The sequence below is a fragment of the Dactylosporangium sp. NPDC051485 genome (assembly GCF_040682015.1).
GTDB lineage: Bacteria > Actinomycetota > Actinomycetes > Mycobacteriales > Micromonosporaceae > Dactylosporangium.
Map to the genome: position 1 here is coordinate 1 of NZ_JBFAZW010000017.1, position 114,675 is coordinate 114,675.

Consider the following 114,675-nt stretch of genomic DNA (forward strand, 5'->3'; position numbering starts at 1 on the left):
GGCGAACCGGTCGGGCCGGTTGCCCAGCGTCAGCGCGGCGCCGCTGTCGCGCAGGATGTGCTCCCGCTCGGCCGGCCCGGCGTCGGCCGGCACCGGCACGACCGCCGCCCCGGCCAGCAGCGCGCCGGTCACCGCGACCACCGTCTCCAGCGACGCCGTGGCGTCCACGGCCACGGTGCCCGCCCCGCGCACGCCGGCGGCCACCGCCCCGGCGGCGCCGCGCAACGCCTCGGCCGACAGCGCGCGACCGGCGACGGACACGGACGGTGCGTGGGTGAGCAGGCCTTCGATCACTCGCATGGGCCCAATCGTCACACGGGCGGTCGCCGTCCTGACACCCCGGAAAATCCCTTCGCGGGCGACCCCTGCTGGGAATCGGCCACCCGAGCCCGTCAGCGCGCGGCCTCGGCGGGGCGGCGCAGGCGGTCGGCATCCTGACTCGGCGCGGCGCCGAACTGACGGCCGTACTCCCGGCTGAACTGCGAGAGGCTGCCGTAACCGACGCGGCGGCTGGCCGCGGTGACGTCGGTGGCGTTCGCGGCCAGCTGCAGCCGCGCCTGCTGGAGCCGGATCTGTTTCTGGAACTGGATCGGGCTCATCGAGGTGACGGCGTGGAAGTTGCGGTGGAAGGCCGCGCTTGATCTCTCCTTCGCACGTTGGTCAGTTTGAAGGGTCAAGCGGTGACCGTCCCCATCTCCTTAACCACCTCGATGGTGACAATTCGTACACCACCCCCGTGGACGTGACCGAACACAACCGCAATGCCCGGTTGGCCCGGTTGTAGGCGTGGCTGCTACAGGGGTCGATGCGCAGTGTTCACCCGGCGTTCGGGGATCGGGTCTGCGTGGTGCGAAGACCAGCTATATGGTCGAGAGCCGATCAACCTTAGTCGGGGGACTTGCGGGTCGCTGACGTTGCCGGCGCCATGGAAAAACTTCGGAGAAGCCGCACCAGACGGCACCATCGCGGCCGGCCCGCCGCAGGGGACCATCCTGAACAACGCACCGGGACCGGCTTCTGACCCGATCACCACCGGGGTGTTCGGGCTCTTCATGCTCGGCCATGCCGGCCGAGACTGCGCGACAGGCCCAGGAATGGTGGGCCTACCAGCACCTGGCGCCGCAGCCGGGCCCGGACGGGGCCGTGGACTGGGTGGCATGGCGCCGCCGGATCGCCGACTGGAAGGACCGCGGTGAGCAGTGACCCGGTCCGCACGCTCATGGGTGCCTACCTGCGCGGCTTTGTGAGCCGAAGCCCACAGCGCAAAGAGCTGAAGGCGGAGATTTACGATCGTGAGGAGCCCGAGTACGCAGGCATGGTCGATGCCGTGTTCACCGTGCTGGTCCGCCGCCGGTTCGACCCGGCCGGCCACGTCCGCGAGGTCCGGCAGTTCGTGGCCCGCTGCCGCGCGCGGTACGGCCGGGCGGCGGTGCTGGGTCTGGAGATGGAGGCGCTGATCCGCTTCCGTCTCGGCGAGACCGGTGTCGCCGTCGATGACATCGGCGAAGACGACACGCTCCGGCAGAGCATCCTTGCGATCGACCAGATCGTGCCCGAGTTCGGCCTGCGCGGCGGCGGCCCGGAACTGGACGCGCTCATCGTCGCGGCGGAGCAACTGGCCGACGAACGTGGCCTGCACCCACTACCGCGGCTCAGCTCCTGACCGCCGCTGATGGCCAACCCACGGCCGATTCGTGACCATCCAGCTGTCGCATGAAGGCGGCGGACTCGCCGGCGCGGCGCGCCTCCTCCAAGGTGCTGCCCAGGGTTGATTCGAGGAGCGTGGCCAAGGGGGTCAACGGACGATCTTTCGCGGCGGGCGGTTGCCGGCGGCCTCCGCGGCCAACGGGTCGAGCTCGATGGCGATCCTCGCGCCGCGCAAGGGGGAGCGCTCGATCACCAGGCGGCCGCCGGTCGACTCGGCGACGCGGCGCACGATGTCCAGGCCCAGGCCGGTGGAGCCGGCGCCGCTGGCGCCCCGGCGCAAGGCCTTGGCGGGGTCGGCGATGCCGGGGCCGGCGTCGTCGACGATCAGGCCGCGGGCGGAGACGTGCACCTCGAAGGCGGTGCCCTCCTGGGTGTGCTGGAAGACGTTGCCGAGCAGGCAGTCGACGGCGGACACCAGGTCGGACTCGGCGACCGGGACGTACACGGGCTCGTGGCCGCCGGTGACCCGCCACGGGCGGTTCTGGTCCTCGGCCAGCACCGACCAGAAGGCCAGGCGGTCGGCGACGACCTCGACGAGGTCGGTCGTCTCGGGGGTACGGTCGGCCGCGGACCGGCGCGCGGCGGTGATGATCTGCTCGATCTCGTCGTCGAGGGCGTCGAACGCCTGGCGCATGCGCTCGCCGATCGGGCCGGGCGGCATCGCGTCGGCGTCGAGGCGCAGGGCGGTCAGCGGGGTGCGCAGGCGGTGCGAGAGGTCGGCGGCGAGCTCGCGCTCGGCATCGGCGAAGGCGATCATCTGCTCGGCCATGCGGTTGAAGCTGCGGGCGGCGTCGCGCAGCTCCGGCGGGCCCTCCGGCTCGACGCGGGCCTTGAGGTCGCCGTCGCCGAACGCGCGGGCGCCGTCGGCGAGCTTGCGGGTGGCCCGCACGATCTGGGCGCCGAGCCGGTCGGCGACCAGGGTCGAGCCGGCGACCAGGACCACGGCCAGGCCGGCGAGGGCCAGCCAGGCGGCGCCGACGCCGCGGCTCAGGTCGTCGTCGGAGACGTACACCTCCACGACCGCGGTCCGGTCGCCGTCGAGGACGACGGTCTGCAGGTAGGCGAGGCCGCCGGGCGCGGTGGTGGTGAGCGACCGGCGCTGGTGGGCGGCCCGGTCGACGTCGGTCGCCAGGGCGTGGCTGGTGCCGACCGTCGGCTCGCCCACCAGGTGTACCGCGAGCCGCCCCGACTGCCCCGCCGGCACCGTGGCCACGGCGCGGTCCAGGGCGCCCGAGCCGTTGCCGGGGACGGAGGCGAGCGCGGCGACCATGGCGTCGGCCTGGTAGCGCGCCTCGGCCAGGGCGCGGTCGTGGGCGATCTGCTTGGTGACGTACGCCAGGGGCACGAGGAACGCCAGCGCGATCATCGACGTGATCGCCAACGACAGGCGCATCAGCGCGGACCTCATGCGGGTGCCTGATCCGGGTCCACCAGCATCACGCCGACGCCGCGGAAGGTGCGCAGATACCGGGGCTGGGTGGCGCTCTCGCCCAGCTTGCGCCGCAGCCACGACACGTGCACGTCGATCGTCTGGTCCTCGCCCGAGCTGTCCGGGCGCTGCCACACCTCGGTGAGCAGCTCCCGGCGGCTCACCACCCGGCCGGCGCGCTGGGCGAGGTACGCCAGGAGGTCGAACTCCTTCTTCGTCAGCTGCAACGGCCGGCCGCTGATCGAGGCCGCGCGCTGCTGCGGGTTCACGTGCAGCGCGCCGACGGTCACGCCGGCCGGGGGCGCGGCCGGGCCCGGCGTGCCCTGCCCGCGGCGCAGCACCGCGTTGATCCGGGCCGACATCTGGGCGCTGGAGAACGGCTTCGTGACGTAGTCGTCGGCGCCGGCGTCGAGCAGCCGGATGATGTCACGCTCGGAGCGGCGGGCGGTGGCCACGATGACCGGCGCGTTGGAGATGCCACGCAGCATGCGCAGCACGTCGAGGCCGTCCATGTCGGGCAGGCCGAGATCGAGGATGACCAGATCCGGCGGGTCGGTGGCGATGACCCGCAGCGCCGACCCGGCGTTGCCGACGGGGCGCACCACGTGCCCGGCGTCGGTCAATGCCCGGGACAGGGCACCGGACACGGCGACGTCGTCCTCGACGAGCAGGATGAGCGGCATGGCAACACGCTATCGGTCCCAGCTCGGGCCCTCCGTTCGGACCCGCATGAGAGACTGCGCTGATGCGGGTTCGACGAGGGGCGGTGCCGGTACTGCTGTGGTGCCTGGCCACCACCGCGAGCATCGGGGTGGCGTCGCTGGCGTTGCGCCCCGTGCTGCGTACCGCCATCCCGCAGGACTCCGTGCCCGTCGCCGCCGACGGGCAGGGCGGCCGCGAGGCGGTGCCCCAGACCCTGCCCCCGCCGAGCGTCGACTCGCCCGCCCCGGCGCCGACCGTGATCGCCGACCCCGGCTCGGCGTCCAGCCCGCCCTCCAGCGTGGCGCCGCACCCGCACACCAGCGGCGCCGCCCCGACCACGGCGGGCGCCCGGCCCGCCACCGCGACCACGACCGCCACCACCGCCGCCGCCCCGGCCCGCTCCGTCGACGGCTGGACGGTGACCACCGGCTCCGACGGCATCGACGTGTACCTCAGGTCGTTCCGCACCGACGGCGGCGACGCGGTGATCCGCATCCGCGACGGGGTCGTCTCGGTCGTCACCGCCACCCCGCGCGACGGCTACTCGGTGGCCCAGTCGCAGACCGCGCCGACCCGGCTCCTGGTCCAGTTCATCTCCGCCAGCGGCAACTCGGCCTGGCTGGTCGACTGCATGTGGTGGCAGAACGGCCCGCACGGCGAGGTCACCCGCATCGGAACCTGAGCCGCAGCCGCTCGTCGAGCAGGCACATGATCCATCGCCCGCAACGGTATCCGCCTTTCGGCCGTGATCCGAACCGGGTAGGCCGGCAAGATCACCCGGTGGGGAGATATCTGCTCCCTCGGGTTGCCACCCGTCCATGAAAGGGTGACGCTGAGTGTGAGGTGATGGGCATGTGGCAAATGTTTCGCCGCCGCGACCCGGCGGCGCGCCTGCGCACGAAACTGGGGACGTGGTACCCCGCCGAACGCGCGCGGAGCATCTCCCGGGCATACGCGGCGGCCGGCCCGCTGACCGACGCCCAGATCGTCTCGCTGGCCCGGCTCGGCGACGGCGACCGCGACCGTGAGCTGCGCGTGCGCTACCCCGGCGAGGAGGCCCAGATCGGCGCGGCGGCCGACTACGGCATGCGCGCGGCCGCCCCGGACGACCTCGGCGGCCCCGGCTGCTGCCGCCAGCACCTCGGCGACGTCTAGTACCTGAAATCGCCCTTAAATGCGTTATCGGCGGGCCTCGAAAATCATCGGGACAACTTAATGCGCAGCTAATAGCATCGGTCCCGGGACCGGATTTACGGTCATCACGTGAGCGTTTCGGTTGTTGACGATGTTGACGACGCGGAAGCAGGCGTCGCCGAGGTGGAGCCCGGCCGCCGGGACGTCTGGCGGCGGGTGATCGCCGTCGCCGCGGTGCTCGTTGCCGCCTTCGCCGTCGTCGTGCTGTGGGCCCGGCCCGCGCACGAGCCGGGCGCGCCGGTCCTGGCCCCGCCCAGCGGCGACCCCGACGTGGTCGGCGTGCTCAACCCGACCGACCTCGCCTTCCTGCAGCTGATGATCGCGCTCGACAACAGCGCGCTGCCGCTGTTCGAGCTCATGAAAGACCAGCCCACCCTGCAGGCGAGCGCCGCGAGCGGGTCCGACGGGCACAACGCCGAGCTCCTCGCGCTGCGGGCCGCGCTGGTGGCCGGCGGCGGGATCGAGAACCCGACCGAGCACGCCGGACACGACCTGCCCGGCATGGTGCTCGACGCCGACCTGGCCGCGGTCCGCGACGCCCCCGCCGACCAGCGCGCCGCCAAGGCCGTCGCCGTCCTGCGCGAGCACCTCACCGGCACCGTCGCGCTGGCCACCTCCGAGGGCAGGGCCGGGTCCGACCCGGCCACCAAGACCGCCGCCGCGCAGGTCCTGGACGCGCACAACAAGCTGCTGGCCGCCCTGCCGCCGGCGTAAGCTGCGCGAACTCCGATGCGCTCGAGGCGCGGCTGTAGGCGCGAGGCCCGCGGGCGGCACCGCGCGGTGCCACGGGTCTTACGGGCGGCACCAGCCGGGACGGCCGCGGGCGGCTCAGCCCCGGTACAGCTCGAACGACGACAACTGCCCCGCCGGCTGCACGCTGTTCGCCGTGAACACCAGCCGGAAGTACCGCCACTGCCCGCCCGGCAACGACACGCTGACCCGCTGCCCCGACCCGCCCGAGAACGTGTACGTCGCCACCCCCACCAGCGACGTGAAGTCCTTGTCGTTCGTGCTGCCCAGCACCTCGATCCGCTGCGTGCGGTCCGGCCAGGCGCTCGACGGTGGCAGCCGCAGCACCGCCCGCCGCGCATCGGCCGGCGCCCCGAGGTCCACCTCCACCCACTGCGGGAACGCCCCGTTGCGGCTCTCCCAGTAGCTCATCGCGTCGCCGTCGGTGATGTTCCCGGACCCGTACACGTCGGCGTGGCCGCTGTCCCGCGTGGTGCGCCCCGCCGCGAGGTTGACCCCGTCGGCGAGGCCGCCTGGGGACTGGCCGGGCACCGCCGTCGCGCTCGGGCCGTCGGCCGTCCCGGGCGACGCGCTGGTGCTCGCCGCTGGCGTGCGGGAGCGGCTCGCCGCCGGTGAGGCCGAGCCGGACGAGCGGGCCTGGGTGGTTGCCGCGCCCGCGGAGGGGCCCGAGGGGTCCGACGCCAGGCCGTGCTGCTCGCCGCTCGCCCGGCTGTCGTCCACCGGGGCGCCGCCGCCGGGCCAGGCGGCGGCGATGCCCACGCCCAGCAGCACGAGGACGGCGACTGCGGCCGCGACGAGCGGTGTGCGCCGGCGGCGGGCCGGGGGCGCGAGGGCGGGGGTGGGGGACGGGAGGTCGGTCAGGGGGAGCGGTTCGGCGGCGAGGAACGGCTTCGGGCGCGCCGCGGTGTCGCCGGGGTGGCGGTCGGCGAGTTCGCGGGCGGCGGCCAGGCCCCACGGGCTCGCGTCGCCGATGACCGCGATGTCCACGGGGGTCGGCAGGTCGGTCAGCGCCGCCGTGAACAGGGCCGACAGCGGTGGCCACAGCAGGTCGTTGATCTCGAGGCCGGGGGTGCCGACTTCGACTCGATAGCGGCCATTGGGTTCGCGGCGCCGACTGGGAAGAACGGACGCCGCAGGGAGGACGGACGCTGCGGGGAGGACAGACGCCGTGGCAGGAGTGGACGTCGTAAGAGGAACGGACGTCGGGGAGGGCGCGGACGTCGCGGGGAGAACGGAAGACTTCGGCGGCGGAACCGGGCCTTCTTCCTTCACCGTAGCTGATGCATCCAAATCCGTGGAACGATCATGGCTGACGGGAGTCGTCGCGCTACGCAGCGTGGCTCGGCCTCGGGCCGGGGGGAGCGGGCCCGTCGGGTAGGCGTGCAGGCCGTCGCTCCACACGCGGACCAGCCAGGCCATTTCCATGCCGTAGGTGGCGGCGTCGAGGGGGCGCAGGGACGCCTGCGGCGGCGTGGAGGACAGCACCTCTTCGCGGCCGTCGGGCAGCACGTGCAGCAGCCAGGCGGGCTCGGCCCACACCGGGCGGCCGGCCGCGTCGAGGGCGTAGACCACGATGTCGCCCGCGGGCGTGTGCAGCGGGACGCCGTTGACCAGGCGCACCGGCCTGCCCAGGGCGGCCGCGGCGGCCAGGGCCGAGGGGCGGCCGGCGCCCTGGCCGGGGAGGAGCGGCACCAGCTCCACGTCTTCCGGGAGGGTTCGCAGGGTGTCGGCCAGCGCATCGGCAGTGTTGAAGAGCAGGCGCGGGCGCGCGGGATCGGCCGCCACCGACAAGGCCAGCTCCGAGGGGGTGCCCAGCAGCCAGCCGGCGGGCACCGGGGTGAGTGGCACGTCCGGTGCATGCCAGGCCGGTGGGGGCCAGTGCGGGCCGAGCGGGGTCCGGCGGCCGTCGGGCGTGTGCCGCCACCAGCCGGCCTCGGCGAAGAGGGGGCCGCCCGGCGTCACCACCACCGGGCCGTCCGGCGTCACCACGGGCAGCGGCAGCGAGACCGCCGTGGAGTCCGCGCCGAGCAGGAGGAGGCCCTCCGCGTCGTCCGGGATCTCCGGGGGCGGGGCGACGGCGGCCAGCCAGCCGGGCGGGATCGGCACCGTCGCGGTCGTGTCGCCGATCAGCAGGCGGCGATCCACCCAACGGGCGGTCGGCGCGTGGTGCTCCTCGGTCACCCCGGCACAGTACCGCCTACCGCCGGCATCGCCTCCGGTCCGCCGCTGTCACTTGTACGCGCCGTGAGGAATGGGGACGCAACGTAGCGCGCCGCAATCCCGGGACCGCTGGTGGGCGGTCCCGGGATCGGTGAGCCTTACTGCAGGCGGAAGGACTGGGCGGCGGTGCCGTTGCAGGTGTACTGCACCAGCTGCACGCTGTCCGCGGTGGACGCGCTGGGGGTGTCGAGGCACTTGCCGGTGGCCCGGCTGACGAAGTGGTAGTACCCGCCGCCCTCGGCGACCGGCTGCCACTGCTGGTTGGTGCCGCTGCTGTACGACCACAGCTGGATCAGTGCGTTGTCCGCGGTGGACTTGCCGCTCACGTCCAGCGACTGGGCCGGGTTGGCCTGGTTGTCGATGTGCGTGTAGCCGCTGTCGGTGTTCTGGAAGCGGTAGTGCTGCGCGTTGGAGCCGTTGCACGTGTACTGCTGGATCGCCGTCCCGTTCGCGGTGCCGGCCGACCGGGCGTCAATGCACTTGCCGCTGTTCTTGTTGATGATCGAGTAGTACTGGCCCGGCGTGATGGTGCCGGTGGGCGGCTGCGACGTCGGCGGGGTGGACGACGGGGGCGTGGTCGTGGACTGCCCCGCCAGCCACTGGATGCCCTGGATGATCCAGCGGTTCTGGTTCGCGCTCTCGAACGTCGACGAGGTGCGCGTGTTCGTGGTGTAGTTCATGCCGTTGTGGCCGAAGTTGGCGTACAGCATCTTGTAGTTGCGGTTCGTCCACAGGATCGGGTAGTAGCCGCTGTACCACGACTGGTTCGGGTCGGTGCCGACCGGGAAGCTGCTCGGGTCGACCGACGCCAGGATGTCGATGTTCGGGTTCTGCCGCAGGTCGTTGCTCCACGAGTACCACTCGGAGACCGCCGAGGTGAACGTCGCCGGGAGCCCGGCCGTCGACGGGTGGTTGCGGTCCTCGACCTTGTAGGTGATCCGGGTCGGCCCCCACGTGTTGGTCTGGAACGCGCCCGAGCCGAGGAACGTGTTGTAGTACCAGCTCCACGAGTTGGGATCGGTGGTGAAGGCGCTCACGTGGAAGCCGAAGAACGCGCCACCGTTCTGCATGTACTGCTGGAAGGCGCTGCGCTGGGCGGCCGGCGGCGCGTCGTCCAGGAACATGATCACCTTGTACTGCGCAAGGTTGCCGGCGTTGAGCCGGCTCCAGTCGGTGGTCGCTTCCCACGTGAAGCCGTTCTGGGCACCCTGGGCGGGGAACCAGTCCTTGGCCTCTTTGTCGAAGTCGATGTGGGCGGCGTCCCAGGTGCCGTTGTAGAACGCGAGCACCTTGAACGGGGTGGCGGCGAGGGCAGGCCGGATGGCGATACCCACCCCGGCCACCGTCAACAGGGCAAGCGCGAGCAGCGCCAGCTTTCTGCGCACGGTAGGGGGTCCTTCGGGTGTAGGCGGGAGGGGATGGCGGATCCGCTCGGTTGCATCATCGGCCATCGATGACCACCCGCACAAGGTAAAGAACCCTAATAGTTAAGCTAAGTCGCGAATTAACGCTCCGTGACGACGTCGGCGCAGTTCGCCCCTGAGCTGCTGCGGCTTCGAGCTGTCCTGCAGCCCCGCAGGGCCGCCCATGCCACCGCCGGGCGGCGATCTTCTCGGCCGTCTCGTCGTCGGGCTTGATCGCCGCGATGCGGGTACAGGTGTGGGCGGGGTTTAGGTTGGGTGCCGTGCTGGACTGGGAGGAGCGCGACACCGGCAATGTCGACCGCGAGGGCCTGCGCAGCGCTGCCGGGCTGGCCCGGCAGCGGGCCGGCGCCGCCCAGCTGGTCGTCGTGCGGGACGGCGCCGTGGTCCTGGACCGGGCCTACGGCTGCGCCCCGGACGCCCTCTTCTGGATCTTCTCCACCAGCAAGCCCTTCGTCGCCCTGCTCGTGCACCGCCTCGCCGAGCGTGGCGCGCTCTCGCTGGACGACCCCCTGGCGAAGCACTGGCCCGAGTTCGGCGCCAACGGCAAGGACGCCATCACGATCCGGCACGTCCTGCGGCACCGCTCGGGCCTGCCCGTGGCCCGCTCGCCGCTGCGCGACGCCCTGGCCATGACCGACTGGACCGCCTCGGTTCGCGCCATCGAGCGCGCCCGCCCGCGCTTCGCCCCCGGCGGCGGCCCGGCCTACCAGTACGTCAGCTACGGCTTCCTGCTCGGCGAACTGCTCCAGCGGGTCACCGGCACGCCGATCCGGGAACTGCTCGCCGCCGAGATCCTCGGCCCGCTCGGGCTGCGCGACACCCACCTCGGCCTGCCCGACGCCGCGTGGCCCCGGCACGTGCCGATCCGCGGCCGGGGCGCCGGTCCGGCCGCCACCGCCGCGTACCTCAACCGTCGCCCGCTGCGGCAGGCCGTCATCCCGGCCGCCGGCGTGTCCACCACGGCCCGCGACCTGGCGGTGCTCTACGCCGCGCTGGCCGCCGGGGGCGCGCTGGACGGGGTGCGGGTGCTACGCCCCGAGTCGCTGCGCGCCGCCACGACGCCGACCAGCGACGGCACGGTCGACGCGCTGATCCGGCTGCCCATCCGATGGTCGCAGGGGTTCCAGCTGGGCGGGCCGGGCCTGTTCCCGCAGCGGCCGAAGCCGATGGGGCGCACCAGCAGCCCGCAGGCGTTCGGGCACAACGGCAGCAACGTGTGCGTGGCGTGGGCCGACCCCACCCGCCGCCTGGCCGTGGCGTACCTGACCAACGATCTGCCGACCCGGTCGGAGGGCGCGCGGGCGCAGGACGCCGTGGCCGAGGCCCTGCTGGCCGCCTGCCCGCCGCTGCCGGCCTGACCGGGCTTTCCTCTCGACGAAACGCAAGTCCGGTGCGTCCCCGGCGAAGGCGGCGATGAGGCAGTCGCGCAGGACGCTGAGCCGGTTGGTGCGAGGGGGAGCTGCATGTCGTGGCCGGTCACGGACCACGTGTACCCGGACGTGCGATCCGCGGGACATCGTTTGCCACTACCCTCCCTGGCGAGGAAAACGGGATGCGACGGGCTGGGGGTCCAACGTTGGTTGCCGACGCGCAGTTCGGCGCACTCCCGCGGCGGGTGTACCGGTGAGCCGCCCGCCACGGGACGGGCTGGTCATGAGCTTCCGCGGCGACGGCAGCTACGCGGCCGAGGCCCCGCGCCGGGAGCTGCCGCCCAGCGCCGTCCTGCGGGCCGAGTACGGCCTCGTGCCCTTCGCCGGCCGGGACGCCGAACTCGAGCGGCTCCTCGCCTGGCTGCGCGCCCCGGACCGGGCCGCCGTCCGGCTCGTGCACGGTCCCGGCGGCCACGGCAAGTCCCGCCTCGCGATGCGCCTCGCCGCGCTCGCCCGCGACGAGGGCTGGCACGCGGGCGCGCTGCGGCCCGGCACCCCGGTGCGGGACGTGGTCCGGCTGGCCGCGGCCGGGGTGGCGGTGCTCGTGGTCGTCGACGACGCCGAGGCGGACCCGGACCGCGTTCTCGCCCTGCTGCGCGCGGTTGCCGAGGCGACGGGCGGTGCCGCGGTACGGGTGCTGCTCCTGGCCCGCACCGACGGCGCCTGGCTGCGGGTGCTGGCCGAGGACGCCGACGACCGGGTGGCGGCGCTGCTGCGGGCGCCGTCGCTGCGGCTGACCGGCCTGCCCGATCCGCGACGCGAGTACGACCGGGCCGCCGTGGCGTTCGCGGCGCACCTCGGGCGGCCGCGCCCGGCCTCGCCGGCGGCCGGGTCGTGGGAGAGCCCGCTGGAGGCGCACGCCGCCGCGCTGGCCGACGTGCTGGGCGACGTGCCGGGTGCCGGGCCCGGCGATCCGCTCCTGCGGGTGCTGCAGCACGAGCGGCGGTACTGGCGCCGCGCCGCCCCGCCGGGCCTGGGGCCGGCGCACCTGGAGGCGGTGGTCGCGGCGCTGACGCTCTACGGCGGCGACGCGTCCGCGGTGCTGGCCGCGCTGCCCGCGTTCGCCGGCGAGCCCGCCGCGCTCGTACACCGCGCGCTGGCCTGGGCGGCCGAGCTGTTCCCGCCCGCTGCTGAGGGTGGCGGCGGCGCACCGCACGCGCCGCGCCCGGATCGGCTCGGCGAGGACCACGTCGCCGCGACGCTCGACGCGGTGCTCGACGACGGCGTGGCTGCGATCCTCACCGAGGGGCAGGTCCGGCGGGCCCTGCTCGTGATCGGGCGGCTGCTGCCCCGCCACCCGGCGGCGACCCGGGCCGTCGCGGTGCTGGCCCGGGCCCACCCCCGCACGGTTCTGCTGGAGGGCGCGCGGCTCCTGCGGGGCCTCGCCCGGCCGGAGCCGATGGCGGGCCTGCTCGCGGCGGCGCTCGAGGCCCACGCCGACGGCGCCACGGCGCTCGAGGTGGCCCGGTCGCTGTGGCCGAACGACGCGCGGACCGCGCCGCTGCACGCCGCCGCGGTGGCGGTGGCCGTGGGCCCGCTGCGCGGTGGGACCGGGCCCGAGCAGCTCACGCTCGCCGGGCTGCACCTGGAGGCCGCGGTCGGCCTGGCCAGCCTGGGCCGGGCGCGCGAGGCGGTGGCGGTGGCGGAGTCGATCGTGGCGTACCTGCGGGGCCTGCCGCAGGAGTACCTCGTCGTGCGGCGGCTGCTGGCTCGGGCGCTCACCGTCGCCTGCGACTGCCTGGCCCTCGCCGGCCTCGACCGGCCCGCAGCCGAGGCCGGCGAGGAGGCCGTCGGCCTGCGGCGGCAGGTGCTCGCGGAGCTGGCCGGGGCCACCTGGCCGGGGCACGTCTGGGTGCGGGGGATGGCGGAGCAGGAGCTGGCGCACAGCCTCGCCCGGGCGTCGTACCCGCTGCGGCGCGCGGCGGGCGAAACGCGCGTCCTGGGCGAAACGCGCGCTGCGGACGAAACGCGCGCTGCGGACGAAACGCGCGCTGCGGACGAAACGCGCGCTGCGGACGAAACGCGCGCTGCGGACGAAACGCGCGCGGCGGCGTTGCTGGACGAGGCGATCGCGCTCGACGGGGCACACCGATTCGCCGAGGCGGCCGCGCAGTTGCCGCCCTCCGGAGCGCAGGCACGCGAGCAGCGGGCGGTGAACCCGTTGCTGGACGAGGCGTTACGCTTCGACGCCGGTCGCTGGTCGATCGCCGTGCCCGCCGACGCAAGGCGCTGAGGGGGCAATTCGGGCCGGGTCGTCGCCGCGGCGGAATTGGCGGGCCGGGATGACGTGTGGGAAAGGTCGCGCGGCACCCCGATCTCGCCGCCGTGGTGGATCGTTTCCCGGTTCGCGTGGGAGATCGGGCCGGCCCTCGGATCGGCGTGGAAATTGGCGCCCTTCGGTCCCGGTGGGGCCGCGCAACCCCGCGTCGTCCAAGGCCGCGACATTGCCGGTGCGACTCGGGCAGGAACGCCGGCCCGCCGGCGGCGGTGTGCGGCAGAACCGCCGGGACGTGCGCCGGGTCGCGGATGCCGGCGTCGCCAGGGCAGAAGAAGGCGCGCGTGCGGCCGGCGAAACAGCCCCACCGTGATGCACATCATCCGCCACGCGATCATGCCCGCCGGCGCGGGCGCTCATCCGTCCAGCGTAAGCCACCGCCCGGCTCGATGCCCGTAATTGAACCGACACGATCGGTGAAGAACAGTTTTGGCGGGTCGATCTGGCGCTGAATCAATCTCTTGGCGATACTGTTTGCGCGGGCCGGCGCATTCTTGCGGCCCTTCCACGTCGCTCACGGGAGGTCGGCCGGCATGGCCAAGCGTGTCATTCAGGAACTGATCGACGATCTGGACGGTAAGCCCGCCGACGAGAGTGTCACCTTCGGGTTGGACGGCGTGCAGTATTCGATCGATCTGTCCAAGAAGAACGCGGAGAAACTGCGGGGGGCGCTGAAGCCCTACATTTCCGCGGGGACCAAGGTGGGGCGCAGCGCGACCGTTGGGGCCCGGACTGCGCCGGGGCGGGGTCGGGGCACCACGCGCGGCGACCGCGACCAGAACCGGGCCATCCGGGAATGGGCGCAGGAGGCCGGGTTCCAGGTTTCCGACCGCGGGCGCATCAAGCAGGAGATCGTCGAGCAGTTCCACGCCGCGACGGGCCGGTAGGCACAGCGCGCGGGGCCGTCCGGCGAAAAGGCCTCAAGGGCGGCCCCGGCGGGCCGATCGGGCTGGGGTGAACCTCGTCGCGGTGCTCATCGTCCGGGACGAGGCGGCCCACCTGCCGGGCTGCCTCGGCTCCCTCGGCGGCGTCGTGGACGGCGTCCACGTCCACGACACCGGCTCCACCGACGGCTCCCCGCGGCTGGCCCGCTCGCTCGGGGCCACCGTCAGCGCGGGGGAGTGGCACGACGACTTCGCCGCCGCCCGCAACGCGGCGGTCGCGGCGGCCGGCGCCCCCGACTGGGTGCTCAGCATCGACGCCGACGAGCGGGCGGTGGCCGTCCCGCGGCGGCTGCGGGCCCGGCTGGCGGCCGCGCCCGCCGACGCGTTCGCCGTCGAGCTGGACAACCGGCACGACGAACTGCCGTACACCCACCGCGCCACCCGCCTGTTCCGCCCGGCCGCCCTGCGCTGGGCGGGCCGCGTCCACGAGCGCCTCGCCCCTGACGGGAACTGGCCGGCCATGCCCCGCGCGGCGCTCCACCTGATCCACCACGGCTACGAGGACGCCGGGACCAGGCACCGCAAGTCCGTGCGCAACGTCGCCCTGGCCGAACGGCGGCGGCGCGAAACCTCCGATCCGTCGGACCTGCCGGGCATCCTGCTCGACCTGGCCCGCAGCTACGTGGGCGCCGGGCGGCTCCAGGACGCCGTCGACACCTTCGAGCAGCTCCGGGCGACGGCGCCGGGCACGCGGCAGTGGATCCTCGGCACGGACGCACTGGCCCGGCTCCTGCTCGGCGCCGGCCACGACGACGCGGTGGTCCTGCTGGCCCGGCAGCTGCGGGACGAGGGCGTGGACCCGAGCTACTGCGACTGGCTGGAGGCCCAGGCGCTCGCCCAGCTGGGCCACGCGAACGAGGCCTGGCGCCTGCTGCGGACCGTGGACCGGGTGGTGGACCCGGCCGGGCGCGTCTACCCGTCGGCGCACCTCGCCGAGCTCAAGCGCCTCCTGTCGCAGCTCGTGGGCGGCACAGACCCGGTCCCACCCGATCGCTCATCAGCCGCCGGATCTCGACGCTGACCCGGACCGCTACACGGCCCGTGGCTCCCCCCGGTACGTGCCGAACGACCAGAGGTTGCCCTCCGGGTCGCGCACCGCGAACTCGCGCGAGCCGTAGCCGGCGTCGTTGAGCTCCTGGACGACGACCGCCCCGGCCGCCACCGCCCGCGCGTACAGGGCGTCCGGGTCCGCGCAGACCACGTAGCAGCCGCACGTGCCCGGGGTGAGCCTCCACGGGCCCCCGTCGTCGCGATCGCTGCCGAGCATGATGCCGCCCGACCAGGCACCGTCGGCACCTGGCCACGTGAGCTGCGCGTGCTCGACGACGGAGCCCTCGCCGTACACCGCCGTCTCCTCGAACCCGAACGCCTCCACCAGGAACCCGATCAGCGCCCGGGCGTCGCGCGCCCGCAGCGTGGGCCACACCTGCGGGGCCGGAACCTTGTCGTCACTCATGCCGACGACTCTGCCGCGGCCAGGTCCACCGGCGCTTGCACGTTTCGGAACTCCTCCGCCCACCAGCGCGCCGGCGGCAGCCCGGCCAGGGCCGTGAACTCGCGGCTGAGGTGGGCCTGGTCGTAGTAGCCGCACTCGACGGCCAGCGCGGCCAGCGGGTGCGCCCCGCCGGACTCCTGCAGCCGCCGCCGCGCCCGGTCGAAGCGGGCCACCCGCGCCGCCACCTTCGGCGACAGGCCGATCTCGACGCCGAAGCGGCGGCTGAGGTACCGCCCGCTCCAGCCCGTCGCCCCGGCCAGCCGCGCCGGCGAGACCGTGCCGCCGGACGCGCAGAGCCGCCGCCACGCGAACGCCACCTCCGGCGCGGGCCCGCGATCCGGGTCGGCCCGCCGGGTCAGCACCTCGTCGACGACGCGGAACCGCGCCGGCCAGTCCGGCGCGAGCGCCACCCGCTCGTGCGCCTCGGCGGCGAGTGGCCCCAGCACGCAGGCGGCGTCGAGGTCCGCGCCGGCGAGTTCCCCGGCCGGCAGCCCGAACAGCGACCGGGCGCCCAGCGGCGACAGCGCCACCTGGATGCCGGCCTGCCGCCCGTCGTGCACGATGATCGCCGGGGTGGTGTGCAGCCCGCCGACGAGCGTGTCGTAGCGCCCCGGCGGCGTGGCCGGGTCCGGATGGGCCGCGATCCGCAGCGGCTCGCCGAGCGCGATGATGAGGGTGAGGTACGGCGAGGGCAGCCCCCGGTGCCGCGACGGCGGCAGCCCGTCCTGCGCGTAGCCGGTGTACCAGGCCGCGAAGGGCCGCACGGCCGGGGCCGGCCGCCAGCGGACGTACTGCGAGGCCACGACCCGATCTTCTCAGGCGCTGCGGCGATCCGCCCGGTTCAGCGGCCACGGCGTGGTGGGCGCCGAAGCCTCCGCCTCGCCGATCAGCGCCGACGCGTCGTCGTCCAGGGCGGCCTGGACGCTGCGGTACGTCGGAATGCTCGACAGCGTCCCGCCCTCACGCAGCGTGTGCACGACCGCGGCGCCCGGCGCCGCCAGCACCAGCGTGCCGCCCTGCTCGGCGGCGATCCCGGCGGTGACCCGCAGCATCGTCATGCCGGTGCAGTCCATCGACGCCACCGCCGTCAGGTCGACGACGATCCTGACCTGCGGTCGCAGCAGCACCTGGGACAGGGCGGTCTCCAGCTGCATCGCGCTGGCCGCCACCAGCGCCCCGTGACAGGACAGGACCGTGGCGGCAGCGAGTCGTTGCACCGCGAGGGTCAGGGCTGCCATGCAGCGACGATACGGTCCGCGACGACCTGCGGTGTACCGCTGTCCAGCCGCCTTCCCCATCCGTCCGGAGGGTGCCCGGCCCGCCGGACGTCGCGGTCCGTGAGCGTTCGGACGGGGCCGCCCCTGGCCCGGCCGGGTGTTTCCCGGGGGACTTTGTCCGCCGGCGCAACCGGATGACCGGTTTACGCGTCCGGCGGACGGGCGAACGCGATCCAGCCGTCACGCTGTGTACCCGGGCCGATCGGGCGACCCCGGACGTTGCGGCGCGCCCGGCGACCGCCGCGCGGAATCACGGCGCGGCGGCATCGGGCAACCTCGGCAATCCCTTGCGAAGACCCTTCTCCTTCGATGCGACAGCTGTCCATGAGCGACACGGCGATAGTGTGCCTTGTCAATACGAACCGAACCCGGCGCACGGGCCCAGGCGGTGCATCCCGCCGGGTGCCGCGCGCCGTTGCGAGGAGGCTCCATGGTGAGAAAAGGCCTGGCCACAGCCGCGGCCGCCGCCTTGGCCGTCCCGGTGCTCGTCGCGCTGCCGGCCATGCCGGCCGCCGCCGCGCCCGCGAAGGCCCCGACGAAGGCCGTGACGTCCCCGGACGACACGCGGGAGATGACCCGCACGAAGTTCACGTTGGACGGCAAGGCTCTCGACACGTCGAAGCTGGCGAGCAGCAAGGCGCAGCAGCGCTCCACGCTCGCCGCGGCGGACACCCCGCCGGTCGGCACCGTCCGCCAGTGGCTGGGTTCCGACGATTACCAGGGGATGCTGTACCGCAAGAACTACGTCCTGCGCGGCGTGGGGCAGCACATCGAGATCTGGGTGGCGACCGACACGACGTTCCCGGCGGGCGACTGCCGCAACGCCGGTGCCGGCTCCACCGCGGTGACCGATGCGCAGGTGGCGAGCTTCATCAGCGAGTTCGACACCAACATGTACCCCAAGGAGACCGCGGCCTTCCGCACGCCGGAGAGCCGCGACGGCAGCCACGCCCTGCTCGGCCCCGACAAAAACGGCAACGGCGGGGTCTACACGGGCGCCGGTGACAAGACGGTGACGCTGGTCGACAACGTCCGGGACGGCAACTACTACGACCTGGCGAACAACCCGACCTACATCGCCGGCTTCTTCTCCTCGCAGTTCGACGAGCTGTTCGACCGCAACGTCATGACGATCGACGCGTTCGACTGGGTGCACCGCACCGGTGCGCACCCGGCCCACGAGCCGACGACCGACGCCTGCACGAACCGCCCGGCGAAGCCGCGCAGCTACGAGGGCACGTTCGCGCACGAGTGGCAGCACCTGCTGCAGAGCTACTCGGACCCGAACGAGGTGACCTGGATGAACGAGGGTCTCTCCGACTTCGCCATGGCGCTCACCGGCTACAGCAACCCGAACCTCACGGTCGCCGACTACGGCGGCGACAACCACGTGTACTGCTACCAGGGCTACGGGGCGGTGGTCACCACCTACAACCCCATCCCGCGTGACTGCAACGGCGCCCAGGGATCGCTGAATCTCTGGGGTGAGGGCAATACGGGAAGCGGTGTGCTGGCCGACTACGGCCACGCGTACCAGTTCATCCTGTACCTCTACGACCGTTTCGGCCTCGACCTCATCTCGCGGCTGCACCGTGACGCCGACCTGCAGGGTCTGGCCAGCGTCGACGCCGCGGTGAAGGCCAAGGGCGCCAAGGACGTGTACAGCGTCCTGCACGACTTCCAGACCATGATGTTGGTCGACAAGACCGTCGACACCCGGTTTGGCGTCGTGCTCGGTGCCGAGAAGTCCAAGGTGACGTCGAAGAGCATCCTGGCGCAGGTCAACCTGGACAACCCGGCCTCGTACGCCAAGCCGGGGGCCGCGCCCAACGGCGCGGACTACGTCCCGCTGCAGAAGGACGGCAAGCTGCTCAAGGGCAAGGACCTGCGGTCGCTGCAGTTCAGCGGCGCCGCGGAACTGCCGCCCCTGCCGCTGGCCTACACGCTGGTGAACAACGACCCGGACCGGCCCGGCAACTCGGTGCTGTTCTCGGGCAACGCCAACAACACCGACGCGAGCGCCGTGATCCCGGTGACCGTGCCGGCGAGCAACGCGACGCTGACCTTCCTCGGCAAGTACGGCGCCGAGCTCACGTACGACTACGCCTACGTCCAGGTCTCGACCGACGGCGGCGCGACGTACACCTCCATCCCGGGTGACAAGACCGTCGCCGGACCGCTGGGCCCCGGCCTCAACGGCACCACCGACGGCTTCGAGCTGCACACGTTCGACCTCTCGGCCTACGCCGGCAAGTCGATCCTGCTCAGCTTCCGCTACGTCAGCGACGGTGGCGTCAACGAGGGCGGCTTCCTCGTCGACGACATCACGGTGGGCGGCACCCTGCTCAGCGACGGCTCCAGCCTGGCGCCGTTCAAGTCCCCGACCCAGATCAAGCCGGTCTCGGTGAAGAACTGGGACGTGAAGCTCATCGGCCTGGACGAGAACAACCACTTCGCGTGGCAGTTCGAGTACAACGGGGTGCACAGCCTGCAGCTCAACTGGATCCAGCTGGCGCTGCTCTCGCTGTTCCCGAAGGTCGTGGCGGTCGTCTCCTACGACGAGCCGACCGAGCAGGTCCAGCAGTACGCGCCGTACACCCTCACGGTGAACGGCGTCCTGCAGCCGGGCGGCGCCGCGTCCTGACCGGCGCGGCACCAGGCGGCCCCACCGTCCCCCGCGGCGGTGGGGCCGTCCCGTGTCCGGGCGCGCCGCGATGCCCGAAGACCGGAGGCGGCCGCGGCTACCGCTGGCGGACGTGGCGGCCGCGGGAGGCCGAGGCGGCGGCGGCGAGCAGGGTCATCACTGTCGCCGCGCCGAAGACGACCACCAGGCCGTCGTGGAAGGGCTGGGCGATGAGGTTCGGGAAGAACTCGTGGCCGGTCAGCGTGGCCACGTTGCCGGGCGGCAGCGCCGCCAGCACGTCGTGGCCCAGCAGGTGCTCGACCGGGTTGCTGCCCAGGAACGCCGCGAACAGCGTGCTCACCGGCGGCAGCGCGGCGACCCCGGCGGCGACGTCGTGCGGTACACCCTGCGCCGAGAGGCCCGACGTGAGCGTGCCGGGCAGGGCGCGGGCCAGGCCGGCCACCATGAAGACGCCGATCGACAGCGAGGTGCCGGCGTTCTGGAAGGTGGCCCGCATGCCCGAGGCGACGCCGCGCTGGCCGGGCGGGACGCTGCTCATGATGGCCGACGTGTTCGGGGCGGAGAACATGCCCTGGCCCAGGCCCGAGACGACCAGCAGCACGGCGAACAGCGGGTACGGGAAGTCGATCGGGATCAGCAGCAGCCCGAGGAAGGCGGCCGCGACGAGCAGGAGCCCGAGCGTGGAGAAGAGCCGGGCGCCGAAGCGGTCCGAGAGGTACCCCGAGATCGGGCCGGCGACGAGGAAGCCGAACGTCAGCGGGAGCATGAAGATGCCGGCCCACAGCGGGGTGTCCTCGAACCGGTAGCCGTGCAGCGGCAGCCAGATGCCCTGCAGCCAGATGATGAGCATGAACTGCATGCCGCCGCGGGCGATGGCGACGAGCAGCGCGGCCAGGTTGCCGGCGGCGAAGGCGCGCACCTTGAACAGGGCCAGGCGGAACATCGGGTGGGCCACCCGCGACTCGATGAGGACGAACGCGATCAGCAGGGTCACGCCCAGGCCGATGCCGCCCAGCACCTTGGGGCTGCTCCAGCCGGTGGGGTGGCCGCCGTACGGTTGAATCCCGTAGGTCATCGAGGCCAGGATGAGCGCGGTGCCGGCCGCGAAGGTGAGGTTGCCGGCCCAGTCCACGGCGGCGCGGTGGCGCTCGCCGGTCTCGCGGAGGCTGCGGTAGGACCAGATGGTGCCGGCGATGCCGACGGGCACGCTGACCCAGAAGACCGCGCGCCAGTCCCACACCGCGAGCACCCCGCCGAGCAGCAGGCCGAGGAACTGCCCGGCGAGGGCGGTGATCTGGTTGATGCCCAGGGCCATGCCGCGCTGGCGGGCCGGGAACGCGTCGGTGAGGATGGCCGCGGAGTTGGCGGTGAGCATCGCGCCGCCGAAGGCCTGCACGATCCGCCAGCCGATCAGCCACAGCGCCCCGGCGCCGGCCCGGAACGGGTCGACGGACAGCGCCACCGAGGCGATGGCGAAGATCAGGAAGCCGACGTTGTACATCCTGACGCGCCCGAACATGTCGCCCAGCCGCCCGAGGGCGACGACCAGCACCGCGGACACCAGGAGGTACCCCATGATCATCCACAGCAGGTAGCCGATGTTGCCGGGGGCGAGCGGGTCCAGGCCGATGCCGCGGAAGATGGCCGGCAGCGAGATGATGACGATCGAGCCGTCGATGGTGGCCATGAGCATGCCGAGCGTCGTGTTCGACAGTGCCACCCACTTGTAGCGGTCCGTCCGGGCCCCTTCGGCGGCGGCCGTCGCGGTCGTGGTCACAGCTCGTCCGTCAGCCGGTCGAGCAGGTGCGTGGCCTGGGCGAGGGCAGCGCGCTCGTCGTCGGTGAGCCGCCCGATCGCCACGGCCAGGGCGTGGGTCTTGAGCGAGCGGCGGTCGGTCAGCAGCCGCCGGCCCTCGCCGGTGATCGCCATGAGGACCCGCCGGCCGTCGCCCGGGTCGGGGGCGCGCGAGACGAGGCCGCGCTGCTCCAGCGCCTGCAGGGTGACGCCCATCGCCTGCGGCTTGACCCGGTCCAGGTTCGCCAGCTCCCCGGGGGTCGTGGCGCCCTCCTGGTCGAGGCGGGACAGCACGGATGCCTCGGTGAGGGTGAGCTCCCCGGGCACGTGCGTCTGCCGGAGCCGCCGGACGAGGCGGCCGACCGCGATCTGCAGCGCGGCGGCGGTGCGCTCGATCTCCATATAGTAAACGTAGACTGATAAACCTGGACTGAAGAAAGGGGGTGGCGCGTGATCCGCGCCACCCCCCTGCGACTAGGGAGACCGGCTAGAAGCCGACCGCCACCAGCAGGTACTGCGGGTTGCCGTGCGAGACGAACGAGGACTGCCCGGCGTAGTCGTCGTACGGGAAGCCGTACGCCAGCTTGCCGATGCCGTGGTCGTGCCAGAACTTGGCGTAGTAGTTCGCCGGCGCGGCCTGGTAGTACAGGCTCGGCGTCGACCAGTCCGACTGCGGCAGCTGGCGCACGTGCCGGTTGAGCGCGGCGCAGTTGCCCGGGTCGTTGGCGAGCACCCCGGCGCAGCCGAAGATGTCCGACGTCGGGGCGTTGATGCCGTACTGCTGCGCGTACGACGTGAAGTAGTTCTGGTTCACGCCGCCGGTGCGGAACGTCGGGTCGGAGCCCGGCGCGATGATCCGGTACGGGGCCTGGGACTGGGCCAGGACCTTGAACTCCTGCGGTACCTCCGCGATGAACTTGGCGAAGGTGGCGTCGCGCGACTCGGTGAAGGTCTGGTAGTCCTCGCCGACCTGCACGTCGTAGCCGTCCTTGGCGTGCAGCCGCATCGCGATCTTCAGGCCGAAGGCGTCGACCCGCGTGGTGTTGCCGTTGAACACGGCCGGGCCCACGGTGAACTCGATGAAGTCGTAGTACTGCCCGTTGGGCTGGCCGACGTAGAAGTACATCCGGCCCGCGGTGTTTGCCGGCATGTCGAAGTAGGGCTGCTCGGCGATCGAGTGCACCTGGCCGTTGTAGCTCCAGTACACCTGGCTGTCCGGGTACTTGCCGTTGGTGCGGTTGAGCACCTTCACCATGACCACGTTCTGCGCGGCCGGGATGGAGGAGGTGTCACCCCAGAACTGGTCCGGCGGCGGGCTGCTGGTGGGCGGGGTGCTGACCGGCGTGGTCGGGATCGTGCCGGTCACGTGGACCGCCATCTCCCACAGCGAGTAGCCGTAGGCGGTGGCCCGGGCGGTGCCGTTCATCCGCACGTAGCGGCCGCTGCCCGACGCGGTGATCTGCTGCACGCCACCGGTGCCAGTGGTCGTGCTGTAGATGTTCGTCCAGGCGGTGCCGTTGGCGGACACCTGGATCTGGAAGGACGTCGCGTACGCGGCCTCCCAGTTGAGGTCGACGCCGCAGATGGTCGCGGTGCCGCCCAGGTCGACCTGGAGCCACTGCGGGTCGCTGAACGCGCTCGACCAGCGGGTGCCGGTGTTGCCGTCGAAGGCGGCGGAGGCCGCCGTGTTGGCGTTCTCGGCCGACGACGCGGTGGCCGGCTTGCCCTGGGCCGCGTTGGCGGTGCTGCAGCCGGTGGCGGCGCCGATCGAGCCGAAGACCTGGAACTCGAACAGCGAGTAGCCGTAGGCGGTGGCCCGGGCGGTGCCGTTCATCCGCACGTAGCGGCCCGAGCCGGAGACGGCCAGGGTCTGCACGCCGCCGGTGCCGGTGGTCGTGCTGTAGATGTTCGTCCAGGTCGTGCCGTCGGCCGAGGTCTGGATCTGGAAGGACTTGGCGTAGGCGGCCTCCCAGTTGAGCACCACCTGGTCGATCGTGGCGCTCTGGCCCAGGTCGACCTGGAGCCACTGCGGGTCGCTGAACGCGCTCGACCAGCGGGTCCCGGTGTTGCCGTCGGTCGCGTTGCCGGCCGCGAGCGTGGCGTTCTCGCTCGAGGAGGCGGTGGTGGGCTTGCCCTGCGACAGCAGCGAGCTGGCGGCGTTCGCGCTGCCGATCGTGAAGGCCGCGTAGCCGAGCAGGACGGCCACCACAGAGAGCGCGCTCACGAGCAGGCCGCGGCGCCGGCGGGGCCGGCGAGGCGCGCGTTCGTCGATGGATTCGGGGACGGGTGGTCTGGCGTTGTCGGGTATCAAGGCTGCTCCCTGACGTGGGTTGGGGCGTCGGCGATCGACGCCGCACCGCGGGGCGCGCCGGTTCAGGCGGTGGACCGGCGCTGGCGGGCGTTGGTCGCTGGCGGGGATGAGAGAGCGCTCTCTCGCAATAGCAGCCTCAACGATCCGGGCGGTTCCGTCAAGTGGCGGGTTTTGATGTCTGGTGCATCGGGCACGTGCCATCACAGCCGGACACATCGCCGTGTCCCGGCGCCTGGGAGGTGTCCGTTGGCTGAGACGCAATCAGCGCCGGCCCCGGCCGGTGGGATCATCCGCAGCCTGATTCCGGCGCGGATCGACCGCCTGACCTGGGCCCCGTTCCACACCCGGATGGTCATCGCCCTGGGCGCCGCGTGGGTGCTCGACGGGTTGGAGATCACCATCGCCAGTGCGGTCGGGGCCGTGCTCAACAAGCAGGAGACCCTCGGGCTGTCCAGCACGCAGGTCGGCGCGATCGCCACCGTCTACCTCATCGGCGAGGTCTTCGGCGCCCTGTTCTTCGGCCGGCTCTCCGACGCCCTCGGGCGCAAGAACCTCTTCGTCGTCACCCTCGGCGTCTACCTCGCCGGTAACGCGCTCACCGCGCTGACGTGGGGCAACGACGTGCCGGGGCTCGTGTTCCTCTACCTGACGAGGTTCATCGCCGGGGCCGGCATCGGCGGCGAGTACGCCGCGATCAACTCGGCCATCGACGAGATGATGCCGGCGAGGTACCGCGGCCGCGTCGACATCGGCGTGAACGGCACCTACTGGGGCGGCGCCATCATCGGCACCCTTGGCACCTACGTGCTGCTCAACCACCTCGCGCTGAACGTCGCCTGGCGGCTGGGCTTCCTCATCGGCCCGATCATCGGCCTGGCGATCTGGAGCCTGCGCCGGCACCTGCCGGAGAGCCCCCGCTGGCTCGTCATGCACGGCCGGGAGGGGGAGGCCGAGGAGGCCATCGCCCGGATCGAGCGCGACGTCGAGGCCTCCGGCCGCACGCTCGCCCCGGTCGAAGGGTCCCGCGCCCTGCAGATCCGCCCGGCCGCGGGCCACGGCTACCTGGCGCTGCTCAAGGTGCTCTTCACCCGGATGCCGGCCCGCTCGACGCTGTCGGCCAGCCTGATGATCACGCAGTCGTTCCTGTACAACGCGATCTTCTTCACCTACACGCTGGTGCTGTCGAAGTTCTACCACGTCGATGCCGCGAAGACGCCGATCTACCTGATCGCGTTCGCGCTGGGCAACCTGGCCGGCCCGCTGCTGCTGGGCCACCTCTTCGACACCATCGGGCGGCGCACGATGATCGCCGGGACGTACATCCTCTCCGGCGTCCTGCTGGCCGTCACCGCCTGGCTCTTCGACGCCGGCGCGCTCAACGCGTTCACCCAGACGGTGGCCTGGTGCGTCATCTTCTTCTTCGCCTCGGCCGGCGCGAGCTCGGCGTACCTCACCGTCTCGGAGATCTTCCCGCTGGAGATCCGGGCGCAGGCGATCGCGGTGTTCTTCGCCATCGCCCAGTGCTTCGGCGCGCTCGGCCCGATCTTCTACGGCTGGCTGATCGGCGAGGGCAACGACCCGGGCAAGCTGTTCATCGGCTACCTCGTCGGCGCCGCCGTGATGGTCATCGGCGGCGTGGTCGAAGTGGTGCTCGGGGTCAACGCCGAGGGCAAGGCCCTCGAGGACGTGGCGACGCCGCTGACCGCGGTCGGCGCCGAGCGTGAATAACCGTCGATCGAACCCTTCTGCGGAGGCGCCGGCTTTGGCATCATGCTCGCCATGACCGCCACCGAGGCCGGCGCCCCCGCCGTTGCCGCCTCCACCCGCGCGGAGCGGGTCGCCTGGTACTCCTACGACTGGGCCATCTCCGCCTTCCGGGCCACGGTCATCACCGTCTTCCTGGGGCCGTACCTCACCACCATCGCCGAGCGCGCGGCCGGCCCCGACGGGCTCGTGCACCCGCTCGGCATCCCGGTGGCCACCGGCTCGCTGTTCACGTACACCGTCTCGGCCTCGGTGCTGCTGACCGTCCCCGTGCTGCCGCTCGTCGGGGCCCTCGCGGACCGCAGCTCGCACAAGAAGCGGCTGCTGGCCCTCTTCGCCTACATCGGCGCCGGGGCGGTCATCGCGATGGTGCTGCTGACCGGCACCCGCTGGCTGCTCGGCGCCGTGCTGCTGCTGGTCGCCAACGTCGCCTACGGCGCGGCCAAGGTCGTCTTCAACTCCTACCTGCCGCAGCTGGCCGGCCCCGACGACCGGGACCGCATCTCCAGCTTCAGCTGGGCCATCGGCTACGTCGGCGGCGGCCTGCTGCTCGCCGCGAACCTCGCCGCGCTCGTCGTGCTCGGAGAGGAGCACAAGGCGACCGTGGCCCGCTGGTCGATCGTCTCGGCCGGCGTGTGGTGGGCGGCGTTCGCCACCGTGGCGATCGTGCGGCTGCCCGACCGGCCGGCCGTCGCCGGCGAGCACACCGGAGGCTCGGCGCTCACCGACGGCTTCCGGCAGCTGTGGCACACGCTCAAGAGCGCCCGCGCGTACCCGCTCACGCTGTTCTTCCTGGCCGCGTACCTGGTGTACAACGACGGCATCCAGACCGTCATCACGGTGGCCACGATCTACGCCGACCAGGAGCTGCACCTGTCCCAGTCGGTGCAGATCATCACCATCCTGCTAGTGCAGTTCGTCGCGTTCGGCGGTGCCTGGCTGCTGGGCCGCGTCGCGGTCCGCTTCGGCGCCTGGCGCACGATCGCGGCCAGCCTCGTCGTGTGGATCGTCGCGGTCGCGCTGGCCTACCCGCTGCCGGCCAACTCGCCGGTCGCCTTCATGCTGCTCGGCTGCCTCATCGGCATCGTGCTCGGGGGCAGCCAGGCGCTGAGCCGGTCGCTGTTCAGCCAGATGATCCCGCGGGGCATGGAGGCCGAGTACTACGGGCTGTACGAGATCTCCTCCGACGGCACCAGCTGGCTCGGGCCGCTGCTGTTCGGCCTGGCGTACCAGTTCGCGCACAGCAACCGGCTGGCCATCGCGTCGCTGGTCGTCTTCTTCGTGGCCGGCCTGGCCATGTTGCTGGCGGTGCCCGTGCGCCGGGCGATCCTGGCCGCCGGCAACACGCCGCCCAGGGTTCTGTGAAACGACACTGTTCGCTGGGACGACACCTGTGAGCGCGCTCAGCAACGGCGACCGTCGGGTGGCACCATTGCCTGATGGCGACTACTGAGGCGGTACCGACCCCGGCCGAGCGGCCGCGTTCCCTCCTGCGGCCCCTGGCCTTCACCGCGACCCTCGTCGTGGTCCTGGGCCTGCTGTTCGGGGTGCCGTGGTGGTCGCTGGTCATGGCCGGCAACGACTGGCCCGCCGCCGTCCAGGTCGCCGGCACGCTCGTCTTCGCCGCCGCGCTCGTGACCTTCCCGGTCACCATGTTCCTCGGCCACGCCCGCCGGGCCGACTGGGCCGCCCGCATCGGCGACACGCTGCTCGGCGCGGTGTGGATCCTCTTCGTGTGGGCCATCGCCGGCGACCTGCTGCGCCTGGCCCTGCTGGCCGGCGGGGTCGACGACCCGGTCCGCTCGCGGGTCGCGGCCGGCTTCACCGCCGTGGTCGCCCTCGGCCTGGGCCTGTGGGGCCACCGCGAGGCCATGCGGGTGCCGCGGGTGCGCCGGGTCGAGGTGCGCATCCCGCGGCTCGGCGCCGGCCTCGACGGGCTGCGCATCGTGCAGCTCACCGACACCCACTACGGGCCGATCGACCGGGTCGCCTGGTCCAAGGGGGTCACCGAGGTCGTCAACTCCCTCGACGCGGACATCGTCACGCACACCGGGGACATCGCCGACGGCACCGTGGGCCAGCGCCTCGAGCAGGCCGCCCCGCTCGGCGACATCCGGGCGAAGCTCGCGCGGGTGTACGTCACCGGCAACCACGAGTACTTCGGCGAGGCCCAGGGCTGGCTCGACCACATGCGGGCGCTCGGCTGGGAGCCCCTGCACAACCGGCACATCGTCGTCGAGCGCGGCGGCGACCGGCTCGTGGTGGCCGGCGTCGACGACCGCACCGCGGCCGGCTCGGGCCTGGAGGGCCACCGGGCCGACCACGCCGTGGCCCTGGACGGCGCCGATCCCGCCCTGCCGGTCCTGCTGCTCGCCCACCAGCCGAAGCAGATCGACGCGGCGGTGCGCCACGGCATCGACCTGCAGCTCTCGGGCCACACCCACGGCGGGCAGATCTGGCCCTTCCACTACCTCGTCCGCGTGGACCAGCCCGTGGTCCAGGGCCTGACCCGGCACTCGGCGCGCACCCAGCTCTTCACCAGCCGGGGCACCGGCTTCTGGGGCCCGCCCTTCCGCGTCTTCGCCCCCAGCGAGATCACGGAGATCGTGCTGCGCTCCGGAGAGTGATCGGCATCACTTGACGGGCGGTCTAACGTCAACACTGCGGGTCCTGGCGCCCTGACACCGGGACCAACGGGGATGGCACATGAGCGCCGTGACGCTCGCCTTTCTGGGCCTCGGTGGCCTGAGCCTGCTGTTGCTGTTGCTGTCCCTCCGGTTCCGCCGGATCGGGCACATCGGGCATTTTCGATTCCCGCATCGCAGGCTCAGGACCCGGGGCTCCGCCTACTCGCTGCCCATCACCAGCGGGTTCATCGGTGGGTTCGGGTTCGGCGGCGCCGCCGCCATCGAGCTGGCCCACCGCACCGGGCCGCCCGCCGTCCTCGTCGGCTGTCTCGCCGGGCTGGTGGCCGGGGTGCCGCTCGCCTGGGGAGCCGGCCGGCTGGTCGCCGCCGTCGCCGACATGCCCACCGACGCCACCCCCGAGAGTGCCGGCCTGATCGGCGCGATCGGGGTGGTGGTCAGCGAGATCCCGCCCGGCGGCGACCTCGGTCAGGTCCGGCTGTCCTACGCGGGACAGCCGATGAAGTTCAACGCGCGCGCGGACGACCCGCTCGCGCTCGGCGTCCGGGTGCTGGTCATCGGGGTGCCGACCCCGACCAGCGTGCTCGTGACGCCGCTCCAGCCACCCTTGCCGCCGCTCGGGTCGGCGGCCGTTCTCGACCATGAGGAAGGGTCATGACACCGCTCCTAGCCGCCGTCGGCGGCCTCGTCGTGCTCGTCGTGCTCATCGTCGCCTCCGTGCTGTCCCGGGTCCGGGTCGCCGGCCCCAACGAGGCGTTCATCGTCACCGGGCGCAAGGGCCGTGCGGTCAAGGCCGCCGACGGCAGCGTCACCACGGACCTGTCCGGGCAGAAGGTCGTGATGGGCGCGGCCGTGTTCGTGCTGCCGATCGTCCAGCGGCTGCACCGCCTCGACCTGTCCAGCCGCGAGATCCCGGTGCAGGTCACCGCCGCGGTCAGCAAGCAGGGCATCCGCTGCGACGCCGAGGCCGTCGCGATCGTCAAGGTCGGCGGGACCGCCGAGATGATCCGCCCGGCCGCGCAGCGTTTCCTGCACCAGCAGGACCGGATCGAGACGTTCACCGCGCAGGTGCTCTCCGGTGCCCTGCGCTCGGTCATCGGCCGGCTCACCATCGAGGAGATCATCCGCGACCGGGCCGGGTTCGCCGCCCACGTCGCCGAGGAGGCCGAGCTCACGCTGACCCACCAGGGTCTCGTGCTCGACGTGTTCCAGCTCGAGGACATCCGCACCGCCGGCACCTACCTGGAGGACCTCGGCCGCCCCGAGGCGGCGCGGGTCTACCGGGCCGCCGCCATCGCCGAGGCCCAGGCCCGCCAGGGCGCCGAGCAGGAGCGGATGCGCGCCGAGGAGGCCATCGCCGACTCGGAGCGCAACCTGGCCCTGAAGCGGGCCGGCGTCCAGGCCGAGATCGACGCCGCCGCGGCCCGCTCGGCCTCGGCCGGCCCGATCGCCCAGGCCGAGACGCAGCAGAGCATCCTGGGCGAGCAGCAGAAGGTCGCCGAGCGCAACGCGGAGCTCAAGGAGCGCCAGCTCGACACCGAGGTCCGCAAGCCGGCCGACGCCGCGCGCTACCGCGTGGAGCAGGAGGCCGAGGCGGCCAAGAACGCGGCCATCGCCAAGGCCGAGGCGTCCCGCCTGGCCACCATCGCCGCCGCCCAGGCCCAGGCCGAGCAGGCCCGGCTCGTCGGCGAGGGCGAGCGGGCCCGCCGCGCGGCCGCCGCCGAGGCCCTCCGCCTGGAGGGCAAGGCGCAGGCCGACGCCCGCGCGGCGGCGGCCGAGGCGGTCCGGCTGGAGGGCGCCGCCGAGGCCGATGCGACGCTGGCCCGCGGCCAGGCCGAGGCCGCCGCCATGCGGGCCAAGGCCGAGGCGTTCGAGGAGTACGGCCAGGCCGCCATCCTCGACCTCCTGGTCCGGGTCCTGCCGGAGGTGGTGGGCGCGGCCAGCCGGCCGATCGGCGAGATCGACCGGATGACCGTCATCTCCACCGAGGGCGCCTCGTCCCTGACCAAGACCGTGGCCAGCAACGTCGCCCAGGGCCTGCAACTGGGCGCCGACCTGACGGGCATCGACCTGCGCAACCTCCTGGCGGGCCTGGCCGGCGCCACCCCGAGCGGCCAACCCGAGGCCCTCGACGCCAAGCGGTAACCGGAGCCGCACGCCCCGCGGGGCGGGCTCAGGCGGCGGCGCGCAGGGCCGCGATCAGCTCGGGGCGGGCGCCCGAGCGCTCGGCGAGCATGAGCGGGGTGAGGCCGTCACGGTCCAGCGCGTTCGGGTTGAGGCCGGCGGCCAGCAGGCGGGGCAGCAGGCGCAGGGCCGCCTCGTCCGGGATCAGGCACGGCAGCAGGTGCAGGACGGTGCGGCCGTCGCGGTCGCGGCAGTTCGGGTCCAGGCCGGCGTCCAGCATCGCCTCCAGGGTGTCGGCCTCGCCCGCCGCCACCCGCGCCATCAGCTCGCCGCGCAGCTCGCGCAGGGCGCGGGGCAGGCGTATCTTGGCGCCGCGCCAGGCCAGCTGGGCGGCCGGGCAGCCGATCGGGGGCGGGCCGCCGAACGCCAGCAGGGCGGCCTCCCGGGCGGCCGCCTCGGGCGGGTGCGGGGCGGTGAGGGTGCCGCCGCGGTGCTCCAGCACGTGCCACACCCCCTCGCAGCGCACCCGGACCGGGGCGGGTGCGGGCATGTCCGGCGGGCCGGCGTCCGCGGTGCGATCCATGGCCGGGAACAGCGCGGCGGCGACCATCGGGTGCAGGTCGCCCGGTTCGAGCCGGCCGGACAGCAGGTCGCGGAAGTCCGGGAGCCAGTTGACGTCGCCGTGCGTCAGCTCCGCCGCCGGCTCGCCCCGCAGGTGGGCGCCGCCGAGGAGGCGGATGCGGGGCCGCTCGTGCGGGCCCAGGCGGTCCAGCCGCAGGACGCGGCCGTACGCGCGAATCCAGGCGGCCGGCACGCCCGCCCCGGCGGCGGCCCGCCGGGCGTTGGCGATCGCGACAGGGCCGGCCGGCGCGAGGGTCGGCAGGACCCGCAGGTACCACTCCGGGATGCCCTCGTCGAGCTCGACGTCGGCGCCGGCCGCCTCCCAGGCCTGCGCGAAGCGCTGTTCGGCGAAGAGGCGCACGACGCGCTCGGTCACGCCCTCCGGGCCAGCGCCCTCGAGCTCGGCGGGGGCCAGGCGGCGGCCGTCGGCGGCGAAGAACGGCAGCCTGGTGTGCCCGCCGCACAGGGCCAGCAGTCCGCCCGCGTGCCGGGCGTCCCAGGTCTCGCGCGGCATGGGCAGGCTCCGGTCCGGCACGGGCCCGAAGCGCAGCGCGAAGCGGGCGGCGCCGTCGCGCAGCGGGCCCTCGTCGGGGCGGACGGCCAGGTGCAGCGCGTCGTCGCCGTAGCCGGCCAGGGACAGGGCCGGCCACCGGACGTAGGAGTCCGTGCGGGCCGGGTAGGGCCGCTGGCCCAGCGCATGCCAGCGCAGCAGGTCGGGGACGAGGTTCGCCAGGTCGTCCTCGACCGCGGCGGCGACCTTGCGCCCGGCCCGCCTGCGCACGTCGTGCAGGTCGACGGCGGGCTCGATGCCGCAGGCCAGGCAGGCGCCGGGCCGGTCGCCGCGGCGCCACCGCCGCTGGGCCGCCGCGATCTGGGCGCGGGTCATGCCGTACCGCGGGCGCTTCCGGTTCGTGGACATCGGCGCGAGTGTAGTGATCCACCGCTCGGCTCGCGGGCGGACCGGGGCGCACCCCCTTGGTACCGTGAAGTACCAAGGGGGTGCGCCATGCTGCCTGGTACCGCGGTCCGCTGGGCCACGAAGCACGGGTTCATGCGGGCCGGCATCAACGCCGCCGCGCGCAAGGGGGACGAGCAGGCCCGGTTCTTCGCCGATCCGGGCGTGCGCCGCGACCCGTACCCGTTCTACGCGACGATCCGCCAGGCCGCGCCGCTCGTGCGCGGGCGGCTCATGTGGGCCACGGCCCGGCACGAGGTGGCCGGCGCGGTGCTGCGCCACGACGCCTTCGGGGTCGGGTTCACCGACCGGCCGCTGCCGGCGCCGATCGGGCTGCTGTTCCGGTTCAGCCGGCGCAGCTCGCCGATCGGGCCGGTCGACCCGCCCTCGATGCTGGTCGTCGATCCGCCGGATCACACGCGGTACCGGCGGCTGGTCTCCAGGGTGTTCACCGCCCGGGCCATCGAGGGGCTGCGGCCGCGCATCGAGCGCACGTGCGACGAGCTGCTGCGGGACAAGCCCGCCGACCTGGTGGCCGACTTCGCCTCGCTGCTGCCGGTGACGGTCATCGCGGAGATCCTCGGCGTGCCGCTGGACATGCGGCGGCAGTTCCTGGCCTGGGGCCACGCGGCGGCGCCGACCCTGGACCTGGGGCTGCCCTTCTCGACGTACCGGCGCACGGAAATCAACATCCGCAGGGTCAACGACTGGATGCGCGGGCACTTCGCGCGGCTGCGCCGGGAGCCCGGCGACGACCTGCTCAGCCAGCTGGTCCAGCTCGACGACCTGAGCGAGCACGAGCTGCTGGCCACGGCGGGGCTGCTGCTGGCGGCCGGCTTCGAGACCACCGTCAACCTGCTCGGCACCGGCGCCTTCCTGCTCATGCGCCACCCCGAGCAGCTGGCGGTCCTGCGCGAGGAGCCGCAGCGGTGGGGCAACGCGGTCGAGGAGACGCTGCGTGTCGACTCGCCGGTGCAGGTGACCGCGCGGGTGTGCCGGCGGGAGGCCGAGCTGGCGGGGGAGCGCATCGAGCCGGGGCACGTGGTGATGGCGATGCTCGGCGGGGCCAACCGCGATCCCGGGGTATTCGCCGATCCGGACACCTTCGACGTGACCCGGGCGAACGCCCGCGAGCACCTGTCGTTCTCCGGCGGGGTGCACTACTGCCTGGGCGCCGCGCTGGCCCGCCTGGAGGGCGAGATCGGGCTGCGGATGCTGTTCGAGCGGTACCCCGGCCTGCGCCTCGACGGCGAGCCGCGCCGCCGCACGACCCGCGTGCTGCGCGGGTTCGAGCGGCTGCCGGTCACCATCTGAGCCCCCGGTGCCGGCACGACAGCGGACCCGGTCGCGCCGGAGCTGCGGTCCGTTCCCTTCCCGCGCCGCGTGGACGCGGGGCAGGAAGCTTTCGCGGGAACCCCAGAGGGACAAAGCGGCCCGGCTGCGGCATGCTGTTCGCGTGCAGTTCGAACTCGGGACCGACGGGCCGAAGGTCATCGTGGTCGGTGTCGATGGATCGGACACCTCCATGCGCGCCGGCGCCTACGCCGCGGGCCTGGCCCGCCGCCAGCGCGCCCGCCTCGTCGTCGTCTTCGTGACCGGCGCGCCCGCCGCGAGCCGCCTCGTCGCCGAGGCGGCCGGCGCCGTCGAGCAGGCCATCAACGAGTCCATCGAGGACATGCGCCGGCAGGTCCACGAGGGCGCGCTGCACACCGGCGCGCAGATCGAGTTCGTCCCCACCCGCGGGGACCCCTACAACGAGCTCGTCCGCGTCGCCACCGAGCTGCGGGCCGACGCCGTCGTGGTCGGCGCCTCCCGCCGCTTCGGACACCGGTTCGTCGGCTCCCTCGCCGTGCGCCTGGTGAAGGCGGGCCGGTGGCCGGTCACCGTCGTGCCCTGACGTTCATGTACTCGTCGCCCGTTGGTGGCAGCGCCCGACACCGCGAACCGAGCAGAGTTCGTGTCTCGTGGGGGAGCGCCGGAGCTGGTGGATCGGGCTGTTGTTGTTCTTCGCGGTGGGGGCGGCCTGGGCGCTGCTGACGCCGTACAACGGGGCCTACGACGAACACGACCACGTGGTCCGCGCGGCCGGGGTGGTGCGCGGGCAGGTGCTCGTCAAGCCGGCCCGGGGCGTGAACGACGGCGGCTACCCGGTGGTCCCGGCGAGCCTCGTGCCGACCGGCTGGGACTGCATGATGGTGGTCAACCCGCCCGGCGCCAACTGCCTCGGCGCGGCCCCGGACTCGCGCGCCGCCGTGCCCGTGCACAGCCGGGCCGCCCGCTACGACCCGGTGTACTACGCCGTCGTCGGCTGGCCGCTGCTGCCGTGGCCCGACATGACCGGCGTGATCCTCGCCCGGCTGCTCAGCGCGCTGCTGTGCGCGGCCCTGCTGGCCACCGCGCTCGCGCTGCTGCTGCCGATGCGCCGGCGTTACCTGCCGCTGGCCGTGCTGTTCGCCGCCTCGCCGATGCTGGGGTGCCTCAACGGCATCGTCAACCCCAGCGGCATGGCCATCGACGCCGCGGTGCTGCTCTGGGCGGTGTTCCTGCGACGGTACGGCGGGGAGCCCGACCCCCCGCCCCAGCTGCGCCGCCGCCTCGCCGCCATCGGCGCGGCCGCCGCCGTGACGCTCGTCGTCACCCGCCCCGAGGGCTTCCTCCTCGTCGCCGCGATCGGCGTCGCCGCCTGGCTGGCGATGGGCTTCCCCCGCCCGCGGCGCATCGGCTGGGCCGCCGCCGCGGTCGCCGCCGCCGTCGTGGGCGCCCTGGCGTGGGTCGAGGCGTCCCGCGTCGCCGAGTTCGGCGACCAGGCCCAGCCCATCACCTGGCCGCTGCGCGCGGTCCTGCGGCTCATCCTGGAGCAGAACGTCGACTACTGGCTGCGCCAGACCGTGGGCCTGTTCGGGTACGGCACCATCGGCCTGCCCCTGTTCGTCTACTGCGCCTGGGCAGCCATCGCCGGCGGCCTGCTGGTGGCCGGCTTCGCCGTCGCCGACCGCCGCCGCCTGGCCCTGTCCATCGCCGCCATCCCGCTGCTGTGCCTGGCCGGCGGGATCGCCGCCGACGTGGTGATGTCGCGCATCGTCGGCTTCTGGATGCAGGGCCGCTACTTCCTGCCCCTGTGGGTCGGCGCCTCCCTGCTGGCCGCCTGGGCCCTGCGCGACGCCGGCGGCGAGGCGCTGCGCCGCCGGGTCTACAGCGCGGGCCTGACCATCTGGGCCGGCACCCACGTCGCCGGCTTCGCCGTCGCGCTGCTCGGCTACAGCAGCGGCAAGCGCCACGTTCCCGGCCTGGGCCGCTGGGTTCCCGCGGCCGGCGTGACCCTGCCGTGGCTCCTGCTGCTGCTCGGCCTGGCCGCCGCGGCCTGGCTGCTGTACCCCTTCGTGCGCGCCCCCCGCGCCGCGCCCGTCCTCGCGGAGGCGCCGGTGCGGGAGACCGCCGATGCCGCCGCCTGAGCGCCCGCCCCGGCCGTGGCTGCACCTGGCCGTTCGTGGGGCTTGCCGTGGCCGTCCGGCGCCCAGCAGCGGTGCACCGCGTCCGAGAGGGCTTGCCGCCGCTGCGAGAATCGGGGCATGACCATCGCGGTGCGCCGGCTCGGGCCGGAGGACTGGCAGGAGTGGCACGACGTGCGGCTGGCCGCGCTCGCCGGCGCCCCCGAGGCTTACGAGCGGCACGGCTTCTGCGCCACCGGCCAGACCCGGCCGCACCCGCGCGACCCCGGGGTGATCGAGCACCTCAAGAGCCGGGGGTGACGACGTGGAGTTTATCGTGCCGGTGCTCTTCCTGGTCGTCCTCATCGGGCTGCTCATCACCAGTGGCGGGCGCGGCGCCGCCGAGCGGCAGCGCCTGGCCCGCATCGCCGTGATCGAGCGCAAGCTCGACCTGATCATGGACAGCCTCGGCATCGCGGAGCCCACGCCGCTCGCGCCGCCCGGGGTGCTGGAGGAGCTCGTCGCCGGGCGGAAGCTCCAGGCGATCAAGGCGTACCGCGAGGCGACCGGGGTCGGCCTGAAGGAGGCCAAGGACGCCGTCGAGGCCATCGCCCGCCTCCGCGGCCTGTAGCGGCTGTTGCATCACTGCGGCGGGCCCGGAGTCCTCCTGTGACCGTCCCGCGACGGCCCGTTGCCACCGGCCCGGCGCCTCACCAGGGCAGGCCGCGCAGGTCGATCAGCCCGTCCGGCCACTCGGCCAGGGCCCGGCGGCCGGGGCGTACGAGCGTCGGCTCCTCGCGCTCGACCACGGTGCGGCCGTCGCGGACGCCGACGTGCCGGGTCGGGTTGGGCACCCGGGTCCAGCCGGTGCGCGCGTAGAACCCGGCGACCGCCTCCCGGCACTGCACGAAGCCGAAGTCGGCGGCGAACGGGCCGTCGCGCAGGGCCGCGTCCAGGGCTCGCATCAGCTCGGCGCCGAGGCCCGCGCCCTGGTGGCCGGGGGCGACGGCGACGTCGCCGACGCCGGCGATGAGGACCTCGCCCGCGGGCGTGCCGGCCAGGCGCCGGTCCAGGCCCAGGTGGGCGACCGGGGTGCCGCCGTCGTCGGCCAGCCAGATCCGGGCCTGCTTGCGGGCCCAGGAGGCCGGCCACGAGCGGTCCGGGGCGAACTCGGGGCCGGGGAAGGCGGCCCGCAGCAGGGCCGACAGCGCCAGGTGGTCGGCGCCGGTGAGGGCGGTCTCCCAGGCGGTGACGACCCGCATCAGTGGAACTTGCGCGACGAGCTGTCGCGGTTCTGGGCGGCGGGGGTGTCGTTGAACGCGCGGCGCAGCATCTCGTGCTCGGCCCGCCGCCGCTCGGTGACGTCGCGCAGGGTGACCACCATGCCGCGGACCAGGCGGTCGTCGCGCAGGTCGCGGAAGATGACCTCGACCAGCACCCGGGTGCCGTCCGGGCGGCGCAGGCTCCACGTGTCGCGGGTGCCGTCGCGGTCCTCGGTGCGCGCCCGCTCGACCGTGCGCCGGACCTGGTCGCGGTCCTGCGGGGCGACGATCTCGCGCAGCGTGGCGAACGGGGCCGGCCAGATGCCGAGCACCTCGGCGACGGTCGGGCTGGTGTAGCGGATGCGCTGGTCGTCGTCGAGGACCAGGACCACGTCCCCGGCGTGCTCGGTGACCGCGCGCAGGTACTCGTCGCTGTCGCGGCGGCCGGCCGCCTCGGTCAGCCCGATGCGGGCCAGCGCCAGGGCGGCCTGGCCGGCCACCACCGACACGGCGTCGAGGGCGGTGACCAGCTCGCGGCGGCCCGCGGCGACGTAGAGCACCCCGGCGTCGAGCGGGCAGACCAGCACGTCGCCGTGGCCGGCGAGGCGCTCGGCCCACAGCGGCGGGATGTCGGCGACCGGCTGCACCCGCGGCGCGGACAGCTCGCCCAGTGGCAGCAGGTCGGTGAGGCTGAAGTCGACGACGATGTCGTGCGGGGCGTCGCCGGGCAGCAGCGTGCGGACCGCGGCCCGGACCGCGTCGGCGACCTGGCCGGCGTCGGCGGCGCCGGCGAGCACGGTGCCGGTCTGGCGCAGGGCCCGCTCGCGGCGCAGGGCGCCGGCGTGCTTGGCGATGGCGTCGCTGAGCCGCACCACCAGCAGCGCGAGGGTGATGGCGGAGGCGATGGCGATCATCGGGCCGTCGTGCACGCCGCCGGTCAGCGCCTGCACGAGCAGCAGCAGCGGCGCGAAGGCCACGCAGGCCAGCAGCAGGGCCATGCCCAGGCCGTGCACCGGCTCGCGGACGGCCACGGGCTGGCGCGGGGGCGCGGTGAGCCGGGCCATCGACGGCAGCAGCGCGGCGGCGCCCCAGGCGGCGTAGAGCAGCACGTAGGCGGCGTCGGCCGGCCCGCCGGGCTGCAGGCCGCCGTCGGGCCGGCCGATGCCGTAGGCCACGTCGCCGGCGAGCATGCCGGCCGCGCCGACGGCGAGCAGGACCGCCGAGACGTTGCGTGGCGTAGCGGTGACCAGGCGGGTGGTGACGACCAGCAGGATGACGTCGCCGAGGGTGAACGCGGCCTGTACCGACCAGTCGGCCGCGGTCATGCCGCCGCCGGCCAGCCGCGGCGAGGCGATGAACACCCAGCCGGCGAGCAGGCCGGCGGTGCCCAGCGCGAGCAGGTCGATCAGGCGGGAGCGGTCGTCGAGGAACGCCGTCTCGCGGGTCAGCCCGATCAGCGCGATCGCCACGATCGGGAACATGGCCAGGTAGGACAGCTGGGCCAGGGCGGGCGGATCGGCGTCGCTCGGCGCGACCAGGCCGTAGGCGAAGTCGCCGAGCATCATCGCGACCAGCGCGGCGGACAGCGCCCACCACGGGCTGGAGCGCCGCGGGCGGTAGCGGACGATGCCGGCCACGATCGCGCCGGCCGAGGCGAGGCCGATGCCGGCCCAGGCGACGGAGTCGAGGCCCGGCCGGACGAAGAGTACCGTGGCGAGCGCCGCCATGAGTGCGCCATAGCCCGCCAGGAGTCGCCATGCGCCGCGCGTGCCCATCGACATCCTCACCGCCGGATAACGATTTCTATCACATTCGCGGCGCTCAGCGCAGGGCTTGCAGGCCCTCCAGCAGCTTGGGCGTCACCCATTCGCGCCGCTCCCGCGCGACCTCGCCGGTCATCGCCCGGCTCGGCATCTCGGCCAGGAGCAGCAGGCAGAACTGGATTCGGTACAGCCCGAGCCGCACCTGCTCGGCCGGGGTGAACGCGTGGCTCGACTTGCCGTAGTACCCGCGCAGGACGGGGTGGTCCGGCTCGTCCTCCATGCGCCGGCCGATCGCCGTGCACACGAAGTCGTAGAGCGGGTCGCCCCAGAAGTACCGCTCGCCGTCGACCAGCCCGGTGAGGCGGCCGCCCTCGCACAGCACGTTGCCGTCCCAGAGGTCGAAGTGCACCAGCGAGGGCACCTTCACCTCGGCCAGGGCGCCGGCGTGCCGCTGCGCGACCGCCATGATCTGCTCGTCGGGGGCCGGCAGCGTCACGCCCCAGTCGCGGGCGTCGGCGAGCAGGCCCGCCGTCATCGCCGCGTAGGCCTCCGGCCAGGTGTCGCCGCTTGCCCGCCCCTCGCCGTCGTAGCCGAACCGGAAGCCCTTGACGGTGTGCAGGTGCCGCAGTGCCGTGCCGAGCTCGCGCCGTACCGAATCCTGGTCCTGGGGGTTCTGCTCGTGCTGCTCGGCCAGCGGCCGGCCGGGCAGCAGGCCGACCACGACGGCCTCCTCGTCGGCGTGCAGCACCGGCGGCACGGGCACCCCGCCGGCCGAGCCGGCCAGCTCGTAGTAGCGTGCCTCGGCGGCGATGAGGCCCTGCTCGTAGCGCAGCAGTGGCACCCCGGCCGGCGGGCCGATCTTCACCACGGCGCCGGTGCCGTCGGGCAGCGTGGCCCGCCAGACCGCGGCGAAGGTGCCGCCGGCGAGCGGGGCGCAGCCGGTCACGGTGAGGCCGAAGTGCTCGCGCAGGAGTGCGGCGACATCCTCCGGGGTCAGGACGCGCTGGGTCGGGCTGATGACGGCGGACATCCCGCAGACCTTACCCGCCGGCGGGCCGGCCGTGGGGACCTCGACACCGTGATCGGCTGAGCACCACGGCGCGGGGCAAGGCGACGTAAGGTCCGTCACCGGCCGGTATGACACGCGTGCGCGGCGGGGTTGCACCAGCCGTGGACGTCGTGGTGATCGGCGCGGGCCAGGCCGGCCTGTCCGCCGCCTACTGGCTGCGGCGGCGCGGCCTGGACTTCGTGGTGCTCGACGCCGGCGACGGACCGGGCGGCGCCTGGCGGCACCGCTCGCCCTCGCTCGGCGTGGAGTCGCTGCACCGCATCTTCGACCTGCCCGGGATGCCCTTCACCCCGCCGCCGTCCGGCCCCGCGGCCAGCGTCGTCGCCGGCTACTTCCGCGAGTACGAGCGGGCCTTCGACCTGCCGGTGCGCCGGCCCTACCCGGTCCACGAGGTCACCCGGGCCGACGGCGGCCTGCGAGTCGGCGAGTGGACCGCGCGGGCGGTCGTCAACGCCACCGGCACCTGGCGCGCGCCGTACGTCCCCTACTACCCGGGCATCGCCGACTTCCGCGGCCGCCAGCTGCACTACGCCGCCTACCGCGGGCCGCAGGAGTTCGCCGGCCGGCGGGTCCTGGTGGTCGGCGGCGGCAACTCCGCGATCCACGTCCTGGCGGAGCTGCCCGGCGCCTACTGGGTCACCCGGCGCGAGCCGGTCTTCCACGAGGACGACTTCACCGAGGACTTCGGCCGGGCCGTGGTGGCCCAGGTCGCCGAGCGCGTCGCCGCCGGCCTGCCCCCGCGCAGCGTGGTGAGCGTGACCGGCCTCGGCTACACCGCCCTGGCCAAGGCGGCCCTGGCCCGCGGGGCGCTCGTGCGCCACCCGATGTTCGACCGGCTGGTCCCGGGCGGCGCCGTGTGGGGCGATCGCTTCGAGCCCTTCGACGCCGTCATCTGGGCCACCGGCTTCCGCGCCGACCTGGCCCACCTGGCCCCGCTGCACCTGCGCGAGCCGGGCGGCGGCATCCGCATGCTCGGCACCCGCACCGCCCGCGAGCCGCGCCTGCACCTCATCGGCTACGGCCCGTCGGCGAGCACGGTCGGCGCCAACCGGGCCGGCCGGGACGCGGTCCGGTCGATCGTCGCCGGCGGATTGTTAAATCCGGTGCAGCGGGCTGCGCATTGACGGGAGCGACTGCCACAATCTTGCCCGTGGCTGACCAAGGGTTACCGCGCCTGCGTGCTCGGGCACGTTCGGTGTCCGACGCGGTGAAGGCACATCCCGGCATGTACTTCGGCGCGTATCCGGCCGCCGACTGGCCGCTGGTCATCGCCGCCTGGACCGCCGCCGACCTGCTGCGGCTGGCCGGGGACGGGGCCCGGGTGGAGCTGGTGCTGCACCGCGGCGGCGCACTGTCGGCCTCGGTGCGCGGGGCCAGCGTGACCGCGCCCCTCGGCGAGGAGAAGCCGATCGAGGACGTCATCCGGTCCGGGATGTGGTACACCGAGCTGTCCCGCGCCACCGCGGTGGCCGCCGGGCCGCAGCGGCCGGGCGAGCTGGTCGGCGGCGAGCAGGTCTGGCGCGACCTCGACGTGACCGTCCACTCCGACCTCGACGGGGCGCTCTTCGGCGTGCCCGACGGGCAGTGGTGGCGCGACGGCGTGTCCCGCCTGGCCGCGGTGCTCGCCACCCCCCGCCACCGCCCGGCCGACGGGCAGCGCGTCCACGTCACCGACGAGGCGACGGGCGAGCGCGCCGAGCTTCCCTGAGCCGAGCTTCCCTGAGCCGGGCCGCCGCTCGCCGGGGTCGCGCTGTGGGCGGCTCGGGCGTCATCGCCGGCTCGGACCACGACGGGGCCACCGGCATCCGCAACCCCTTCGGCGGCACCCTGTGCTGCCTGGGGGCGGTGGCGCTGGCGTCCGCGCCGGTGATCTGGTGGATCGTCTCCCGCGACTGAACGTTCAGGACAGCGCGACGCTGCGGCCGGTCCAGCGGGCGCGCAGCCAGCGGTCGTGGCTGGCGATCACGACCGCGCCCGGGCCGCTGGCCAGGGCCTCCTCCAGCTCGTCGCACAGCGCGGGGGAGAGGTGGTTGGTCGGCTCGTCGAGCAGGAGCAGGTCCGGCGGGTCGGCGATCAGCAGGGCGAGGTCGAGCCGGCGGCGCTGGCCCACCGACAGGTCGCCGACGGGCCGGGCGGCGTCGCGGGGGGCGAGCAGGCCGAGGCTTCGCAGCGGTACCGCCTCCGCCCGCTCGGCGCCGAGCACCGCCTCGTAGGTCTGCAGCGCCGTGCGGTCCGCGCGGTCGAAGACCGTGTCCTGGGTGAGCAGGCCGACCCGCAGCGCGGGACGGCGCCGCACCGCGTCCGCGGGCAGCCGGCCGGCCAGCGCGCCCAGCAGCGTCGACTTGCCGCTGCCGTTGGGCCCGGTGACGAGCAGCCGGTCACCGACGGGCAGGTCGAGGCGCTCCAGCCGCAGCCGGCCCGGCACGTGCAGGTCGCGCACCGATACGAGCAGGCCGTCGGCCGCGTCCGTGACGGCCAGCGGGCGGGGGCGGAAGCGCAGCGGCGGCGGGGGCTTGCGGACCTGCTCGCCGGTCAGCGTGTCCAGGCGGCGGGAGGCGTTGCGTACCCGCCGGGAGATCTGCCCCTCGACCCGGCCCGTGGTCCGGCCGAAGTTCATCTTCTCGTTGTCGCGCTTCGCCCGGTTGTGCGCCACCTGGTGCGCGCTGACGGCGACGGCGTGGCGCAGCTCGGCCAGCTCCTGCTGCTCCTCGGCGAAGCGGCGCTCCCAGCGCTCCCGCTCGGCCCGCCGCTCGGCCTGGTAGGCGGTGTACCCGCCGCCGTAGCGGACCGGGCCGTCGATCGCCGGGTCGAGGTCGATCAGGTCGGTGCACACGGCGTCCAGGAAGGCCCGGTCGTGGCTGGCCAGCACCACGGCGCCGGGCAGGCCGCGCAGCTGCTCCTCCAGGAACGCCGCGGCGCCGTCGTCGAGGTGGTTGGTGGGCTCGTCGAGCAGCAGCGCGGCGGGGCGCCGCACGAGCAGGGCGGCGAGCGCCAGCCGGCCACGCTGCCCGCCCGACAGGGTCCGAAGGGCGCGATCGTGCGGTACCGCGGCCAGACCGAGACCGGCGAGCACCAGCTCGGCGCGGCGGTCGGCGTCCCAGGCCTCGAGCTCCTCGGCCCGCTCCAGCAGCGTGGCGTAGTCGTCGAGGCGGTCGGCGGCGAGGGCCGCGTCGAGGCCGGCCAGGCACGCCCGCGCCTCGCGCAGCGCGTCGTCGAGCACGTCGGCGACCGTGGCGGCCGGGTCGTACGGCATCTCCTGGTGCAGGTAGCCGAGGTCTGCCGGGCGCACGACGGTGCCGCCGTCGGGTTCGTCGGCGCCGGCCAGCAGGCGCAGCAGCGTCGACTTGCCGGTGCCGTTCTCCCCGATCAGGCCGATGCGGCGGCCGGGGGCGGCGGTGAGGGAGACCCCGTCGAGCACGCGGCGGCCGCTGAACGTGCGCACGAGGTCATGGGCGAGTAGGGGAGACTGGGACAAGGCTGACCACCGGAAGGAAGTTGCTTCCGCCCGCCGGGCAGCGAGGCCTCAGGCGCGGGCGCGGGAAGGTCCGGTGATCACATCGCCTTCAGGGTAACCAGACGCGGCCGGTCCCGGCAACGCCACTAGATTGTGAGGTTGCCGATGCCCTTGACCGACCGGGAGAGCGTGCGGTTGTGCGACATGAGGTAGCAGCGCGCGGAGTGGTCGCCGGCCTTCCAGCCGGTCTCGCCGGACGGGCCCCACGAGATGGTGGAGACGTTGTTCTGCCGTCTGTAGTTCGCCCGGGTCATGCCCATGTAGGCGAGCACCTTGGCCTCGCAGGCGTCGCCGAAGAGTTTGCCTTGCTCCGCACTGGAGGCCGGGTAGGCGGTGGTGGCCGGGACGGTGACGAAGCCGGCGTACTCCAGGTCGTGCGGGCCGGTGCACGGGGCCGGGTCGGCCGTCCGGAACAACACGTTCGCGTCGCCGCCGCTCGTGGTGAAGCACCCCGCGGCGAGGGGGCCGCCGGGCGCGGCCGCGCCCTTGAACGGCTTGTCGAAGCGGACGATCCTGGAGTGGTCCGGGCCGATCGCGACGACGTCGCAGTGATAGGTGCGCAGGCCGCCGAGCCACTGCGCGTAGGTGGGCGGCTTCAGGTAGAGGTACAGCCGGCCGGACTGCCAGTCGGCCCCGAGGTACTGCGCGACGGCCTGCTCGCACGCCGGGTACACGGGCGCGAACTGGTCGCGCTCCGGGCGCTTGGGCGCCTTCGCCAGATCCGGCGGCAGTTGCCCGACGGCGGCGGTCTCCACCTGGTGCGGCCCGTCGCAGGGCACGGGCGTGCCCGGCATCTCGAAGGCCGTGACGTCGTACGCGTTGTAGCCGGCCGAGTCGAAGCACGCGCCGACCACCGGCTCGGGGACCTTGCCCGCGGGCAGCATGGCCCAGTCGTCGACCAGGTCGCCGTCGGTGCCGGACGGGCGGGCGCAACCGGACAGGGAGCCGAGCAGCAGCACTGCCGCGGCGACGAGGGCGAGGGCGCGGCGCACGGTCAGACCGTCGTGTCGCCGGCGCCCTTGAGCGACCGGTTGATCTTCTTCTTGTCCAGCATGAGGTAGCAGTGGGCGCTGTGGTTGCCCGCGGCCCACTCGTCCTTGCCGGAGGTCATCCAGTAGCCGAAGGACAGCGCCCGCTGCGACGACAGGTGGCTGCGGCTCATGCCGATGTAGCTGAGCATCTTGGCCTCGCAGGTCTTGCCGAAGGCGGCGTCGTAGCTCTTGTCGTCGGCCGGGTAGGTGTCCGACGGGCTGCTGACCCAGCCGACGTACTCCACGTCGTGCGCGTCGGTGCACGCGACCGGCGAGATGTCGTCCCAGCTGGTCGAGGTGGTGCCGACCTGGTTGCCGCAGCCGAGCCGCAGCTTGCCGTCGCCCGCCAGGGCGCCCTTCAGGGAGTCGCGGCGCGGGTCGAACTCGCCGCCCTCGGTGCGCACGGCGGCGACGTTGCAGCTGTAGAAGCGGCCGCCGCCGTGCCACTCGGCGTTGGTCGGGCGGGTGACCGTGACGAACACCCGGCCGGACTGCCAGTCGCCGCCGAGGTAGTCCCCGGCCGCCCTGTCGCAGTCCGCCCACGCGTCCTTGAGCGCCGCCCCCTCCGGCGCCGTGTCGGCCGACGCGGCGCTGCCGGTGAAGTGCCCGACCTTGACCGTCTCGAAGGTGTGCGTGGCGTCGCAGGTGGCGCGGTCGAGGTAGATCGTCCTGGCGCTGGCCTCGGTGGCCGACGTGGTCCAGCAGAAGCCGGCCTGCGGCTCGGGCACCTTGGCCGCGGGCAGCATGGCCCAGTCGTTGGTGAGGTCGCCGTCGCCGACCTTGACGCCGCAGCCGCCGAGCAACCCGGCCAGCGCGACGGCGATCGCCGCCACCGCGATCCGCTTCACTTCTGCCTCCCCCGCGAACGAAATGCGAGGGGCACTATACATATGACCTTGACCGCCTGCGGTCCCGCCGCCGTCACGTTTCCAGCAGGTTCGTCTCCAGCCGCCGGTAGACCTCGTCGGGCAGGCGCAGGTAGCCCTCGATCGAGCCGTGGCGCTGCCGCACGTCGGCCAGGAACAGCAGCATCGTCTCGGCCGGCGACAGCAGCCAGCGGGTCGGCATCTCGGCGATCTGCGGGTTGAGCCCGCGCAGGAAGGCGATGCTGCGGTCGGTGGCCGCGCTGGTCAGCGCGTAGTCCTCGGCGATGACCGGGTCGGGCACGCCGAGGACGGCCAGGGTCAGCGCCGACACCACGCCGGTGCGGTCCTTGCCGGCCACGCAGTGCACGACCACCGGCGCGTTGTCGGCGTCGGCGATCACCTCGACCGCGCCGGCGATCGCGGCGTGGCCGTGCTCGGCCAGGTCGAGGTAGCGGTTGGCGAGCCAGCGGGCGTCGCTGGGCTCGTCGTGGTCGGTCGCCTCCTCCCACTCCGCGTGCATGGGGTTGAGGTGGTGGTACCGCAGCCCGTCGAACGCGTGCACCCGCCCGTCCCGCTCGATCTCCCGCGGCCGGCGCAGGTCGATGACGGTGCGCACGCCGAGCGCGGTGAACGACGCCGCGTCGGCGGGGTCGATCCGGCTCAGCGAGTCGGACCGGTACAGCCGCCGCCAACGGGTGGTGCGCCCGTCGGCGGCGGGGTAGCCGCCCAGATCGCGGAAGTTGAACAGGTTGGGGTGGTCGATATTGCGCACGGCAACGACCCTAGCGTGTGGAGCTTCCCTACGACTGTGCCGATCGCGCCGGCTGCGTCGGCATCATCCGGGCCAGCTCCTCGCGCAGGACGCCGGCGGCCGCGTCGAAGTCCTCGGCGGTGGTCTCGGTGCCGTCGCGGGTCACCACCCGCCAGGTGCCGTCGGGCGACGAGGACAGCGTCGCCCGGCCCGGCTGGAGGCCCCGCTCGAAGTCGGCGGCGGAACTGGCCGCGAACGTGGCGATCGCCGGCCGGTGCCGGTGCAGGAACTTGTCCGCCACGGCCAGCAGCGCGTCGCGCGGGTCGGCCTCGGGGGCCAGCGGGGTGACGTCGTAGCAGCGGTACGCCCGGCCCGCGACCAGCACCCGGATCCGCTCGGCGGCGATGAGCAGCGCCCCGTCGGCGTGGTCGTCGGCGGTGAGCCCGAGCTGCACGAAGCCGCGCGGCCGGTGCAGCCCGGCGGCGACCGCGGCGACGGCCGGGGCCATCTCCAGCCGGCTGCCGTCGACCGGGGCGGCCAGGTGGCGCAGCAGCAGCGAGCCGAGCCCGGCGCTGAGCACCGCGTCGGTGCGGTCGGCGTCGCCCAGGCCGAGCAGCCGCGGCGTCTGCCCCTGCCGGTCCCCGCTGGCCAGCAGGAACGACAGCTCCGCGGCGGTCAAGCTGAGCTGATCGGTGGCGGTCCCGTCCATGGCATCCATCCCGTCGCGCGTCGGAGTAACGGCACGGCGCGCCGATCCGCCGTGTCCAGACGTGGGATCAACGCGCACGCGTCCGACTGCACAACGGCGGCGCGGCCCTGTGGGTGACGCACGGATCTGCCGTGGCGTGTGGTCCGCGGCGCGCACAGCCCGGGGGCGGTGGCATGCCGCGTGTCCGAGCGGGAGCCCTGCAAAGCGGGTGTCAGGTGCGCTGCAGGGCCTTTGGGTGGCGGATGCCCGGGTGGCCCTCGGGCAGGGCGCGGCGCAGCACCCACCAGCTCACCGCCAGGCACGCCGCCACCAGGGGCCAGGTGAGGGCGGCCTGCGCGGCGGCCAGCCACACCACGGTGCCCGCCCACCAGAGCGGGACGAAGACGAGCAGCCGCACGAGGTACTGCGCCACCCACACCCAGCTGGCGTGCTGGTACCCGCGCAGCAGGTCCGGGTCGGCGCGCCACCGGGTCTTCTGCCCCAGCACCGTGCCCACCACCACGCCCAGCAGCGGCCACCGCACGAGGATGCTCGCGGCCCAGGCCAGCGCCGAGGCCGCGTTCGTGAGCACCCGCACGCCGAAGAAGTCCGCGGCCCGGCCGGTGCGCAGCGCCACCAGCGCGCCGACGCACACGACGAGCAGGCTGACCACGGTGCCGACCGGGCGCCGGCCGGCGGCGACGCGCCATCCGGCCACGGCGGCGCCGGCCAGCACCGCGATGCCCGCGCCGAGGGGGATCGAGCGGCCGCCGGCCAGCCAGCCGGCGGCGAACCCGAGCACCGGCACGGCGGTCTCGACCGCCGAGCGCCAGCCACCCAGCAGATCGCTCAGCGACTCCTCGCGCGCCATGCCGTACCCCCGCTCCTGCAATTTGCGGAGGCAAGCCTAGCCGCGCTCAGCCGTGGCTGACCGTCAGGGCATAGAACTTCACCTTGGCGCCGTTGGTCGTGCTGTCCGACGAGGACTGGTTGTAGGAGCCTGCCTTGAAGTACATCCCGTACTGGTTGAACGACGACGGGATCGCATAGCTCGTCGTGGAGCCGTTGACGGTGAGCTTGATCGTGTTGCCGCCGGTGATGGCGATCACGTAGCTCCACTTGGTGCCGAGCGGGACGTTGCCGACCGTGTGCAGGGTCTGCCCGCCGTCCGGGGAGTTCTCGGTGCCGAGGATGATGTCGCCGTTGGGCCGGTAGTACAGCTCCAGCAGCGGCTTCGTCGACGTGCCGCCCGAGCCGAGGTGCACCTGGCCGACGCACACGTTCTGGGTCACCGACGGGATGCGCAGCGTGGCCGAGAGCTTGTGCGAGCCGGCCAGCCGCCAGTCCGCGGCGCTGCCGCTGGCGTTCATCTCGCGCAGCTCGGAGCGCGCGTAGTTGGAGTTCGGCGTGGTCACGCCCTTCTCCGGCGCCCAGAAGGTCATCGAGCCGTCGGTCTTGTCGGTGAAGAAGTACGTCGGGTTGGTGTACCCGTTGGGCCCCTTCAGCTGCGACGCCGGGATGGTGGTCGGGGCGCCGGGGCTGCCGATCGGCAGCTGCAGCTGCCAGATGGACAGGTCGAAGTTGCCGCCGGGGGCGACGGCCGGGTCGAGGCCGGCCGCGGGTGGCGTGGTGGGGGTGGTGGTGCCGCCGGGCAGCGTCCAGGACTGGTTGGCCGCGCCGGTGCAGGACCAGATCTGCAGCCGGGTGCCGTTGGCCGAGCTCTGGCCCGTGGCGTCGAGGCACTTGCCCGAGCCGGCGTTGACCAGCGTGGCGCCGTTGCTCGTCCACTGCTGGGCGGCGGTGCCGTTGCAGTCGTACAGCTGGGTCGTCGTGCCGTTGGCGGTCCCGGCGGCGGTGACGTCGAGGCACTTGCCCAGGGCCCGGACGGTGCGGTCGGCGGCGCCGACGGTCCAGCTCTGGGCGGTGGAGCCGTTGCAGTCGTACAGCTGCACGGCCGTGCCGTTGGCGCTGCTGGCCCCGGCGACGTCGACGCACTTGCCGCCGAGCCCGGTGATCGGCCCGGCGGTCGCGGCGGTGGCGGCCGTGATGCCGAGGACGCCGAGCGCCCCGGCCACGGCCGTGGCGGTGAAGAGGATGAGGAGCTTGGCGCGGCGGTTCATGGGCGGCTTCCTCCGATTGGGCAGAGTGGCTGCCAATAAACGCCTTCATCGATGTCTTGTCAACCCGCCCGGGAGGTTGTTACGAAACTTGCACTAAGTGCCGATCAGGCGCGGGGCAGGGTGTCGGGATCGATGAGCGCCTCCGCCTCCTCGCCCCCGATGTCCTGGCGCAGCTGGTCGAGGCGGCCCAGCAGGGACACCGAGTCGAGCGCGGCGAGCGCGGTCGGGAACACGCGGTGCACCCGATCGACGGCGGCGATGAGCGCCGCGCGCAGCGACTGGTCGTCCGGCTCGCCCCCGTCGAGCCGCTCCTCCAGGAGCCTGGCGAGGGTGGTCAGCAGCGCCCGGAGGGTCTCGCGCTCCAGGGCCGGCGGCTGCCCGGCCCGGTCGTAGAGCCGGTCGGTGGCCAGCGAGATGGCCCGCACCTGCAGCGTGACCCGCATCAGCCACAGCTGCCGGCGCTGGGCGTGCACGATGTCGCGCCGCAGCCCCTTGGCGAACAGGTTGAGCAGCGTGATCTCCTCGACCCCGGCGACGGCCGCCGAGGCCTCCGCGGTGACGTCGTTGAGCCGCCGCGACTCGGCGATCCAGCCGTGGCGCTGGTCCGCCTCGAGCGGCTGCGTCCGGGCGCCCAGCTCGTCGGCGATCGCGCGCAGCACCTCCGCGCAGGCCCGCCCCCAGGTGTCGAGGGTGGCGTGGATGTGCTTGATGCGGGGCGGCTCGGGCACGACGACGGCGATGGCGAGCCCGACGGCCGAGCCGATGGCGACGTCGATGAAGCGCCATTGGCCGTACCCCCGGGCCACCGGCGCCAGCAGCAGCACCGCGAGCGTGGCGATGGTGACCTGGTTGCGCGCCAGGGGAGTGTTGGTCACCTGCCGGGCCACGACGAGCGCGGCGAACGTCCCGAGCCCCAGCGACCACCAGCTCAGCCCGAGCACGAGCGTCCAGGCGCTGGCCAGGACCGTGCCGACGAGGTTGGCGAACAGCAGCTGCACCCCGGTGGCGATCGACCCGTACACACTGGCCTGCAGCGTCAGCACCGCCACGATCGGCGCGAACAGCACCGCCACGTTCTCCCCGAGCTGCCGGGCGAGCACCCACGCCAAGGTCGCCGCCACGGTGGTCTTGACCACCGTCAGCCAGCTGGGGCGGCTCTTGGGCACGCGGGCGAGCAGCTCTCCGAGCGGCTCGGTCACCACGGCGTGCGGTCTGCGCGGCACCCCTCGATCATCTCAAACCGCGGTCCCCACCTGGACAGACTCACCCTCACGACGTGACCCGCGTCGCCCCGCCGCCGTCCGTCCGCGCGACCCCCTGCGCATCGACGCGGTACGATCACGCATGTGGCTGATTCGCGGCGCGCTCGCCGGAGTGCTGGTGGCCGGCCTGCTCGCCGGCTGCGGACGTGGTGGTAGCGCTCCGGCCGAAGGACCGGCGCCGGCCTCGCCCGCGGCCGTCACCGAGCGGACGCTGGCCCTGACCGGCGGGGCCGACCGGCCGCTGCCCACGCTGGTCGTGCAGCCGACGTCCGAGGGGCGGCACCCGGTCGTGGTGTTCAGCCACGGGTACACCCGGATCCCGGACGACTACCTGCCGCTGCTCAGGACCTGGGCGGGCGCCGGCTTCATCGTCGTCGCGCCGACCTTCCCGCACTCGGCGCGTGGCCAGCAGCAGCTCGACGACCACGACATCGTCCACCAGCCGGGCGACAACGCGGCCGTGCTGACCGCCGTGCTGGCGCTCGACACCACGCCGGGCGACCCCCTCGCCGGCCACATCGACCGGGACCGGATCGCCGCGGCCGGGCACTCGCTCGGCGGCATGACGACGGTCGGCATGTTCACCAAGCACCGCGACGAGCGGCTCAAGGCCGGTGTCGTCCTCGCCGGCGGCCAGTGGCCCTTCGGGGTCGGTTACACCGGGCCGCCGGCGCCGATCCTGTTCGTGCACGGGCGCGCGGACGATGTGGTGAAGTTCGAGGGCGCCACCGAGGCGTACGACCCCTTGCCCTGGCCCAAGGCGCTGATGGAGCTGCCGGACGGCGACCACCTGCAGCCGTACCTCGGCCCGGGCACGGACTTCGACGCGGTGGCGACGGCGACGACGGACTTCCTGCGCTGGGCCCTGCTCGGCGACGAGACGGCCCGGTCGCGGCTGGCCGCCGACGCGGGCCGGGCCGGCAAGGTCGAGGACCGCCTGTCCGGCGCCGGGAAGGGCTGAGTTCGCCGACGCACGTTCCGCCCTTGCGGTGACCGTCCGCATCTCCTCGACCGCCGCAAAGGTGGGCGATTCGTACGCCACGTGCGTGACCGTGACCTGCGCTGTGCCACAACAGAAGTTTGTGCTCGGTGGACCGTTGACATCGACGGCTCGAACCCGCCAAACTTCGGGCCAAGAGGTTGGACCTCCAGTCCTCCATCATCTGGGGAGGGATCGTGGCACGGTACCGCCCGATCGCAAGCGCGGCTGCGGAGCAGCTTCGCCAGGTCATCAGTCGTGACTTTCCGCCCGGAAGTCAGCTTCCGAACGAGAAGGATCTGGCCGGTCGGCTCGGCGTCAGCCGCAACACGGTGCGTGAGGCATTGGCTCAGCTGGTGCTCGACGGGCTCGTCGAGCGCCGGTGGGGCGTTGGGACGATCGTGCGAGAGCCCGGTTCGCAGGTTTCGCTGAGCCTTCTCGCGATCAAGCCGATTCGCGACGCGATCGCGGACGCCGGCCGGACGCCGCTGCTGGCCCATGCCGCCGCGGTGCCCGCACTGCCGCCGTCGGAGATCGGCACGGCGCTTCGGCTCGGCCCGGAGGAGAAGGCGTGGTGCGTCGAACGCCTCTTCTGCATCGACGACACGCCGGCCATCCTGCTGCGCGACTACGCGCCGATGGTCCTGCGCAATCGGCAGATCGACCTGGTGCCGCTGTGCGAGCTCAACGTCACGATCATTGAGCTGCTCGGCGAGCAGGCGGGCATCACCGTTGACCGCATGGAGGGTGTGCTCGACGCGGTCGCTGCCAACGGTGACCTCGCCGATCTGTTCCGCGTGCAGCAAGGGCAGCCGCTGGTGCGCGTCCACCAGCAGTCGCTGCTGCCCAGTGGCGACGTTGTGATCTACACGGTGGCGCACTACCTGGCCGAACAGGTGCGCCTGAGTTTCGCCCGAACCTGACCTGCTCGCGGCGCGCCGGGCTTTTGGCGTGCTTTTGCGTGCCCAACCACGCCGGGCTCTTGCGTGCTTTGCGTGCCCAACTACGCCGGGCTTGTTGCGTGCCCAACCAACACGTCGAAGGAGACCTCCGTGCCCTTACGAAACCGCCGCAATCGTTCCTTATGCGCCGCTCTTGTCGCGGCGACCGCCATGCTGCTGGCCGCGTGCTCGAGTTCGGGCGGCGACCCCGCAGGGCCGGGAGCGCCCGGGCCGGACAACAATGCGGCGGCCAATGTGCGCATCACGACCGACAGCTTTGTGATCGGGCTGCCGATGTGGGTGGCGATGGATCAGGGGTACTTCGCGAAGCAGCACATCACCGTGACGCCGGAGACCTATCAGACCGGCGTTGATGGCATCAAGGCGGTGATCGCCGGCCAGGCCGACATTGCTCCGGCGCTCGATTTCGGCATGCTGTCCGCGCTGTCGCCCGGCCTGAAGGTCGTCGGAGCAATTGCCTCGCCCAAGGCCGGATTCAATCAGCTCGCGGCGCGCAAGCCGATCACCTCGCCGAGCGAGCTCGCCGGCAAGAAGATCGGCTTCGTCACGGGCACCGCGGAGGAGAACATCACCCGCGAGTACGTGAAGAACCAGCACCTGACGGACGTGCAGCTGATCGCTCTGCCTGGGCTGTTCGAGCTGGTCGGCGCGCTGAAGTCGGGCCATGTCGACGCCGGATTTGTCTGGGCCGACGGCGTGGCACAGGTGAAGGCGGACAAGAACCTGTCGGTGATCGCGGACGACAGCTCGGTGATCGGAACAGGCGCGCAAGGCATCTATCTCGTGGCCAAGGCGAGCTGGGTCGCTGAACACCAGGACATTCTGCAGCGAGTGCTCACCGCCTATCGCGATGCCATCAACTACACCATCGCGAATCCCGGCCAGGCGGCCGCCATCGATGCGAAGGCTGTCAAGGCGCAGGTGTCGGCCATCGAGCCCGTGGTTGCTGTGGAAGCGTTTTCGTTCAAGTTCACCCCGAATCAGGTGGCCTGGTTGGAGCAGGAGCGGACGTTCCTGGCGTCCAAGGGCACCAGCAACGCAACGGGCGAGCTCAAGTCCTACTTCGACCTGCGTGCGATGGAGGCCGTCGAGCCCGGCAGTGTCACCGCGTGGTCGAGCTGAGCGGCGCTCGAGCCATGACGGACGCTCACACATCGGCCGACGGTTCGATCAGATTCCGTGACGTCGGCATCAATTTCACCCCGAAACAGCGAGGGGAGTGGGTGCTGCGCCACCTCGACCTCGAGATAGGCGACAACGAGTTCTTCGTGATCGTCGGGCCGAGCGGATGCGGGAAGTCGACACTCCTGCGAGTGCTGGCGGGTATCGCAAAGCCGACCGAGGGATATGCGCAGACCGGTCGTGGAGTTGTCGATGGGCCAGGGCCGGACCGGGCAATGGTGTTCCAGAGCGTGGACACCCCACTCATGGAGTGGCTCAACGTACGCCGCAATGTCGAGTACGGGCTTCGGATGCAGGGTGTGCCCCGCAGTGCCCGCTCGGCGACCGTGGATCAGTATCTGCGGAAGGTCGGTCTGCATCGTGCGGCGAGCAAGTATCCGCATCAGCTGTCCGGCGGCATGAAGCAGCGGGTGCAGATCGCACGCGTGCTCGCGTCGAACCCGAGTGTTCTGCTCATGGACGAGCCGTTCGCGGCGCTGGACGCACAGACCCGTCGGTTGCTGCAGCGGGAGCTGGTCAGTCTCTGGCAGGACGAGCCGCGCACGGTCATCTACGTGACACACGATATTCGTGAGGCTGTGCTGCTCGGGACCAAGGTTGCTGTGATGACGGCGCCGCCGCAGTCGACGATCAGAACGACCTATGAGATCGCCATGCCGTATCCGCGGGACGAGTTCGCGCCGGAGTTCGTGGAGCTGGCCAGCAAAGTCGAAGCGGACATCGAGGAGGAGGTGAGCAAACTATGGGCCGGCGATGGCTTCGAGTCGCAATCTCGATCCTAGCGGTGGCGGCATTCATCGGCGTCTGGACCCTGGGTTCCGTGGGCGCTGACCCGACGCTGCTACCGACCCCCGCCCAGACGCTGCGCGCGACCGGCGAGCTGTGGGACGACGGAACGTTGTGGTCGGCCGTAGGCGTGTCGATTCGGCGGATCCTGCTCGGCTGGCTGCTGGGCTGCGCGATCGCGCTCCCGCTCGGCGTCATCGCGGGCATTTCCCCTTATGGGCGTGCGGCCATCGATCCCTTCGTGCACTTCTTTCGGTTCATTCCCGCGATCGCGCTCACGTCCCTGTTCATTCTCTGGTTCGGCATCGGCGAAGTCTCGAAGGTCTACCTCGTCGCCTACGCCGCCGGGTTCACGGTGGTCGTCAACACCGCTGCCGGCGTGGGCGCGGTGTCCCCGGACAAGATCAGTGCGGCTCGGTGTGTCGGCGCGAGCCGGCTCGCGACCGTGCTGACCGTGTCGATCCCGGCGAGCGTTCCGTACATGTTCACCGGTATGCGGCTCGCGTTGGCGAATGCCTTCCTGGTGATCGTCGCAGCGGAGGCGCTCGCCACCCAGAGTGGTCTCGGCTACCTCATCTGGAATGCGCGAATCTACTTCCGGACGGACGCGATCTTCGTCGGAATCCTCTTCCTGGGCATCCTCGGGTTCGTCTTCGACCGGCTGTGGAAGCTCGTCGGGAGCACCCTGCTACGCCGCTACATGACGACTGCCGGGAACTACTAGGGCGGCCGGGACGCGCGGCCGCTCGATGATTGAGGGAGTTCAGGAGCCCATATCGTTATGCCTACACCGACGCGCAAGTCCGCGACGCCCCCCAATGTCCTGCTCGTCATCGTCGATCAACTTGCCGCCAAGTGGCTTGAAGCAGCGTTCGACGGGGCGGCCCCGCTGCCGAACCTGGAGTGGCTCCGGGACTCCGGGACGATGTTCCGCAACGCGTTCACGCCGAATCCGGTCTGCAGCCCGGCACGAGCGTCCCTGGCCACCGGCTTGCCGTCGTCAGCACACGGTGTGGTCGAGTGTGGGTATCGTCTCGATCCAGCGATACCCACCTTCATGCGCGAACTGCAACGCGCCGGGTGGAAAACGAGCCTGCACGGCAAACTCCACGTTCAACCGAACTTGGAGAGCTTCTACCCTGACTACCGTCAATACGGGTTCGACCACACCGATGTGACGGAGGACGGACGCGTCGGACCGTGGCTGGACTGGGTCCGCACCACGCACCCGATGCATTACCCGGCGGCGCTGGCCACGGTCTGGATGACCATGCACCCGGCCCTGCGGTCGGAACAGTACTCCGGGCTGCGCGAAGACATCGAGAAGGCGCAGCGCGCCCGGCGGTGGGCCTCCGACGAGCGGCCGCTGGACACGGCTGAGAGTTACGCTCTGCCGTTTCCGGCGGAAATATCCCAGTCGGCGTGGATCACCGATCGAGCCGTCGACCGCATTACCGCCCACTCGGGTAGCGAGCCGGTGTTCGCGCAGGTTGGGTACGTCCAGCCGCACAACCCGTTCTGCGCTCCTGAAGAGCTCCTGCCGTTCGTCAACGAGGCGGCCATCCCCGCGCCGGTACCCGCCGAGTGGGCCAGCGACCCGAACGCTCCGACCATCTTCTCGTCGGCGAAGCGAGGTCCGTGCGCCACCTACGACGAGGTCGGCCGCAACGCACGCCAGATCTACTTCGCGGACCTGATCCATCTCGACCAGCAGTTCGGTCGCCTTCGACAAGCGCTGACCGACTCGGGCAGGCTGCACGACACGTATCTGATCTTCACCAGCGACCATGGAGAGCTGCTCTACGACCACGGGCTCCTCGGCAAGTGGAACCGGCACTACGACGCGTGCATCCGGGTCCCGCTGCTCATCGCCGGTCCGGGCATTGCCGCCGGAGCCGTCGAGGACAGCCTCGTCGAGCTGACGGATCTCGCTCCGACCATCCTGGATCTCTGCGGCGTCGCAGAGCCGGGACTGCCGAGGTTCGAGGCCGCCGACGCCTCCGTCAGGTGGGACCTGCGCGCACTGCACGGCCGAAGTCTCGGCCGGATCGGCTCGGTAGAGCATCCCGCGCCAAGGCGGGACTCGATCCTGATCGAGAGCTACGGAACGCATTGGAACGGCGACGCTGATGGCTTCGCTCGTACGCTGCGCACCGCCCGATACCGGTACACCGTCTACGGCGACGGCAGCGAACAGCTCTTCGACCTCCAGGTCGACCCCGACGAGCAGGACAACCTCGTCGGCCGGGCCGGCACCGAATCGCTGCGGACGGGCCTGAGTCGCCAGCTGCTCCAAGCGCTGATCACGAGGGACAGCCCGCCGCCTGGTGCTGGCCTGTATGCCCGGCAGGGCTGGTAACGCCAAATCTCGTCGAAGGAGAGTAGCCCCGCGTGCAGGACCTGACCGCCACCGATGTGATCGCCACCAAACGCGACGGCGGAGCACTGAGCGATGCCCAGATCGACTGGGCCATCGACGCCTACACCAACGGCATCGTTGCGGAAGAACAGATGGCGGCGCTGCTGATGGCGATCTACCTCAACGGCATGAGCCCACGAGAGATCGCGCAGTGGACCCGCGCCATGATCAACTCCGGTCGGCGCGTCGACCTGTCGCGGCTGCCGAGACCCACCGTGGACAAACACTCGACCGGCGGCGTCGGCGACAAGATCTCCCTGATCCTCGTGCCGCTCGTGGCCGCGTGCGGCGCCATCGTCCCGCAGATGGCAGGCCGCGGCCTCGGCCACACCGGCGGCACGCTCGACAAGATGGAGTCGATCCCCGGATGGCGCGCCGATCTGGGCGTCGAGCAGTTCGTGCGGCAGCTCGACGGCGTCGGCGGCGTCATCTGCGCGGCGTCGGAAGACCTTGCGCCCGCTGATCGCGCCCTGTACGCGCTGCGCGATGCCACCGCGACCGTGGCATCCATCCCGATGATCTCCGCGTCGATCATGAGCAAGAAGATCGCCGCGGGCCCGCGCAACCTGGTGCTGGACGTGAAGGTGGGCACCGGTGCCTTCATGACAGAGGTCGGGGCCGCTGCCGAGCTTGCGCACACCATGATCGACCTCGGCGCAGCGCACGGCGTCCGGGTCTCCGCCTTGTTGACGGACATGTCCACCCCGCTCGGTCACGCCGTTGGCAATGCTGTCGAAGTGTCCGAGGCGCTCGACGTCCTCGCCGGGGGCGGCCCGGCGGACGTCGTGTCGCTCACCCTGGCGCTGGCCGACGAGATGCTGCGCCTGGCCCGCGTCGACGCCGATCCGGCCGCGGTCTTGGCGTCGGGCAAGGCGATGGACACCTGGCGGGCCATGGTCCTCGCCCAGGGCGGTGACCCAGACGCCGCACTGCCCGCGCCGCGCCATGTCGAACGCGTCACGGCAGCAACGGACGGCCGGGTCGGCACGCTCGACGCGATGCAGGTCGCCCGTGCCGCATGGCGACTCGGGAGCGGCCGGGCTCGCAAGGAGGACGCCGTTCAGGCGGCCGCCGGAGTCATCTGCCTGGCCAAACCCGGCGACCCGGTCACGCGCGGCACGCCACTGTTCGAACTGCGTACCGACACGCCCGACCGCCTCGACGCGGCGATGCGGGACCTCGCGACCGCAGTCACCATCGCCCCGGCCGGCGAACCGAGCCACGCCGGCCGTGAGCTCGTCCTCGCAACCATTCGTCACGACGAACCGACGCGATAGGCATCGGAGCACGCATGGGCGTGGTACGCGCAGCGGTCACCCAGGTCGCCTGTGCCACTCCGGCAATGATCTCTTGTGGAGGTTGATCAGTGAGTACAACACCGCCGAACGTGCCCGGGATCGACTGGGCATCGCTGCGAGCTGCTGCCGTAGCGGTCATGGCCAGGGCCTATTCTCCCTATACGAACTTCCCCGTCGGCGCGGCCGCGCTCGTCGACGACGGACGGGTCGTCGTCGGCTGCAATGTAGCCAACGCCTCCTACGGACTGGGCTTGTGCGCGGAGTGCGGTCTGGTCTCGGCGTTGCACGCCTCCGGCGGCGGCCGACTGGTGGCGTTCGTGTGTGTCGATGGCGAGGGCGAACTGCTCATGCCGTGTGGGCGTTGCCGGCAACTGCTCTGGGAGCACGGAGGCGCACAGCTCCTCGTCGCGACTCCGGACGGGCCCCAGCCGATGACGGCGATTCTCCCGTGGGCCTTCGACGCGACGCGTCTTCGCGTGCCGGCCGAAGCACCACACGAGCACGGGTAATCAATCCGTTCAGCTGCCGGCCGTTCGTTCCCCGTCCGGGTCCTCCAGGGCCTCGACCCGGACGGGGAGTTGTCCCGCCGTCTGCACACGGGCAGGGTCGCCGCCAGATTCCGTGTCTCGCGCGGACAACGTCACGCCTACTCGGTGACGTCGATGGCGCAGCGAAAGCCGGTGTGGCCGGTCGAGGAGTCCGGGCTGTTGTGCGTCCGGGCCGCGACCCGGTAGCGGTTGCAGTAGGAGACGTGGCACAGATACGAGCCGCCGCGCACGACGTGATCGGCGCCGTCCTCGGGACCCTGCGGGTCGATGCGGGTGGCGGCGCTCTCAGCGCGGTGCCAGGTGGTGCTCCAACGGTCGGCGCACCACTCCCAGACGTTGCCGGCCATGTTGTACAGGCCGTATCCGTTGGGGGCGAGGCTGTCGACGGGCGCCGTGCCGACATCGTCGAGATCGCCGCGTCCGTAGCCGGGAAACGCGCCTTGCCAGATGTTGCAGCGCCGCCGCCCTCGTGGCGCCAGATCGTCCCCCCAGGGGTAGGTCGCGCCGGCCAGGCCGCCGCGCGCGGCGATCTCCCATTCGGCCTCGGTCGGCAACCGGCCGCCGGCCCAGGCAGCGTATGCGACGGCATCGTGCCAGGAGACGTGCACGACCGGGTGGTTCGCCAGCGAACCGTTGCTCGAGCCCCGGCCCCGTGGGTGGCGCCAGTCGGCACCGCGAACGCCGCGCCACCACGGGGCCTCAGCAACCCGCGCGTCGATCACGTCAGCCTGGGCCTCCCGGGTCACCAGCGACCAGAACACATAGGACCACCCGTAGCGCTCGGCGTCGGTCACATGACCGGTCGCCTTGACGAACGCGGCGAATTGCCGATTGGTCACGGCAAACCGTCCGATGCCGTAGCCGTAGACCGTGACCTCGCGCGCCGGCCCCTCGCCGTCGCCAGGGTTCGCGTCGGGATCGTCGCCGCCGATCAGATAACGCCCGCCGGACACGGTTACCGCGTCGCGGAGGCTGGCAGGGCGGCGGGACGCGTGACTGGACCCCGCCGGCGGGCGGGCGGCCGCCGGCTCGTGCACGTCGTCCGGCGCGGGCGGCCGGGCCGGGCCGCAGCAGCTGACACCGGGGGACGTCATCGGCCGACCGTCGGCGTAGCCGCTCATCGAGGGCCCCCATTTCGACTCGCCGGATAGGCGCTGCTGACGTGCAGTGGTTGGAGGTCCAACCTATCGCGTCGTCATCCCTCGCTCAAGCTCGCGGGACAGGGTCGCTACGGTGCTTCGACGACGAGAATGGCCCGCTCGGGGCATGCGGCTGCCGCGTCTTCGGCGTCCTGGCGAAGGTCGGGAGGGATCTCGTCAACCAGCGCGACGGCGATGCCGTCCTCGCGGAGATCGAAGAGCTGGGACCAGCCGAAGAAGCACAAGCCGTGTCCTTTACAGGCGACCTCGTCGATGCGCAGCTGAGCCATTCCTGCCTCCAAGTGTTCTCGATGCAACGACATTCAGGCCGCACGCTGAGCGCTCACCTGAACAGCCTCGTAGCCCCAGATGACGAATGCGTTCGTGCGCTTCGGCTCGCTCACCAGCCGCAAGTCGGGGCACAGCTCGCGGATCAGGCTGAAGCTCGCCTCGAGCTCGATGCGCGCCAACGGTGCGCCGAGGCACGCGTGGACACCGCCGCCGAAGTTCACGTGGCGGGATGCGTTGGCCCGGCCGATGTCGAGCCGTTCGGGATGATCGAAGACTCGTGGATCGCGGTTCGCCGCGCCGTAGAGCATCGCGACCTTGGCGCCGAACGGGATGGCCACGCCGCCGATGGTGATGTCCTCGGCAAGGGCCCAGCGCTCGAACATCTGCAACGGCGGGTTCCAACGGATGAGCTCCTCGATCGCCTGGCGCGGCTCAACCTCGCCGGCCAGGAGCCGCTGCCACTGGTCGGGGTGCGTCAGCAGCGCGGCGATCCCATTGCCGGTCGTGTTGACCGTCGCCTCGTGGCCGGCGTTGAGCAGGACGATGACCGTCGAGATGATCTCAGCCTCGCTGAGCGTGTCGTCCTCGTCGTGGACCGACACGAGGGCCGAGATCAGGCCGTCGCGTGGGCTTCTGCGCGTGTCGGCGATGAGCTCACGTATGCACGCCACGAAGTCCCGCGCCGCCCGATCGGCCTCGGCAGCGTGCTGCTCGCTGGTGTCGACCTCGTACATCCGCACCATGCTGTGGGCCCAGTCGAGGAAGAGCTGCTCGTAGCTGCGGTCGGCGCCGAGCAGCTCGCAGATGATCGATATCGAGTACGGCATGGCATAGTCGTGCAACAGGTCGAAGCTGGCGCGTTCGCGCAGCGGCGACAGCAACTCGGCGGCGCGCTGCCGCGCCGGCTGCCGGAGGTCCAGCACGCGCCGCGGGGTGAACGCCGCGGACACCAGGGAGCGAATCCGGCCGTGCGCCGGCGGTTCGAGCTCCAGCAGGCTGAAGCGCTCGGCTTCCCAGAAATTGACCCAGCGCGGGTCGCGCGGCGGCGCGGAGATCTGCTCGGGCGTGTACAGGTGGTCGAAGACGCGGCCGAGCCGCGCGTCCCGCTGGCATGCGCGGACGTCCGCATGCCGGGTCACGATCCACTTGCCGATTGCCGGCGCGTACGCCACCGGGGTGTCGCTCTCGCGGACCGCGTCGAGGATCGGGTACGGGTCGGCGAGAAACGCAGGGTCCGTCGGGTCGAATGCAACGGTCGGAGCCGTCGGCTCGGTCACGATCATCTCCTCTGGTGGCCGGCGGCGAGGCCGGGTTCGGGCGGTGAGGTCGCAGGCGCCGATGGCCGTTCCTGCAGACACTGGGTCTGGATCGTGCGGCGGGCCAGCATGGCGTCCTTGGGCGAGTTGACGGCCGTGCAGCCGATCAGCCGGCCGTCGAGCCAGTGCGTGCTGACGTGGCCTCCCTCGTCGCTGCGCTCGACGACGGTCGCGCTGCCGGGCAGCCGGCGGCCGACGAATTGCAGCTTCAGCCCGAGCTGGTCCGACCACACGTACGGCACGTGCGTGAACACCTGTCCGGGCTGACCTGTCATGGCGAAGAGCGCGGCGTTCGCCCCGGCCCGCTCGCCCTGCTCCCGCGCGGTCGTCCAATGTTCGATGCGCATGGCCTGGCCGTACAGCGGGTTGGTCCAGCGAACCGCGTCGCCGCACGCGTAGATACCGTCAGCGCCGGCGCGCAGCCGTTCGTCGGCGACGATCCCGTCCGTCAGCTCGATGCCCGAGCCGTGCAGCCAATCGGTGGCGGGCCGCACCCCGATGCCCGCGACGACCGTGTCGGCGCTCAGCTCGGTGCCGTCGTCCAGGACGGCAACGAGTGCCGCCCCCTGCCGGCGCACGGCGTGGACCGATCGGCCGCATGAGATGGCGGTGCCGGCGGCCTGGTGGCGCGCCAGGAGATAGTCGGCGGCCGGAATGCCGATCAGCGGCGCGAGCGGCGCTGGCGCGATCTCGACGACCGTGACATCGACCCCGTGGGCGCGGGCGGCGGAGGCCACCTCGAGGCCGATGAATCCCGCGCCGATGACGAGCAGCCGCCGCGCGCGGCGCAGCGCGGCGGCCAGCGCGCGCGCATCGCCCAACCCGCGCAACACATGGACCGGCGCATCGTCGACAGGGAACGGGAGGGGCCGGGGCTCCGCTCCGGGGGCCAGCACAATGGCTTGGCACGCGTACTGCGTGCCGTCGGCCAGCCGGATTCGGCGCGCGGCAACGTCCAGGCTCGTCGCGGCCACCCCGGTGCGCAGGGTTATCCCCAGTCGCCGCCAGTGCTGGGGCTCGCGCAGGCGGTACGACGTCAGCTCGGCGCTGTCCGCGGCGGCGGCCGGCGACAACGCCTGCTTGGACAGCGGTGGCCGGTCGTAGGGCTCGTGGGGCTGCGCTTCGACGAGCCACACCGGGCCCTGGTACCCCGCGCGCCGAGCGGCGTCGGCCGCCGCGACACCGGCAACCGATCCGCCGACGATCGCGATTCCGTTCCGTTCGCCAGCATCGCCGTGCCGGCTCGGTTCCGCCATGGGGGTGGTCACCTCCTCGGATCGCCCGCGATGAACCCATCGCGGGCGTGGACCGCATCCATTGGGGGTTCACCATAGGTCGCCACGAAGTCATGGGTCAAGCGCTTGACGTGTTGATTCTACTGGGATTGCTGGCATCGATACGTGTGTTTGCCGCCGGGCGGTCATGCCGCGGACCGGAGCCCAGGTTCGCCGCGGGCGACACGCGCGCCGAGGCCGAGGCGTTGTGCTGGACCGGCTGCCTAATGCGTCGGGGCGGGGCCGGTCGAGTCGCGGAAGACAACCTCGGTGGGCAGCACGGTGGGAAGCGTCTGGGCAGGCTCGCCGTTGAGGATGCCGCGCACCTGCGCGGCCGCCAGTTCGCCCAGGCGTCGTGAGGGCAGGCGAACGGTTGTCAGGTTCGGTTCGATGACCGTCGACAACGGCTGGTCGTCGGCGCCGGTCACGGAGACGTCACGCGGCACGGCCACCCCGGCGTCACGCAGCGCGGCGATGGCGCCGAACGCCTGCAGGTCCGAGCCGCAGGCAATGGCGGTGACGCCGGCGTCCTTCCAGACCGGCCAGTGCGCCGCGACCGTCGCGCGAGCGACGGCGGCATCGATGGCGCAGCGCGCCACGGTCGTGCGCGCCTGCGTCGAACCCCGGCGAAACGCGGAGAGCAAAGCCCGCCGGCGCACTTCCATGCTCTGCGATCCGGTGTTTCCGTCCAGATACGCCAGGTAGCGGTGGCCGTTCGACGCCAGGTGCCGTCCCAGGGCGCGCGCGCTGGCACTGACGTCGAGGTCGATCCGCGGAAGATGCGGTTCGCTACCTGGCGAGTCGAGGACAAGGACGGGGCAGTCGGGACGCAGGGCAGACAGATCGTCGGTACCGAGCGCGAACACGATGATCGCATCGGGTCCGAGCCGCAGCATCCGGTCGATGCTTTCGGAGGTGACGGCCTGCCCGAGGTCGGTCACGACCGTCAGCAGGTGATACTCGGGGTTGAGCCGGCTCAGGAGTCCGTGTTGCAGGCTGGCGAAGAACGGAGTGGTGTTGTCGGGGGCGATAAAGCCGATGATGCCGGTCTGGCCGGTGGCGAGGCTCTGGCCCCGCCCGTCGATTCGGTAGCCCAGCTCGCGGGCGGCGGCGAGAACGCGGTCCCGGGTGGCTTGGTTCACCCGGCCCGCGTCCTTGCCGTTGAGGACCAGCGATACGACCGATGTCGAGACCCCGGCGGCCTCGGCGACCTCGGCCCCGGTGACACGGTCGCGGCCCGATCGTCGCCGACTCGTCCCGACCAACACAACTCCAGTGACGATATTCAGGGCCGCTCACGCGGCTTGACCACCCTACGCAAACACGCCAACCGAACCGGGACCGGCCCCGCGAGCATACTCGTCCCGCCCACCGGACCATGCCTTGCGCACGGTGTCCCGGGCCATGGCGGCCGCCGGTGACGCGGCTTCAGGCCGGCTCCGCGAAGCCGGCCTCGTCGGCGATGATCGCCCACGGACCCGCTGACCATCACCGCGCAGGAGGCTCGTGCGGGGCTTCGGATCCTGGACGAGGCACTGACCGAGGTCCGCGCCCGGTCCTGACCGGCGCATTGCCAACACCCGGCGTGGCTGCCAGCATGCCCAATGTCGCGGTGCCGATAACACGGTTGCCGCCCGGCCGCTGCCGGCCGTACGGTCCGTTGGTGGTCGATGTCGCGGACGCAGCACGGATGCGGCTGCGCATGCGCGTCCATCACCTCGCCTCCGACACCGTGCTGCGCCGGGTGCTCACGACGGCCGCACCGCTGCGCCGCAGCCACGTCACGAAGCTGCTGTGGCGGCACACCGGGGTGCTGATCGGTTCCCGGGCGGACCTGTTGCGGATGGGGGCGCTGTTGCGGCTGGCCGCCGTCAGCCCGCACAGCGCCGTGTTCCTGCCGCTGCGCGCGAACCCGCCGAGCCCGTCGGTCGCGTACTGGGCGGACACCCCGGACCTCGCCGACCTGCTCGTCGTGCGCCGGGACATACCGCTGCGCCCGTCGGCGTGGCCGGCGATCCGGGCCCGGCTGCGGCACGGCCCGGGCCGCGGCGCGCTCACCACCATGGTGACGCCCGCTCCCCGCCGGCCGGCGGACCACCGGGACCGGCCCTGGGCGCGGGAGTGGCTGTCGGTCGCCGAGCACGCCCACACCGTGGTGCTGTCGGGCTCTGCCCGCGCTCTGCACGAGGCCGGCGACGAACTGACCCTGTGCGGCAACGAGGTCGCCGTCAACCGCGACATCCGTCGGTACGGCGGCCCGGCGTTGCTCAGCCAGTTCAACGGCCCGGATCGGCACTCCGGCCGCCGCGATGCCTCCTGGGAGTGCATGGTCCTCGCCGAGGAGCCGATCTTCCACGGCAAGCGCCGGTCCGGGACCGCCTGAAGCCGCGACGAGCGAGCCGCTGATGTCCGCACCTGGCTGGCCGCCCGGCCCGGGGCCGTTGCACCACCTGGCTCATCCTTGTCGCTCACCACGAGGCCCTCGCGGACCTTGCGGCGGCCGAAGCCGGCCGAGACCCGCATGGGGTTCCGGCAAGGGCTCGCCGGAGTGGTGGGTGGCCAACATCAAGCCGGGCCGGAAGGGCCCACATCGTGGCCGTGAGCTGTTGTGTCGCGGGCTGGGGTCGGTGATCCTGGGCCGGGTGGAACCGATCGTGGCCGCTGTGCGCCTGTAGGACGTGACCGTGCTTTCCGATCCGGCCGTCCGGGGCGACTTCGACGCGCTCTACGCGGCGCAGTTCGCCCCTATGGTGCGGCTGGCCTGCGTGACGACCGGCAGCGTACCGGCGGCGGAGGACGTCGTGCAGGAGGTGTTCCTGGCGTTGCTGCACCGTCCGGACGTACGCGAACCGACCGCATGGCTGCGCCGCGCCGTCGTGTCCAGGTGTACCTCCTGGGTGCGTCGCCGCCGGCTGGAACGCCGCCATGCCGGCCAGCCCGAGCCTGAACCGCTCGTGCCGCTGGGGCCCGACGCGATCGCCGTGCGCGCCGGCCTGGCCCGGCTGCGCCCGCGGCACCGGGCGGCGATCTTTCTGCGCTACTACCTCGACCTGTCCGAGGCCGACATCGCCGACGCGCTGAACTGCCGGCCGGGCACCGTCAAGTCCCTGCTGCACCGGGCCCAATCCGCACTGCGGGAGTACCTCGATGACCACTGATCACCGCCTGCGCGCCGCCGTCCACGAACTCGTCGAGGCGATCCCCGTGCCCGCTGTGGCGCCGCCCGCCATGCCGCTGACCTCGCGCCGGTCGTGGCGGCCCCTGGTCGTGGCCGCCGCCGTCGTGGTGCTGCTCCTCGCGGTGGGGCTGGTGCGCCTGCCGGCGGCGCCGAGCGCGCCTGCCGCCGGTCCCGCCACGCTACCGCGCGTCTTCGCCGACCATTCCTACCTCACCGCCAACGTCTCCGCCGCGCCTGCCGGACCGGCGATCGCCATCTACGGGTACGGGCAGGGTGACATGCCGTACCAGACCCCGCAGCTCATCGCCGTCGGGATGGACGGGCGCACGTACCGCGAGATCGACATCGCCAGTAAGCGCGGCCGGCCCGCCGAGGCCGATGCGCTGAAGTCACCGCCGGCGCCCGCCCTGCTGTCGCCCGACGGCAGCAGGGTCGCCGTCGCGGACGACCGCGGGCCGGCCAACGATGTGGCGATCGTGGACCTGACCACGGGCCGGACCCGCAGCCATCCCGTGCCGGCCGGCTCGGCGGTGCAGCTGCTCGCCTGGTCGCCGGACTCGATGCGGCTCGCGTACGCCGTCGCGCCGTACCGGGCGGACGGCCATGGCGACCCCCGGCCCGCGCTCGCCGCCGACGGCGAACTGACCTTGCTCGACCTGGCCACCGGCGGCACGTCCACGGTCGCCGGGCAGCGCGGGGTGCTCGACGCGGCGTTCTCCCCCGACGGCAGGACGCTGGCCGTCCAGGTCGGCCCCGAGCTGCGCCTGCTCAACGACGGCGGCGGGAGCACGGTCGTCGCGCTGCCGGCCGGGCACCGGCTCGGCGGGCCGGCCGCCTGGTCACCCGACGGCAGCCGGCTCGCGCTGTTTCGGGTGGCCATGGGCAGCCCGTCCTCGGCCGCCGGGTACTGGGCGCCGGCCGGGTTGGCGGTTCTCGACCTGCCCACCGGGAGGTCTGCACCGATCGACACCTATGCGACCGAGATCCTCGGCTGGCAGGGCGCCGATCTGCTGGCGAGCGACAGCCTCACGATCGTCTCGGTGCCGCCGACCGGGCCGGCCCGGCTCCTCGCCCGGTTCCAACCCGGCGACGACCACTGGATCAACGCGGTGCAATTGGCCACCGCTCGTACCGGCGACCTGCAGGTACGCGATACCGGCGTCGATCGCGGCCCGTGGCCGTGGTGGCTGCGGGTGCTCACCGCCGGGGGGCTGCTCCTGGCCGGCGGGGTCGTATTCATGGCGCTACGCCGGCGACGGGCACGTCGTTCGTAGCACAGGCGAGAGGCGGCCGAAGAGGGCCACCGGACGCGGGGCGGTGACCTCGGGGATCAGTGCATCACGACGAGTTCGACAGGTAGTGCTCGGCGATCTCGTCGCTGGTGGTGAGCCAGATGTCGGGTTGCGCCGCAAGGTACGCCAGCGCCTGGTCCAGGTACTTGGCCCGGAACGGCTGGCCGGTGACGAACGGGTGCAGGGCCAGCGCCATGACCCGGCCGCTGTGTTCGGCGTCGGCGTGCAGCTGCTCGTACTGGTCCTTGACGATCTGGACGAACTCCGGTCCGGTGGTGCCCTTGCCGAACAGCAGGAGGTCGTTGAGCTCGACGGAGTACGGGACGCTGATCATGCCGGGCACGTTCAGCCGGTAGGGCTGGTCGTCGTTGGTCCAGTCCAGCAGATAGCTCAGGCCGAGCTCGGCGAGCAGGGCCGGGGTGTTGAACGTCTCGGTGAGCCCGGGCCCCATCCAGCCGCGCGGCGGCCGGCCGGTGGCGGTGGCGATGGTGTCGACGATGTCGGTGAGGAAGCGGCGCTCCTCGTCGAGGGGCATGCCGGCCTGCAGGATCGAGTTGGTGCGCCCGTGCGCGAGCCAGGCCCAGTTCCGGCTCAGGCCGGCTTTGACGATCTGCGGGTAGTGGTCGGCGACCGCGGAGTTCAGCAGGACGCTGGCCCGGATGCCGTGCCGGTCCAGGCTGTCGATGGTGCGCCAGACGCCGACCCGGGCGCCGTAGTCGCGCCAGCCGTAGTTGAGCGCGTCGGGCACCAGGTCCGCGGTGCCGGGCCAGACGCTGGTGGATGGGCGGTCGATGAGGAAGTGTTCGACGTTCAGCCCGATGTAGGCGGCGACCCGGGCGCCGCCGGGCCAGCGGATCGCCGGCCGTTCGGTGATGGGGCTGTAGTCGAAGAGCGTGTTGTCCGTGGTGCCGGGCAGGTTGGTGCTCGTCATGGCCGGACGGTATAAGTTGACATTGATGTCAGGTTCAAGTCCGGGGATGTGTGATGCGGATCGGTGAGCTGGCGCGGCGCACCGGGGTGAGCGAGCGGTCGCTGCGCTACTACGAGCAGCAGGGGTTGCTGGTGGCCGATCGTACGTCCGGGGGTCATCGGGACTATCCCGAGCAGGCGGTCGACCGGGTTGTCCGGATTCAGGAGTTGTTCGCCGCGGGGCTGCACAGCAGGAAGATCGCGCGGTTGCTTCCGTGCATGCGGGACGCCGACGGTGGCCCCTCGGAGATCGCCACCCCGCAGCTGGCCGCCGACCTGGCCGCCGAACGGGACCGCATCGAACGGATGATCACCGAGCTGACCAACTCCCGCGACGTGCTCGACGAGGTGATCAACGCGGCCTCGCGCCGCGACCCGTAACCCGGCGTTGCCGCGCGCACACGCTCTTCAGCGGTTCTGTCGTTCGATGCCGCGCCGGACGAGGCCGCGCAGGCCGGGGAGGGTGATCGCCCGGATGGTGACGTCGTTCATCCAGACGTGGAAGCGGCTGGGCGGCGCGTACTGGTACATCCCTCGGCGAGCGAGTGCCTGCCGCTTGGTGACCTCGGGCCGCAGGCCGGCTTCCCAGTCCGCCAGAGCCGCCGGGATGTCGTGACCGTGCCGCTGCAGGGCGGCGCCGAGCTGGTCGGCGCCGGCGAGCGCCAGGGCCGCGCCGTGGCCGGCGAAGAGTGTGACGCACCAGGCCGCGTCTGCGAGCAGCACGATCCGGCTGGTACTCCATCGTGGCATCACCACCTGGCTGACCCGGTCGAAGTAGGCGCCGGCCGGGTCCTGCTCGAGGTGGCGGATCGCCTCGGGCACGCCCGCGGCCAGGTCGCCGAAGGCTGCGCGAAGCGCGTCCACCGGTCCGTGTCCGAGCTCCAGTTCCGGGTTCGCGCAGCGGTACGTGAAGAACGCCGAGGACCGCTGCGGGCCCAGGTTGACGATCGCTGCCGTGCGTCCAGGGCCGATGAAGGTCGTGGCGGACGACTCGGGCACGTCCGCCACGGCATGGCCGAGCGGGAACGCGGCCACCACGTACGGCAGGTCCACCCGGTGATCGGGCCCGAATACTGCCGTGCGGGTCGTGGAGTGCACGCCGTCGGCGCCGATGAGCACATCGGCGTCCTCGGTGGTGCCGTCACTGAGCCCGATCCTCACCCGGTGGGCGTCCTGGTCGATGGACGAGACAGTGGTACCGAAGCGGAACTCGGCGCGGTCGCGCACCGCTTCGTACAGTGCGGCCTCCAGGTCTCCCCGGAACACCGACATGGTGCGGGCACCCAGCGCGGCCTCGGCGACGGCCGACGGCACCGTGAGCTTCGGCCGCCCGTCCGCCCGCACCAGCACGGTGGTGAACAGGCCCAGCGCGCGGTCGGACAGGGCGGGGATCAGTCCGAGTCGCCCGGCGGCGTCGTAGCCCGCCCCGAGCAGGTTCACCATGTAGCCACCGGTGCGCCGGGCCGGGGCGCGCTCCACCACGAGCGTGTGCCACCCGTCCCGTCCCAGTCGTAGGGCCGCGGCAAGACCGGCTATGCCGCCGCCAACGATCACCGCTCGTTGCATCCGCACTCCCCGAAGCCAGAATGAGCATCTGCTCAACGAGTATGAGCATCTGCTCATTCTTGTGCAACACGGCGGCGGCCGGCGCCTAGAATTCGGGCATGCCACGTGGAGTCGCCACCCCCGAACCTCGGCAGCAGCTCTTCGCCGCCGCGGAACACGTGATTGCGGCAGAGGGTCCCGCTCGGCTCACGAGCCGAGCAGTGACCCGCGAGGCCGGCGTCGCCACGGGGCTGCTGTTCGCGCACTTCACGAACTTCGACGACTTTCTCGTCGGCTACGCGGTCGATCGCAGCTTCCAGATCTCCGCCGCCGCGGCCGACCTGCCGGGGCGTGCTGGCACCGGTACGGTCGCGGGGAATCTCAGCGAGGCTGCCCTCGCGACCCCGTCGATCACGCTGCTGGCCATCGCCCGGCTGATGGCCTACCGGCCGGCGCTGGCGGCAGACGTCGAAGCGGTGCTGGGTGACGGGAGCACCGCGCTGCAGGCGCTCGAACGCGCAACCGCCGAGTACCTGGTCGCCGAGCAGCGACTCGGGCGGATATCCGCGGGCGCCGACACGGAGGCGCTGGCGCTGGCGGTCGTCGGCGTGCTGCACCACGTCGCACTCACCGATGGAACCGACCCGGTGGCAGGCGGCCGCATTCGTCGCGCCATGGCCGCGCTGACCGCCAGCTCCCAGGCCGTTGCTTCCTGACTCGATCCCGGCGCCGCCATGAATCCGCTATGCCGTGACGACAACTCCGCCGATGCCTGTGCGCCCGGCCGGGCTGCCGACGAGTTCGACCGTCACGCCGGCGCGGACACGTTCCCCGAAGACGTCGACGATGGCGTCCGTGACCACGCAGACGAGGCGGGCGACGATCTCGTCGGCGTCGGGCCGGCTGAACGCGGCTTCCTTGATGCCGAACGTGACGCTGGGCGAGGGTGCTTGTGCCGGTGTGCCGCCGATACCCCACCGGTTGGGCGGCAGGCCGATCAGCCGCACGTCCACGATGCTTCGGGCCCATTCCCCGTAGACGGCGACGACCGCGTCGGTCAGGTGCTCGATCAGTGCGGTCTCGCGGCCGGCCAGGTCGCTCTCCAGCACATGAACGCTGAGGTGGGGCATACGATCCTCCGTGAACAGGTTTGATCGCAAATTAGCTTTGTAAGCAAAGGTATTTGGGGGGCGGGCGGATGTCAACGGCTGACGCCACGGACAACACGGTCAGGGAGTTGCTCCTCGTGATGCCGAGGCTGGTCGGCAGGGTCAAACGCCTGCCGTTGCCGGAACAGCTCCGGTCGTTCGATCTGGCGCCGAGGCACTTGTCGATGCTGTCCCTGCTCCTGCTCGACGGTCCGCTGACCGTCTCGCAACTGGCCGGGATGCTTGGTGTGGCACCGACCACGGTGAGCCTGATCGTGGGCGACCTGAGCCGCAAAGGGGTCCTGGTGCGGCGGGAGGATGACGCGGACCGCCGCCGTCGCGTCATCGACATCAGCCCCGACAGCCGCCCCGCCATCGCCCAATGGCTGTCTCCGGGTGCCCATGCGTGGCGGCACGCCCTCGCGCCGCTGAGCCCGGCGCAGCAACGGACATTCGTCGATACCTTGCTCAGGTACGAGGCGGCCGTCGCAACCGCTCCGCAGACCGCACCGGAGCGCGACTAGCTAGAACGTTCTCGTGATCGAGGTACAAGCGCCGATGGCGGCCGGGGGTGGTGCCGACGATCGCGGTGAAGGCCGCGATGAAGCTGCTCGGGTTCGCCCAGCCGCAGGCGTGCGCCACGTGCGTCGTGTCGTGGCCCTCGGCGAGCAGGACGAGCGCGTGACAGATGCGCAGCTGGGTGCGCCAGGCATAGAACGTCATGCCCAGCTCGTCGTGGAAGAGGCGGCTGAGCGTGCGGGCGCCGGCTCCGACCCGCTGACCGAGCGCGGCCAGCGAGCTGCTGTCGGCAGGGTCGTCGTCCAGGATGCGGGCCACCGCCCGCAACCGGTCGTCGTGTGGCTCGGGCAGCCGCGTGGGCTGCTCGTGCGCCTCGCGCAGCTCGTCGACCAGGACCCGGTGCAGGCGGGCGCGAGCGCCACGGTCGAGCTGCCGCGAGCCGGTGAGGGTGAGCAGGATCTCGCAGGCCAGGCCGGAGGCCAGGAACACCGCCGGGTGAGCGGGCGCGAGCCGGGCGAGCGAAGGCGGCAGGAAGACGATCCGCATATCGGTGTCGCCGTGCGCGCGATGGTGGTGCCGGGACCCGGCCGGGATCCATGCGACCCGATTGGCCGGGACGATCGAGGTGCCGCGCTCGGTGTGCACGGACAGGACGCCGCTGGCCGCGTACACCAGATGTCCGCGTGGGTGGGAGTGTGCCGGGCTGGTTCCGCCGGCCGGCCACAGGTGCACGCCGCCGGACGGCCAGATCCGGGATTGGCGGGCTACGGGCATAGTTTGGCACTCTAACGGTAGACGGCCGCGCCGCCCATGACGACAGTTCAGGGCATGGGAACGACGATGCGAGCGGCGGTCTGTGTCCGGGCGGGCGGCCCTGAGGTCCTGGAGATTCGTGAGCTGCCGGTGCCGGCGGTACGGGAGGGCTGGAGCCTGGTGCGGGTGATGGGCGCGGGCCTCAATCGTTCGGAGCTGCGGACCCGTCAAGGGCATTCGCCGAGCGTGAGGTTCCCGCGCGTGCTGGGGATCGAATGTGTGGGCGTCGTGGCGGTCTCGACCGATCCCGCGCTGCCGGAGGGCACGACCGTCGCGGCGGTGATGGGCGAGATGGGGCGGGAGTTCGACGGTGGCTACGCCGAGTACGTGTTGCTGCCGAACACGCTGCTCATGCCGGTCACCACCAGGCTGCCCTGGGAGGTGCTGGCCGCGCTGCCGGAGACGTACCTGACCGCGCAGGGCGCCTTCGACGCACTGGGGATCCGGCCGGGCGAGCGACTGCTGATCCGCGGCGGTACGTCGTCGGTCGGCATGGCCGCCGCGTCGATCGCGCGCGGCCACGGCGTCGAGGTCGCGGCCACGACCCGCCGCCCCGAGAAGGCCGAGGCGCTGGCCGCGGCCGGCGTCGACCACGTCCTCCTCGATGACGGAGCGTCGCCGCGCACGCCGTGGCCCGCCGGGCCGAGCCACGTGCTGGATTTCGTCGGGGCGAGCACGGTCGTCGACTCGCTGCGCCTGGTCCAGAAGGGCGGGACCGTCTGCGTAGCGGGCTCCCTGAGCGGATGGCTGATCCGGGACTTCGAGCCGATCGCGATGATCCCCTCCGGAACCCGGCTCACGGCCTTTCACAGCAACGACGCCAAGGGCAGCGCGGGCACGGCCGTGCTCGAGCGGGTCGTCCGCAACGTCGAGGCCGGCAGCTACCGGCCGAACGTCGACCGGGTCTACGGCCTGGACGACGTCGCCGCGGCCCACCGGTACATGGAGGCCAACCGGGCCACCGGCAAGGTGGTCATGCTGCCGCAGCGCCCGTCCTGCTTCAGGCCGGCTTGACCGCGGCCAGGCCCAGGACGTCAGGAACGCCGCCCGGCCCGATCTCCTCCACGCGCTCGAGTCGCAGCCCGGCCGTGACCACCGCGTTCAGCAGATCGGCGAGCGGGACATGCCAGGCGCCGACGCGGGCCCGGACCCCGGCCGGGCTCCAGGCATCATAGGAATGCGACCGGTCGGCGTAGCGCTCATTGACCACGACGGCGGGCCGAGCGCTCCAGTCGGCGAACGCGCCTACGTAGCAGGGATGAACGCCGATGTGGACGAACCGCCCGCCAGGCTGCAGCACCCGGGCCACCTCGCGGAGCACGGCCGCGTAGTCCGGCACATCGGTGCTCGCCAGGACGCAATCGACCGCCGATACCGCACCGTCGGCGAACGGCAGCACCGCCGCGTCCGCCCGCACCACCGGCAGCCGGCGCACGGCGTGGCGCAGCTGGCCGCCGGACAGGTCCAGTCCGACGGGTCTCCACCCCAGCGCGCGCAGCTCGTCGGCCTGCACCCCGGTGCCGCAGCACACATCCAGGCAGACGCCATGCCCGGCGCCGAGCAGCCGGCGCAGCAGCGCCTGCCGACGAGCCGTGTACTCGGCGGCGGCACCCGTCACATAGTCCTCGTACCAGTCGGCGTACGCGTCGTAGGCGGCCGTCGTCGTCATGGTCAGACCGTAGGCCACCACCGACCGGCCCACCGGCCCGAACTGCCAGCGTTCGCGAGCAGCGAACGCCGCGATGCCCTGATTCAGTGCTGTCCGAAGCGGTCTGGTTCGTGCATCCGATCCAGGTAGGCCGCGCCGAGCAACGGCGCCTCCGCCGGGTGGAGCGCGGGTTCGAGGGCGATGCGCGCGGTTCGAGGATCGGCGTCGGTGAGACCGGCGCGCAGGGGCGCTGCCAGGAGGTCCCACGCCGCGGCGATCGATCCGCCGACGACGAGCACCCCTGGCGCAAACTCGGCCAGGTATGGACCGAGCACGGTTCCCAGGGCGTGGAATGTTCGCGTGAGGACCTCGGCGGCGGTCCGGTCGCCCTGCCGCGCGCGCCGGGCGATCTCCCGGACGTCAGGTGCTGGCGATCGGGCTGTCGCCTGGGCGTAGGCCCGCCGGACCGCGCGGCGGGATACGGTTTCCTCCAGCGGCCTGCCGTCGTGGCGTAGGAGATCGACCCGTCCTTCCGGCGGTATGCCGGGCCCGTCCTGCAGGACCTGCCCGTCGCGCAGGAAGCTGGAGCCGACACCCGTTCCGAGGGTGATCCCGACGGCTGAGCGGTATCCGCTCGCCGCGCCCGCCCACCATTCGCCCATGGCGAAGGCGTCCGCGTCGTGGTGAAAGCTGACGCTGCCGGCGCCGGGCAGATGCGGCAGCAAGGCGGTTCGGAGGTCGACGCCGTGCAGCGCGTCGAACTTGCCGACGCCTGCGTATCGCGCGATGCCGCGTGCGTAGTCGAACGGGCCGGGAACGGCGATGGCCCATGGGCCGGCGGGCTCGGCGGGCAGCCGCGCGGCGCAGTTGACGATGGCGGACAGGATCGCTGCCGCGCTCCCGTCGCCGTCCAGCGGTGCACGCAGGCACTGTCCGCTCAGGATGCTGCGGGCCGGGACGTCCACCCTGGCCGCCGTGACGTGGGTGCCGCCGACGTCCATGACCGACACGACGTTCGTGTCGCCGGGGCTCACGGGACCAAGGCCTTGACGTAGCGGACCTTGCCCGCGCCCAGGCCGCGCACGCGATAGGAGCGGACCGCGGCGGGAACGGTCAAGGTTTCGGCGTAGGCGAGGTCGTAGCGGTGCCCGTGCTCGGTCTCCAGCGCGATGCCGTCGCCCTCGACGACGTTGAGGACGTGGAATCCGTGGCCGGTGGTGTCCTCGGCGATGGCGTCCGGCGCCAGCTCGACGCGGCGTACCTCGAAGAACATCTCGGGGAGGCGGCCGATGACGTCCTCGTGCCAGCCGTCACCGGAGCGCACCGTGCGCGGTTGCTGGACGAGGTCGCGCGCCACGGCGTCGCCGGCCCGGCCGGTGTCGAGGTTGGTGAAGGCGTGTCCGACGTGGACCGGCCGTTGCCTGCCCTCCGCGTCGCTGCGCAGCCAGTCGTAGAAGCGCAGGCTGTACAGGTAGGGCGTCGCGCTGATCTCCAGCACGACGTTGCCCTCGCCGCTGCCGTGCGGGGTTCCGGCCGGGATGAGGAAGAGCTGGTGCTGGTGCGCGGGGAAGGTCTGGACGTACCGCTCGACGTGGAACGGCACGCCGTCGTGGACCGCGCGGTCGGCGTCGCGGCGGAACGCCTCCAGGTCGGCGTCGTCGCGCAGGCCCAGGAAGACTCGGCGGTCGGCCCCGCCGACCATCATGTAGTAGGTCTCGTGCTGGGTGTAGGGCCATCCGAAGACCTGGTGCATGTAGTCGGGTTGCGGGTGGCAGTGGACGGACAGGTTCCCGCCGCCGACGGTGTCGAGGTAGTCGAACCGGATCGGGAACGAGGTACCGAACGTCGTGTGGACGCTGCGGCCGAGGACCGCTTCGGGATGCTGGGCGACGAGCGCCTGGAGCGGGATCTCGACGCGCGCGCTGCCGGTGTTGCCGACGAGGATGCCGCTTTCCGGTGCGATGAGTTCGTAGCCCAGGGCGGTGTTGGGCGCCTCGGGGTTGAACCCGAGTTGCCGCTGCGCCCAGTGCCCGCCCCAGGAGGTCGTGTTGAACGTCGGCCGGGTGCGAAACGGCCGCGCTGAGAGGTCGGCCAGGGCCGTGCGCAGCGTCGGCCCGTCCAGCCAGGCGGGCGCCCGGAGGTCCTGGGTGTCCAGCCACAGGTCGACGTCGTCGATGAGGTGGTCGCGGTGCCGGTCGAGCACCGGCCAGTCGATGTAGAACAGGCGGCGTGTCGTGCCCGGGCCGGTGCCGGCGGGCTGGCCGAGGTTGCGCCCGGTCCCGGCGGTGAGCGCGGCCTCTGCGTACCGTTTGGGCAGGTCGGCGTACCACAGGACGTGGTGTGCGACCAGCGCCGCCCCCGGTCCGATCACGACGGTCACGGCGTCGGGGCTGGCGTCCGGCTCGGGCAGGCCGGTGAAGAAGTCGGCGAGGCCTGCCTGCGACAGGGGGGCGAAGTCCGGGTCGTCGCGCAGGGTCGCCGATGCGGTCAGATCGAGGATGTCCGGCCATGCCGCCAGGTGCTCGCGCATGTCGATCTGCTTGACCGCGAGGTCCCGGGCGGTCAGCGCATTGGCTGTCTCGGCGGCGATGCTGTCCCAGTCGACGGCGGCCGGCCCGTCGATGGCGAGCACGAGCCCCGGTGTGAGGCCGGCGACCGCCGATCGCCATCCGGTGCCGACGACTCCGGTGATGGGGTGACAGGGTTCGGCTTCGTAGCCCCGGACAGGCGACATGATGGCGCGGGCCTTTCGTGGAGTGCTGGCAGGATGATCCGCGACGGTCGGGCGGCGTCGTGGTAGACGGTTTGGCGGGCACGGGGGAGTGCGGTGGGGGCTTCCCCGCCTTCCGCGGCTGCGAGATTGCGGTCCCATCGGGGGAAACAGCTCGAGGCGATCTGCACGCGTATGCGGTGGCCGGGCAGGAACACGTGGGCCGTGGACCACAGGTCGATCACGTGCTCGGTCGTCCGGCCGCTGCCGCCGGTCCGCAGGACACCGTCGGTGATGTTGCGCGATACGCCGTCGGCGCCGACGTCGCACAGCCTGGCCACCCAGTCGGTGGAGGGCGCCGTGGACTCGGCGAACAGGTGGACCGTGATGCGGCCGACGACCTCCAGGGCCGCGCGCAGCGGCTCGCTGGTGTAGACCAGCACGTCGTCGCGTTGCTCGACCGGCCGCTGATCACAGGGCCCGGCGGGGAACTGCGGCGCCAGCAGGAGCGCACCGCCGAGGGTCGGGACCGGGTCGCCGGGATCGTGCTCGTAGCTGTCCGGTGGCGAGTCCGGCCGCGGTGGCGCGTCCGGTGACAGTCGTGCGCCGGTGCGCAGGTACCAGGCGACCTCCACCGCGGCGGGGGGCCAGGCGGGGAAGCGGCGCCATTCGCCGGCCCCCATCACGAACAGCAGGACCGGTGGTGCTTCCGGTTCCGGATCAGGGCCGGGTCGAAGACGCCGGTCGAGCCAGTCCAGCTCCCGCTGCGGCAGTGACCTGTCGCCATCCAGGGCGGCGGCATCGGCGATCGGGCCGAAGTCGGTGTCGCCGATCCGGCGGGTCTGGTTGTCGTGCGACCACGGTCCGACGATCAGCGCCGCCGGCGCTCCGCCGGCGCGGGCCGAGAGGTGGTTGTCGAGGCTGCCCTGCAGGAAGGCGTCGAACCAGCCCGCGACGGTCAGCGTCGGGATGCGGGCGGGCGTGGCCGACCAGTGGCCGGCCGTCGGCCTGGGCAGGCCCAGCCGGCGCAGGGTCGGCGCCTCGCCGGCAGGCAGTTCCCGGTACGTGTGTGCGACCAGGCCGTCGAGGGCGGTATGCAACGCTTCGAGGTGCCGTTGCAGCTGTGCGGGGCGGTCGGCGTACCGGCGCTGCAGCACGTCGAACCCGAGCGTCAACGTCCAGTGCGTCACCAGCCCGAGCTCGTACGCGCCGCCGCGGGTGATCAGGCCGTCGCCGGGATCTGCCCAGGTGAACTCGGGGACGGCGGCGCGCAGGTCGGGTGGCAGCATGCGGATGGCCGCCCATTGGGTGTATCCGAGGTAGCTGGGTCCGTACATCGCGACCCGGCCGTCCGAGCCGGGTAGCGCGGCCGCCCAGCGGACGGTGTCGTACCCGTCGGGGCCCTCATGGACGAGGGGCTCCCATCGGCCCTGCGACCCGAACCGGCCGCGGCAGTCCTGGATGACGACCAGGTAGCCGCGGGCGGCGGCGCCGATCGGGTCGAGGCGGGACAGCACACCTGCGTCCTGCCTGCCGTAGGGGGTTCGGGTCAGCAGGACCGGCCATGGGCCGTCGCCGGCCGGCCGGTAGGTGTCGGCGCACAGGACGGTGCCGTCGCGCATCGTCGCCTCGAGTCCGGATGCGACCGTGACGTCGAGCGGCTGGGTATCCACGACGGCACCTCCTGTCATGCGTTCTGCCGTGTGCCGGGGCTGCGGCGGGTCAGCTGATGGTCAGGTCGTCGAGGTAGTCGCGGTAGCCGCCGGTGGAGTTGGGGCGGTCGTAGCCCACCAGGATCCGGCTGATCTGTTTGCCGGCGTTGCTGGCGGCCAGGTTGACGGTGACGTGGTTCCACGCGTCGAGCGTCAGGTGACCGCATTGGTACGCCGGGTGGAGGCGATTGCCGGCCTGGTCCACGGCGCCGGAGTCCCGCAGGGAGCTGCCGTCGGTGAAGATCAGGTCGATCGCGACACACGTGCTGTTGGTGGAACCGGCGGGCACCCAGGTGCTGGTGGCGTTGCTCTGGGGGTAGATCCAGTAGCTGAGGGTCTTGCTGGTGCCGATCGCCAGCGGGCTGCCGCTGAGGTCGTAGAGCTTCAGGTAGGCGTACACGGCGCTGCCGCCCTGCCCGGACCCGGAGAACATCAGGGATCCGCTGCCGGTGTGCGTCGTTTCGCCGGTGCGGGTCCCGGACTCGGGACCGGTCAGCCCGCAGCAGATCCCGGTGACGCCGGACCGGCCGCCGCCGCTGGTGTCCACCGTGTCCGTCCAGGTCAGGGGCGTGTCGCTGGACTCGAAGCCGGAGCTGAAGGTGCCTGTTGCCCCCGACTGCAGCGGCTGGGTCAGCTGCGTCTGGATCGTCGCGAGCGGCGTCCCGGCCGGGGCCAGGTGCAGCGTGTCGCCGGCCGAGGTGGCGATGGTGATCCTCGAGCCGGACACGGTCCCGGTGCCGGTGCCGTTGCGGTAGACCTCGACGCTGCCCGGCCAGGGATTGGTGACGGTGAGACTGCCGCCGCTCTGGCTGACGACGCGGATGTACTGCACGGCGTTGGCGGTTCTGCTGCTGGAGATCAGGAAGTTGCCGTAGGCGAGCAGGTCGCCGAACTTCGCGTTCGTGTTCGCCGGCCAGGCGGGGAAGACCTTGATGTCGCCCTGGAACGACTGCAGCAGCATCTCGTCCAGGCCGGAGGTGGTGACGTTGATGTTCTCGATGCCGCCGCCGTTGTGGTGGATGGCCATGTTGGCGTAGCTCTGGCTGGTGGCCTCGGTGTGCAGGTTGGCGAGGATGGTGCCGGGGTTGTAGCCGACCCGGGCCGCCGCCGCGTAGAACGTGGCGGGGGCGTTGCCGCCGTGCCAGGCGTTGGTCAGCGCGGCGATGGTGTTGCGGGCGGTCTGTTGCAGCGTCGCGTCGCTGTTGAGGCCGATCAGGCTGCCGGGGTAGATCGCCTGCGCGTCGATGTCGTTGCCGTCGTTGATGAAGTCGCTGCCGACTTCGGTCTCGCGCAGGATGGTCTGGCCGTTGAGCGTCATCGTGGGCAGGGCGCTGAGATGCGCGATGATGTTCTGCCAGGTGGCGCGGGTGGCCGCGTCCTGGTTCAGCGCGGTGCTCATGTCGATCAGGCCCTGGAACAGCAGGTGGACCAGGCCGAGGGACATGCCGCTGTTGGTCTGCGGGTAGGACTGGTCCTCGTGCGGGGCGTCGTTGGTGATGACGTACCGGTTGTTGGCGGCGTCCCAGGTCAGGTAGTTCTGCCAGAACAGGCCCACCTGCTTGAGCCACGGGTAGACGGTGGTGGCGTAGGCGGTGTCGCGCGTGTACTCGAAGCGCATCACCATGTCGCTGGCGAGGTTGGCCGCGTTGGACTTCTGGTTGTGCAGGTTCATGTCCGCGCTGGTGCCCTTGGGCGAGATGCCCACGGGGTAGAGCACGCCGGTGAACCCGTTCCTCGCCGCCAGCGCCTGGCCGGCCGACTGCCAGTCCAGCACCGGCTGGTCGTAGGCGGCCATCTGCGCGATGCGGTTGGTGGACAGGGCCGCATAGAACGGGGCCTGGTAGTTGTAGTTGGTGTGGTAGTCACCGTTCCAGTTCATGGCGCCGGTGATCCAGTTGCCCCACAGCCCGGGCGCGTACTTCCCGGCCCGCGAGACGCAGGCGAGCAGGTACAGCGAGCCGTACCAGCTCTTCTCCACGGCCTTGTCGGGGATCTCGACGTAGGACTGCGACCAGTAGCCCTGCCACCAGGAACGGTGCGCCGCCCGGTGGTTGTCGACGTCCTGCTGGGTGAGGCCGGCGACCAGGGCGTCGGCGCCGGACTGCCAGGACGCGCTGTCGATGCTGGAGACGATCCCGGCCACCAGCGTGGCGGTGGTACCGGGCTGCACGGTCACGGTGATCTTGTTGCCGGAGATCGACTGGCTCTGGCCGATGGTGCGTGCCGCGATCCGGGCGCGCGGATCGCCGCCGGTCCCGGTGTCGGCGACCACGTCGGCGTCGAGGTCGTTTCCGGTGGTCGTGACGGCCGGGGTACCGCCGGAGCCGTTCTGCAGCGTGACGCCGATGCTCTGCGCGCCGCCGCCGCTCAGCGTGAACGATGTGACCAGCAGGCCCCAGTTCGCGTCCACCCAGCTGGTCGTGGTCAGGGTCTGACCGCCCAGCGTGTAGGTGCCGCGCACCTCGGCGCGGGCGATGTCCTGGACCACGTTGTAGGACGAGCCGGTCATCCCGGCGGCGGTGACCACGACCCGGCCGAGCGGCCTGATCGCGTGGCTGGAGCCGGAGAAGAAGTCGTTCTTGCCGACGTACATCGTCTGGTTCGCGATCGACCCGCCGATCGCGACGCCGATGTCGCCGTTGCCCAGCAGCGGCGCGTCGACCGTCCCGCCACCGCTGAGCACGGTGGGCGGGCTGGTCCAGACGCCGGTGTACTGCTGGGCGATACGCCAGGCCTGGTTGGCGGTGACCGGGTCGGCGATGGCCGGACGGGCCAGGGCGGTGCTCAGCAGGGTGCATGCCAGCGCCGCGACGGCGCCGATGCTGACGGCCCGTCTGGGCCGGGATGGGAGCTTCATGGGATCGGACCCCTCGTCGAGAAGCAGCGGTGGCGGCGCTCGTGAGGGATCTCGTCCATGCCCGGCAGGTTCGGCGGGTCCGCGGGTCCCGGCGTGGGCGCCGCTGGACCTGTGCGGGACGCCGACGTGGCCGGCGCGTGCCGCCGTGCGAACGTGCTGAGTCGGGGGCGCGGATCAACCCCTCACGCGATCACGTCATTCGGCGGCTGCCGAGTACCGCCGAATAACGTTATCTCGAAGAGTGGAGGGTGCCCCGCCGTTCTGTCAAGACCTTGTCACGCCGTCGTCACCGCCGAGACCGGCACCTCGCCGGAGCCGCGGACGGTCAGCGAGACGGGGACGATGACGGTCTGCACGGGCCGGGACGGGTCGGCGATGCGGGCGCGCAGCAGCTCGACCGCGGTGTGGCCGATCCGTGCGGTGTCCTGGGCGATCACGGTCAGCGCGGGCTGGAGCAGGTCGGCGAGCGGGACGTCGTCGAAGGCCACGATCGCCAGCCGCGAGGCCGCCTGCGGCCCCAGCCGGCGCAGCACCGCGATGGTGGTGTCCACGTTGCCGGTGACCAGCGCGGTCGCCGGATCGGCGGCGTCCAGCGCGGTGTGCAGGGCCGCGGCGACCCGCTCGGCGGTGATGTCGCCGGGGTGGACCAGGCCGTGCACCGGTTGTCCGTGGGCGACCAGGGCGGCACGGAAGGCGGCGGCGCGCTCGCGGCCGGAGAAGACCCGCTCGCTGTCGCCGATGTAGGCGATGCGGCGGTGTCCGTGCCGGTGCAGGTGGTGGAAGGCCATGCCGATGCCCGAGGCGTTGTCGGCCATGACGCAGTCCACCGACAGTCCGCTCATCGGCCGGTCCATGGACACCACCGGCATGCCCGCGTCCAGCTCGGGCTCCAGGTAGCCGTGGCTCTCGCCGAACGGCTCGACGATGATGCCGTCGAGTCGTTGCCGGCACATCGAGACCAGGATGTCGCGCTCGCGGGACTCGTCGAAGTCCGTGGAGGAGGCCAGCAGGGTCAGCCCCGCGGTGCGGGCGGTCTGTTCGATGGCGGCCAGGGCCGGGTTGGCCTCGGCGATGCGCCGTACGGCCGCGCCGATCGTGCCGGCGACGCCGGTGCGCAGCTGGCGGGCCCGCTCGTCCGGACGGAAGTGCAGCGCCCTGATCGCCGCCTGGACCTTGGCGACGTACTCCGGCCCCACCGTAGGGTCGCTGTTGACCACCCGTGACACCGTGCGCAGGGCCACCCCGGCCTCGCGTGCGACGTCGACCATGGTCGGCCGCTTGGCCCGGCCCCCGCTTCCGTGCCCGTCCCGAGCAGGGCTCATCGGCATTCTCCTCATCGTGTTACCGCGTTGTTACCAGATCGATTCTTGACACATTCCGGCGATTCGGGCCTATCCTCGCCGGATAACGTTATCCCAACGTTGTCCCGGCACCCAACCGTCCCCACCGGCCGGGCCACATCCTCCACTGGAGGCTCACATGCGGCACAATCGTCTGCTCGCGGCCAGCCTTGCCGCCGGGCTGGCTCTGCTCGCCGGGTGCTCTGCGGCGTCGCCCGACGGTGCACAGGACGGGTCCACCACACTCACCTACCTCACCTTCGAAACGCCCAGCCTGACCGCGTCATTCTGGGACACGTCCATCGCCAACGCCCAGAAGCAGGTCCAGGGCGTGACCATCAAGAAACTCGTCGCCCCGAGCACCGACCGTGACTCCTACGCCAAGCAGTTGCAGGCCTCCGGCCAGTTTCCCGACCTGCTGCAGTCGATCACCCCGTCGACGTTCGTCCAGGCCGGCCTGCTCAAGCCGTACGACCAGACCTGGGTGGACGCCAACTTCCTCCTGCCCAAGGGCAACGCCTACAAGGGCAACGTCTACATCCCGCCGACCAACTCGCAGATCATCCCGATGGTCTTCTACAACAAGACCCTGTTCGCCAAGGCCGGCATCAGCGCGCCGCCCAAGACCTGGGCGGACTTCATGGCCGACTGCGCCAAGCTCAAGACGGCCGGCATCACCCCCCTCGAGCTCGGCGGCGGTGACCCGTTCGCGGCGTCGATGCCGCTGACCGGCATCCTGTCCGCCGACGTGCTGGGCAAGCAACCGAACTGGCTGCAGGACCGCTACGCGAACAAGGTCAAGTTCACCGACGCCAACATCAAGACCGCGGTGGCCAAGTACCGGGCGCTTGCCAAGAACGGATATTTCGAGGACGGCGCGCTCGGTGTCAAGTACGCCGACTCGATCACGAACTTCACCTCCGGCAAGGCCGCCATGTACATGATGGGCAGTTGGTTCCTGGGCTCGGTGCCCAAGGACCACGCCGCCGACTTCGGTGCATTCATGACGCCCACCGACGACGGCTCGCTGGTCGTGCCGTTCGCGGTCGGCGGCTCGATGGCGATCAGCGCCAAAACCGCCGCCCCGGACAAGGCGACGGCCTTCGCCGAGGCCTGGTCGCTGGACCCGGCCAACTACAAGGTCCTCATCGAGGGCGACGGCGCCTTCCCGATGCTCAAGGGCAAGACCCTCGACGACTACCACGTCGACGTCACCCAGGTGTTCAAGGACTCCTACGCCTACGTGCAGAACCAGAACACCAAGGTCTCGGCGTTCGGCTGGGCGACCAACGACGACGCGATGCCCTCCGGCCTGAACAACGCCTACTACGCGGCCAGCCAGGCGCTCTACAACTCCGACGACATCGCCGGCGAGATGGCCAAGCTCGACGCCGCCTGGGACAAAGCGACCAAGTGACCCTCGAGGCCGGCGCCGGGCCGATCGCGGCCCGGCGCCGGCCCGTCTCTCATCGACCTCCGCCAAGGACACGTCAATGACCTTTCGCGTCCGCCGTCATCGCGGTGATACCGCTCTCGGTACCCTTGCCGTCCTGGCCCTCGGCCTGTACGCGCTGTTCATCATCGTCCCGGTGATCATGAGCGCCTGGAAGAGCCTGACCAACGAGAACCCGTTGCTGGCCCAGGCCAGCTTCGTCGGCACAGCCAACTACACCGACATGATCCACGACGACGCGCTGGCCGCCAGCCTCGCCTTCACCCTGGTCATGGCCGGCGCGGTGACGATCGCCGCCAACGCCGCCGGGATCGGGTTCGCGCTGCTGCTGAACAGGACGTCGCTGAGCTTCCGGATGATGCGCACCGTCGCCTTCCTGCCGCAGGTGCTCTCCGGGGTCATCGTCGGCTTCGTCTGGCGCTACATCCTGGCCCAGGACGGCATCCTCAACCAGCTCCTCGTCGCCGCGGGGATCATCGACGCGCCGATCACCTGGCTGGGCAGCCCGCGGCTGGCGATGTTCTCCGTCGGCCTGGTCGCCGCGTGGGTGCTGACCGGGTTCACCACCGTCGTGCACCTGGCCGCGCTGCAGTCGGTCCCGGTCGAGATGTACCAGGCCGCCATGGTCGACGGCGCCGGACCCTGGCAGCGGTTCCGGCGCATCACGCTGCCGATGGTGGCGCCGGGCACCACGATCAGCGTCACCATCTCGCTGATCACGATGCTGAAGCTGTACGACATCATCGCCGCCCTGACGTCCGGCGGCCCGGCCGACGCCACGCAGTCCACCGCCCTGTACATCGTCAGGCTCGCCTTCACCGACGACCGGTTCGGCTACGCCTCGGCCGTCGCCATGCTGCTCCTGGTCGTCTCGGCCGCCATCGCGCTGTCGGTGACCAGCCTGCTGCGCCGCCGGGAGGTGGACCTGTGACCGCCCCGGCATCGACGTTGCGGCGCCGGACCGGCGAGCCGATCACCCCGGCACGGCACCGCGGCCGCCGCCCCTGGGCCGCCCGGGGACACCTCGCCGCCGTCGCCCTGCTGACCCTGGCCTTCGTCAGCCCGATCTACCTCACGATCGTCAACGCGTTCAAGACCCAGGACCAGATCATCCGCAACCCGTCGGCGCCGCCTGCGCCGCCGACCGTGCACAACATCGGCGACGCCCTGGCCCGAACCGACAAGATCATCCAGATCGGCCTGACCAACTCCGCGGTCACCGTCGTGGCCTCGCTGCTGCTGGTCATCCCGCTCGGCGCGGCGTTCAGCTTCTGGCTGACCCGCAAGCCGGCCCGCCTGCGGCGCATCATCCTGGCTGTCTTCGCCGCCGGCCTGATGATTCCGCCCGCGGTGGTACTGCTACCCACCATCAGGATCCTGACGTTCCTGCATCTGGACCACACCTATGCCGGTCTGATCCTGTCCAACGTCGGCGGCGGGTACCTGTCCTTCGCCGTCTTCGTCTACTCCGGATTCCTGCGCTCCGTCCCCCGCGAGATCGTGGAGGCGGCGGCCATGGACGGCGCCGGGATGCTGCGCATCTGGTGGACGATCGTCATGCCGCTGCTGCGCCCCGCCACCGCGACCGTCGCGATCTTCCTGTCGCTGTGGATCTGGAACGACTTCATGAACCCGCAGTTCATTCTCGGTCCGCTGCACGGGCAGACCATCACCACCGGGCTCTACCTGTCACTCGGCCAGTACTCCACCAATTACGCCCAGCTGTTCGGCGTGATGTTCCTGGCGGCCGTCATCCCCGTCGCCGGCTACCTCGCCGTACAGCAGCAGTTCATCGCCGGACTCACCACAGGAGCCACCAAGTGACCGCTGAAGCGGCCGGCATCGAGGAAATCCTCGTGCTGCACCACAGCCACCTCGACGTCGGCTACACCCATTCCCAGCCGATCCTGTGGCGGTTGCAGGCCGAGTACATCTCGCAGGTCCTGGACTGGTTGGAGCAGACCGCGGACCTCCCCGAGGACTGCCGGCCGAAATGGACGTGCGAGGCAACCGAGCCGGTCCGGCGCTGGCTGGCCGACGCTTCCCCGGACCAGATCGTGCGGTTCAGGAACCTGTGCGACCAGGGCCGCATCGGGCTGTCCGCGCTGCGCTGGCACGTCAGCGCGCTGGTCGACCGGCCGGGGATCCAACGCCTGCTGGCCGGCAAGCGCGAGCTCGAAGACGTCGTCGGCCGGCCGATCCCGGTCGCCTGCCAGCACGACGTCAACGGCGTCCCGTGGCCGATCGCCGACGAACTGCTCGACGCGGGCGTCGACCTGTTCGTCATGGCGATCAACCGGCACCTCGGCCGGCCCGCGACCCCCCGGCCCGGGTTGTTCGCCTGGCAGGCGCCGTCCGGGCGCCGGCTGCGCGTGTTCAACGGCAGCCACTACACCATGTTCGACCAGCTCCTCAACGCCTGGGACGACTCGGTGGACCGGATGGCAGAAGGCTGGAACGCCTTCCACGAGCGACTGACCCGGACCGGCTATCGGCTGCCGTTCGTCTACCTCACCTCGACCTGTTCCCCGATCATGTGGGACAACGCGCCGCCGAACCCGTACCTGCCCGGCCTGATCCGCCGCTGGAACGACGAGCAACGCGGTCCCCGTATCCGGTACGCGACCTTCGACGACCTCAGGGAGCGGATCCTCCGCATCCCCGACGAGGACGTCGCCACCCTTCGCGGCGACTGGACCGACTACTGGAACTTCGGCGCGGCCAGCACACCGACGGCCACGGCCGTCAACCAGCGATCCAAACCACTGCTCGCCGCGGCGGAGGCGCTGAAGGCCGACCCGGCCCTCATCGCCGAGGCGGCCGAGCACATCGACCTGTTCGACGAGCACACCTGGAGCCACTGGAACACCGAACCGGGCAACCCCCAGGCCGCGGCCATCGAGACGATGAAGCAGGCCGGCGCCCACCAGGGCCATGAGCTGGCCGCGTTCGCCGTCATGGACGCGCTCGAACGCCTGGCCGGCAACCCGGTCGCGGACAAGCGGATCGCCGGCGTCCTGGTGTGCAACCCCACCGACCATCCCCGCACGGTCACCCCCGACCTTCCCGGCGCATGGTTCGCCGCGCCGACCCCGGCCAACGAGCGAACATATCGGGCCAGCCGGATGGCGTACGAGAACCGGCCCTGGCGGACACCGGCCCCGGACGAAGCGCGCCGGGTGTTCGGGCCGATCGATCTCGCCCCCCGGGCCTGGCAGATCATCGGCATCAACGACCTGCCCGAGCCGGTCTTTGCCGGCCAGCCGGTGCACGAGATCGTGCAGCAGCACAGGTCGGCTCGCGAGCTGAACTTCGCCGCCGCCGTCGACCGTGTCGCCGCCACCGGCCGCGTCACATCGCCGTTCCACGAACTGACCTACGATCCCAACTCCGGACGGATCATCGCCCTGGTGGATCGCGCCACCGGTCGCGCCGTCCTGCGCCCCAGGCCGGGGATGGATCTGCTGTCGTTCATCCGGGAGCGGCCCGACCCGCTCGTCGATGACAGCCGGCGGGCCTTCTACCAGCGCAACCTGGACCTGGAGATGCTCGACGAGTCGTGCTGGCGGCCGTGGGCGCCGGTGCGTGAACCCGCCGAACGGGTGCTCAGCTGCACCGTGGAGGAACGACCCGGACGCGTCAGCCTGGTACGGCGTTTCGCCGCGCCGGGCACCAGAAGCCTTGTGCAGCGCCTCAGCTTCGGCGCGAACGACCCCGTCATCCACATCGACATCGACATCGACCTCGCCGGGGACGCTTCCCCCAACGGCATCTACTTCGCCCTGCCGCTGGCGATGCAAGCCGGATGGCAGGCCGCGTTCGACACGGCCGGCCAGACCGTGACCCTCGACGACGATCAGCTGCCCGGTGCCTCCCGCGGCTGGGTGACGGTCCAATCGGCGGCGGCATTGTGGGACGAGCACGGTACGGTGGCGCTGCTCACGCCCGACGCGCCATTGGTCCAGATCGGCGGCTTCCACTTCGGACCGCCACCGGACGCCATTGAACGCACCGCTGATCCGCTGCTGCTGAGCTGGGTCGCGAACAACTACTGGGACACCAACTTCCCGCAGGTCCAGAACGAACGCGTCAAGCTCCGCTACGGGCTGCTGACCCTCGCCCAGCCCGACCTGGCCGAGATCGCGGCACACGCTACGAAGGTGCGAAACCCCGTGCTCACATGGCCGGTGACCACCGGCGGGCGTGGACCGTCCGCCGGCAGGTTGTAACACGGAACGCCTCGCCAACGAGCCGCGGGTGCCCGGCCCGCGGGTGAGAGCTTCCGCGACGCACCCGCTTGGCGCGCCACGATGTCTTTCGTGATTTCCGCCATGATGTCCGCCTGGGATGCGCCGTCGTTGCGCCGCAACCGCTGGGCGAGGGCGTCCGGCTTGACCGTCGCGCCTTCGTCCAGCAGCTCGTCACGGGCTGTTCGGGCGGCCCGCAACAGCGGCACGACGTCAGGTGCGAGGTCGCGGCGACCGCCTCACCGGTCCCGCCAGGAAAGCGGAGAGATGTTGATTGCCGCCTCAGCGATCCGGCGGCCGGTTTCGGTTTTCAGATCCTTGCGGGCCGAGTCGATCCATCCATCGACCCGGCGCACTCCGGTGTCGCGGTACTCGACGGCCTGTAGCAGCATTTCGAGCTTGTCGGCGTCCTTGGCGCACAACGCTTCCAGGGTCTGCCGCGACTCATACTCCTCAACGGCGCCTCGGATCGCGTCGCGGCTCCGGTCGGGCAGTCGTTCGGTCTGATCGGCAGTGATCTGGCGCGGCGAGGGCTTGGCCAGGTACGCGGTGGCCGTATGCGGCAAGTCACCGGTCCGCGTCTCCTGGGTGTCGTGCCACAACCCCAGGAACGCTGCACGTGCCGGGTCCGCGCCTTCCTCGGCGGCGATCACCGCGGCCAACTGCGCGACCCTCATGGTGTGCTCGGCGACAGACTCAGGGTCACGCACACCCGCGTGCCACCAACCAGATCGTCGGATGCGTTTCAGCAGCCCGAGTTCATACCCGAATGCGGCAAGTGCTTCGTCATCATCTGTCATGTTGTATCCCCTTCTAGCGATCGGCTATGCGTACCGCGTACTGGAGCCCTGCGAGCTGATCACGTTCGGCACGGCTCAGGTCGTCGGTGGAGGCGAGCCTAGCGAGCACTCCGGCGAGCGACGAACGGACGGCGGGGCGCCCGTTGAGCAGCGACGGCCGAGAAGCGACGAGGGAGTGGAGCGTGCAGATATTGAGTGGCAAGTGGGTCGAGCTGGGCTCAAGGCGATTGACGAGGTGTTGCAGCAACCGGGCACCCGTCCATGAGCGCGTATCAGCATCCAACATAAATGCATCGCTGGTCTGCTCATCGCCCAGTTCGCCGATCCAATAAGCCCAGTAATTCAGATTTGCGACTTCTCTCGGTCCGTCGGTCATGTGATCCACGAAGTCGTGGAGATGGGTACTGTCACCGGCGGCAGCGAGAGCAACTGACGCGGAGCGCGCCTCCAACAAGCCTGTGATGTCTTCATGGTCCATCTTGCTGCGACCGGCGCGATTCCATTCGGCACGAAGCCAATCGACCACTTCTGGCCGACCGTCGAAGCCAAGCAGATAGACCGCTTGCCTTCGCAGTAGGGCCTCATCGGTGCTCTGAGCGCGCTCCGCCACGGTAAGTAGATGATCGAAGAATCGCAGCCGCTCCTCGCTGCTGAGCATTGGTCGAACGGGGGTCGGGCCGCGCCGTGGAGTCTGGGGCGCGAACTCGTGCAGATGCTGCGGCATTTTCCCGAGAATGGGCCATGTGATCAGATTCGTGATTGTCCATCGATGGACGCTCGCGGCGAGCGGGTGGTTGTCTGGGTCGACCCAGACACTTGCCGCTGCAATGCCGGTGGACAGTACTTGATCAGCCTCGATAGCCTCGCGGAGATGACGTCCTGTCGATGCCGGTGCGCCGAGCCGCGCGAGCCGGCCACACAGGCGGAGAAAATCTCCCGCGTTGACTGCGGAGAGTGGCCGACGACCGGATTCCCACCCTTGGACCGTAGTGACATCGACGCCGAGGGCCTCGGCGAGTTTCTCCTGCGTCAATGCTGCGGATTGCCGGGCGAGCTTCAGCACGAACCCTGACACGACGCCACTTACTCGCGAACCCTGACTCCCAGTCAGGGTTGCCGGTCCGGGCACCATGATGTTTCTACACCTTCCGCCTGTCGCTGCGCTGTTACTCGCACTCGCAGTCAGTTCCGCGTTCCGCCGCTCGATCGTAGCCTCATGTCATCGACAGACGAAAACACCGTAAAGCAGAGGAAAATGGCCTCGCCTATGACCTTGAGGCGATCTGCCGCAACGACTTTATATCAGCAGGAACGGTGAACTGCATTGGCTCTCCATCGCTGCGTGTCGTTCAAGCGCTGCGGCGGTGGGTGACTGGCGGGCGCGCGCTGGGCGTTGGCCGGCGCGCGTTCCGCTCCCTGGAGGCGGACGGATGGCTACGTACATCGGGCAGTCGGTGTCCGGCGATTTCTGGCATCACTGCGATGCGGCGCTCGGCGCGCGGGGCGCGTTGGTGACGGCGTGGGAGCGCGTGACGGCGTTGACGGATCGCCTGCGCGTCGAGGGTGCCGAGGAACGCATGCGGCAGCGTCTCGCGGCGTTTGCGGCGCGGTCGCAGGCGCGCGGCGACGGCTGCGAGTTGGCGGCGATGGTGGTCGACGGGTTGGCGGACGACGTGCCGGTGCTGCATGTCGCGGTGCCGGTCGGCGTGGCCGTGGCAGTCACCTACGGCACGGTGAGCGAGCTTGCCAGGGCGGCGGAAGACGAACCGGTCCGGGTGGATCTGTCGGCCGACACCGGCGAGCCCAGCATCGTGACGGTGTTGCAAGACCTGGCGCCGGTCCTGGCGGCGGCGGCCGGGACGCGGGTGTACACGCTGGACGCCCGACGGGAGTCGCACTGATGGGTCAGCGGCCGAGCACCTTGACCCCGAACCAGTCGCCGAGGCATCTGCTCGGTGCGGAGTTGCGGCGTTGGCGGGAGCTTCGCGGGTTGTCCGCGGCGCGGCTCGCCGAGCGCGTGTTCGCCAGCGGTGACCTGGTGTCGAAGGTCGAGAAGGCGCAGCGCAACGCCAGCGCGGAGCTGATCGCTGCGTGCGATGTCGCCCTGGACACCGGCGGCGCGCTGGGTCGCCTGCTGGACTTCGCGGTGCACCACGAGCATCAAGCCGAACCGGAAGCGGAGGCGGCGTCGGTGCCGCCCGTGGTGTCGCCGGAGCCCGTGTCGATCCTGGTCAGGATCACTGCGGAACTGGCGCCGCTGACTGTTTCCGGTGGTGCGGTTGACGCTGCGTTGCCCGGTACCGGCGGCGCCCGGATCTACCGGTTCCCGCCCGCGTCGCAGCGGGGGCGGTCGTGACGGACGGACGACCGTAGCGGCTTCAGTCGATCAAGCCAAGAGCAAATGGCTGGGCGATAGTCAACGAAAGGAGGCCCAAGGTGAAATTTCGGGCGGCGGTGGTCGGCCTGGGTAGACAGGCCCTCGATGACCATATCCCGGGGCTTCTCGCATCCGACCACGCGGAACTCGTGGCGGTCTGCGACGAAGACCGAGATGTGCTCCGCGAGCAGCAATACGCGCTGCGAGTCGTGGGATACAGCGACTTCGCCGAGATGTTCCGGGCGGAGCAACCGGATTTCGTGATTGTCACTGTCCCGCACCACGTCGGACATCACGTGATCGAAGCCGCGGCGAAGCATGGCATTCATGTACTCAAGGAGAAGCCATTTGCTACCTCGCTGGTCGAGGCGCGATCGCTGGTCGAGCAGTGCGCCGCGACTGAAATTCAGCTCATGGTGACGTTGCAACGCCGGTTCAATCCCGTCTACACGAGCTTTCAACAACTCGCGGACCAGACCGGCACCCCGTTCATGGTCGAAGCCAAATACACGTTCTTCACCGACGATCCGTCGGAAGGCTGGCGCGGGCGCACCGAGAAGGCGGGCGGCGGTTGCATCATCGACATGGGGTATCACCTCATCGACATGATCCTGTGGTACTTCGGCCTCCCGGACCGGGTTCTCGCCAGCATCTCAGCCAGCGCGCGGCCCGACCGCACCTACGACGCCGAAGATACCGCGCTGCTCCATTTCAGCTACGACAGCGGGCTCTACGGTTCGCTGCTGCTCTCGCGCTACATCGGACCGAAGCAGGAGCAGATCACCCTCGTCGGGAGCAAGGGGATCGTCCACCTCGAACGCGGCCGGATCCGCCGGCTGAGGAACAACGGCGACGTCATCGAATCCCTCGCCCGCGAACAGGCATGGCCGACCGCAGCGACCTGCCAGATCGACTACTTCTGCCGGGTCATCGACGGCACCCGCCCCAACATCAGCAGCCCGGCCGAAAACCTCGCCCACATGCGGTTCATCGCCGCCTGCTACGAGTCGGCGCGCACCAACGCCTACGTCAACCCGAAGGAGATCACGTGACCAGCTCACCTCTGGCCCTGCTCGGTGGTACACCCCTGATCCAGCGGCCCGGCCCGCATTTCACCTGGCCTCCCATCACCGAAACCACCCGGGAAGCGGTGCTACGGCAGCTCGACGCCTCGATCTCCATCTACGACCGCTCCGGGGTCATCGAATCCCTCGAAGACCGCCTCTGCGAATATTTCGGCACCTCCCACGCGGTGCTGACCAGCTCCGGCACGGTCGGGCTCTACTCGGCCTACACGGCTTGTGGCGTGCAGCCTGGAGATGAGGTGATTGTGCCCGCCTACACGTTTCTCGCCACCGCGACACCCCTGTTCCACCTCGGCGCGATTCCCGTGCTGGTCGATTGCGACGAGACCGGAAACTTGGACCCAAAGGCGGTCAAGCACGCGATCACCGCCCGCACCAAGGCGGTGATGGTCACACACATGTGGGGCATCCCCGCGAACGTTCCCGCGCTGCAAGCCGTCACCACAGAGCGTGATGTCTTGCTGCTTGAAGACGCCTCGCACGCCCACGGCGCGGCGATCGGCGGACACATGGTCGGCACCCGCTGCGCCGCAGGAGTGTTCAGTCTCAACGGACCAAAGCCGCTGTCGGCCGGGGAAGGCGGCTTCGTCGCCACCGACGACGACGAAACGTTCTACCGGTTGCTGCTGCACGGGCATTACAACAAGCGATGCCGTAGCGAAATACCCGCCGACCACCCGCTCTACCCCTACGCAACGACCGGGATGGGGCTGAAGTTCCGAATCCATCCGCTGGCGGCTGCAGTTGCACTCGACCAACTCTGCCATCTGGACGAATACCTCGACGGCCGCGAAGCCATCGCCAGGTACATTATCGACGAGCTATCGGGCACGCCGGGAATCAACGTTCCCGATATACCGGACGGACACCGCGCGTCATGGTACGGCCTGCCGCTGCTCTACCAGCCGCACGAACTTGACGGCCTGCCCGTGGACCGTTTCTATCGGGCGCTGCGTGCCGAGGGGTGCCACGAAGCCGACCAGCCGGGATCGACGTGCCCGCTGAACCTGCACCCGCTATTCGCGAATCCCGGACCGCTGTTCCCCGCGTACAGTGAAGCGATTGCCTATGCGGCCGGAGATTTCCCCGTTGCCGAACACATACACGCCAACACGATCAAATTGCCGGTCTGGCACCGCGACGAAGACATCGCAATCGCCGCCGAATACGTCAACGCGATCCGCAAGGTCTCCGAGCACCATCACGACTTGCTAGGGTGATCCCATGATTCAGCGTTCCCTGATCGACCAATTGACTGCTGAAGCGCGCGCCGGTGGCGTACAACAACTCGTCGTCGGTGCCGTCGTGGCCAACGATGGCGCGATCCTGCTGCTCCGTCGACCAACCGACGACTTCACGGGCGGCATCTACGAACTGCCCAGTGGCAAGGTCGAGCCGGGCGAAATCCTCGATGAAGCGCTGAGCCGGGAGGTCAAAGAGGAAAGCGGGCTCGACATCGGGGAGATCACCAGCTACCTCGGCAGCTTCGACTACACCTCGGGAAGCGGCAAAAAGTCGAGACAGTTCAACTTCGCCGTCACGGTCGCCGCGACCGAGCCCGTCATCCTTCAGGAACACGACGAGTACCGCTGGACGCCGATCACCGACGAACCCCCAGTAACCGACGCGGTCAAGGGGGTACTCGCACGATACCGCGAGGAAATCGTCGCATAGCGAGCGGATCGATCGCCCCGGTGCCGGACGTGGTCAGATCGATGCTGCCCAGGCCGAGCCCGGCCGAGTCGAACCCGCAGTAACTGGCTACCGGCCTGCCCGCCGCCCTGGCCCAAGTGCCCGATCTGTGCGCCCGCCGGGGCATCCGCCATCAGCTGGTTGTCGGCGTGACCGCAGCGGTCTGCGCGGTGGTGGCCGGCTACCGCTCCTACACTGCGATCGGCGAATGGGTCGCCGACCTGCCCGCCACCATCACGGCCGACCACGGCGGCGGCATCGCCGACCTGGTCGTTGAACGGCATCGGGCAGCGCTGGGTGCAGCGGGCATCGGAGGGCAGCAGTGGGCAGTCAGGCCGGTGGTAGGTGGCGGAGTAGTAGTTCGGCGGCTCGCTGGCGCAGCTTCGCCGGCGAGCTCCGCCGCTGGCGGCTAAGCTAAGGCGTTGCACGCACCGACTTAGAACGTCACCGAAGCGTACGGCCGCACCGCGAGATCAGCCCCTTTACGGCTCGCCACGTGCGTGGTGAACACCAGCCCGCCAGCGTCGACGGCCTTGAGCGACACCACCCGGCTCGACGGAACCCCCGCCGCGTCGGCCGTGGCCAACACCATCGCGTACGGCTCAGCAACGCCCCGCTCCACCGCCGCGGCAAGCCACGCGTCCAGCAAACCCACCGGATCGGTCGGCGGATCGTCGAACTCCGCCAACCGCGCCGAAGCGTCCCCACTGAACGTCACCATCGACTCATGCCCCTCCCGCCCGACGAACCCGTCGCTTGGCGCAGGCATCCCACCGACACCTGGCTCACCCACGCGGCCAAGCTGTCGTCGGCCAGCGAGGCCAACAAAATGCTCTGTACCGAGCGCGACACCCCCAGCGACGGCACCCCCGACGACGAAGGCACCGTGGGCGACGGGGCCGGGCCTGGCCGAAGACGTGCGCCGATGAATGCTACGCTAAATCGATTTGATGGAGGAAGTCGCGCAATTTTGGCCGTCATGGGAGTTCAGTGGACAAGCGGTTGCCGACCAGGCGTGGCACCAACCTGCCACGGATGGGCGACTTCAACGAGTCGGTGGTGCTCGACGCCATCCGCCGGGTGCCGGCGGGGCTGAGCCGTGTGGAGCTCGTCGAGGCCACCGGCCTGTCCGCGCAGACCGTGTCGAACATCTGCCGGCGCCTGTTGAACAGCGGCCTGGCCCGTGAGGCCGGCACCCGGAGTTCGGGCAGCGGTCAGCCGCGGCGGCTGCTGCAGGTCAACGCGGACGCGCGGTACGCCGTCGGTGTCCATCTCGATCCCGCGGTGGTCACCTTCGTGCTGCTCGATCTGCTGGGCAAGGTGGTGGCGCGCGCGCAGCGTCCCACGCCCGAGGCGGCCGATCCGGACCACACGTTAATCGAGATGAGCGAGTCGATCAATGCGCTCGTGCGCGATTCCGGGGTACCGCGGGAGAATGTCCTGGGGGTGGGCATCGCCGCGCCGGGACCGGTGGACGTGACGTCCGGGCTGGTCATCGCGCCGCCCGAGCTGACCGGCTGGGGCCGGGTGGGGCTGCGCGACTACCTGGCGGAAACCACCGGGCTGCCGGTCCTGCTGGACAAGGACGTGACCGCCGCGGCCGTCGCCGAGCGTTGGGCCGGTGCCGCCACCAACACGGGCAACTTCCTGTTCTTCTACCTGGGCACCGGCTCGGGCATGGGGCTGGTCGTGGACGACGTGGTGCTGCGCGGCTTCTCCGGCAACGCCGGCGAGGTCGGCGGGCTCTACGCCGCCTGCACCACCAACGCCCTGGTCGCCGAGGCGATCGAGCACGGGGTGCTGGGTCCGGAGTTCAAGCCGGCCGGCCCGCGTGACGCGGAGCAGAGCCTGCGGCACCTGTGCCGGCACGCGTCGGCCGGCAACGTGACGGCCGGCGAGATCATCGATCGCTGGGCGGTCCGGGTGGGGCGGGGGGTCAGTGCCGCCGCCACGCTGGTGGACGCGGAGATGGTCGTGTTCGGCGGGCCGATCTGGCCGCTGCTGGCGGACCGGTTCATGGCCATCATCCCGGGCATCGTGGAGAGTTCCCCGTTCGTGGAGCGCATCCACCCGACTGTCGTCACCACGACCGGGCTGGGCATCGACGTCGGTGCGATCGGCGCCGCCTGCCTGGTGCTCGACCAGATCCTGTCGGTCCAGCCGCAGTCGCTGCTGCTGGGCTGACCGGCGCGGCGGCCGGTGTCGTCCGGCCGCCGGTCGGAGCATGGTCACGGGCGGTGGGCGGCGCCGTCGGTACCGCGCAACAGCGCCCAGCGGTCGTGGTGCAGCGGTGGGGGAGCCGGGTAGCGGCGAGCCGCGGTCTCGTCGAAGTCCACCCCGAGGCCCGGCGCTTCGGCGGGGTACAGGCTGCCCCGTTGCGGCACCGGCGCCCCGGGGAAGACCTCCAGCGTGGCGTCGCGGAACCGGGCCGCCTCCTGGATGCCGAACGCCGGCGTGGAGACGTCGAGCGCGACGTTGGCCGCCTGGGCCACCGGGCTGACGTCGCCCGGCCCGTGCGGCGCGGTGCGTACCCCGAACAGCTCGCACGCGGCGACCAGCTTGCGGGTCGGGGTCAGCCCGCCCAGGGTCGGTATCCGCACGCGCGCGAAGTCGATGGCCCGCTGCTCCAGCAGGGGCAGGTATCGGCTCACGTCGTCATACAGCTCGCCGACCGCCAGCGGGACCGGGCCGGCGGCCCGCAGCTGGCCGAAGTACGCGCTGTCCTCGGGCGCGAGCGCATCCTCGAGGAAGTACAGCCCCACGTCGGCGAGTGCGGCGACCAGGTGCCGGGCCTGCGCGGGGGTGAGCCGCTCGTGTACGTCGTGCAGCAGCTCCACCCCGTCGCCGACCCGGCGGCGTACCTCGGCGAGCACCGGTGGGACGTGGTGCAGGTACGCAAGAGAGTCCCATGTGCCGCGCCGGTCTGCCCGGCTGCGGGCCTGCGTGGCGCCCGCGGGCGCGGCACCGTAGGTGTCCACGCCCGGCACCGCCACCTGGACGCGCACGTGCCGGTAACCCGCCTCGACCGCGGCGTCCACCTTGTCCGCGATCTCGCCGGGATCCGCGCCGTCGACGTGGGTGTACGCCTCCGCGCCGTGCCGTGCCCGGCCGCCCAGCAGCGAGTACAGCGGCAGCCCGGCGGCCTTCGCCTTGATGTCCCACAGTGCGACGTCGATGGCGCCCAGGGCGTTGCTGGCGATCGAGCCGCCCCGCCAGTAGCCGCTGTTGTGCAGCAGGCGGTGGATGTCCTCGATGTCGCCGGCGTCGCGGCCACGGATCAGCGGGCCCAGGTACTCGTCCAGCACGGCGCGCACGGCCAGGGTGCGCTGGGGGTCGCTGGCGCAGCCCAGCCCGTACAGCCCCGGCTGGTCTGTCTCGACGCGGACGATGAGATACGGGCAGCCCTGGGGCGCGCACAAAAAGGTGCGTACCCGGGTGATCCGGGCGGCCCCGGCCGGCGCTGGCCACGGCGCGGCCGCCAGCACGTCAGGTGACGGGTCGTCACGTGTCGTGACGTCTGCCTGCGCGGATCCGGGTCCGCCGGAGTTCAGCGATTGTTGCATCGCGGTGCCCACCTTCTCGCGACTGTGACGTGGTTGACACAGTACATCAATTCGATTTACGTTCTCTGGAACGAAGTGGCGCATGTCGATGGCGCCCCTGGACGCGAAGGCTCGGCACCGTGATGACACATGAACGACGCGCGTGGCGGCCGGCGCTGGCCGTTTTGGTGGCACTGGCGCTCGGCGCCACCACCGCCGCCTGTGGCGGCAACTCGTCCGGCAACTCGTCCGGCAAGGAACTGGTGATGTGGACCTTCAAGCAGCCCCACGTCAAGGCGCTGCAGAAGGTCGCGGAAGGATTTCAGAAGGAGACGGGCATCTCGGTCAAGATCGAGTCGTACGGCCCGGACGACGCGTACGTGACCAAGGTGCAGGCGGCGGCACAGACCAAGAACCTGCCCGATCTCTTCGAGGTGCACACCAACGGCGACGACCTCACCTTCGGCGCCGCCGGGCTGCTCACCGACCTGGCCAAGGACGTCGACGACGCCTGGGTGAACAGCTACCTCCCGGCGGTCAAGCAGGACGGCACCGTCACCGAGGAGTACTACAAGAAGTCGCTGGCCCAGGACGCCAAGACCAAGGGCATCCAGCAGGGCCAGCGGTTGAGCGTCCCCCTCACGATCGGCACGTTCGGCATCGTCTACGCCAACAAGCAGCGACTGGCCGATGCCGGCATCACCGCCGCCCCGACCACGTGGGAGGAGTTCATCGCCGACCTGGCGAAGGTCAAGGCGAAGGACCCGGCCAGCGGTGGCGTCACCCTCGGCCTCAAGTCGGCCACCACCGGGCTGGAGTGGCTCATGCAGCCCATGGCCTACGGGATGCTCGGCGCCGACAAGTTCCACGCCCTGTTCGGCAAGGACAAGGCCAGCAACTTCGCCTCCCCGACGGGTGTGCAGGCACTGGAGACCTACGGCCAGATCACCCCATACTGGCTGCCCGGCACGCAGAGCCTCGACATCGACGCGGCGGACCTGGCCTTCGCCCAGGGCAAGTCGACGTTCGACATCGGCGGCACGTTCACCCTGGCGTTCCTGGCGCAGAACGGGCTCGACGCCAGCAACGTGATCACGTTCCCCGTTCCCGCACCGGCCAACGGCGCCATCAAGAACCTGAACCTGGCTCCGTTCACGCTGACCGGCATGTCGGTCTCGGCCACCACCAAGAACCGGGCCGGCGCCATCCAGTGGCTCAAGTACCTGGCCAAGGCGGATGTGTCGGCCACCTTCGCCAAGGAGGCGCTGGACATCCCGCCGACCAACCTGGGCGCCGACCCCAGCTCCGCGGTCGGCCCGGCGCTGGGCGCCATGATCAAGGCGTTCGGCTCCGGTCCCTCGGCGTACAACCCGGGCGACACCTCCTACAAGCCCAACGCGTACGACGGCACTCCCGTCGCCAACGTGCTGATCGACTACACCCCGCTGAAGAAGAAGAGCGCCGCGGAGATCGGCGCGGAGATGACCAAACAGATCGACGCCTTCTGGACCAAGCAGTAATGGCGGTACCGACGATCGCGAAGGGCCCGTCGCCGACCCGGCGGGCCCCGAGCCGCGGCAGGACGAGGTACCGCCCCTCGGAAGTGGCCTGGGGCGCCGCCTTCGTGGCGCCGGCGGTCATCCTGTTCGCGGTGATGGGCGCCTACACCATCGGGTACGGGTTCTCGCTCAGCTTCGCCAAATGGAACGGCTTCACGCCGAACTGGAGCTGGGTCGGCCTGCAGAACTACGCCGACCTGCTGTGGGCCGACCCCAGGTACGCGCCGAGGGTGCGTACCGCCGCGGTCAACACGTTGTGGGTGATGATCGCGGTACCGATCCTGACCGTGCTGGTCAGCTTCCCGCTGGCCGTGCTGCTCAACTCGGTGCGGCGGCTGAAGACCGTGCTCCGCTCGGTGTACTTCCTGCCCCAGGTGACCAGCGGCATCGCCGTGTACTTCGCGTGGATGTACGTGCTGCAACCGGACGGCGCGGTCAACCTGCTGCTGCGATCGCTCGGGCTGGGCAGTCTCCAACAGCCGCAGGGCTTCCTGGGCAACCCGTCGACCGCGCTGCCGACCCTCATCGTGATCACCGTGTGGTCGTCGGTTCCGGTGTCCATGATGCTGTACCTGGCCGGCCTGCAGGCCGTGGACCCGACGCTCGTCGAGGCGGCACGCGTCGACGGCGCCGGCTCCTGGCACATCATCCGGCACGTCATCTGGCCGCTGCTGCGGCCGATCACGGCGATCATCGTCCTGCTCGCCCTGCGGGACTCGCTGCAGGGGTTCCAGACCTTCCTCGTCATGACCAACGGCGGCCCCGGCGACCACACCAACGTCCTCGGCCTCGAGACGTACCGGCTGGCCTTCCTGTCCCTGCTCGGTCCGACCCTCGGTCTGTCCAGCGCGCTGGGCTGGATGCTGTTCGTCGCAGCGGTGATCCTCGCCGCCGTCAACCTTCGAGCCATGCGGAGGGTCACGTGAGCACCGAGACCGTGCGTCCGGCCGCCGCCGCCGCGCCCGCCACCGGCCGGCCCGCGGCCCGCGTGCGCGTCCACTGGTCCCTGCCGGCCGTGCTGGCCCGCGTCGCGGTCGGCCTGCTGCTGTTGCTGTACGCGGCGATCAGCCTGTACCCGTTCCTGTGGATGGTGTCCGCCGCGTTCAAGGACCAGTTCGAGGTGGTGGCCGGCGGGAACCTGATCCCGCACCGGCCGACCCTGCACACCCTCGCCGAGACCTGGAGCGAGCTGCACTTCTTCGACTACTTCCTGAACAGCCTGAAGGTCACCGGGCTGACCGTGCTGCTGGTGCTGGTGATCTACTCGGCGGCCGGCTATGCGTTCTCGGTGCTGCGCTTCCCGGGGCGCAAGGCGCTGTACCGGCTGTTCATGGTGCTGCTGTTCGTGCCCGGGGTGACCGTGCTGCTGCCCGTCGTGCTGCTGGAGAACAAGCTGGGGCTGCTGGGCAGCCACTGGGGGCTGATCCTGCCGTTCGTGAACGGCTCGGCACCGCTGTCCATCCTCATGATGACCAACGCGTTCGACGTCATCCCCGGCGAACTGCGCGAGGCGGCCCGCGTCGACGGCGCCGGCGAACTGCGCATCTTCACCACCATCTATCTGCCGCTGTCGCGACCGGTGCTGGTCACCATCGCCGTCCTCACCGCGATCCCGACCTGGAACGAGTACCTGCTCACGCGGGTCTCGCTCAACGACCCCGGCACGTTCACCCTGCCCATCGCGCTGCAGAACCTGCAGTCCGGCGCGGTGGCGCACTACAACGTCCTGATGGCCGGCGCGCTGATCGTGGTGATACCGGTGATCATCCTGTTCGTCGCGGCGCAACGGTACTTCGTCAACGGCCTGATGGGCGCGGTGAAGGCGTGATCGGCGAGCGGCCCGCGAACCACCCCGGAGGCAACCTGTGACAATCCCTAGGCGTCCCCGAAGCCGGCGATGGTCCCTCATCTGGCCGGTCCTGCTGCTGGCGAGCGCCCTGCTCGTGCCCGTCAGCGCCGCGCACGCCGCGACGGGTCCGGTCATGTACCCGCGCGGCATCGGCGCGGACTTCGGTCCGGACGTGGTCACGCTCGGCGTGCAGGTGCGCGCCGGCGACGACCCGTCGGGCCTGCGCACCGGCACCCTGAACGGCCGCGGGTACTGGCAGACGCAGGTCGCCGCGGGCACGAGCTACGTCGGCGTCACGCCCGACGCGGCTTACGCCTCGAGCGTGGCACAGGCGTCGATCGTCGTCGTGGTCACGTACCACGACACCGGCAGCGGACAGTTGACGCTGCGCACCCCATCCGGCGACACGACGACGATCGCCGAGCTCGCCGGGACGAACGCCTGGCGGCTGGCGGCGGTCGGGCTCGACGGCGCCGCCCTCACCGCCGGTGGCGCGGGTGAGCTGCGCCTCGCCGGGGTCAGCGGCGGCGCCCCCTCGGACATCACCGTCGCCCAGGTCCGGATCACCAAGACCGGACCGCAGGCCACCCTCGGCCCCACCGCGACCGACAACGGCCTCAGCCCGAGGGCCGGCGACAACGAGTCCGGGCTCGTCACCGGCACGATCGCCGGCCGCGGCTACTGGCGGACCAACGCCGCCGCGCCATCGCCGGCGACCAACTACCTGTACCTGAACGTCGCCGACAGCTACGCGTACAACACCACCGACATCGTGATGGTCAGCGTGGACTACCTCGACGCGGGCAACGGCACGCTCTTCCTGCACTACGATTCCCCCGGCGACGAGATCATCGACAAGTTCAAGCCGTCGGCGGTCGTCACCTACGGCAACAGCCAGACGTGGAAGTCCCATGACTTCGTCCTCGACGACGCCATCCTGACCAACCGCACCAACGGATCGGACTTCCGCCTCACCCACGACGGCTCCCCGGTCGAGCTCACGGTGGCCGCCGTGCGGGTGACCGTCGTGCCGCGCCAGCTCGACGTCAAGGCCGGTCTGCGTGACCTCGTCGCCTCGGCGAACCTGGCGCTGTACGCAGCGCGCGAAGGCACCCGCGACGGGCAGTATCCTGCGGGCTCCAAGCCGGCGCTCACGACGGCCATCGCCCAGGCACAGCGTGTGCTCGACGACGCCTCGGCCACCGAGGCGCAGGTGGCGGCGGCGCTGCGGGCGTTGCAGGACACCTACCGGGCGTTCCGCGCCTCGGCCGTCGACACCGACCTGGCCCGCCACGCCACGCTCACCGCCAGCAGCAGCGCTGACGGTTCCAGCCCGCCCGCGGCGAACGACGGCGACGCGACGACCGCGTGGAGCAGCGGCAACGGCGGCAGGGGCGAGTGGCTGCAGGCCGACCTCGGCACGGCGCGGCCGGTCAACGAGGTGACGGTGCAGTGGGGCAACGCCTACTCGCCCGACTACAGCGTCGAGGTTTCCACCGACGGCATCGCCTACGCCGCCGCCGGCCGCTCCGGAGCCCCGGGAAGCAACAGTTCGTCGCGGACCCGGTTCCCGGCCGCGACCGCCCGGTATGTCCGGCTCAACCTCACCGGCTACGCCCCCGGCCTCACCGGCATCGACGTGGCCGGGTTGCAGATCCGCGACCAGCGCGCCGTCGCGCCGTCGCCGACGCTGGTCAAGACCAGGTACCCGACCAGCGACGTGGTGGTCGCCGACTTCGACGCCACCGCGTACGGCGCCGACCCGACGGGGAAGCAGGATGCGACCGCGGCCATCCGGGCGGCGCTGTACGACTGCTACGACTCGGGCGGCGGGACCGTCTGGCTGCCCGAGGGCACCTACCGGGTCACCGACACGGTCGAAGTGCCGGCCTTCTGCACGCTGCGCGGCGACCGGCGCGACCCGGACCAGGGCCGCGGCGCATACGGCACCGTGGTGAGCGCCGATCTCCCCGCCGGCGACAACGGCCCCGTGCTGTTCCGCGTCGGCGGGAGCGCCGGCGTCATGGGCGTCACCACGTACTACCCGCGGCAGAGCGCGACCGCGCCGGTGCCCTACAACGTCACGTTCGAGATCCCGGGCAGCGCCTGGGCCGGCGACGAGAACTACATGATGAGCACGGTCTCCGACGTCACCATGCTCAACTCGTACCGGGGCATCGGCATCAGCACCATGCGCGACGAGCGGGGTCGCCCGCCCGGCAACGGCCAGACCCACGAGTCGGCGACCGTCCGCAACGTCAAGGGCACGGCGCTGCTGGCCGGCGTCGAGGCCTACAACGGCGCCGACGTCGGCACGTGGGAGAACGTCACCCTGAGCAACGCCTACTGGGCCCAGGCCCCGGCGGCGTACAACCCACCGCGGCGCAGCGCGCTCGACGCGTGGACCCGCGCGCACGGCACCGGGTTCATCCTCGGCGACCTGGAGTGGGACCAGTTCGCCGACCTGTCCGCGGCGGACTACCACATCGGCATCCACATCGTGCGGGGGCTGCGGGCCGAGTTCACCGGCATCTTCCAGCGGGTGCGGCTGCAGCGCACCGACATCGCCCTGCAGGTCGACCAGTTCGACGCGCGGTGGGGACTGGCGCTGGCCGCAAGCGACCTGGAAGGCAGCACGGCCGCGGTGGTGAACAACGGGGGCGGCTACGTCAAGCTCACCGACACCAAGCTCACCGGCGCGGTCCAGGGAACGGTGTACCGGCTCGCCGGGACCCCGCCCGCCGGCGACGGAGGATCCGCCGTCGTCAAGCCCGGACGCAACGTCCTCTACGACGTGAGCAAGGCCCCGTACAACACCGTGCGAGGCAACGGCTACGTCCCGGCGCAGGACGCGACGGAGGGCATCCAGCGCACGCTCGACCGTGCGCAGCGCGACGGTGGTGGCGTGGTCTACCTCCCGGCCGGCTGGTACCGGCTCGAAGGACGTCTCGTCGTGCCGGCCGGCGTCGAGCTGCGCGGTGCGTCCCCGGTCCCGAACCGGGACGAGGACGGGCGCAGCGGAGGCACCGTGCTGATGTCCTACGCCGGGCGCAACACCGCCAGGCCGGACACCGACCAGGCCGCGATCACCCTGCGCGGCGAGCGGGCCGGGGTCAGCGGCCTGCGCGTGTTCTACCCGGAGAACAACCCGGCGGCGCCGGGCGGCCTGGTGCCCTACCCCTACGCCATCCGCGGCCAGGGCAGCGGCACCTACGCCGTCAACATCGGCCTGCCGAACGCGTGGAACGCCATCGACATGGCCACGTACCGCAACGACCACTTCCTGGTACGGAAGATCAAGGGCACCTTCGTGCGGCACGGCGTCACCGTCGGCAAGAGCGACGGCGGGCGGATCGAGGGCGTGCTCAGCAACGGCAACACGTTCGTCCGCACCGGCTTCTCCCTGCCCAACTGGGTCCTGGGCAAGGACCTCTTCCCGCAGGTGATCGACGGCTACACCCGCAAGTACGCGGACCTGATCACCGTCGACGGCGCGAACCGGCTGACCGTCGCGGACGCGTTCGGCTACGGCCTGCACAACGGGCTCATCGTGCATTCCGGCGATGTCCGGGTCTTCAACCTGGGCACCGACAATCTGGGGGCCGACGGCTACACCGTGAACGCCGCCGCCGGGAACGTCACCATCGTCAACCTCATGCGCTACAACGGCACCACCAGCGCGGGACGGGTGAGGCTGTACAACGTGATGGTGATCGACATCGTGGAGCACAACGTCACCGCGTCGGTGTCTCCCGGCGGTGCCGGCACCGTCAGGCTGGATGGCAACGACACCAGGCCCGGCTGCTACGAGCACGGCAGCCAGGTCACCGCATCGGCCAGGGCCACGTCCGGTTACCGCTTCGTCAACTGGACCGTGGGCGGCACGGAGATGTCCACCGCCCGGGAATACACGTTCACGGTCACCGGCGATCAGGCGCTGACCGCCAACTTCGCACCCTTGGCACCCTTGGCAGCCTCCGCACCCTTCGCATCCTTCGCACCGGAGAACTGATCATGACGTACATGAAGCGGCTGAGGAGCGTGCCGTGAAGATCCTGGTCACCGGCGCGGGCGGCATGCTGGGGCAGGCGTTGGTCGCGCGGCTGCACGCCGACGGGCACGGTGTCCGCGCGCACGACCGCGCGCCACTGCGCACGAGCCCGGCCGACGATCTGGTCACCGGCGACCTGCGCGACCCCGCCGGCCTCGACGGGCTGCTCGCCGGCGTCGACGCGGTGGTGCATGCCGCCGCCATCCCTGACCCGGTGCGCGAGGGCGTCTTCGACAACAACGTCGCCTCGACGTACCACCTCCTGGACGCCGCGGGCGCGCTCGGCGTCGGCCGGATCGTCTACGTGTCGAGCCTGTCCGCCGTCGGGCTGGCGTGGTCGGGGCGCGGCGCGACACCGCTGCGGCTGCCGTTGCCCGAGGACCACCCGTACATCGGCGACGACCCGTACGGGCTTTCGAAACACGTCGGTGAACTCGTCACCGCGACGGTCAGCCGGCGCCACGGCATCCCCGCCGTGAGCCTGCGCTTCCCGTTCATCGGCACCGGCGAGCGGCTGCGGCACCACCTCGCGCACGTCCAGGCCGACCCCGGCGGCGACCGGGGCGCCCTGTGGAGCTGGATCGACACCCGCGACGCAGCCGAGGCGGTCGTCGCCGCCCTGACCCGGCCGGTCGACAGCCACGCCGTCGTCACCGTCGCCGCCCCGGACACCACCGCACTGCGGCCGACAGCGGAGCTGATCAGCCAGTACCATCCGACATCGCTCGTCACCGAACCGCTGGAAGGCTTCGCCGTGCCGGTCTCCACCCGCCTGAGCCGCGATCTGCTGGACTTCACCCCGACCCACACCTGGCGGCAGGCATGAGCGGTCCGGAGCGCAGCGGAGGGGCCGCGATCAATGGGCGCAGGGGTGGCTCAGGCCGGCGCCGGAGCGAAGCGGAGGTGACGGCATGAGCGTGGCCGTGGTTGTGCGGGGCGGCTGGGAGGGCCATCGCCCCGTCGAGGTCACCGATCGCTACGTCACCCGGCTGCGCGACCGGGGCGTCGAGGTCGTCACGTCGGAGACCCTCGACGTCTACCTCGACGAGGATCTGCTGCGTCGCGCCGACCTGATCGTGCAGTGCTGGACGATGGGCACGATCACGCCCGAGCAGCTTGTCGGCCTGTCCACCGCCGTACGGGCGGGCACCGGCTTCGCCGGCTGGCACGGCGGCATGATCGACGCGTTCCGCGCCACCCCCGACTACCAGCACATGACCGGCGGCCAGTTCGTGCATCACCCGGCGGAGTTCGTCACCTACGAGGTGCGGCCCACGTCGGACCACCCCGTCGTCGCGGGCATCGGCCCGTTCACCGTCCATACCGAGCAGTACCGGGTGCACGTCGACCCGTCGATCGAGGTCCACGCGGTCACCGACGTCGACGGCGTCGTCATGCCGGTGGTGTGGACCACCCGGTGGGGCGCCGGCAACGTGTTCGTCACCACCGTCGGCCATCGCCTCGAGGACCTCGAGGTCCCCGAGCACGACGAGATCATCACGCGGGGGCTGGCATGGGCGACGCGCTGAACGTCGGCATCATCGGCGCGGGCAAGATCAGCACCGCCTACGCCACCACGCTCGCCCGGCTGCCCAACATCACCATGACCCGCGTCGCCGACCTCGACGCCGGCCGCGCGGCCGCCCTGGCCGCGGATCTTCCCGGTGCCGTGGCGGGAGCGCCCGACGAGCTGCTCGCCGCCGACGACGTCGACGTGGTGCTGAACCTGACCGTGCCGCAGGCCCACGCCGCCGTGGCGCTCGCCGCGATCGCCTCGGGCAAGCACGTCTACGGCGAGAAGCCCCTGGCCGCCAACACCACCGAGGCGCGCAGCGTTCTCGACGCCGCCGCCCGCGCCGGCCTCGTCGTCGGCTGCGCACCCGACACCGTCCTCGGCACCGGGCTGCAGACGGCCCGGGCGAGCCTGTCGGCCGGCGACATCGGCACCCCGGTCGCGGCGACCGCGTTCATGGTCACCCCCGGCCACGAGCGCTGGCACCCGTCGCCGGAGTTCTACTACGAGCCCGGCGGCGGCCCGCTGTTCGACATGGGACCGTACTACCTGACGGCGCTGGTGACACTGCTCGGCCCGGTCCGCCGGGTCACCGGCATGTCCGCCACCCCGCGCGGGACCCGCGAGATCGGCGCCGGACCGCGCGCCGGCACCGCCTTCCCGGTGACCGTGGCCACCCACGTGACCGGCATCCTCGAGCACACCGGCGGCGCGTTGACGACGCTCATGATGAGCTTCGACATCTGGGACGCCCGGCTGCCCAGGATCGAGGTGTACGGCAGCGCGGGCTCGCTGTCCGTCCCCGACCCGAACCACTTCGCCGGCCCGGTGCGGCTGTTCACCGCCACGACCGGGGAGTGGATCGACGTCCCCGAACGCGCCGGCTACCGCGACGCGGCCCGCGGCTACGGCGTCGCGGACCTGGCCCGGTCCCTGCGCGACGGCACACCGCCGCGCGCGTCGGGCGACCTGGCGTACCACGTCCTCGACATCATGGAACGGCTCCTGGAGGCCGCGGAGAGCGGCACAGCGGTCGAGGTCACCAGCCGGTGCACGGTCCCCGCCCCGATCCCGCTCGGCGCCCGGCCCGACCACGAGTAGGTTGTTGCGCCTGGCCGGGGGTCAACCCCCGGTCGGTGAAGCGGACAGTCCTGCAGCGTGGTAGTGGCTGATCGACCAGGTGTTCGCGCTGCGTTTCGCGACGATGGAGAGGCGCAGCTGCGTGGTCTCGCGGGTGGACGCGGTGAAGGTGACGTCAGCGAACCCGGTGATGATGTTCTCGCGCAGCAGATTGCCCTGCAGCACCTCCACCTCGGCTGTGGTTCCCTCCGCGACCTTGTCGTAGTAGCCGCGGATCGCCGCCGGACCGACCAGCAGTTGTGCGGTGATGCCCTGGAAGAGCGCGTCCTGCGCGAACAGCGAGCTGAGATGGTCTGGTTGGTGCGCGTTGAACGCCGCCTGCCAGCGGTCCAGCAGTGCAGTGATGACGTCGCGCGCCGGGTCGGTTGGCGCACCGCCTGCGCTGGTCTGCTCGTCGTGGACAATCTCCTGCTCCCATTGCTGGCGTGGCTGGCTGTGCAATCGCCAGTAGTGTTCGGCGATGTCGTCCGGGTCGAAGGCCGTACCCGGAGCAACGGCGCCAGCCACAGTGACCGTGGCCACGTGGACGCCGGACGGTCCGTACTCCTGGTCGAGCAGGGCCACGAGGGTTCGTACCCCGGCCTTGCCGAGCGAGAGGGACACGTACTGCGGCTTTGGCTCGGGCATTCCGCCGGTGATGAGGAACGACCCGTTGCCGCGCCGAGCCATGTTGGGCAGGAGGTGCGCGGCGGCGGTGATCGCCCCGACCACGTTGACCGCCCATGCCTCCTGGTGAGCGCGAACGGACAGGTCGCCGGGCGAGTCGGCCTGGATGATCGCGGCGTTGTACACCACGACGTCCGGTGGACCGAGCTCGTCGGCCGCTGCGTCCAGTGCGGCCCGGAGCGCCGTCTCGTCCGTGCTATCGGCGGTCAGCGGGACGACCCGTACGCCGAGTGGAGCGATGGCCTCGGCGACCGCTCGCACCGCCGCGCCGGTGCGTGCCACGAGAGCGATCGGTAGGCCCTCCCGAGCAAATCGCAGGGCAACTGAACGTCCGATCCCTGGCCCTACCCCGATGATGACCGCGCCCGACATAGCCCGCCCCCTTCGTCCTGCCTCCTGGTGCCAGGCAAAAGCTAAGCTTTCACATCGGTGTGAAGGTCAAGCGGAATGCGGAGGCTCCATGCGGATTGGCGTTCTGGCCCACGAGACCGGGGTGAGCGAGCGGCTGCTGCGCTACTACGAGGAGCAGGGGCTGCTCCAGCCGGCGCGGCGTGCCAACGGCTACCGTGAGTACGCCGAGTCGGATATCGTCGCGGTTTCCCACATTCGCTATCTGCTCGCCGCCGGACTTCCCACCACGGTCATCGCGCAGGTGCTGCACTGCGTGCACGACGACGGGAAGCAGCTGATCCCGTCGGCGTGTCAGGGCATGGTCAACCACCTGGAACGGGAACGGGCCCGCATCGCCGAGGCGATCACGCAGCTGGCAACAGCGCAGCTCGCGCTCGATACCCTGCTCGCCGCCGTACCAGGCCGGCCCGACAGGACCGAGGACGCAGACCCGTTGCCGCCAACTGAGGCAAGCCGCATACGACCGACTCGGCGGCCCCGCTCGGGGTCGCGGCGCAGCACCGCTCACGTGGTGGACCCCGAGCGAGAAACTGGCCTTGACGACCAGTGACCTAGCGAGGATCCCGGAGGTGTTGACCTGGCCGATCCGCTTGCGCAGTTCGCCAGCCGGACGTCACAGTCCCCGCTGACGTTGTGGTTGGACCGTAGGGTGCGTCCGGGCGGCACGGGGCGCCGAGCCGGGACCGTCAGGCGCCGGCTGCGTCCAGCTCGGCCAGGACCGCCGGGTCGAGGTCGATCGCCAGGGCGGCCATCGAGGAGTCGTACTGCTCCAGCGTGCGCGGGCCGATCAGCGCCACCCGGTCCGGGTCGCGCTGGTGCAGCACCCAGGCCAGGGCCAGCTCGTTGCCGGTCACGCCCAGGTCGGCGGCGAGCTCGGCCACGACGGCCAGACGGGCGTCGGAGTCGGCGCCGCGGTAGGAGTCCATGACGTGATGGTCGCGGCGCTTCCCCGCGTCGTCGTACACGCCCTTGAGGATCGGCGAGTACGCCACCAGCGTCAGGTCGTCGTGCGCCCGCAGGTATCGCAGCTGCTCGTCGTCGACCACCGACACGGTCCGCGCGGCGGGGTGTTTGCGCAGGTAGGAGTGCTCTTGCTGGAGGGCGACCGGGGCGGGCCAGCCGTGCTGGGCACACAGCTGCCGGATCCGCTCCAGGCGCCAGGTCTGCGCGTTCGACCAGCCGATGTGCCGCGTCTTGCCGGCCGCCACCAGGCCGGCCAGCGCCGCCAGGGTCTCCTCCAGCGGGGTGTTCAGGTCGTCGACGTGGACGTAGTACAGGTCGACGTGGTCGACGCCCAGCCGGCGCAGGCTCGCGTCCAGCGCGTGGCGCAGCGTGTCGCCGCCGGCGCCCGCGTACTGCTCCGGGGCGCGCACGCGGCCGGACCGGACGGCCTCCGGGTCAGTCACCCAGGCGCTGCCCTTGGTGGCCAGGAAGACCTCGTCGCGCCGGCCGGTGCGGGCGAACCAGCGGCCGAGCAGCGCCTCGCTCTCGCCGCCGGTGGCGCCCGGCGCCGGCCACCACGCGTAGCAGTCGGCGGTGTCCAGGAACGTGCCACCGGCGTCGAGATACCGGTCCAGCATCGCGACGGACGTGGCCTCGTCGGTGCTGGTGCCCATCAGCATGCAGCCGAGCGCGAGCGCGCTGACCTGCTCGCCCGTGCGGCCCAGAGGAATCGTTCGCATACACCGGACCGTATGAGCTGGAGCGCGCTCCAGGTCAAGCGGCCGCCGTGGACGCCTCGGGCATCGACGCCAGCTCCTACCGGTACCACTCGATCTTGTGTTGGATCCTCGACTGCTCCTCCCGGAGCACCGCGATCTTCCGTTCTCACGCCGGCGCGCCGGGCTTCTGGTCGCGGCGTCCCGGTACCGGTGTCGTTAGCCGCGAACTGTTGCTCGTTCGGGACGGCGGCAGGTAGGCCAGCATCGGGGAGCGGCGGGCCGAGGCGTCGGACTCTTCCTGGGCATCCCGGCGCTCACCGGGGGCGGCATTCTGGTTGACCTGTACCTGGGGTTCGGGTTTAGCGTGGCGGCGGCGAGCTCGCCCGGCGGACGGGCACGACGATGCGGGCTGTGCCCGGCGAAGCCGGCGACCCCACTGGAAGAGGTCGCCGAGGTGCTGGCGCGCCTCACGTGCACTGTCTGCGGGATGACTTCGCACGACGTCCCGGACGCCCCGGCATGCCGGCGGCGTCCTTGGCAGGATTACGGGGAGAGGACTACGGGATGACAAGCGCCCTCGCTGGCGACTTCGACTACGACACCCACGGGACGGGGTACGCCGTTCAGCGGCGGCCGGATCCGCGTATCGCGGCGTGGGTCCACGCCGCGCTGGGCTCGGCGCGTACGGTGCTCAATGTTGGTGCCGGGGCGGGCTCGTACGAGCCCGCGGACCGGTATGTGGTCGCCGTCGAGCCGTCGGCGGCGATGCGCGCCCAGCGGCCGCCGCATGTGGTGCCGGCGCTCGACGGCCGCGCTGAGGAGTTGCCGTTCGACGATGGTGCGTTCGACGCGGCCATGGCGACGGTGACGGTGCATCAGTGGGCGGACACGGCGAAGGGGCTCGCCGAGCTGCGTCGGGTGGCCCGTGGCCCGGTCGTCGTGCTGACCTTCGATGGGGATGCGCTAGACCGGTTCTGGCTGGCGGAGTACGTGCCGGAGCTTATCGCCGCGGAGCGGCGCCGCTACCCGGCCATCGATCTGATCGCCGCGGCCATCGGTACGACGTGCGAGGTGCACGAGGTGCCGATCCCCATCGACTGCGTGGACGGAGTGACCGAGGCGTACTACGCCCGCCCGGAGCGATTCCTCGATGACGAGGTGCGGGCGGCGCAGTCGGCGTGGGGCTTCGTCGACGACGCCGCGACCGCCCGTTTCGCCGCTCGGCTGCGCGCTGACCTGGCCGGCGGCGCCTGGGACGAGCGCTTCGGGCAGCTGCGTACCCAGCCGGAGTTCGTGGGCTCGCTACGGCTGCTGGTCGGCACGCCGTGACGGCGCTGGTCCTCGGCGCGCTGTTGCGCGTCGAGCAGGCTGGTTACGCTGTACGGCCTCGTCGTCCACGCCCTCACCATAGGAAACCCGGAGACTCACCGGGCGGTCAGGGCGGTCAGAGCGTTGCGGGAGGGGAAATCGGTGGATAGCAGACGTCGTCGTACGCGAACATATCAGCCGTGACCGATGTGGCCCTGTGGTATGCGATGCCCGTGCTGTCCGGCCGGCTGGTGCGGCTCGAACCGCTCGCCATCGAGCACGCGCCGGGCTACCTCGCCGCGGCCGGGACCCCGATGCAGAGCGCGGAGATCTTCCGCTGGCAGAGCCCGCCCGGCGGGGCGCTCACCGCGCCCGTCACGGTCGAGGACGCGGCCCGGCACATCACGGCCGCGCTGGCCGCCCGAGCGCGCGGGCAGCGGTTCGCGTACGCGCAACTCGACGCGCGCACCGGCGAGTTCGCCGGCACTACCTCGCTGGCCGACCTGGACCCGGTGCAGCGGTCGGTGACGATCGGTTACACCTGGCTCGGGCAACGCTGGTGGGGCACCGGCCTGAACGCCGAGGCCAAACTGCTGCTCATGGACTACGCGTTCGAGGCCCTCGGCGCGGTCCGTGTCGTCTGGGTCACCGACATCCGCAACAGCAGGGCGCAGGCGGCGATCGAACGGCTCGGCGCCGTCCGCGAGGGCGTGCTGCGCAAGCACCGCCGCCGCGCCGACGGCACGTGGCGCGACACCGTTCTGTACGCGATGCTCGACGACGACTGGCCCACCGCGAAGCAGGCCCTCACCGCCCGCCGGGACTCTCACATCTGAGATCGCCCCGATGGAAGAGTGTGGTAACGCGCCGCGTCCAGATGACGTGATGTGACCAGAAAACGACCGTGACCACGTCGGATGAGGGGCATGCGGCATCGACCCGGGAAATTCGGTCCCGTGGTGCCCAGTCTCCCGTCGGGCGCGATGACTCATGGGCGGCTGGGCCGCAGTTATGACACGGATGAGTCCGGAGGTGCCGACGTCCGGACTCATCCGTCCGGTGCTCAGGACCAGCCGTAGGACGAGCGCAGCTCGGCTGCGACCCGGTCGAAGCGGTCGCGGTCCAGGATCGCGCCCTCGCGGCGGATGCCGTCGGCGTCAACGGTCAGGACGCGGTCCAGGCGGACCCAGCTCGGCCGCTTCTCCCGGTCCCAGGAGCCCGGGCCCAGCGCGAACCAGTTGTGCTGCCCGTTGCGCTCCGACTGGCTCGAGAGCATCAGGCCGAGCACGGCGGTGCCCTGGCGGCCGACGACCAGGACCGGGCGGTCCTTGCCCTGCGCGGGGTCGTCCTCGTACGGCACCCAGGTCCACACGACCTCGCCCGGGTCGGCGTCGCCGTCCAGCTGCGGGGCGTACTCCAGCAGCTTCTGCGTCTCGTGGCGCGGCGGCGGGCCGGGCACCGGGGCGTGGCGGGCGGCCGGGGGGCGCGGCGCAGGCGTGGCGGGGGCCTGGCGCGGCGGGACGGGGCGCACCGAGGTGGTCGGGCGGGGGAGCAGGCCCAGCCGCGTTGCCACGGCCTGAAGTAGTCGTTTCACGCCGATGACCATAGCCGTCCGCGTCTTTACGGTGCCGGGCGCGCCGGGGACACTGTGGCCCATGTACGACTTCGATGTCCTTGTGCTCGGCTCCGGGCCGGGTGGGCAGAAAGCCGCGATCGCGGCCGCGAAGCTCGACCGGCGGGTGGCCGTGATCGAGAAGCGGAACATGATCGGTGGCGTCTGCATCAACACCGGCACGATTCCGAGCAAGACGCTGCGCGAGGCGGTCATGTACCTGACCGGCCTGAACCAGCGCGAGATGTACGGCCAGAGCTACCGCGTCAAGGAGGACATCACCGTCGGCGACCTCGCCGCCCGCACCACGCACGTCATCGGGCGGGAGATCGAGGTCATCCGCAGCCAGCTGGCCCGCAACCGGGTGCGGCTGCTGCAGGGGACCGGCACGTTCGTCGACCCGCACACCATCGCCGTGCAGGACGAGCAGGGGCGGGAGTCGCACATCACGGCGGAGAAGATCATTATCGCGGCCGGGACGCGGCCCGCGCGGCCGGACAGCGTCGAGTTCGACGATGTCACGATCATCGACTCCGACGGGATCCTCAACCTGGACAAGGTGCCCGGCTCGATGGTCGTGGTCGGGGCCGGGGTGATCGGCATCGAGTACGCGTCGATGTTCGCGGCGCTGGGCACGAAGGTCACGGTGGTCGAGCGGCGGGAGCGCATGCTGGACTTCTGCGACCTGGAGATCGTGGAGGCGTTGAAGTACCACCTGCGGGATCTTTCGGTCTCCTTCCGTTTCCGCGAGTCCGTCGCGGCGGTCGAGCGGCACGGGCGCGCGGCCGTGGCGGTGCTGGCCAGCGGCAAGCGGATCGCCGCCGACACCGTCATGTACTCCGCGGGCCGTCAGGGCGCGGCCGACCTCATCGGGCTGGACAAGGCCGGGCTGTCCTACGACGCGCGCGGGCGGATCAGCGTCGATGCGCACTTCCGCACCGAGGTGCCGCACATCTACGCCGTCGGTGACATCATCGGCTTCCCGGCGCTCGCCTCCACCTCGATGGAGCAGGGCCGCCTGGCCGCCCACCACGCCTGCGACGAGCCGGTGCGGGGCATGCAGGAGCTGCAGCCGATCGGCATCTACACGATCCCGGAGATCAGCTTCGTCGGGCGGACCGAGGACGACCTGACCGACAACAGCATCCCGTTCGAGGTCGGCATCTCCCGTTACCGGGAGCTGGCGCGCGGGCAGATCATCGGCGACTCGTACGGCATGCTGAAGCTCATCGTATCGCCCGAGGACCGCAGGATTCTCGGCGTGCACGTCTTCGGCACCGGGGCCACCGAGCTCGTCCACATCGGACAGACGGTGATGGGCTGCGGCGGCACGGTGGACTATCTGGTCGACGCGGTGTTCAACTACCCGACGCTCGCGGAGTCCTACAAGGTTGCCGCGCTGGACGCGATGAACAAGATGCGGACGGTGTCCCGCCTCAGCGCATAGACCGGGATAAGGTCGGGGCCGTGAGAAAGCTTCGGGGGATGGCGCTCCTGCTCGCGGCCCTGGTCCTGGCCGGTCCGGCCCTCGCGGCCTGCGAGCCCGACCAGCCGTCGGTCGACGATCGGCTCGCCGGGTTCGTCGCCGCCTGGCGCAAGGGCGATTTCGCCGGGGTGGCCGACCTGCTCACGCCGCAGGGCCGGGCGCTGGACACCGCCGCGGCCAACGCCGCCCTGGCCGGCTTCGAGGGCGACCTGGCCGCCCGCCGGCCGGTGCTGACCCCGCACGGCCGGGCCGCCGTCGACCACTCCGACGCGGCGCTCGCGGTCGGGGTGCGCTGGACGCTGCCGGACGGGCGCACGTGGGACTACGACACGACGGTCGGCGCCCGGCTGCTGAACAAGCGCTGGCACCTGTACCTCGGGGCGCAGACGGTCCACCCGGCCCTGCAGGACGGCCAGAAGCTCGACCTGCGCAGCTCCCCGGCCCGGCGCGGTGTCATCACCGCCGCCGACGGCACCCGGATCGCCGGCGACGTGCCCGTCGTCTACATCGGCGTCGAGCCGCAGCGGGTGCCCGACGTCGACGCCCTGGTCAAGCGGCTCGACCTGCTGTTGCAGTCGGTGAAGGTCAGCGTCGACGTGCAGGCCCTGCCGGCGCGGCTCAAGGTGGCCAAGCCCGACGCGTTCGTCGACGTGGTCACCCTGCGCAAGAACGACTACACCGAGATCGCCGGCGACCTCGGCGCGACCGAGGGCGTGCGGCTGCGGGAGGGCACGTTGTCGCTGCCGCTGACCCGCACCTTCGCCCGGGCCCTGCTCGGCACCTCCGGCCCGGTGACGAAGGAGCTCATCGACGCGAGCAAGGGCGCGCTCGAGGACGGG

General features: G+C 71.6%; 106 protein-coding genes and 2 pseudogenes (1 of these 108 only partly in view). 62 read left to right on the top strand and 46 right to left on the bottom strand.

All coding sequences use genetic code 11. From position 1 onward, the window contains the following. Positions 1-300 (bottom strand): AMP-binding protein (locus AB0M46_RS12190; protein ID WP_363335170.1); only part of this gene is annotated, 300 nt, incomplete at its 3' end. Positions 301-392: 92 nt separating this feature from the next. Then, positions 393-599 (bottom strand): helix-turn-helix domain-containing protein, encoded by a 207-nt coding sequence (locus AB0M46_RS12195; RefSeq protein ID WP_363335172.1) that lies wholly within the window; start codon positions 597-599, stop codon positions 393-395. 463 nt (positions 600-1,062) lie between these two features. On the opposite strand from AB0M46_RS12195, the gene AB0M46_RS12200 reads away from it, so the two are divergent. Then, the gene (locus tag AB0M46_RS12200) at positions 1,063-1,203 is read left to right on the top strand and encodes a hypothetical protein (protein WP_363335174.1); all 141 of its coding nucleotides are present in this window, start codon (positions 1,063-1,065) and stop codon (positions 1,201-1,203) included. Positions 1,204-1,219: 16 nt separating this feature from the next. Beyond that, a complete protein-coding gene (locus AB0M46_RS12205; RefSeq protein WP_363335176.1) occupies positions 1,220-1,663 on the top strand; it encodes a hypothetical protein in 444 nt (147 codons plus the stop codon). A 132-nt stretch (positions 1,664-1,795) separates the two neighbouring features. Here the strand turns inward: AB0M46_RS12205 and AB0M46_RS12210 are convergent, their stop codons facing one another. Together AB0M46_RS12210 and AB0M46_RS12215 are read right to left on the bottom strand one after the other, a co-directional pair. Beyond that, positions 1,796-3,115 carry a HAMP domain-containing sensor histidine kinase gene (locus AB0M46_RS12210; RefSeq protein WP_363335178.1) on the bottom strand — a complete coding sequence of 440 codons (1,320 nt, stop codon included), beginning with the start codon at positions 3,113-3,115 and terminating at the stop codon, positions 1,796-1,798. After that, on the bottom strand, positions 3,112-3,819 hold the full coding sequence (locus tag AB0M46_RS12215; protein WP_363335180.1) for a response regulator transcription factor: 708 nt from the start codon (positions 3,817-3,819) through the stop codon (positions 3,112-3,114). The genes AB0M46_RS12210 and AB0M46_RS12215 overlap by 4 nt, the downstream gene beginning before the upstream one ends. 62 nt (positions 3,820-3,881) lie before the next feature. Between AB0M46_RS12215 and AB0M46_RS12220 the strand changes: the two genes are divergently transcribed. From AB0M46_RS12220 to AB0M46_RS12230, 3 genes are all read left to right on the top strand, one after another. Then, the gene (locus AB0M46_RS12220) at positions 3,882-4,520 is read left to right on the top strand and encodes a DNA mismatch repair protein MutL (RefSeq protein ID WP_363335182.1); all 639 of its coding nucleotides are present in this window, start codon (positions 3,882-3,884) and stop codon (positions 4,518-4,520) included. 170 nt (positions 4,521-4,690) lie between these two features. Further along, complete coding sequence (locus AB0M46_RS12225; protein ID WP_363335184.1) at positions 4,691-4,993, top strand: hypothetical protein; 303 nt, start codon at positions 4,691-4,693, stop codon at positions 4,991-4,993. 108 nt (positions 4,994-5,101) lie between these two features. After that, entirely contained in the window at positions 5,102-5,746 is a 645-nt protein-coding gene (locus AB0M46_RS12230; protein ID WP_363335185.1) for a hypothetical protein, read from the top strand. Positions 5,747-5,860: 114 nt separating this feature from the next. Here AB0M46_RS12230 and AB0M46_RS12235 read toward each other — a convergent pair whose 3' ends face one another. Further along, the gene (locus AB0M46_RS12235; protein WP_363335187.1) at positions 5,861-7,963 is read right to left on the bottom strand and encodes a discoidin domain-containing protein; all 2,103 of its coding nucleotides are present in this window, start codon (positions 7,961-7,963) and stop codon (positions 5,861-5,863) included. 137 nt (positions 7,964-8,100) lie between these two features. Next, positions 8,101-9,387, bottom strand: coding sequence for a ThuA domain-containing protein (locus tag AB0M46_RS12240; RefSeq protein ID WP_363335189.1), 1,287 nt, complete (start codon positions 9,385-9,387; stop codon positions 8,101-8,103). Positions 9,388-9,686: 299 nt separating this feature from the next. Here AB0M46_RS12240 and AB0M46_RS12245 point away from each other — a divergent pair, with 299 nt between their 5' ends. The 4 genes from AB0M46_RS12245 to AB0M46_RS12260 all read left to right on the top strand — a co-directional run bounded on the left by AB0M46_RS12245 (position 9,687) and on the right by AB0M46_RS12260 (position 15,096). Beyond that, positions 9,687-10,784, top strand: coding sequence for a serine hydrolase domain-containing protein (locus tag AB0M46_RS12245; protein ID WP_363335191.1), 1,098 nt, complete (start codon positions 9,687-9,689; stop codon positions 10,782-10,784). 265 nt (positions 10,785-11,049) lie between these two features. Then, entirely contained in the window at positions 11,050-13,089 is a 2,040-nt protein-coding gene (locus AB0M46_RS12250) for a hypothetical protein (RefSeq protein WP_363335193.1), read from the top strand. Positions 13,090-13,664: 575 nt separating this feature from the next. Further along, positions 13,665-14,018 (top strand): Lsr2 family protein, encoded by a 354-nt coding sequence (locus AB0M46_RS12255; RefSeq protein ID WP_363335195.1) that lies wholly within the window; start codon positions 13,665-13,667, stop codon positions 14,016-14,018. A 67-nt stretch (positions 14,019-14,085) separates the two neighbouring features. Beyond that, on the top strand, positions 14,086-15,096 hold the full coding sequence (locus tag AB0M46_RS12260) for a glycosyltransferase (protein ID WP_363335197.1): 1,011 nt from the start codon (positions 14,086-14,088) through the stop codon (positions 15,094-15,096). 9 nt (positions 15,097-15,105) lie between these two features. On the opposite strand, the gene AB0M46_RS12265 is transcribed toward AB0M46_RS12260, so the two are convergent. Genes AB0M46_RS12265 through AB0M46_RS12275 form a run of 3 tightly spaced genes read right to left on the bottom strand, consistent with a single transcriptional unit; the run spans position 15,106 to position 16,808 of the window. Continuing rightward, a complete protein-coding gene (locus AB0M46_RS12265) occupies positions 15,106-15,531 on the bottom strand; it encodes a VOC family protein (RefSeq protein WP_363335199.1) in 426 nt (141 codons plus the stop codon). Continuing rightward, entirely contained in the window at positions 15,528-16,373 is an 846-nt protein-coding gene (locus tag AB0M46_RS12270) for a helix-turn-helix domain-containing protein (RefSeq protein WP_363335201.1), read from the bottom strand. The genes AB0M46_RS12265 and AB0M46_RS12270 overlap by 4 nt, the downstream gene beginning before the upstream one ends. Positions 16,374-16,385: 12 nt before the next feature. Next, positions 16,386-16,808 (bottom strand): STAS domain-containing protein, encoded by a 423-nt coding sequence (locus tag AB0M46_RS12275; RefSeq protein ID WP_363335203.1) that lies wholly within the window; start codon positions 16,806-16,808, stop codon positions 16,386-16,388. Between the two features lie 469 nt (positions 16,809-17,277). Here AB0M46_RS12275 and AB0M46_RS12280 point away from each other — a divergent pair, with 469 nt between their 5' ends. Further along, complete coding sequence (locus tag AB0M46_RS12280) at positions 17,278-19,491, top strand: peptidase M6 immune inhibitor A (protein ID WP_363335205.1); 2,214 nt, start codon at positions 17,278-17,280, stop codon at positions 19,489-19,491. Positions 19,492-19,588: 97 nt separating this feature from the next. Here the strand turns inward: AB0M46_RS12280 and AB0M46_RS12285 are convergent, their stop codons facing one another. The 3 genes from AB0M46_RS12285 to AB0M46_RS12295 all read right to left on the bottom strand — a co-directional run bounded on the left by AB0M46_RS12285 (position 19,589) and on the right by AB0M46_RS12295 (position 23,509). Further along, entirely contained in the window at positions 19,589-21,268 is a 1,680-nt protein-coding gene (locus tag AB0M46_RS12285) for an MFS transporter (protein ID WP_363335207.1), read from the bottom strand. Beyond that, positions 21,265-21,687 carry a MarR family transcriptional regulator gene (locus tag AB0M46_RS12290; RefSeq protein ID WP_363335209.1) on the bottom strand — a complete coding sequence of 141 codons (423 nt, stop codon included), beginning with the start codon at positions 21,685-21,687 and terminating at the stop codon, positions 21,265-21,267. The genes AB0M46_RS12285 and AB0M46_RS12290 overlap by 4 nt, the downstream gene beginning before the upstream one ends. A gap of 85 nt (positions 21,688-21,772) precedes the next feature. Then, positions 21,773-23,509, bottom strand: coding sequence for a discoidin domain-containing protein (locus AB0M46_RS12295; protein WP_363335211.1), 1,737 nt, complete (start codon positions 23,507-23,509; stop codon positions 21,773-21,775). 333 nt (positions 23,510-23,842) lie between these two features. Here AB0M46_RS12295 and AB0M46_RS12300 point away from each other — a divergent pair, with 333 nt between their 5' ends. The 5 genes from AB0M46_RS12300 to AB0M46_RS12320 all read left to right on the top strand — a co-directional run bounded on the left by AB0M46_RS12300 (position 23,843) and on the right by AB0M46_RS12320 (position 30,150). Beyond that, a complete protein-coding gene (locus AB0M46_RS12300) occupies positions 23,843-25,324 on the top strand; it encodes an MFS transporter (RefSeq protein WP_363335212.1) in 1,482 nt (493 codons plus the stop codon). 51 nt (positions 25,325-25,375) lie between these two features. Then, positions 25,376-26,725, top strand: a complete 1,350-nt coding sequence (locus AB0M46_RS12305; protein ID WP_363335214.1) for an MFS transporter — start codon at positions 25,376-25,378, stop codon at positions 26,723-26,725. 74 nt (positions 26,726-26,799) lie between these two features. After that, positions 26,800-27,987: a metallophosphoesterase gene (locus AB0M46_RS12310; protein ID WP_363335216.1), complete on the top strand. Its 1,188-nt coding sequence runs from the start codon at positions 26,800-26,802 to the stop codon at positions 27,985-27,987. Positions 27,988-28,066: 79 nt separating this feature from the next. Then, positions 28,067-28,663 (top strand): hypothetical protein, encoded by a 597-nt coding sequence (locus AB0M46_RS12315; protein WP_363335218.1) that lies wholly within the window; start codon positions 28,067-28,069, stop codon positions 28,661-28,663. Next, positions 28,660-30,150 (top strand): SPFH domain-containing protein, encoded by a 1,491-nt coding sequence (locus tag AB0M46_RS12320; protein ID WP_363335220.1) that lies wholly within the window; start codon positions 28,660-28,662, stop codon positions 30,148-30,150. The genes AB0M46_RS12315 and AB0M46_RS12320 overlap by 4 nt, the downstream gene beginning before the upstream one ends. Before the next feature lie 28 nt (positions 30,151-30,178). On the opposite strand, the gene AB0M46_RS12325 is transcribed toward AB0M46_RS12320, so the two are convergent. Beyond that, a complete protein-coding gene (locus AB0M46_RS12325) occupies positions 30,179-31,669 on the bottom strand; it encodes a hypothetical protein (protein ID WP_363335222.1) in 1,491 nt (496 codons plus the stop codon). Positions 31,670-31,756: 87 nt separating this feature from the next. Between AB0M46_RS12325 and AB0M46_RS12330 the strand changes: the two genes are divergently transcribed. The 5 genes from AB0M46_RS12330 to AB0M46_RS12350 all read left to right on the top strand — a co-directional run bounded on the left by AB0M46_RS12330 (position 31,757) and on the right by AB0M46_RS12350 (position 35,764). Beyond that, complete coding sequence (locus AB0M46_RS12330) at positions 31,757-33,019, top strand: cytochrome P450 (protein ID WP_363335224.1); 1,263 nt, start codon at positions 31,757-31,759, stop codon at positions 33,017-33,019. A gap of 142 nt (positions 33,020-33,161) precedes the next feature. Beyond that, positions 33,162-33,602 (top strand): universal stress protein, encoded by a 441-nt coding sequence (locus tag AB0M46_RS12335; RefSeq protein ID WP_363335226.1) that lies wholly within the window; start codon positions 33,162-33,164, stop codon positions 33,600-33,602. A 67-nt stretch (positions 33,603-33,669) separates the two neighbouring features. Next, on the top strand, positions 33,670-35,157 hold the full coding sequence (locus AB0M46_RS12340; RefSeq protein WP_363335228.1) for a DUF2142 domain-containing protein: 1,488 nt from the start codon (positions 33,670-33,672) through the stop codon (positions 35,155-35,157). A 117-nt stretch (positions 35,158-35,274) separates the two neighbouring features. Further along, positions 35,275-35,454, top strand: a complete 180-nt coding sequence (locus AB0M46_RS12345; protein ID WP_363335229.1) for a hypothetical protein — start codon at positions 35,275-35,277, stop codon at positions 35,452-35,454. A 4-nt stretch (positions 35,455-35,458) separates the two neighbouring features. Continuing rightward, positions 35,459-35,764 (top strand): ribosomal protein L7/L12, encoded by a 306-nt coding sequence (locus tag AB0M46_RS12350; protein ID WP_363335231.1) that lies wholly within the window; start codon positions 35,459-35,461, stop codon positions 35,762-35,764. Positions 35,765-35,843: 79 nt separating this feature from the next. On the opposite strand, the gene AB0M46_RS12355 is transcribed toward AB0M46_RS12350, so the two are convergent. The 3 genes from AB0M46_RS12355 to AB0M46_RS12365 all read right to left on the bottom strand — a co-directional run bounded on the left by AB0M46_RS12355 (position 35,844) and on the right by AB0M46_RS12365 (position 39,188). Further along, the gene (locus AB0M46_RS12355) at positions 35,844-36,395 is read right to left on the bottom strand and encodes a GNAT family N-acetyltransferase (RefSeq protein WP_363335233.1); all 552 of its coding nucleotides are present in this window, start codon (positions 36,393-36,395) and stop codon (positions 35,844-35,846) included. Further along, positions 36,395-38,122: a PAS domain S-box protein gene (locus tag AB0M46_RS12360; protein ID WP_363335234.1), complete on the bottom strand. Its 1,728-nt coding sequence runs from the start codon at positions 38,120-38,122 to the stop codon at positions 36,395-36,397. Before AB0M46_RS12360 ends, AB0M46_RS12355 begins: the two co-directional genes overlap by 1 nt. A 94-nt stretch (positions 38,123-38,216) precedes the next feature. Then, positions 38,217-39,188, bottom strand: a complete 972-nt coding sequence (locus tag AB0M46_RS12365; RefSeq protein ID WP_363335236.1) for an aminoglycoside phosphotransferase family protein — start codon at positions 39,186-39,188, stop codon at positions 38,217-38,219. 140 nt (positions 39,189-39,328) lie between these two features. Here AB0M46_RS12365 and AB0M46_RS12370 point away from each other — a divergent pair, with 140 nt between their 5' ends. The 3 genes from AB0M46_RS12370 to AB0M46_RS12380 all read left to right on the top strand — a co-directional run bounded on the left by AB0M46_RS12370 (position 39,329) and on the right by AB0M46_RS12380 (position 41,123). Beyond that, a complete protein-coding gene (locus tag AB0M46_RS12370; protein WP_363335238.1) occupies positions 39,329-40,351 on the top strand; it encodes an FAD-dependent oxidoreductase in 1,023 nt (340 codons plus the stop codon). 83 nt (positions 40,352-40,434) lie between these two features. Then, on the top strand, positions 40,435-40,935 hold the full coding sequence (locus AB0M46_RS12375) for a hypothetical protein (protein ID WP_363335239.1): 501 nt from the start codon (positions 40,435-40,437) through the stop codon (positions 40,933-40,935). Positions 40,936-40,979: 44 nt separating this feature from the next. After that, complete coding sequence (locus AB0M46_RS12380; protein ID WP_363335240.1) at positions 40,980-41,123, top strand: hypothetical protein; 144 nt, start codon at positions 40,980-40,982, stop codon at positions 41,121-41,123. A 4-nt stretch (positions 41,124-41,127) separates the two neighbouring features. Here AB0M46_RS12380 and AB0M46_RS12385 read toward each other — a convergent pair whose 3' ends face one another. The 8 genes from AB0M46_RS12385 to AB0M46_RS12420 form a co-directional block, all read right to left on the bottom strand. Beyond that, entirely contained in the window at positions 41,128-42,669 is a 1,542-nt protein-coding gene (locus AB0M46_RS12385; RefSeq protein ID WP_363335242.1) for an ABC-F family ATP-binding cassette domain-containing protein, read from the bottom strand. Between the two features lie 158 nt (positions 42,670-42,827). After that, positions 42,828-43,733, bottom strand: a complete 906-nt coding sequence (locus AB0M46_RS12390) for a septum formation family protein (RefSeq protein ID WP_363335243.1) — start codon at positions 43,731-43,733, stop codon at positions 42,828-42,830. 2 nt (positions 43,734-43,735) lie between these two features. Continuing rightward, positions 43,736-44,620, bottom strand: coding sequence for a septum formation family protein (locus AB0M46_RS12395; RefSeq protein WP_363335245.1), 885 nt, complete (start codon positions 44,618-44,620; stop codon positions 43,736-43,738). Positions 44,621-44,693: 73 nt separating this feature from the next. Continuing rightward, positions 44,694-45,410 carry a tyrosine-protein phosphatase gene (locus tag AB0M46_RS12400; protein ID WP_363335247.1) on the bottom strand — a complete coding sequence of 239 codons (717 nt, stop codon included), beginning with the start codon at positions 45,408-45,410 and terminating at the stop codon, positions 44,694-44,696. 28 nt (positions 45,411-45,438) lie between these two features. Further along, positions 45,439-46,098: a hypothetical protein gene (locus AB0M46_RS12405; RefSeq protein WP_363335249.1), complete on the bottom strand. Its 660-nt coding sequence runs from the start codon at positions 46,096-46,098 to the stop codon at positions 45,439-45,441. A 211-nt stretch (positions 46,099-46,309) separates the two neighbouring features. Beyond that, the gene (locus tag AB0M46_RS12410; RefSeq protein ID WP_363335250.1) at positions 46,310-46,948 is read right to left on the bottom strand and encodes a DUF3159 domain-containing protein; all 639 of its coding nucleotides are present in this window, start codon (positions 46,946-46,948) and stop codon (positions 46,310-46,312) included. Positions 46,949-46,994: 46 nt separating this feature from the next. After that, positions 46,995-48,197, bottom strand: coding sequence for a polysaccharide lyase family 7 protein (locus tag AB0M46_RS12415; RefSeq protein ID WP_363335252.1), 1,203 nt, complete (start codon positions 48,195-48,197; stop codon positions 46,995-46,997). Positions 48,198-48,301: 104 nt separating this feature from the next. Beyond that, complete coding sequence (locus tag AB0M46_RS12420) at positions 48,302-49,420, bottom strand: aromatic acid exporter family protein (protein ID WP_363335254.1); 1,119 nt, start codon at positions 49,418-49,420, stop codon at positions 48,302-48,304. 121 nt (positions 49,421-49,541) lie between these two features. Here AB0M46_RS12420 and AB0M46_RS12425 point away from each other — a divergent pair, with 121 nt between their 5' ends. From AB0M46_RS12425 to AB0M46_RS12460, 8 genes and pseudogenes are all read left to right on the top strand, one after another. Continuing rightward, positions 49,542-50,420 (top strand): chlorophyllase, encoded by an 879-nt coding sequence (locus AB0M46_RS12425; protein ID WP_363335256.1) that lies wholly within the window; start codon positions 49,542-49,544, stop codon positions 50,418-50,420. Between the two features lie 215 nt (positions 50,421-50,635). Continuing rightward, positions 50,636-51,361 (top strand): GntR family transcriptional regulator, encoded by a 726-nt coding sequence (locus AB0M46_RS12430; protein WP_363335258.1) that lies wholly within the window; start codon positions 50,636-50,638, stop codon positions 51,359-51,361. 72 nt (positions 51,362-51,433) lie between these two features. Continuing rightward, positions 51,434-52,522 carry an ABC transporter substrate-binding protein gene (locus tag AB0M46_RS12435; protein WP_363335260.1) on the top strand — a complete coding sequence of 363 codons (1,089 nt, stop codon included), beginning with the start codon at positions 51,434-51,436 and terminating at the stop codon, positions 52,520-52,522. Then, positions 52,510-53,364, top strand: coding sequence for an ABC transporter ATP-binding protein (locus tag AB0M46_RS12440; protein WP_363335262.1), 855 nt, complete (start codon positions 52,510-52,512; stop codon positions 53,362-53,364). Before AB0M46_RS12435 ends, AB0M46_RS12440 begins: the two co-directional genes overlap by 13 nt. Before the next feature lie 2 nt (positions 53,365-53,366). Then, entirely contained in the window at positions 53,367-54,092 is a 726-nt protein-coding gene (locus AB0M46_RS12445) for an ABC transporter permease (protein WP_363335264.1), read from the top strand. 57 nt (positions 54,093-54,149) lie between these two features. Next, positions 54,150-55,727: a sulfatase-like hydrolase/transferase gene (locus AB0M46_RS12450; protein ID WP_363335266.1), complete on the top strand. Its 1,578-nt coding sequence runs from the start codon at positions 54,150-54,152 to the stop codon at positions 55,725-55,727. Positions 55,728-55,759: 32 nt separating this feature from the next. Further along, entirely contained in the window at positions 55,760-57,064 is a 1,305-nt protein-coding gene (locus AB0M46_RS12455; RefSeq protein WP_363335268.1) for a thymidine phosphorylase, read from the top strand. A gap of 110 nt (positions 57,065-57,174) precedes the next feature. Further along, positions 57,175-57,546, top strand: a pseudogene (locus AB0M46_RS12460) (cytidine deaminase); the annotation flags it as partial. A gap of 185 nt (positions 57,547-57,731) precedes the next feature. Here the strand turns inward: AB0M46_RS12460 and AB0M46_RS12465 are convergent. The 5 genes from AB0M46_RS12465 to AB0M46_RS12485 form a co-directional block, all read right to left on the bottom strand. Beyond that, positions 57,732-58,754 (bottom strand): formylglycine-generating enzyme family protein, encoded by a 1,023-nt coding sequence (locus AB0M46_RS12465; RefSeq protein WP_363335270.1) that lies wholly within the window; start codon positions 58,752-58,754, stop codon positions 57,732-57,734. Between the two features lie 107 nt (positions 58,755-58,861). Next, positions 58,862-59,062: a ferredoxin gene (locus AB0M46_RS12470; protein WP_363335271.1), complete on the bottom strand. Its 201-nt coding sequence runs from the start codon at positions 59,060-59,062 to the stop codon at positions 58,862-58,864. A gap of 33 nt (positions 59,063-59,095) precedes the next feature. Then, positions 59,096-60,340 carry a cytochrome P450 gene (locus tag AB0M46_RS12475; protein WP_363335273.1) on the bottom strand — a complete coding sequence of 415 codons (1,245 nt, stop codon included), beginning with the start codon at positions 60,338-60,340 and terminating at the stop codon, positions 59,096-59,098. Between the two features lie 2 nt (positions 60,341-60,342). Further along, entirely contained in the window at positions 60,343-61,635 is a 1,293-nt protein-coding gene (locus tag AB0M46_RS12480; RefSeq protein WP_363335275.1) for an FAD-dependent oxidoreductase, read from the bottom strand. A 242-nt stretch (positions 61,636-61,877) separates the two neighbouring features. Next, positions 61,878-62,921 (bottom strand): LacI family DNA-binding transcriptional regulator, encoded by a 1,044-nt coding sequence (locus AB0M46_RS12485; RefSeq protein ID WP_363335277.1) that lies wholly within the window; start codon positions 62,919-62,921, stop codon positions 61,878-61,880. A 395-nt stretch (positions 62,922-63,316) separates the two neighbouring features. Here AB0M46_RS12485 and AB0M46_RS12490 point away from each other — a divergent pair, with 395 nt between their 5' ends. From AB0M46_RS12490 to AB0M46_RS12505, 4 genes and pseudogenes are all read left to right on the top strand, one after another. Beyond that, on the top strand, positions 63,317-64,036 hold the full coding sequence (locus tag AB0M46_RS12490) for a hypothetical protein (RefSeq protein WP_363335279.1): 720 nt from the start codon (positions 63,317-63,319) through the stop codon (positions 64,034-64,036). A 96-nt stretch (positions 64,037-64,132) separates the two neighbouring features. Further along, a pseudogene (locus tag AB0M46_RS12495) lies at positions 64,133-64,232 on the top strand (ribosomal protein L16); the annotation flags it as partial. 105 nt (positions 64,233-64,337) lie between these two features. Then, entirely contained in the window at positions 64,338-64,811 is a 474-nt protein-coding gene (locus tag AB0M46_RS12500) for a sigma-70 family RNA polymerase sigma factor (RefSeq protein WP_363335281.1), read from the top strand. Beyond that, positions 64,801-66,105, top strand: coding sequence for a WD40 repeat domain-containing protein (locus AB0M46_RS12505; RefSeq protein ID WP_363335283.1), 1,305 nt, complete (start codon positions 64,801-64,803; stop codon positions 66,103-66,105). Before AB0M46_RS12500 ends, AB0M46_RS12505 begins: the two co-directional genes overlap by 11 nt. A 64-nt stretch (positions 66,106-66,169) precedes the next feature. Here AB0M46_RS12505 and AB0M46_RS12510 read toward each other — a convergent pair whose 3' ends face one another. Further along, on the bottom strand, positions 66,170-67,054 hold the full coding sequence (locus tag AB0M46_RS12510) for a polysaccharide deacetylase family protein (RefSeq protein WP_363335285.1): 885 nt from the start codon (positions 67,052-67,054) through the stop codon (positions 66,170-66,172). 53 nt (positions 67,055-67,107) lie between these two features. On the opposite strand from AB0M46_RS12510, the gene AB0M46_RS12515 reads away from it, so the two are divergent. Beyond that, the gene (locus AB0M46_RS12515) at positions 67,108-67,473 is read left to right on the top strand and encodes a MerR family transcriptional regulator (RefSeq protein ID WP_363335287.1); all 366 of its coding nucleotides are present in this window, start codon (positions 67,108-67,110) and stop codon (positions 67,471-67,473) included. Between the two features lie 27 nt (positions 67,474-67,500). On the opposite strand, the gene AB0M46_RS12520 is transcribed toward AB0M46_RS12515, so the two are convergent. Continuing rightward, entirely contained in the window at positions 67,501-68,658 is a 1,158-nt protein-coding gene (locus tag AB0M46_RS12520; protein WP_363335288.1) for an FAD-dependent monooxygenase, read from the bottom strand. A 98-nt stretch (positions 68,659-68,756) separates the two neighbouring features. Here AB0M46_RS12520 and AB0M46_RS12525 point away from each other — a divergent pair, with 98 nt between their 5' ends. Then, positions 68,757-69,353: a TetR/AcrR family transcriptional regulator gene (locus tag AB0M46_RS12525; protein ID WP_363335290.1), complete on the top strand. Its 597-nt coding sequence runs from the start codon at positions 68,757-68,759 to the stop codon at positions 69,351-69,353. Between the two features lie 27 nt (positions 69,354-69,380). On the opposite strand, the gene AB0M46_RS12530 is transcribed toward AB0M46_RS12525, so the two are convergent. Then, positions 69,381-69,767, bottom strand: a complete 387-nt coding sequence (locus AB0M46_RS12530; RefSeq protein WP_363335292.1) for a hypothetical protein — start codon at positions 69,765-69,767, stop codon at positions 69,381-69,383. Between the two features lie 116 nt (positions 69,768-69,883). Between AB0M46_RS12530 and AB0M46_RS12535 the strand changes: the two genes are divergently transcribed. After that, positions 69,884-70,309, top strand: a complete 426-nt coding sequence (locus AB0M46_RS12535) for a MarR family winged helix-turn-helix transcriptional regulator (RefSeq protein ID WP_363335385.1) — start codon at positions 69,884-69,886, stop codon at positions 70,307-70,309. Here AB0M46_RS12535 and AB0M46_RS12540 read toward each other — a convergent pair. Beyond that, positions 70,254-71,078, bottom strand: a complete 825-nt coding sequence (locus AB0M46_RS12540) for a helix-turn-helix transcriptional regulator (protein WP_363335294.1) — start codon at positions 71,076-71,078, stop codon at positions 70,254-70,256. The two genes, AB0M46_RS12535 and AB0M46_RS12540, sit on opposite strands and share 56 nt — an antisense overlap. 54 nt (positions 71,079-71,132) lie before the next feature. On the opposite strand from AB0M46_RS12540, the gene AB0M46_RS12545 reads away from it, so the two are divergent. After that, positions 71,133-72,131, top strand: a complete 999-nt coding sequence (locus AB0M46_RS12545) for a zinc-binding dehydrogenase (protein ID WP_363335296.1) — start codon at positions 71,133-71,135, stop codon at positions 72,129-72,131. Here the strand turns inward: AB0M46_RS12545 and AB0M46_RS12550 are convergent. The 6 genes from AB0M46_RS12550 to AB0M46_RS12575 form a co-directional block, all read right to left on the bottom strand. Beyond that, positions 72,118-72,786: a class I SAM-dependent methyltransferase gene (locus AB0M46_RS12550; RefSeq protein WP_363335298.1), complete on the bottom strand. Its 669-nt coding sequence runs from the start codon at positions 72,784-72,786 to the stop codon at positions 72,118-72,120. The genes AB0M46_RS12545 and AB0M46_RS12550 overlap by 14 nt on opposite strands. 83 nt (positions 72,787-72,869) lie before the next feature. Continuing rightward, complete coding sequence (locus tag AB0M46_RS12555) at positions 72,870-73,799, bottom strand: ROK family protein (RefSeq protein WP_363335300.1); 930 nt, start codon at positions 73,797-73,799, stop codon at positions 72,870-72,872. Next, positions 73,796-75,397, bottom strand: coding sequence for a hypothetical protein (locus AB0M46_RS12560; protein WP_363335302.1), 1,602 nt, complete (start codon positions 75,395-75,397; stop codon positions 73,796-73,798). Before AB0M46_RS12560 ends, AB0M46_RS12555 begins: the two co-directional genes overlap by 4 nt. Continuing rightward, a complete protein-coding gene (locus AB0M46_RS12565; protein ID WP_363335304.1) occupies positions 75,328-77,148 on the bottom strand; it encodes a CocE/NonD family hydrolase in 1,821 nt (606 codons plus the stop codon). Before AB0M46_RS12565 ends, AB0M46_RS12560 begins: the two co-directional genes overlap by 70 nt. A 49-nt stretch (positions 77,149-77,197) precedes the next feature. After that, positions 77,198-80,044, bottom strand: coding sequence for a hypothetical protein (locus AB0M46_RS12570; RefSeq protein WP_363335306.1), 2,847 nt, complete (start codon positions 80,042-80,044; stop codon positions 77,198-77,200). Between the two features lie 275 nt (positions 80,045-80,319). Beyond that, complete coding sequence (locus AB0M46_RS12575; RefSeq protein ID WP_363335307.1) at positions 80,320-81,366, bottom strand: LacI family DNA-binding transcriptional regulator; 1,047 nt, start codon at positions 81,364-81,366, stop codon at positions 80,320-80,322. A gap of 157 nt (positions 81,367-81,523) precedes the next feature. Here AB0M46_RS12575 and AB0M46_RS12580 point away from each other — a divergent pair, with 157 nt between their 5' ends. The 4 genes from AB0M46_RS12580 (at position 81,524) to AB0M46_RS12595 (ending at position 87,066) form a co-directional block, all read left to right on the top strand. After that, on the top strand, positions 81,524-82,801 hold the full coding sequence (locus AB0M46_RS12580) for an extracellular solute-binding protein (RefSeq protein WP_363335309.1): 1,278 nt from the start codon (positions 81,524-81,526) through the stop codon (positions 82,799-82,801). A 76-nt stretch (positions 82,802-82,877) separates the two neighbouring features. After that, the gene (locus tag AB0M46_RS12585; RefSeq protein WP_363335311.1) at positions 82,878-83,768 is read left to right on the top strand and encodes a sugar ABC transporter permease; all 891 of its coding nucleotides are present in this window, start codon (positions 82,878-82,880) and stop codon (positions 83,766-83,768) included. Further along, positions 83,765-84,661 (top strand): carbohydrate ABC transporter permease, encoded by an 897-nt coding sequence (locus AB0M46_RS12590; RefSeq protein WP_363335312.1) that lies wholly within the window; start codon positions 83,765-83,767, stop codon positions 84,659-84,661. The genes AB0M46_RS12585 and AB0M46_RS12590 overlap by 4 nt, the downstream gene beginning before the upstream one ends. Further along, a complete protein-coding gene (locus AB0M46_RS12595; RefSeq protein WP_363335314.1) occupies positions 84,658-87,066 on the top strand; it encodes a glycoside hydrolase in 2,409 nt (802 codons plus the stop codon). The genes AB0M46_RS12590 and AB0M46_RS12595 overlap by 4 nt, the downstream gene beginning before the upstream one ends. 257 nt (positions 87,067-87,323) lie before the next feature. Here the strand turns inward: AB0M46_RS12595 and AB0M46_RS12600 are convergent, their stop codons facing one another. Beyond that, positions 87,324-87,884: an HD domain-containing protein gene (locus AB0M46_RS12600; RefSeq protein WP_363335315.1), complete on the bottom strand. Its 561-nt coding sequence runs from the start codon at positions 87,882-87,884 to the stop codon at positions 87,324-87,326. 13 nt (positions 87,885-87,897) lie between these two features. Continuing rightward, positions 87,898-88,959, bottom strand: coding sequence for a helix-turn-helix transcriptional regulator (locus tag AB0M46_RS12605; protein ID WP_363335317.1), 1,062 nt, complete (start codon positions 88,957-88,959; stop codon positions 87,898-87,900). Between the two features lie 355 nt (positions 88,960-89,314). On the opposite strand from AB0M46_RS12605, the gene AB0M46_RS12610 reads away from it, so the two are divergent. From AB0M46_RS12610 to AB0M46_RS12635, 6 genes are all read left to right on the top strand, one after another. Beyond that, entirely contained in the window at positions 89,315-89,785 is a 471-nt protein-coding gene (locus tag AB0M46_RS12610) for a hypothetical protein (protein WP_363335319.1), read from the top strand. After that, positions 89,785-90,240, top strand: coding sequence for a helix-turn-helix transcriptional regulator (locus AB0M46_RS12615; RefSeq protein ID WP_363335321.1), 456 nt, complete (start codon positions 89,785-89,787; stop codon positions 90,238-90,240). Before AB0M46_RS12610 ends, AB0M46_RS12615 begins: the two co-directional genes overlap by 1 nt. An 80-nt stretch (positions 90,241-90,320) precedes the next feature. Next, positions 90,321-91,313: a Gfo/Idh/MocA family oxidoreductase gene (locus AB0M46_RS12620; RefSeq protein WP_363335323.1), complete on the top strand. Its 993-nt coding sequence runs from the start codon at positions 90,321-90,323 to the stop codon at positions 91,311-91,313. Next, positions 91,310-92,566: a DegT/DnrJ/EryC1/StrS family aminotransferase gene (locus AB0M46_RS12625; protein ID WP_363335325.1), complete on the top strand. Its 1,257-nt coding sequence runs from the start codon at positions 91,310-91,312 to the stop codon at positions 92,564-92,566. The genes AB0M46_RS12620 and AB0M46_RS12625 overlap by 4 nt, the downstream gene beginning before the upstream one ends. 4 nt (positions 92,567-92,570) lie before the next feature. Further along, positions 92,571-93,020 carry an NUDIX hydrolase gene (locus tag AB0M46_RS12630; protein WP_363335327.1) on the top strand — a complete coding sequence of 150 codons (450 nt, stop codon included), beginning with the start codon at positions 92,571-92,573 and terminating at the stop codon, positions 93,018-93,020. A gap of 116 nt (positions 93,021-93,136) precedes the next feature. Next, positions 93,137-93,451 carry a hypothetical protein gene (locus tag AB0M46_RS12635; RefSeq protein WP_363335328.1) on the top strand — a complete coding sequence of 105 codons (315 nt, stop codon included), beginning with the start codon at positions 93,137-93,139 and terminating at the stop codon, positions 93,449-93,451. 23 nt (positions 93,452-93,474) lie between these two features. Here AB0M46_RS12635 and AB0M46_RS12640 read toward each other — a convergent pair whose 3' ends face one another. After that, entirely contained in the window at positions 93,475-93,759 is a 285-nt protein-coding gene (locus tag AB0M46_RS12640) for a pyridoxamine 5'-phosphate oxidase family protein (RefSeq protein WP_363335330.1), read from the bottom strand. A gap of 314 nt (positions 93,760-94,073) precedes the next feature. Between AB0M46_RS12640 and AB0M46_RS12645 the strand changes: the two genes are divergently transcribed. Next, a complete protein-coding gene (locus tag AB0M46_RS12645) occupies positions 94,074-95,222 on the top strand; it encodes an ROK family transcriptional regulator (RefSeq protein ID WP_363335332.1) in 1,149 nt (382 codons plus the stop codon). Between the two features lie 44 nt (positions 95,223-95,266). Here AB0M46_RS12645 and AB0M46_RS12650 read toward each other — a convergent pair whose 3' ends face one another. Continuing rightward, entirely contained in the window at positions 95,267-96,601 is a 1,335-nt protein-coding gene (locus tag AB0M46_RS12650) for an enolase C-terminal domain-like protein (RefSeq protein ID WP_363335334.1), read from the bottom strand. A gap of 122 nt (positions 96,602-96,723) precedes the next feature. Here AB0M46_RS12650 and AB0M46_RS12655 point away from each other — a divergent pair, with 122 nt between their 5' ends. From AB0M46_RS12655 to AB0M46_RS12685, 7 genes are all read left to right on the top strand, one after another. Then, entirely contained in the window at positions 96,724-98,100 is a 1,377-nt protein-coding gene (locus AB0M46_RS12655; protein ID WP_363335336.1) for an extracellular solute-binding protein, read from the top strand. Beyond that, positions 98,100-99,065 (top strand): sugar ABC transporter permease, encoded by a 966-nt coding sequence (locus tag AB0M46_RS12660; RefSeq protein WP_363335338.1) that lies wholly within the window; start codon positions 98,100-98,102, stop codon positions 99,063-99,065. Before AB0M46_RS12655 ends, AB0M46_RS12660 begins: the two co-directional genes overlap by 1 nt. Continuing rightward, positions 99,062-99,967, top strand: coding sequence for a carbohydrate ABC transporter permease (locus tag AB0M46_RS12665; protein ID WP_363335340.1), 906 nt, complete (start codon positions 99,062-99,064; stop codon positions 99,965-99,967). The genes AB0M46_RS12660 and AB0M46_RS12665 overlap by 4 nt, the downstream gene beginning before the upstream one ends. Positions 99,968-100,004: 37 nt before the next feature. Beyond that, positions 100,005-104,000: a discoidin domain-containing protein gene (locus AB0M46_RS12670; RefSeq protein ID WP_363335342.1), complete on the top strand. Its 3,996-nt coding sequence runs from the start codon at positions 100,005-100,007 to the stop codon at positions 103,998-104,000. A 34-nt stretch (positions 104,001-104,034) separates the two neighbouring features. Further along, on the top strand, positions 104,035-104,865 hold the full coding sequence (locus tag AB0M46_RS12675) for an NAD(P)-dependent oxidoreductase (RefSeq protein WP_363335344.1): 831 nt from the start codon (positions 104,035-104,037) through the stop codon (positions 104,863-104,865). 85 nt (positions 104,866-104,950) lie between these two features. Then, entirely contained in the window at positions 104,951-105,568 is a 618-nt protein-coding gene (locus tag AB0M46_RS12680; protein WP_363335346.1) for a ThuA domain-containing protein, read from the top strand. After that, positions 105,553-106,653 carry a Gfo/Idh/MocA family oxidoreductase gene (locus AB0M46_RS12685; RefSeq protein ID WP_363335348.1) on the top strand — a complete coding sequence of 367 codons (1,101 nt, stop codon included), beginning with the start codon at positions 105,553-105,555 and terminating at the stop codon, positions 106,651-106,653. The genes AB0M46_RS12680 and AB0M46_RS12685 overlap by 16 nt, the downstream gene beginning before the upstream one ends. Before the next feature lie 21 nt (positions 106,654-106,674). Here the strand turns inward: AB0M46_RS12685 and AB0M46_RS12690 are convergent, their stop codons facing one another. After that, positions 106,675-107,730: an SDR family NAD(P)-dependent oxidoreductase gene (locus AB0M46_RS12690; RefSeq protein WP_363335350.1), complete on the bottom strand. Its 1,056-nt coding sequence runs from the start codon at positions 107,728-107,730 to the stop codon at positions 106,675-106,677. 88 nt (positions 107,731-107,818) lie between these two features. Here AB0M46_RS12690 and AB0M46_RS12695 point away from each other — a divergent pair, with 88 nt between their 5' ends. Then, the gene (locus AB0M46_RS12695) at positions 107,819-108,319 is read left to right on the top strand and encodes a MerR family transcriptional regulator (RefSeq protein WP_363335352.1); all 501 of its coding nucleotides are present in this window, start codon (positions 107,819-107,821) and stop codon (positions 108,317-108,319) included. A 136-nt stretch (positions 108,320-108,455) separates the two neighbouring features. Here the strand turns inward: AB0M46_RS12695 and AB0M46_RS12700 are convergent, their stop codons facing one another. Then, positions 108,456-109,451, bottom strand: coding sequence for an aldo/keto reductase (locus tag AB0M46_RS12700; RefSeq protein ID WP_363335353.1), 996 nt, complete (start codon positions 109,449-109,451; stop codon positions 108,456-108,458). Between the two features lie 543 nt (positions 109,452-109,994). On the opposite strand from AB0M46_RS12700, the gene AB0M46_RS12705 reads away from it, so the two are divergent. Further along, a complete protein-coding gene (locus tag AB0M46_RS12705) occupies positions 109,995-110,759 on the top strand; it encodes a class I SAM-dependent methyltransferase (protein ID WP_363335355.1) in 765 nt (254 codons plus the stop codon). Positions 110,760-110,938: 179 nt separating this feature from the next. Beyond that, a complete protein-coding gene (locus AB0M46_RS12710) occupies positions 110,939-111,574 on the top strand; it encodes a GNAT family protein (RefSeq protein ID WP_363335357.1) in 636 nt (211 codons plus the stop codon). Between the two features lie 227 nt (positions 111,575-111,801). Here AB0M46_RS12710 and AB0M46_RS12715 read toward each other — a convergent pair whose 3' ends face one another. Then, positions 111,802-112,332, bottom strand: coding sequence for a type II toxin-antitoxin system PemK/MazF family toxin (locus AB0M46_RS12715; protein ID WP_363335359.1), 531 nt, complete (start codon positions 112,330-112,332; stop codon positions 111,802-111,804). 61 nt (positions 112,333-112,393) lie between these two features. On the opposite strand from AB0M46_RS12715, the gene sthA reads away from it, so the two are divergent. Further along, positions 112,394-113,797 carry a Si-specific NAD(P)(+) transhydrogenase gene (gene sthA, locus AB0M46_RS12720; protein WP_363335361.1) on the top strand — a complete coding sequence of 468 codons (1,404 nt, stop codon included), beginning with the start codon at positions 112,394-112,396 and terminating at the stop codon, positions 113,795-113,797. A 20-nt stretch (positions 113,798-113,817) separates the two neighbouring features. After that, positions 113,818-114,675: the 5' portion of an NTF2-like N-terminal transpeptidase domain-containing protein gene (locus AB0M46_RS12725; protein ID WP_363335363.1), read on the top strand. 672 nt of this gene lie beyond the right edge of the window; 858 of the gene's 1,530 nt are visible here — the first part of the coding sequence; its start codon is at positions 113,818-113,820; its stop codon lies off the right edge, out of view.

Excerpts from the sequence above, each read along its gene's own strand:
- AB0M46_RS12215 (WP_363335180.1), bottom strand. The coding sequence starts at position 3,819 with ATGCCGCTCATCCTGCTCGTCGAGGACGACGTCGCCGTGTCCGGTGCC.
- AB0M46_RS12570 (WP_363335306.1), bottom strand. The coding sequence starts at position 80,044 with ATGAAGCTCCCATCCCGGCCCAGACGGGCCGTCAGCATCGGCGCCGTC.
- AB0M46_RS12545 (WP_363335296.1), top strand. The coding sequence starts at position 71,133 with ATGGGAACGACGATGCGAGCGGCGGTCTGTGTCCGGGCGGGCGGCCCT.
- AB0M46_RS12365 (WP_363335236.1), bottom strand. The coding sequence starts at position 39,188 with ATGTCCGCCGTCATCAGCCCGACCCAGCGCGTCCTGACCCCGGAGGAT.
- AB0M46_RS12640 (WP_363335330.1), bottom strand. The coding sequence starts at position 93,759 with ATGGTGACGTTCAGTGGGGACGCTTCGGCGCGGTTGGCGGAGTTCGAC.
- AB0M46_RS12290 (WP_363335209.1), bottom strand. The coding sequence starts at position 21,687 with ATGGAGATCGAGCGCACCGCCGCCGCGCTGCAGATCGCGGTCGGCCGC.
- AB0M46_RS12580 (WP_363335309.1), top strand. The coding sequence starts at position 81,524 with ATGCGGCACAATCGTCTGCTCGCGGCCAGCCTTGCCGCCGGGCTGGCT.
- AB0M46_RS12680 (WP_363335346.1), top strand. The coding sequence starts at position 104,951 with ATGAGCGTGGCCGTGGTTGTGCGGGGCGGCTGGGAGGGCCATCGCCCC.
- AB0M46_RS12425 (WP_363335256.1), top strand. The coding sequence starts at position 49,542 with ATGTGGCTGATTCGCGGCGCGCTCGCCGGAGTGCTGGTGGCCGGCCTG.
- AB0M46_RS12520 (WP_363335288.1), bottom strand. The coding sequence starts at position 68,658 with ATGCAACGAGCGGTGATCGTTGGCGGCGGCATAGCCGGTCTTGCCGCG.
- AB0M46_RS12550 (WP_363335298.1), bottom strand. The coding sequence starts at position 72,786 with ATGACGACGACGGCCGCCTACGACGCGTACGCCGACTGGTACGAGGAC.
- AB0M46_RS12600 (WP_363335315.1), bottom strand. The coding sequence starts at position 87,884 with ATGACAGATGATGACGAAGCACTTGCCGCATTCGGGTATGAACTCGGG.
- AB0M46_RS12685 (WP_363335348.1), top strand. The coding sequence starts at position 105,553 with ATGGGCGACGCGCTGAACGTCGGCATCATCGGCGCGGGCAAGATCAGC.
- AB0M46_RS12695 (WP_363335352.1), top strand. The coding sequence starts at position 107,819 with ATGCGGATTGGCGTTCTGGCCCACGAGACCGGGGTGAGCGAGCGGCTG.
- AB0M46_RS12325 (WP_363335222.1), bottom strand. The coding sequence starts at position 31,669 with ATGTCCACGAACCGGAAGCGCCCGCGGTACGGCATGACCCGCGCCCAG.
- AB0M46_RS12205 (WP_363335176.1), top strand. The coding sequence starts at position 1,220 with ATGGGTGCCTACCTGCGCGGCTTTGTGAGCCGAAGCCCACAGCGCAAA.
- AB0M46_RS12360 (WP_363335234.1), bottom strand. The coding sequence starts at position 38,122 with ATGGCGGCGCTCGCCACGGTACTCTTCGTCCGGCCGGGCCTCGACTCC.
- AB0M46_RS12315 (WP_363335218.1), top strand. The coding sequence starts at position 28,067 with ATGAGCGCCGTGACGCTCGCCTTTCTGGGCCTCGGTGGCCTGAGCCTG.
- AB0M46_RS12505 (WP_363335283.1), top strand. The coding sequence starts at position 64,801 with ATGACCACTGATCACCGCCTGCGCGCCGCCGTCCACGAACTCGTCGAG.
- AB0M46_RS12200 (WP_363335174.1), top strand. The coding sequence starts at position 1,063 with ATGCCGGCCGAGACTGCGCGACAGGCCCAGGAATGGTGGGCCTACCAG.
- AB0M46_RS12615 (WP_363335321.1), top strand. The coding sequence starts at position 89,785 with ATGGGTCAGCGGCCGAGCACCTTGACCCCGAACCAGTCGCCGAGGCAT.
- AB0M46_RS12650 (WP_363335334.1), bottom strand. The coding sequence starts at position 96,601 with ATGCAACAATCGCTGAACTCCGGCGGACCCGGATCCGCGCAGGCAGAC.
- AB0M46_RS12655 (WP_363335336.1), top strand. The coding sequence starts at position 96,724 with ATGACACATGAACGACGCGCGTGGCGGCCGGCGCTGGCCGTTTTGGTG.
- sthA (WP_363335361.1), top strand. The coding sequence starts at position 112,394 with ATGTACGACTTCGATGTCCTTGTGCTCGGCTCCGGGCCGGGTGGGCAG.
- AB0M46_RS12330 (WP_363335224.1), top strand. The coding sequence starts at position 31,757 with ATGCTGCCTGGTACCGCGGTCCGCTGGGCCACGAAGCACGGGTTCATG.
- AB0M46_RS12540 (WP_363335294.1), bottom strand. The coding sequence starts at position 71,078 with ATGCCCGTAGCCCGCCAATCCCGGATCTGGCCGTCCGGCGGCGTGCAC.
- AB0M46_RS12210 (WP_363335178.1), bottom strand. The coding sequence starts at position 3,115 with ATGAGGTCCGCGCTGATGCGCCTGTCGTTGGCGATCACGTCGATGATC.
- AB0M46_RS12465 (WP_363335270.1), bottom strand. The coding sequence starts at position 58,754 with ATGAGCGGCTACGCCGACGGTCGGCCGATGACGTCCCCCGGTGTCAGC.
- AB0M46_RS12410 (WP_363335250.1), bottom strand. The coding sequence starts at position 46,948 with ATGGCGCGCGAGGAGTCGCTGAGCGATCTGCTGGGTGGCTGGCGCTCG.
- AB0M46_RS12310 (WP_363335216.1), top strand. The coding sequence starts at position 26,800 with ATGGCGACTACTGAGGCGGTACCGACCCCGGCCGAGCGGCCGCGTTCC.
- AB0M46_RS12610 (WP_363335319.1), top strand. The coding sequence starts at position 89,315 with ATGGCTACGTACATCGGGCAGTCGGTGTCCGGCGATTTCTGGCATCAC.
- AB0M46_RS12305 (WP_363335214.1), top strand. The coding sequence starts at position 25,376 with ATGACCGCCACCGAGGCCGGCGCCCCCGCCGTTGCCGCCTCCACCCGC.
- AB0M46_RS12645 (WP_363335332.1), top strand. The coding sequence starts at position 94,074 with ATGGGCGACTTCAACGAGTCGGTGGTGCTCGACGCCATCCGCCGGGTG.
- AB0M46_RS12690 (WP_363335350.1), bottom strand. The coding sequence starts at position 107,730 with ATGTCGGGCGCGGTCATCATCGGGGTAGGGCCAGGGATCGGACGTTCA.
- AB0M46_RS12275 (WP_363335203.1), bottom strand. The coding sequence starts at position 16,808 with ATGGCAGCCCTGACCCTCGCGGTGCAACGACTCGCTGCCGCCACGGTC.
- AB0M46_RS12450 (WP_363335266.1), top strand. The coding sequence starts at position 54,150 with ATGCCTACACCGACGCGCAAGTCCGCGACGCCCCCCAATGTCCTGCTC.
- AB0M46_RS12705 (WP_363335355.1), top strand. The coding sequence starts at position 109,995 with ATGACAAGCGCCCTCGCTGGCGACTTCGACTACGACACCCACGGGACG.
- AB0M46_RS12220 (WP_363335182.1), top strand. The coding sequence starts at position 3,882 with ATGCGGGTTCGACGAGGGGCGGTGCCGGTACTGCTGTGGTGCCTGGCC.
- AB0M46_RS12320 (WP_363335220.1), top strand. The coding sequence starts at position 28,660 with ATGACACCGCTCCTAGCCGCCGTCGGCGGCCTCGTCGTGCTCGTCGTG.
- AB0M46_RS12660 (WP_363335338.1), top strand. The coding sequence starts at position 98,100 with ATGGCGGTACCGACGATCGCGAAGGGCCCGTCGCCGACCCGGCGGGCC.
- AB0M46_RS12510 (WP_363335285.1), bottom strand. The coding sequence starts at position 67,054 with ATGACGAGCACCAACCTGCCCGGCACCACGGACAACACGCTCTTCGAC.
- AB0M46_RS12470 (WP_363335271.1), bottom strand. The coding sequence starts at position 59,062 with ATGGCTCAGCTGCGCATCGACGAGGTCGCCTGTAAAGGACACGGCTTG.
- AB0M46_RS12280 (WP_363335205.1), top strand. The coding sequence starts at position 17,278 with ATGGTGAGAAAAGGCCTGGCCACAGCCGCGGCCGCCGCCTTGGCCGTC.
- AB0M46_RS12195 (WP_363335172.1), bottom strand. The coding sequence starts at position 599 with ATGAGCCCGATCCAGTTCCAGAAACAGATCCGGCTCCAGCAGGCGCGG.
- AB0M46_RS12525 (WP_363335290.1), top strand. The coding sequence starts at position 68,757 with ATGCCACGTGGAGTCGCCACCCCCGAACCTCGGCAGCAGCTCTTCGCC.
- AB0M46_RS12225 (WP_363335184.1), top strand. The coding sequence starts at position 4,691 with ATGTGGCAAATGTTTCGCCGCCGCGACCCGGCGGCGCGCCTGCGCACG.
- AB0M46_RS12700 (WP_363335353.1), bottom strand. The coding sequence starts at position 109,451 with ATGCGAACGATTCCTCTGGGCCGCACGGGCGAGCAGGTCAGCGCGCTC.
- AB0M46_RS12415 (WP_363335252.1), bottom strand. The coding sequence starts at position 48,197 with ATGAACCGCCGCGCCAAGCTCCTCATCCTCTTCACCGCCACGGCCGTG.
- AB0M46_RS12355 (WP_363335233.1), bottom strand. The coding sequence starts at position 36,395 with ATGCGGGTCGTCACCGCCTGGGAGACCGCCCTCACCGGCGCCGACCAC.
- AB0M46_RS12530 (WP_363335292.1), bottom strand. The coding sequence starts at position 69,767 with ATGCCCCACCTCAGCGTTCATGTGCTGGAGAGCGACCTGGCCGGCCGC.
- AB0M46_RS12630 (WP_363335327.1), top strand. The coding sequence starts at position 92,571 with ATGATTCAGCGTTCCCTGATCGACCAATTGACTGCTGAAGCGCGCGCC.
- AB0M46_RS12255 (WP_363335195.1), top strand. The coding sequence starts at position 13,665 with ATGGCCAAGCGTGTCATTCAGGAACTGATCGACGATCTGGACGGTAAG.
- AB0M46_RS12575 (WP_363335307.1), bottom strand. The coding sequence starts at position 81,366 with ATGAGCCCTGCTCGGGACGGGCACGGAAGCGGGGGCCGGGCCAAGCGG.
- AB0M46_RS12265 (WP_363335199.1), bottom strand. The coding sequence starts at position 15,531 with ATGAGTGACGACAAGGTTCCGGCCCCGCAGGTGTGGCCCACGCTGCGG.
- AB0M46_RS12345 (WP_363335229.1), top strand. The coding sequence starts at position 35,275 with ATGACCATCGCGGTGCGCCGGCTCGGGCCGGAGGACTGGCAGGAGTGG.
- AB0M46_RS12585 (WP_363335311.1), top strand. The coding sequence starts at position 82,878 with ATGACCTTTCGCGTCCGCCGTCATCGCGGTGATACCGCTCTCGGTACC.
- AB0M46_RS12480 (WP_363335275.1), bottom strand. The coding sequence starts at position 61,635 with ATGGCGGAACCGAGCCGGCACGGCGATGCTGGCGAACGGAACGGAATC.
- AB0M46_RS12405 (WP_363335249.1), bottom strand. The coding sequence starts at position 46,098 with ATGGACGGGACCGCCACCGATCAGCTCAGCTTGACCGCCGCGGAGCTG.
- AB0M46_RS12515 (WP_363335287.1), top strand. The coding sequence starts at position 67,108 with ATGCGGATCGGTGAGCTGGCGCGGCGCACCGGGGTGAGCGAGCGGTCG.